The sequence below is a fragment of the Bradyrhizobium manausense genome (genome assembly GCF_018131105.1).
GTDB lineage: Bacteria > Pseudomonadota > Alphaproteobacteria > Rhizobiales > Xanthobacteraceae > Bradyrhizobium > Bradyrhizobium manausense_B.
The window spans coordinates 1,251,035-1,364,162 of sequence record NZ_JAFCJI010000001.1; the positions used below are offsets into that span (position 1 = coordinate 1,251,035).

Below are 113,128 nucleotides of genomic sequence, written 5' to 3' on the forward strand. Positions count from 1 at the left end.
ACACCTCAGTCACCGAGGCGCACCGTGGAGATGACCACGGAGGTCCTCATGACGAAGAAGCGTAACCGCCGTAAGCAGACAGTTTCGTTCGACGATCGATTGCAGCAGGCGGCGAGCGATGCCCGTCAGGCCGCAGTGAATCTTCCACAAGGTCATGAACGCGACGGCATGCTGCAGCGGGCGCGCCAGGCGGAGATGGCTCGGCGGATCAACGGATGGCTGGCATCGCCCGGCCAGCCTATGCCGAAGTGAACCGGCAAGTGGACAGCCGGGAAAACAGCATGAACCGCAAGGCGGCATGCCTGATGCAAGCCGCCGCCTGCCGTGCGCAGGCCATGGCCGATCCTCTCAATCACGATTTCTGGGTCGACGAAGCAATAAAATGGCTGGAGCTCGCGCATGCGCCCGCGAGCCATGCCGTTGTGACAATCGAATTGCGGCCGAACATACGCGGCTTTGCTGGCGGGTAGCCGTCCGGGCTGAGGCCCACGAAATTTAGGAACGTCAACATCACGGTCGCGTCGATCATATGCGATCGGCCTTCATACCCGGCTGGCTGGTCGCGCTTCAGCGGCGGTCTCGGTCCGCATGTGTAAGCGCCGGGACCGTCCGCATGCGGGGACCAAATCGATGCGCCGATATCATTTCGATCTGGTCGATACCGATCGCGTCACCAATGCGGGCGGCGCAATTCTCGATCATGATGATCAGGCGAGAAGGATCGCGGAGGACCTCGCGCAAGACGTGCGGGACACCCGGCCGGAATTGATCGGGCAGGGCTATCAAATTTCGGTCAGGGCAGAAAACGGGAACGTGGTTTGTCGCGTTGCCATTGACCGGGAGAAGGGGGACGGCGGTTAGCCTGCCTTGCGGCTCTCGGGAAAAGTTCGTTAGCCCGGGTTTGGCGGTCCGGAAAAATAACATAAGTTATTGATGAGATCGGCTCGGACCCGGCTTATCGCACGGAGACAATCCCGTGAACCCATTGATCCGAAAACTCGAACATTTCGTGCGTTTATCGCCCGACGATCGGGCCATCCTTCAGCGCGCCTCGACCGAGCGCGTGCGGAAATTTGCGGCGCGCGTCGACATTACCCGAGAGGGCGATCAGCCGCGCGACGTGCACCTGATCCTGTCGGGATGGGCCTGCCGCTACAAGCAGATCGAGGACGGTCGGCGCCAGATCGTGTCGTTTTTCCTCCCCGGCGACATGTGCGATCTCAATGTCTTCATTCTCAAGGAGATGGACCACTCGATCGGCACCATCACCGACGTCACGATCGCCGATCTTTCGCGAGAATTCTTCGACGAGATCAGTACAGGCTATCCGCGCATCGCCACTGCTCTGTGGTGGGAGACGCTGGTCAACTCCGCGATCCAGCGCGAATGGACCATGAATCTCGGACAGCGCACGGCGTCCGAGCGGATGGCGCATCTGCTGTGCGAGATATTCTTCCGCTTGCGCCTTGCCGGCCTGACGGAAGGGACCAGTTGCGACTTCCCGCTGACCCAGGCCGATCTGGCGGATGCGACGGGCCTTTCCAAGGTCCATGTCAACCGCACCTTGCAGGAGCTTCGAGCAGCGAGGCTGATCATCCTGAGGGGCAAGACGCTGACGGTGCCGAGTTTGGAGCGGCTGATGGATGTCGGGCTATTCAACCCGAACTATCTCCACATGGAACACGAGGGCGCGCAACTCGACGCCAATGAGTGATCGGCTTCGCCAGGCGTTGCGATGCCGCAAACGGACTGTCGATAGGAACGAAATTAACATGGGTTACTTTACCCGCCAGAGTCCCAGACGGGGATTGGCGATGCCCAGGTTCTACTTCAACGTCTGTAACGGCAATCGATTCAACGACCGCGACGATCTTGGTCAGGAACTTCCGGATCGACGCGCGGCATGGGAAATGGCGACCCGATACGCCGGCGACAGCCTGCGCGATCTCGATGGAGATCTGCAGCCGGAGGACGACTGGCGGCTGGAAGTGCAGACCGAAGACGGTGCGCGCGTTTTCCAGATATCGATACGCGCAAGTCTCGGCTGATCGTCGTCGTCCAATCCGCATGTTGTCATAACCTATGTTGGCGAAGGGTTCGCGTTTCGGTCGTAGCATCGGCCCTCGATCCGGACTGGACGGGGCGCGACATGAAACACAGGCGTGGTTTCAAGCAGACCGAGACACTCCAGGAAACACTGGCGAGATTTGCCATCGAGATGCGCGAGCGCGCCGAGGCGCTGCCGGCTGGCATCGAGCGAGAGCAACTTCTCAAGCGAGCACGCAACGCCGACACCACGGCGCATCTGGACGATTGGGCGTCATCGCCCGGGCTGCAGCCCCCGACTTAGGAACGACGCCGTTACGCCAACATTGGCGACTCGTTCCTCTCCCTCACTTAGGCCTTCGCTCGAACCCCTTGAGCGAAGGCCGCTCTTTGTGGAGGCTCAGGAACTCGCGCGTGTCGCGCGAGCTGCGGAACCCGCTGGCTCCCGCGCCAAATTGGGAACGCCGGCGCCGGGTCTTGATTGATCATGGACAGGCTCTCGCAGCGCCGCGATGGAGTGAGGCCATGCGAAAACCCGGATCCGACAAGCAGCGCGACGAGTATTTGAGGAAGGCTCAGGCATGCCTCGAACAGGCGGCGCACGAGCCGGCCCGGCGCCGGCACTGGCTTCAACAGGCCGAAGAATGGACCCGGCGGGCGAGCGAGAGCCTTTACGGGGACGCTGACTGCGCGACCCATGAAATTCACGTCGGACGCCTGATTGCAAAGCCGTCGAAGTGAGGCGGCTCCCACAGGCGACAGGAGCACAGCATGAGCAGAGAAGACGACATTCACGCCACGCGACGGACCGAGCCCAATGGGGTCGAGCCGACGTTCTCCGAAGACGATCTCCAGCGCGCGCAGCTTGGTCCGCGCGGCGTTCCGGGCCAACCGGATCCGGCCAGGATGACCCCTCAGCGCGCCAAGAAGACGCCTACCGAAGGCGACTTCGACGGGCACACGTCCTGAGCGCTGACTGAGGCTGAGACAACAGTGACATCTTTCGCTGCAATTGTCAGCGCTTCAGACCAATAAGCGCGGAAGATTTTGACAGCGGCCGTCAGGCGCCGAGGTGCAGCACGACTTCGCTCAAGTCGAGCTCCGTCATTTTTTCGGCAGCCGGCCCATCAGATAGAACTCGTCGTTCGGCCGCATGCCGGTGAAATTCGCCAGCCGGTTCGACAATCCGAAGAAGGCCGAGATCGCTGCGATGTCCCAGATGTCGTCGTCGCTGAAACCGTGGGGAGCGAGGGCTGCGAAATCCTCTTCCGAGCTGCGCTGTGCGTCAGTCGAGATTTTCATCGCGAAATCGAGCATCGCTCTCTCGCGCAGCGTGATGTCGGCCTTGCGATAGTTGGTCGCGATCTGGTCGGCGATCAGCGGGTTCTTGGCACGGATGCGCAGGATCGCGCCATGGGCGATCACGCAATACTGGCACTGGTTGGCCGCCGAGGTCGCCACCACGATCATCTCGCGCTCAGCCTTGGTGAGCCCGCCGTCCTTCTCCATCAGCGCGTCGTGATAGGCGAAGAAGGCGCGGAACTCGTCGGGCCGGTAGGCCAGCGTCAGGAACACGTTGGGCACGAAGCCACTCTTCTCCTGCACGGCAAGCAGGCGCGTGCGGATGTCGTCGGGCAGGCTGTCGATGGCGGGTGCGGCGAAGCGTTGGGCGGGCTTTGTCATGGGTATGGATTCCGGCTTGGGGCCGGGAAACCATAGTCCATGCGGGAAGCCGCCTCAATGTGCTCCACGCGCGCTGTCATCGCCCGACTCAATCGGGCGATCCAGCATTCCAGAGACGGAATTGATTGAATCGAGAGGCCGCGGCGTACTGGATGCCCCGCTTCCGCGGAGCATGACAGTGTGCTTGAGGCGCGAGCGCGGCCCTACCGCAGCGGCTTCTTCAGCAGCGAGAAGCGATCGGGATCGAGGCCCATCGAGGGCTGCAACATCGGCGCCTCGGCGGGCGCGAGCGTCTTGGCCGGCGGCGCTGAGAACACCGGGTCGTTCGGCACGTCGCGCTGCGAGGTGGCGCCGCGCCAGCGCTCGAGCACGGCACCGACGAAATGCATGTCGTGACCGGCGGTGACCGAGGGCACGCTCGAGATGGTGGCTTCGCCGCGCGGCAATTGGTGCGGCGGCACCTCCTTGAAGCGCAGCCGCGTCGGCAGCGCGACACCTTCGCCGAATGCCAGCACTTCGCGGGTACCCAGCGAGGGTACGAAGGACAACAGGTTTGCGGCTGCATCCGACACCGCGGCGCGCAGCAGCGCCTGGTCGCGGTCGTTGGCAAGACGCATCGTGAACAGCGTGTTGCACTGGGAGATGATGGTGGCGTCGAGCTCGGCCGGTCGCTGCGTGATCAGGCCGAGATAGACGCCGTATTTGCGGCCTTCCTTGGCGATGCGCGACACCGCCTTGCGGGTCGGACCAAAGCCGATATTGCGGTCGGCGGAGGCGTAGCGGTGCGCCTCCTCGCAGACGAACAGCAGCGGCGAGACGCCGTCGCTCCAGAGGCCGAAGTCGAAGGCCATGCGGCAGAGCACCGACACGACGGAATCGATGACTTCGGCGGGGAAGCCGGCGAGCTGCATCACCGTCATCGGCTTGCCGTTGGCGGGGAGGCGGAACAGATGGCTGATCACTTCGGCCATGGTGTCGCCGCCGACATTGGCGTTGTCGAACATGAAGGCGTAGCGCGGGTCGTTGCGCACGGCTTCGATGCGCGAGATCAGCTTGTGATAGATGATGCGGGAGGAGCGGTTTTCCAGCTTGCCCATGCGCTCGTCGATCAGCGACATCAGATCGACCAGACGGTACGGCACCGGCGTGTCGACGGTATAGCCGACCTGCTTGGGGTCGATGCGCTTGAGGCCGATGCGGTCGGCGTTCTGGTACTGGGTGTAGACACCCTTGGCGAGCGGAATGACTTCCGCGAGGATGTCGAGTTCTTCGGGCACGCCGGCGCGGCCGCCGAACAGCACGTCGACGATTTCCTCGAAATTGAACAGCCAGAACGGCAGCTTCAGGTTTCGCGGGTTGAGCACCAGCGCGCGGTCGCCGAAGCAGCGGCCATATTCGTTGTGCACGTCGAGCAGAAAGATGCGCAGGTTCGGGCGCGCCTTGAGGATCTCGTTGAGCAGCAGCGATACGCCGGTGGATTTACCGACGCCGGTCGATCCCAGCACCGCGAAGTGCTTCGAGAGCATTTCCTCGACGTCGACATAGGCGACGACCGAGCGGTCCTGCTGGAGGAAGCCGACATTGATCTGGTCCGAGCCAGTCGGCGCGTAGATGGTGCGTAGCTCCTGGCTGGTGATCAGGTCGACGGAATCGCCGATGGTCGGATAATTGGTGACGCCGCGCTGGAATTTGGCCTTGTCGGCGGCATTGAGGATCTCGCCGAGCAGGTCGACCGAGGCGATCGCGATGTAATTGTCGCTGCTCGACAAATTCTCGCAGGACACCTCGGTGATCATGGCGACGATGACCGAGCTGGCGCAGCGAATGCTGACGAAACGGCCGACCGTGGCCCGAACCTCCGAGACCGGCATCCGGCTTTCCGCCAGAAGCCCGACCCGGGCGAGCGATCCGCGAACCGATATCACGCGTCCAAAAGATGTCACGATGGCTGAACCCGAGGAGACAAAATGTTTCTCCGACTATGCGGCGCCGTCGCTGGACAAACGGTTAAGCGCCAGGCGCGGGCACTTTGTTAAATCTGCGACAATTCGGCTAAGAACATTGTCCCCAATGCCTACTTGCGGGCGGAATCGGCCTGAAAGTGCTGCATTTCCAGGCTTTCAGGCCCAAATCACATTAAGGAAGATTTTACCATTCGGGCAGTCCGTCAACCTTCCATAGGACCGAGGGTGGGCCGCAGAGCCGGCCTCCGCCGCGGATAGACGTATGTTGATTTGTTGACGGGACCTAATCATTTGTACATTAGTACAAATGAACCCGCGGACGCCGCTAGGGCGCGTGCATGAAACATTGCGCCCCGCGCCCGATTGCGCGATCCCCTGAGAGGGATCGCAGGCCAGGCCTTGTTAGCCAAGTTGGAGGACACCATGCAGCCCGAACCGATCTTCGATCTCGCTCATCTCGGTCACATGGAACTGCTGACGCCGAAGCCGGACGAGAGCCTGAAATTCTTCGTCGACGTCATGGGCATGACCATCAGCGGGCGGAAGGGCGAGTCGGTCTATTTGCGCGGCTGGGACGATTACGAGCGCTATTCGCTCAAGCTGACGGCTTCGAAGACCTCAGGCATGGAACACATGGCGCTGCGCGCGCGAAGCCAGCAGGCGCTGGAGCGCCGGGTTGCCGCGCTGAAGGGCTCGGGCTTCGACATCGGCTGGATCGACGGCGACATGGGGCAGGGGCCGACCTTCCGTTGTCGAGACCCCGACGGCCACGTCGTCGAGCTCTATTACGAGACCGAATGGTATCAGGCGCCGCCGGAGCTGAAGCCGGCGCTGAAGAACCAGGCGCAGCGCTTTCCCGCGCGTGGCGTCAATGTCCGCCGGCTCGACCATCTCAACTGCCTCGCCGTCGACATCAAGGCCAACCGCGAGTTCTTCGAGAACTATCTCGGCTGCCGGCTCACCGAGCAGATTGTGCTCAACGATGGCCGGGAAGCCGCGATGTGGCTGACGATGTCGAACAAGAGCTACGACTTCGCCTATTCGCTCGACCATTCCGGCACGCCCGGCCGCTTCCACCACGTCACCTACGCGCTCGACAGCCGCGAGGAAATTCTGCGCGCCGCCGACATTTTCCTGGAGAACGGCATCCATATCGAGACCGGCCCGCACAAGCACGCGATCCAGCAGACCTTCTTCCTCTATGTCTATGAGCCCGGCGGCAACCGCGTCGAAGTCGCCAATGCCGGTGCCCGGCTTATCCTCGCGCCGGACTGGAAGCCGATCGTGTGGACGGAAGAAGAGCGCAAGAAGGGGCAGGCCTGGGGGTTGAAGACAATCGAATCCTTCCACACCCACGGCACGCCGCCGGTGGAGGTGAAGAAGCACGCGTGATCGCGCGCTTCCTTTAATGTAGCGACGCCCGCACCCGCGCGATCGTCTCGCGAACGCCTGTCCAGGCGGGCTTGTCCGGTGCGAACTGCCCGCGCAGGAAGGTGGCGAGTTCCTCGACCTGCACGTCGCTCATGCTATTCCCAAACGCGGGCATGTAGCCGAGATCGCTCGATGCGGGCTCGGTGATGCCGTGCATGATCACCTGCACGAGATTGTCCGACGTCGCGCTGTGAAGATTGCTGTTGAGCGCGAGCGAGGGGCGGCTGCCGAACAGCGGCAGCCCGCCGACCTCGTGGCAAACGGCGCAGGCGCCCTGATACAGCCGCGCGCCGGTCGACGAGGCGACTGTGACTTGCGTCGCGCTTTCCAGCTTTGCTGCGAGCGCCGGCGCATCTGGCGCGGCGTCATTAAACGAGCCGAGATAGATCGCCATCGCGCGGATGTCCTGGTCCGGCAAGGCCTTGAGATCCCGAACGATCGGCGCCATCGGGCCGGCGGCGACGCCGTGATAGCGCGAATGGCCTGTGCGCAGATAGGCGAACAGTTCGTCTTCGCCCCAGGGAATCGGCGCGTGCGAGAGTGAGGTCAGCGGCGGTGCCTCCCAGCCCTCGGCAAAGCCGCCGGCGAGATAGGCATTGCGCTGCTCTGCGCCGAGCGCATTGCGCGGTGAATGGCAGCCGCTGCAATGGCCGAGGCTCTCGACCAGATAGGCGCCGCGATTCCAGACCTCGGATCTGGCGGGATCGGGCTTGAACTCCTTGGTCTGGTGGAACAGCTCATTCCAGCCGGCCAACAGCGGGCGGAGATTGAACGGGAAGGCCAGCGCATTCGTGGGCGCCGTCGTCCGCACCGCAGGCTGGGCCATCAGGTAGGCGTAGAGCGCCTGCATGTCGGCGTCGCTGGTCTTTGAAAAATGCGTGTAGGGGAAGGCCGGATAAAGCTGCCGTCCGTCGCGATGCAGTCCGTCGCGCATCGCGCGCTCGAACGCGGGATAGGACCATGCGCCGATGCCGGTCTCGATGTCAGGCGTGATGTTGGTGGAATAGATCGTGCCGAACGGCGTCTCCAGCGCGCGGCCGCCGGCGTTGAGCACGCCACCGAGGTTGGTGTGACATTCCGCGCAATTTCCGAGGGCCGCAAGCTGCTCGCCGCGGGCGATCGTCGCTGTCGAATAGACCGAAGCATCGGGCCGCGTGATCGGCGCAATCGCGCGCCCGGGCAGCAGTGCCGCGCCGATGCCGATCGCGGCACTACAGACCGCAGCGATCGTCGCGAAGACGCCGGCGCGCCTGGCAAAGGGATTCTCCCAGATGCGGGACGGTTTTGGCGCAGCCGGTGCGGGCAGGGCCTGCGGCGTGGGTGCCGCGTCGCCATGCAACCCCTTCAAGATGCGCTCCGGCGTGAACGGAGGCTCGCGAAAGCGCACGCCGGTGGCATCGAAGATCGCATTCGCGATCGCCGCCGCGCTCGGGACCGACGCGGACTCGCCGACGCCGAGCGGTGCCTGGTCCTGACGCGGCAGCATCAAGACGTCGATCTTGGGCACGTCGGGGAAGGGGATGATCGGATAGGCGCCCCATTCCCGCGCAGCCACTGCGCCACGCTCGAACGAGACCTCTTCCATCAGCGCGCGGCTGGTGGACTGGATGACGTTGCCGTGGATCTGGTGGCGCACGCCGTCCGGATTGATCATCAATCCGGAGTCCTGTCCCGCGACGACGCGGGTGACGCTGACATCGCCCGTGGTCTTGTTCACCGCGACGTCGGCAACCCACGCCGACCATGCCGCGCCATAGCCGGGAAACTTGCTGTGGACGTAGAGCGCGTAGGCAAAGCCGCGTCCGTGCACGACATCGCCGTCCTTCTCCTCACGCACCGGCCGCGCCGTCCAGCCCGCGCGCTCGGCAACGGCATTGACGAGATCGACCGCGCGCTGGTCTTTCAGGTAGCGCAGGCGATATTCGATCGGGTCGACGCCGGCCTCGGTCGCGGCCTCGTCGATATAGGATTCATGCGCAAACGTGTTCGGCAGGGCCGAGACGCCGCGAAACCAGGATGCGCGCACGATCGGGGCCATGTCGTGGGCGACGACGCGCATGTGGTCGTAGTCGTAAGGCGGAATCGCGGTGCGGTCGCCCATCTGGAGGACCGCGGGCTCGGGCGAGATGCGGCCGGTGAGCAGCAGCGCCAGCGTCGGCGCGGCGTTGGATGGATAGCGCGTGGCGAGATCGTAACCGGCGATGCCGCCGTCGGCGTTGAGGCCACCATTGACGTCGATGAGCTGCGCGGTGCCCTTCGGCTCCCAGGCGTGCTCCTGCTCGCGCGTGAGCTGCACGCGCACGGGACGGCCGACCGCGCGCGACAACAGCAGGGCGTCAGCGGTGACGTCGTCGGCGCAATTGCGGCCGTAGCAGCCGGCAGCCTCCAGCCTGATGACATCGACCTCGCTCTCGGGACGCTCGATCAGCAGCGCAAGATCGCTGCGCAGCACGTGCGGGTTCTGGGTGCCGGACCAGACCCGGATATTGCCGTCCCTGTAATCCGCGACCGCACAGGACGGGCCGATCGAGGCGTGCATCTGATAGGGCCAGACGTAAGTCCGCTGCATCGGCTTCGCAGAGCCAGCGATCGCCGCATCGACGTCGCCCTTGTCGATCAGCGTGCGCGGCGTCGACGGATTAGCGCGCAAGGCAGTCTCGACACCGGCAAGGTCCGTCAGCACCGGCGTCGGCTTCCAGCTCACTTTGAGTTGCTCCGCGGCGCGAATCGCGTTCTCCTCGCGCTCGGCGACCACGCCGACGAAATCTCCGATACGCACGACGGCTATGAGGCCGGGAACGTCTCCGACAGACGATTCATCGACCGCGATGAGGCTGGTGCCGACGAACGGCCCGGCATCCACGCCGGAATAGGGTGGACGCACCAAGCGGCCGTGCAGCATGCCGGGCACGCGGATATCATGCACGAAGGTCAGTTCGCCCGTGGCCTTGGCAGGCAGGTCCACGCGCGGCATCGACTGGCCGACGATAGCGTAATCGCCGACGGCTTTGACCCTGACGTCGTCGGTCAGCTCGAGACGAATGGTCTCGCCGCCGATCAATTCGCCATAGCTGACGCTGCGATTATGGCTCCGGACGAGACCGTCCTCGATCGTCAGTTCGGCCTCCGGCAGCTCCAGCCGCTCGGCCGCGCGCGCGATCAGAAAATGCCGCGCCAGTGCTGCCGCCTTGCGCAGGGGCACGGCGGTGATCTGGATCGTTTCGCTCGCGATCGTCGGGCCCTGGTTCGGCACGATAGCGGTGTCGCCGAGCACGACGACGACACGGGCAAAGGACACGTCCAGCTCTTCGGCGACGATCTGGCCGAGCGCCGTGCGGATGCCGGTGCCGAGATCGACATGGCCGTTGTAGGCCGTGACAGATCCATCCGCGGTGATGCGGACAAAAGTTTCGGATGTGACCTCGTCCACCGTGCGGACGACGACGAGCGAGCCTCGCTCTGCTCCGTTCGAAACGGGGGAGGCCATCAATCACCGGCCTCGGCGAGCTGGCCCGACGCGCGCATCACGGCGCGCAGGATTTCCACATGCGTGCCGCAGCGGCAGAGATTGTAGCGCAGCGCCGCGAGCGCCTCATGTTCCGACGGCTGTGGGTTGATCGCGAGCAGCGCCTTGGTAGTCATGATCATGCCATTGAGACAGTAGCCGCACTGTGCGGCCTGCTCGTCGATGAAGGCCTGTTGCACAACGTCAGGCTTGTCGCGCGTGCCGAGCCCTTCGAGCGTCACGATGTCGCGCCCGGCGCAGCCGCTGATTGGAATCACGCAGGAGCGCGCGGCCGTGCCGTCGATCAGGACTGTGCAGGTGCCGCATTCACCCAAGCCGCAACCATATTTCGGGCCGTTGAGTCCGAGATCATTGCGCAGCACATAGAGCAGCGGCGTCTGACGCTCTGCCGTGACGTCGTGGATCCTGCCGTTCACGGTGAGGCGGATCGGTGTCTGCGTCATCCTCGTTTCCAAGCCCTTACTCGTTTCCGAGCCTTATTCGTTACCAAGTCTTGCGGTTGCGAAATCTCTACGTCGCGACGATACCGTTTGTACACAAACGTGCAAGCGGTCATGCCGCAGTGCAGCGCAACTGCCCGCTTTGTGGACAAGGCCGGGAGGCAAGTGAGGTTTTATGCGGCAGAGACATGTTTTCGCGCGCGCCGCCGCTTGACAGCTATCGGCACCGCGCGCAACATCGTTCGTATACGAATGATAACCGCAGCGTCTGCTGGCTTGGACAGGGTGATGGAAACAACGAGCGCTGCCACCGACAAGATCCGCTGCGATGCGTGTCCGGTGATGTGCTACATCAAGCCGGGCGCGGCGGGCGCCTGCGACCGCTATGCCAACCACGACGGCAAGCTTGTCCGCGTCGATCCGCATGTGATCCTGGAGCGCACGGTCGAGCATGGCGGCAAGCTCGTTCCGTTCGGCCGCACCGAAGACTGGGACGGCAAGATCGTCCATGAGCCTTCGACCTTCGTGACCGCGATCGGTGCGGGCACCACCTATCCGGATTACAAGCCGGCGCCGTTCATCGTCTCCGCCGAGGTCGACGGCGTCGACATGGTGACCGTGGTCACCGAGGGCATCTTCTCCTATTGCGGTATCAAGGTGAAGATCGACACCGACCGCTATCTCGGCCCCGAGACCGCGACCGTGCGCGCGCAGGGCGAGGCGGTAGGCCACGTCACCACCAGCGAATACGGCTCGCAGATGCTGTCGCTCGGCGGCGTGCATCATCTCACCGGCGGCTCCAAGAAGGAGGGCCGCGTCACCTGCGACACGCTGATGGATCTCGCCAATTGCAAGGCGGTGGAGCTGACCATCGACGGCGGCGCGAGCGTGGTGGTGCAGGCAGGCCAGCCGCCGATCGTCAACGGCATGAAAGAAGAGCGCATGCGCGTCGGCTGCGGGTCGGCGACGATCGGCATGTTCGCCAAGCAATGGCATGGCAAGGTCGATGAAGTGGTCGTGGTCGACGATCACATCACCGGTGTGCTCTCGGAGCACCAGGCGGGAAAACTGCTCGACATCGTCGACACCGGAATCAAGATGAAGGGCCGTCGCTCGACGCCCGGCCGCTATTTCCAGGTCGCTGATCCCGGCACGGGGTGGGGCGGTACCAATATCTCCGATCCGCTGGCCATCCTCGGACCGTTCGACGCGAAGGAGGCCAAGCCCGGCCTGTCGATGCTGATGGTCTCCACCACCGGCGAGCATTCGTCGTATTACGTGCTCGATGAGGCCTTGAAACCGGTCGAGACCGAGATGCCGGCCGATCTGAAATTCTCGGTCGAGCGGATCCAGGAGAATTGCGAGCCGGCGCTGTGCACGGTGCTGTTCATGGCCGGCGCCGGCGGCTCGTTGCGCGCGGGCGTGACCGACAATCCGGTGCGGCTGACGCGATCGGTGAAGGACGCGCTGACGCGCGTCACCAGCGGCGGCGCGCCGGTCTATGTCTGGCCGGGCGGCGGTATTACCTACATGGTGGACGTGACCCAGATGCCTTCAGGTGCGTTCGGCTATGTGCCGACGCCGGCGCTGGTCGCGCCGATCGAGTTCACGATGAAATTGACCGACTATGCCGCGCTCGGCGGGCACATGGATTACGTCAAGCCGCTCGCCGAGGTGAGGGGCGGCGATGATGTCCGTCAGTTGCCCTGGCAGAACCCGATCCCGGGACGGCGGGCATGACGCGGCTCCCGCAAATCGCATTGCTGTCTGATGGCCGGCGGCTGCATTTGCAGGATGGACCGATTGATCTGATCGTTGAGGCGAAGGGGTGCGCGGACGAGGTGCGCGCGGCCTATGAGGCTGCGGCGCGCCGAGTCACCGGATTGCTCGACGAGCTCTGCGCGGAACTGCCGGAACTGCGGGCGGCTGCCGAGGGGCGAACTGCGCTGAAGGGCGTCGTGGCGCGTCGGATGCACGCAGCTGTCGCGCCTTACGCCGCCGGTTGCTTCATCACGCCGATGGCGGCCGTCGCCGGCAGCGTGGCCGAGGAGATTCTCGGCGCGATCCTGAGCGTTGCGACGCTCGACCGGGTCTACGTCAACAATGGCGGCGACATTGCGCTCCACCTCGGCCGGAGCGAGCATTTCCTGGTCGGTCTGATGGATCGGCCTGACAGCGACGGCGTGATGCGCGCCATCAGGGTCGACACGAATGATCCGGTGCGCGGCATCGCGACCAGCGGACGCCATGGCCGCAGTTTTTCGCTCGGCATTGCCGATGCGGTGACGGTGCTGGCGGCGACGGCTTCGCGGGCCGATGCGGCTGCGACTGTGATCGCCAATGCCGTCGATCTGCCCGGGCATCCCGGCATCATCCGGCGACCCGCAAACGAGCTTCAGCCCGACAGCGATCTCGGCGCGCGTCTCGTCACCCGCGAGGTTGGTGAGATCTCGCAGAGTGAGATCGCCGCCGCGCTCGAATCTGGCGCGGAGTGTGCACGGCGATTATTCGATCGCGGATTGATCGAGGGTGCCGTACTGCGGCTTTGTGGTGATATGCTTGTCATCGGAACCAAGGATATAGAAGAGCAGCGACCGCGCCCGTTTGTGCTGGAGAACGTGGTTGATGTCTGAACAGGGAAGCGAAACATGAGCGCGATCATCCGCAAGATCGTCACCGTCGTCGAAGAGACGCAGATGGAGATGGGCCGCCAGGTTTCGCCGCCGACACGGCGTGCCGCTGCCATCGCCGTCATCGAAAATCCCTTTGCCGGAAAATATGTCGAGGATCTTTCGCCGCTGATCGCGATCGGTGAGGAACTCGGTGCGCTCCTGTCGAAGCGCGCCGTCGCCGCGCTCGGCATCGATGGCGCGAAGGCGCACAGCTACGGCAAGGCTGCAGCCGTCGGCGAGAATGGCGAGCTGGAGCATGCGGCGGCGATCCTTCACCCCAAGATGGGGGCGCCGGTGCGAAAAGTTCTGAGCAAGGGTGCGGCGCTGATCCCGTCGTCGAAGAAGCGCAGCGGTCCGGGCACGACGCTGGACATTCCGCTCGGTCACAAGGACGCGGCCTTCGTGCGCAGCCATTTCGACGGCATGGAAGTGCAGATCAACGACGCGCCGCGCGCCAACGAGATCATGGTCGCGGTCGCCATCACCGACAGCGGCCGCCCGCTGCCGCGCGTCGGGGGACTGACGGTTGCCGAAATCAAGGGTGAAGACGGTTTGAAGTAAGGGACAGTCCGGAGGGGCGGGCACAGTCTCTCCGGAAGGATCGTGGTCGAGACACAGAGTTCAAAACTGGAGGTTGGGATGCGAGCAAGAAACTATTTCGTCGGCGCGGCCTTTGCGCTTCTGGCAGCCGGCATGAGCCATTCGGCCCTGGCGGAGGACATCAAGATCGGCGAGATCAACAGCTACTCGCTGCTGCCGTCCTTCACCGAGCCCTATCGCAAGGGTTGGCAGCTCGCGGTCGAAGAGATCAATGCGGCTGGCGGCATCAATGGCAAGAAGCTCGTCGTCATCTCCAAGGACGACGGCGGCAAGCCGGCGGACGCGCAGACCGCGGCCAATGAGCTCGTTTCCAGCGAAGGCGTGGCGATGCTGACGGGCACGTTCCTGTCGAATATCGGTCTCGCGGTCAGCGACTTCGCCAACCAGAAGAAGGTGTTCTTCCTCGCGGCCGAGCCGCTGACGGACGCCGTGACCTGGGCGAAGGGCAACAAGTACACCTTCCGCCTGCGTCCCTCCAACTACATGCAGGCTGCGATGTTGGTGGAAGCAGCCTCCAAGCTGCCGGCCAAGCGCTGGGCGACCATCGCGCCGAACTACGAATACGGCCAGTCGGCGGTAGCCGTGTTCAAGAAGCTGATGTCGGAAAAGCGTCCTGACATCCAGTGGGTCGACGAGCAATGGCCGCCGCAGGGCAAGATCGACGCCGGTCCGGTGGTGCAGGCGGTGGCGCAGGCCAATCCGGAAGCCATCCTCAACGTCACCTTCGGCCCCGATCTCGTCAAGCTCGTGCGCGAGGGTAACACCCGCGGCCTGTTCAAGGGGCGCGAGGTCGTGTCGTTCCTGACCGGCGAGCCCGAATATCTCGATCCGCTCAAGGACGAGACGCCCGAGGGCTGGATCGTGACCGGCTATCCCTGGTACTCGATCAAGACGCCCGAGCATGACAAGTTCCTGAAGGCCTATCAGGCCAAGTACAACGACTATCCGCGCCTCGGCTCGATCGTCGGCTACCAGACCATCAAGGCGGCGGCAGCGATCATCGCCAAGGCCGGCTCGACCGACACCGACAAGATGATCGCGGCGGCCGAAGGCATCACGATGCCGTCGCCGTTCGGCGAGATCACCTTCCGCAAGATCGACCATCAGTCGACGCTTGGCGCCTTCGTCGGCAAGACCGCGCAGAAGGACGGCAAGGGCGTGATGGTGGATGCGTCCTACAAGAAGGGTTCGGACTATCTGCCCAGCGACGCCGAAGTCCAGAAGATGCGTCCGAAAGATTAGGCCCAGCTGCCGTAGGGTGGGTTAGCCGAAGGCGTAACCCACCACTTTCGGTATCCGCAGAACGAAAAGAGGTGGGTTACGCCGGGCGAACTGAGTCGCTGGGCTAACCCACCCTACGACCCCACTGAGACTTTCTAACCCGGACCGCCGATGGCCTTTTACGTCGTACAGTTTCTGACCGGTCTCGCCAGCGCAGCGTCGCTGTTTCTGGTGGCCTCGGGCCTGTCGATCATCTTTGGCGTGACGCGGATCGTGAATTTCGCGCATGGCGCCTTCTACATGATCGGCGCCTATGTCGCCTTCACGCTGACCGAGCGCTTCTCTGGTGCGTTCGGTTTCTGGGGCGGTGTCGTACTGGCGGCGCTGGCCGTGGCGCTGATCGGTGTCCTCGTCGAGATGGTGCTGCTGCGGCGCATCTATCACGCGCCCGAACTGTTCCAGCTGCTCGGCACATTCGGTCTCACGCTGATGGTCGAGGATCTCGTGGTGCTGATCTGGGGCCCAGATGATCTCGTCGGCCGCCGTGCACCCGGCTTCAAGGGCGCAGTCGATTTCTTCGGCCAGAACATCCCGAGCTATGACCTGTTCCTGATCGTGCTTGGCCCCGTGGTGCTCGGCGTTCTCTGGCTGCTGTTCCAGCGCACACGCTGGGGCGTCCTGGTGCGCGCCGCGACGCAGGATCGCGACATGGTCGCCGCGCTCGGCGTCAATCAGAAATGGCTGTTCACGTCAGTGTTCGCGGTCGGCGTCTTTCTCGCTGCCCTTGGTGGCGCGCTTCAGATCCCCCGCGATGCGGTGCATCATGCCATGGACCTGCGCATCATCGTGGAGGTCTTCGTCGTGGTCGTGATCGGCGGCCTCGGCAGCATCGTCGGCGCCTTCGTCGCAGCCGTGCTGGTCTCCGAGCTGAACGCCTTCGGCATCCTGATCTTCCCAAAGATCTCCATCATTCTGGTCTTCCTGGTGATGGCGGTGGTGCTGATCGTCCGACCCTGGGGGCTGTTCGGCAAGCCAGAGGCGGCCGCGCGCAAGACGCCGGGTCTCACGGTCAATCCCTGGCGGCCGCTGACGTCGAACGAGCGACTGGCAGCGCTCGCGGCCCTCGTGATGGCGTCGATGCTGCCGCTGTTCGTCGGCAACTACGCGCTGACCGTTTGCTCCGAGATCGCGATCTTCGTCATCTTCGCCGTCAGTCTGCACTTCCTGATGTCGGTCGGCGGACTCGCATCCTTCGGCCACGCGGCTTATTTTGGCCTCGGCGCCTATGGCGTCGCCTTCCTCGCCAAGATGGCGGGACTGCCGATGATCGTCTGCCTGCTCCTCGGGCCGCTGCTGGGCTGCATGGGCGCAGCGGTGTTCGGCTTCTTTGCCGTGCAACTCTCCGGCGTCTACTTCGCGATGCTGACGCTCGCCTTTGCGCAGATCGTATGGTCGATCGCTTTCCAGTGGGTGAGCGTGACCGGCGGCGACAACGGTATTTTGAGTCTCTGGCCGGAAAAATGGGCGGCGAGCCCATCGCATTTCTACTGGTTGGCCCTCGGTGTTGCCGCGCTCGTCACAATCGCGCTGCGGGTCATGGTGTTCTCGCCGTTCGGCTACGCGCTGCGTGCGACGCGCGACTCGCTCCTTCGCAGTGAGGCGGTCGGCATCAACGCCAAGCGCATCCAGTGGACCGCCTTCGTCATCGCGGGCACCACCGCCGGCATCGGCGGCGCGCTGTTCGCCTATCTGAAGGGCAGCGTCTTCCCCGACAATCTCGGCATCTCGCTCTCGGTCGATGCGCTGGTCATGGTGCTGCTTGGCGGCGTCGAGACGGTGTCGGGCGGCGTGATCGGCGCCATCGTCTACAAGGCGCTGAACATCTGGTTGGTCAGCCAGACCGATCTGTCAAAGCTCGTGCTTGGCGGCTTCATCGTGCTGATCGTCGTCGTCTTCCCCAAGGGCATCGTCGGCATGCTGGAGATTTTGGCGCAGCGGCGTCGGAAGTCCTTGCCGCCGGGGTCCTCACTGCTTGCCAAGCCGATCGAGTCTGCCGAATGAGCGTCGCACCCCCACTTCTCGCGGTCGAAGGCCTGACCAAATCCTACGGTGGTATCCATGCCGTGCGCGGCGTCTCGTTCTCGCTGCGCGCCGGCGAAATATTGGCGCTGATCGGCCCGAACGGTGCGGGCAAGAGCACGTGCTTCGATATGCTCAACGGCCAGAACCGGCCTGATACCGGTCATGTCCGCCTGCTTGGCGAGGAGACCACCGGCAAGAAGCCGCGAGAGATCTGGCGGCTCGGCGTCGGACGCACCTTCCAGATCACGGCGACCTTCGCCACCATGACGGTGCGCGAGAACGTGCAGGTCGCGCTGATCTCGCACGGCAAGCAGCTGTTCAATCTCTGGGGTTCGGCGCCGAATGTCGACCGTGGCGAAGCCGGCCGGCTACTCGAATTGGTCGGCATGGGCGGCTACGCGGACCGTCCCTGCGGCGAGCTGGCTTATGGCGATCTCAAGCGCCTCGAGCTTGCCGTGGCGCTCGCCAATCAACCAAAACTCTTGCTGATGGACGAACCGACCGCCGGCATGGCACCGCGCGAACGCGTCGAGCTGATGCGGCTCACGGCCCAGATCGCGAAGGAGAAGTCGATCGGCGTGTTGTTCACCGAGCACGACATGGACGTGGTGTTCGAGCATGCCGACCGCATCATCGTGCTCAATCGCGGCTCGCTGATCGCCGAAGGCTCGCCCGCCGAAGTGCGCGGCAATCCGCAGGTGCAGGCGATCTATCTCGGCGAGGGCCTGCTCTATGAGGCCGGGCCTCGTGAGGGAGCTTCGGCATGAAGCTGACGGTGCAGGACCTGAACAGCCATTACGGCCCGGCGCACATCCTGTTCGACATCGGTTTCGAAGTCGGCGAGGGCGAGGTGGTGGCGCTGCTGGGGCGCAACGGTGCCGGCAAGTCGACGACCTTCCGCTCCATCGTCGGGCTCGTGGCGCAGCGAACCGGCCGCATCACGTTCGAGGGCAAGGACGTCTCGGCGCGACCGACGCACGAGATCGTGCGCGAAGGCCTCGGCTATGTGCCGGAGGAGCGGCGCATCTTCACGGATTTGACCGTGGAGGAGAACCTGGAAGTCGGCCGCCAGCCGAAGCGGCCGAATGCGCCTTACTGGACGCGCGAAAAGCTGTTCACATTGTTTCCCAATCTCGGCGAGATGAAGGGCCGTCCGGGCGGCCGCATGAGCGGCGGTGAGCAGCAGATGCTCACCATCGCGCGCACGCTGATGGGCAATCCGTCGCTGGTGCTGCTCGACGAGCCCTCGGAGGGCCTGTCGCCCAAGATCGTGGAGCAGATGGTGGGCGCCATCCTGACCATGAAGAAGGAGGGCGTCAGCATCGTCGTCTCCGAACAGAATTTGCACTTTGCGCGGTTGATTTCCGATCGTGCCTATATCATCGAGCGCGGCCGTATCTGCTTTGGTGGCACCATGGCCGAGCTCGACGCGCGTCCGGATATCCGCGACGCGCATCTGTCGTTGTGAAGGGCGGGGCGGGGATGGCGAGAAGCGTCACGGCGAAGAAGAGCGTCAAACCGGGCAAGCCGCCCTACGTGCTCGACGAGCAGGTCGGCTTCATCCTGCGACAGGTCTGGCAGCGTCACAGCTCGATCTTCTCGCGCGACATCGGCACCAATTTGACGCCGACGCAGTGGGCGGCATTGTCAAAGCTCGCCGAGACCGGGCCGTGCTCGCAGAACCAGCTCGGTCGATTGACGGCGATGGACGTCGCGACCATCAAGGGCGTGATCGACCGCCTTACGGTGCGCGGTCTGACTGAGACGAGCCAGGATCCGGAGGACGGACGACGTCTCCTGGTGAGCCTGACGCGCGCCGGTCAACAGCTCTCGGAAAAGCTCGCGCCGAACGCGATTGCGATCACACGCGAAACGTTGGCGCCGCTGGATGCGAAAGAGCGCGAGCTGCTGATGGCGTTGTTGAACAAGCTGCGATGAAGTCGTCATTCCGGGGCGCGACGAAGTCGCGAGCCCGGAATGACGGTGGTGTGTGAGGCGGCCTACTTCGCCACCACCTCCGGCACCCGGCCGGCCGGCGGCGTGTTGCGGCTGCGCTGGGTGCGGACGATGCCATCGATGATGGTCATGCCGATGCCGGGGAGGTCGCCGAGCTGGACGCTCTCCAGGATGGTCTTGCCGGGCGAGTGCTGCGCCTTGTCCATGATGACGAAATCGGCGGAACGGCCCACTTCGATGAGGCCGCAATCGAGCTGACGCATCCGAGCGGTGTTGCCGGTGGCCAGGCAAAACGCGATCTCGGCCGGCAGATCGCCGAGCGAGGACAGCATCGAGACCATGCGCAGAATGCCGAGCGGCTGCACGCCGGAGCCGGCCGGTGCATCGGTGCCGAGGATAACGCGATGCAGATCGCCCATTTCGCGCGCGATGCGCAGCGTGAACAGTGCCGAGCGCTCGTTGCCATTGTGCACGAGCTCGAGGCCGCGCTTGCAGCCTTCACAGATGCAGCGGATCTGGTCGTCGGGCAGCGCAGTGTGACCGCCATTGATGTGGCCGACCACGTCGGTGTCGGCTTCCAGCACCACGTCCTTGTCGATCAGGCCGGATCCGGGAATTGAAGGTCCGCCGGTGTGGATCGTGCTCTGGATGCCGTATTTGCGGGCCCAGCCGACCATCTTGCGTGCGGTGGGGCCGTCCTTGACGCCGCCGAGGCCGACTTCGCCGAGCAGCTTGACGCCGGCGGCGGCCAATTCCTTGAAGTCTTCCTCGACCATCTCGCATTCGATCACGGGCGCGCCGGCGTGAACCTTCACGCCGCCGGGGCGCAGATTCCAGAAGGCGCGCTGGGCGAAGATCGCCATGGCCTTCAGCCCGACGACATCACGTGGACGGCCGGGCATGTGAACTTCGCCGGCGGAGATCATCGTGGTAACGCCGCCGTGGAGATTGCTGTCGATCCAGCCGATCTGGTTCTGGCGCGGCGTCCAGTCGCCGGCGACGGGGTGGACGTGGCTGTCGATCAGGCCCGGCGCGACCGTGGTGCCGTTGGCCTCGACGATCGTGGTCGCGCCGCCCGTGTTGAGGTCCTTGAAGCGGCCGATCGCAGTGATCTTGCCGTTCTCGGCGACGATTGTGTCGCCGTCCAGGATTGGCTTTTCCATCGCGCCGGACAGGATCAGGCCGATATTGCGGATCACGAGCTTCGAGGGTCCGGTGGCCTGGGGTGCGTCATGCGCCATGGAAGGGGCTCCTTATTCCTAACTGCAACGCTTTCGATCTTGGGCAGCCTTGACCGCGGGATCAAGCAGGATTATTCATTAGTATACGAATGATCGTGTACAAACGACGCATAGCTGGCCCGCCTCGGAAACCGCAGATGGAAGCGACAGGGAAGGTGAGATGAGCAATTTCAATCAGGAAAGCGTTTTGAGCGTCCATCACTGGACTGATACGCTGTTCTCCTTCAAGACCACCCGCAGCCCGACCTTCCGTTTCCGCAACGGCGAGTTCACCATGATCGGACTCAAGGTCGGCGAGAAGCCGCTGCTGCGGGCCTATAGCGTCGCCAGCGCCAACTACGAGGACACGCTCGAATTCTTCTCGATCAAGGTGCCTGATGGACCGCTGACCTCGCGGCTCCAGCATCTGAAGCAGGGCGACGAGATCATCGTCAGCCGCAAGGCGACCGGCACGCTTGTCATCGACAATTTGGAAGAGGGCCGCAACCTCTATCTGATCGGCACAGGCACCGGCCTCGCGCCGTTCCTGAGCGTGATCAAGGACCCCGAGACCTATGAGCGGTTCGAGAAGGTCGTGCTGTTGCACGGCTGCCGTCACGTCAAGGAACTCGCCTATGGCGAGATGATCACCGAGCATCTTCCGAAGGACGAGGTGCTTGGCGAGTACATCAGCAATCAGCTGATCTACTACCCGACCGTGACGCGCGATCCCTTCCGCAATCGCGGCCGCATCACCGACCTCATCACCTCAGGCAAGCTCTTTGCCGATATCGGCCTGCCGGCGCTGGAGGCCGCGCACGACCGCGTCATGATCTGCGGCAGCCCGGCCCTGGTGGCAGACACCCGCGTGCTCCTCGGCGAGCGTGGCTTCGTCGAAGGCAACCACGGCGAGCCGGCCCAGTTCGTGGTCGAGAAGGCCTTCGCAGAGCGCTAAAGCGTTTTCGAGCGAAGTGCCGGAACCTCGTTCCGGGGCTCCGAGCGCGGAATTTCTGCGCAATAACACCGTATTTTCGCCGCGGCGGGGGCGTTGCCCCGTCGATTCGGCACTTGATACACTGTGGGACCGAATCAGCGGAGTTCCCACATGGTTGCGGACAGCGACAGCAATATCGCCTGGCACCGGGTTCAGTTGAAGAACAACCGCGCCGAGTTGAAGGCGCTGGAGACCGCGCGCTTCACGATGGGCGAGATCGCGTCCGCGAAGCGCAACGGCCAGACCCAGAAGACGATCGCGGAGCTCAAGCGCAAGATCGCGCAGTCCGAGCGCGCGATTGCGGACCACGACAAGCGCACGCGCCGTCCGCTCGGCACCGATATGCAAAGCCTGAGCAATGGCAGCTGGAGCCATTGGGACGCCTATACCAACCAGCAGCAGCGCAAGGCCGGGCCGCGCACGCCGGGACGAGGATAGCGAAGGGCCGGTTCCAGTCCTTGGCCTCGCCCACCATCTCGGTGAGGCGCCACCAACCAATCCGGTGATCCCATGGCACCGCGCCTCGATTTCACCAGCGAGGCCTTCTTTCGCGATCCGCCCAAGGCCATCGCCGCGTTGCGCGCGCAAGGCCCGGTCGTCGCGGCGCGCTTTCCCCTCGTCGGCGACGTCTGGATCACCACCACCCATGATGCGACCGCAGAGGTGCTGAAGGACGGCACGATCTTCACGCTGCGCAAGGAAGACGGCAACGTTGCGGGCCTGCGCTGGTGGATGCCGGGGCTAGTCAGGACCATCGCCAACAACATGCTGACGATGGACGAGCCTGACCATACGCGGCTGCGCAGCATTGTCGACGAGGCCTTTCGCCGCCGCGCCATCGTTGCGATGGAGCCGCGCATCCGCGCCATCGCGGACGGCCTGGCCGATGCGCTGTTCAGGAAGGGCAGCCCGGCCGATCTCGTCCAGAGCTATGCGCGCATCCTGCCGCTCTCGGTGATCTCCGAGCTGCTCGGCCTGCCGCAGGCCGATCGCCCGCGCTTCATCGCCTGGGCGAACTCAATGTCCTCTCTGACGAACGTCGTCAGCTTCTTCCGGCTGCTGTTCGCGTTCCGCAAGATGCGCAGCTATCTCGAGAAGCAGTTGCAGATCGCGCGCGAGCGGGGCGGCGAGGGGCTGATTGCGGAATTGGTCCAGGTCGAACGCGAAGGCGGCGAGATCACGCCGGACGAAATGGTCTCGATGGTTTTCCTGCTGCTCGCGGCGGGCTCGGAGACCACCACGCATCTGATCAGCGGCTCGGCTTACGAGCTGCTCAGGAATCCGCACCTGCGCGACTGGCTGGAGGAGGACTGGAGCCGCACCGGGCTCGCCGTCGAGGAGTTCTTGCGCTTCGTCTCGCCGGTGCAATTCTCAAAGCCGCGCTATGTGCGGCGGGACGTCGAACTCGCGGGCGTGCGCCTGAAGAAGGGTGACCGCGTCATGGTGATGCTCGCGGCGGCGAACATGGATCCGGCAGTGCGCGAGCAGCCCGAGCAGCTCGATCTCGCGCGCAAGCCCAACCGCCACATCTCGTTCGGCACGGGAATTCATTTCTGTCTCGGCCATCAACTGGCGCGGATCGAGGGCGCGTGTGCGCTCCAGGCGCTGTTTACCCGCTGGCCACGGCTTGGTCTCGCGGTCGATCCATCGCAGGTCCATTGGCGCAAGCGGCCTGGCATCCGCGCGATCGCAAAGCTGCCGGTCATCGCCGTGGAGCGTCAGCCCGTCGATTTCCGAGCCGCAACCAGATCGCGTTCCCAGCCGAACACGGAGCGGCCGTCGAGATCTGGCGAGGCTGCACGTTCGCCCTCGATGTAGGCCTCAACCGACGGCCCGCTTGCGGTCCGTTCGAGCCGCCGTGCCTGATCGTCGAGGCGCTTGATCGCCTGCAGCTCTTCCTCACGTCCCAGTTTTGCGCTCTGGATGGCGTCCTTCAGCACGCGGATGGTCTCGTCATAAACCTTGATCGGCACGGGGTAGGGATGTCGGTCCTTGCCGCCATGGGCAAGCGAGAAGCGCGCTGGATCGTTGAAGCGATAGGGTGCGCCGTGCACGACCTCGGCGACCATTGCGAGCGAGCGCACAGTGCGTGCGCCGACGCCGGGTGTCAGCAACAGCTCCGGGAAATCGACCGGGCCGCGCTCGGCGGCTGCGGCGAGGGTGCCGTGCAGGCGCCGCGCGAACACGTCCTTCGGCCGGACATCGTGATGCGCGGGCATGATCAAATGCGGCAGCATCGCCTGCGCTGGTTCGGGCGGCGTGCCCGACAGCCGCTCGAATTCGGTGAGAATGCGATCGGGGCCGAGATCGGTGAGCAGCTCGAGCTGCGCGGTGCGCGAGACGCCGGCACGATGGTCGGTGAGGTTGACGATCTCGCCCTGCTGCGGACCGTCGATCGCGCTGTGCGGCGCATCGACAAAACTCTTCAGCGCCTCGGAATGCCAGTGATACCGCCGGGCCTGGCGCTTGTCGCCGTTCATGCCCTGCTGCACCACCGTCCATTTGGCGTCGGCCGTGACGAAGAAGCCGTGCAGGTAGAGATCAAAGCCGTCCTGCACCGCGGCGCTGTCGACCTTCGCCACCAGGCGGCTGGCGCGCGTCAGGCCTACGCCGTCGAAGCCGACGCGGTCGCCAAGCTGCAGCAGTTCGTCCGGCGTCTTGCGCGAATGCTGGCCGCGCCCGCCGCAGACGTAGATGCCGAGCTCGTCCTGGAGCGGGCCGAGCCCGCGCTTCAGTGCGCCGATCACGGAGGTGGTGATGCCCGAGGAATGCCAGTCCATCCCCATCACGGCGCCGAACGACTGGAACCAGAACGGATGCGACAGCCGCTGCAGGAACGCATCGCGCCCGTAGTGATGCACGATGGCCTGCGTGACGATCGCCCCCAGCGAAGCCATGCGGCTCGCCAGCCACGGCGGAACCCGCCCGGTGTGGAGAGGAAGATCGGCGCTGCCGGTTCGCCTGGTCATTCTTGCTTCAAAGTAGCGCAATCCACTGACGGTTGCACCTGAGGAATGCTGCGTTGCACGGGGCGGGGGGAGCGAAGCCGGGCGCAATGCGTTGAGCGCGAGATGGGAATGCAAGTCCGGGGACGCGAATGACCAGGCAGGCTCTTATGGCCGACCTCGACAAAATGTTCGGGTGGATACCGTCGTGGGTTATCGGTCTCGGCCTCGTTGCCGGCGCGATCCTGCTCGCGCTGGCGTTCTACCGGCTCGCTGCCTGGCTGCTCAATCGCGCTTTCGGAACCCGGCTTCCGCTGATGGGCGTCTTCATCGAACGCACCTCAGGGCCGGCTCAGCTCGCGCTTTGTCTTGCCGCTGTCGCGCTGGTCTTGCCGCTCGCGCCGTTGAGTGATTCGTTCCGCGAGCCCTTGACGAGCCTGTTCGTCGTCGCCTTCATTGCGCTGATCGGCTGGATATCGATCCGTATCGTCGACATGAGCGCGGCGCGCTACCTGCAGAATTTCCGCGACGTCACCGAGAATTTCGTCGCGCGCAAGCACGTCACCCAGGTGCGCGTGTTCAAGCGCGTTACTGACATTATCATCGTTATCATCACAGTCTCGACCGCGCTGATGACGTTCGACTCGGTCAGGCAATATGGCGTCAGCCTGTTCGCTTCCGCCGGTGCAGCCGGTATCATCGTCGGTCTTGCCGCGCGGCCATTGCTCAGCAATCTGATCGCGGGTTTGCAGATCGCGATCACCCAGCCGATCCGGATCGAGGACGCCGTCATCATCGAGAACGAGTGGGGCTGGGTCGAGGACATCGCCGCGACCTATGTGGTGATCCGGCTGTGGGACTGGCGCCGCATGGTGGTGCCGCTGTCCTACTTCATCGAAAAACCGTTCCAGAACTGGACCCGCGACACCGCGTCCCTGATCGGCGTCATCGCGCTCCATGTCGACTACCGCGCCGACGTGCCGCGCATCCGGCGTTGGCTGGAAGGGGCGGTGAAGGAATCAAAGCTCTGGGATGGCGCGGTGGTCAATCTTCAGGTGATCGACGCGGATTCGCGCACCATTGAGCTGCGCGCATTGGTCAGCGCACGCAATGCGCCGCAATCCTGGGACTTGCGTTGCGAGATGCGCGAGAGGCTGATCGCCTTCATCCGGGACGAGATGCCGGAAGCCCTGCCGCGCGAACGCGCGATCCTGATCCCGCAGGGCGGAGGTGACGATGATGAATTCTTGCGACGTGCTGCGTCGTCAGAGAAGATGAGGGCGCCTGCGCACAATTGACCGGCGCGCGACGCTCCTTATTGCCCATCGCTTGGAGACCTCACTGCGCGCGGATGTCGGCAGCCTTCAGCACCGGTTCCCATTTGGTCGCCTCGGCGTGCATGTAGGAGTCGAAATCCTTGGCGGAGGAGCCGACCGGAGTTGCGCCGATCTTGCCGAGCGTGGACAGCACGCCCGGATCCTGCAGCGCGGCCTTCAGATCGGTCTCGAGTTTTGCGACGATCTCCGGCGGCATTTTTGCCGGACCAAGCACGCCCCACCAGACCGAGACGTCGTAACCTGATACGCCGGACTCGGCGACGGTCGGCACGTTCGGCAGCGCCTTGGAGCGCTCGGCCGATGTCACCGCAAGCGCGCGCACCGGACCGCCGTCAAGCTGGCCGATGGCCTCCGCGAGTGGATTGATGCTGAGCGGAATTTCGCCTGCGATCACGGCAGTGAGCGCCGGCGCGCCGCCCTTGTAGGGGATCGCGACAATCTTGGTGCCGGACATGTGCTTCAAGAGTTCACCTGCGAGATGCGCCGAGGTGCCGTTGCCGGACATGCCGTAGGAGAGCTTGTCCGGCTCCTTCTTGGCGGCGGCGAGCAGATCGCCGAGCGTCTTGTAAGGACTGTCCTTGGCCACCACGATCGCAAGCGGCGAGGAGGCGACTTCAGTGATCGCGGTAAAATCCTTGAAGGTGTCGTATGGCACGCTCGGATAGATGAACTGGTTCAACGGATGGCCGCTCGCGATCAGGATCAGCGTGTAGCCGTCCGGGGCTGCCTGCGTCAGCGCCTGTGAGGCGACGATGCCGCCGGCGCCAGGACGATTTTCGATCACGGGCTGCTGGCCCCAGGTTTTCGCGAGTGCCTGGCCCAGCGTGCGGGCGAGCACGTCGACTGCCCCGCCAGCCGCATAAGGCACCAGGATGTGGACCGGCTTGCTCGGATAGGTATCGGTGGCCTTCGCGACGTTGCCCGCGAGCAGCAGGCCGGCTCCGAGCATCAAAGCGGCAACCTTCGTGTTCAAACCCAGCATAGTTCAGCACTCCGTGAGGGCATTCGTGTCCGTGCGGTGCTCATCGGAGCCGCTCCCGAACGTTGCCCGTGGTTTTTGTTGACGAGACCTGATCTTTTGTACGATAGTACAAATCACATGTCACGCAAGCCCACCAGCAAGGAAACGGCCCGCAAGCCGAACATGCGCGAGGCGATCCTCGCCGCGGCCGAGGAACTGTTCGCCACCAACGGCTTCAATGCCGTCTCGGTGCGCGATATCGCGCAGGCAGCAGGGGCCAATCCCGGCAGCGTCACCTATCATTTCAAGACCAAGGACGGCCTGCTGCTGGAGATCTACCGGCGGCATTGCGGGCCAATGAACCTCCGCCGCTCGGAGCTGCTCGCTGCCGCGAAGCGCGTGCGCGATCTCCAGGACCGGCTGGAAGCAATCGTGCGGGCATATGTTGTGCCGGCCTTCACCTCGGGCAGCGATCTTGCCGGAGGCGGGGCGCGCTTCACGCGGCTTCGTGCCGTGATGTCGGCGGAGGGCAACGAGGTCGCGCGAAAAATCATCGCGCAGACGTTCGATGATACCAGCCACGCTTTCATCGACGCGATTCACGACAGTCTGCCGCACATTCCGCGCACCGATATCGTCTGGCGCAGCCACTTCCTGCTCGGTGCCCTCTACTACTCGCTGGTGACGCCGGATCGCGTCTCACGCCTGTCGCGAGGCGAGGCCGACGGCAACGATCCCGCCAATGCCATCGAGCAATTGGTGCAGGCGACCGTGGCCGCGTTCCAGGCGCCGGCGCTCGATCAAGCCGCGCCGGCGCGGCGGCGGCCTGTCGCAAGCAGCAAGACTTGAAAGAAGCCGCCCGAGGGGAGGCGCGAACAGCGCATCCGCTCGCAAGCGGACTTGTAATGGAGTGTTACGGGAAATGAACAGGCGGGAGTGCTTGCATCTCTTGACCGGACTGGCCTGCACCGCGCTCGCGGGCGAAGCGCGCGGGCAGGCGGCTGAAAAGGCGATTCCAACGATCGCGCCGCCGGACCCAAATCCCAAGACGCCATCGTTCAAGCTGCCGCCGAAATCCTGCGACAGCCACACCCATATCTTCGGGCCGGCATCCCGTTATCCCTTCTCGGAAAAGCGCTCGTACAATACGGCCGATGCGCCGCTGGAGTCGTTCCGCAGCGTGCACGAGAAGATTGGTGTCGAGCGCTGCGTGATTGTGAACGCGACCGTGCATGGCACCGACAATCGGGTCGTCACCGACGCAATCGCGCAGAGCGAGGGCGCCTACAAGGGCATCGCCAATGTCAGCGACGAGATGACCGAGAAGGAACTCGCCGCGTTCGACAAGGGCGGCATCTGCGGCTGCCGCTTCGCCTTCCTCAAGCGCCTCGGCGGCGTTGGCGACATGAACAAATTCCAGCGCATCGTGCACCGGGTCGCCGAACTCGGCTGGCACATCGATGTCTATTTCGAGCCCGGCACAATCGCCGAATTCGCGCCCATCCTCACCGCGCTGCCCGCGCCCTACGTGATCGATCACATGGGCACAGTGCAGGCTGCAAAAGGTCTCGACGATCCCGGCTTCACCGCGCTCCTCGATCTCCAGACGAAAGACGAGAAGTGCTGGGTCAAGATCACCGGCCTCGAACGGGCCTCTGCTGCTGGCAAGCCGTTCCACGATGCGGTGCCGTTTGCCAAGGCCCTGATCGACAACGCGCCGGACCGCGTCATCTGGGGCACCGACTGGCCGCATCCCAATGTCAAGATCATGCCCAATGACGGGGATCTCGTCGATCTGATCCCCCTCTACGCGCCCGACAAGGCGATCCAGCAGAAGCTGCTGGTCGACAACCCCGCGCGTCTGTTCAAGTTCAGCGGATCAATATGATGTACACGCCGACCATTCCACCGCCCGACCCGAACACGCGCACGCCGAAATTCAAGCTGCCGAGGCTGTCCTGCGACGCGCATTGCCATATCTTCGGGCCCGGCTCGAAGTATCCATATGCGTCGGATCGGTCCTACACGCCGCCTGACGCGCCGCTCGAGGACTTCAAGGTGCTGCACGCCAGGCTCGGCGTCGAGCGGGCGGTCATCGTCAATGCCAGCGTGCACGGTACCGACAACACGGTCGCGCTCGATGCCATCGCGCAGAGCAACGGCGCTTACCGTGCGGTCGCCAATATCGACGACACGATCACCGAGCGAGGCCTTCGCGTGCTGCACGAGGGCGGCTTCCGCGGCTGCCGCTTCAATTTCGTCCGCCATCTCGGCGGCGTCCCTGACAAGAGCGTGTTCAAGCGCGTCATCGCGATGGTGGCGCCGCTGGGCTGGCATATCGATCTGCATTTCGATGCGATCGATTTGCCTGAATATGCCGATATGCTGGCGAGGCTGCCACTGAACTACACGATCGACCATATGGGGCGGGTGAAGGCCTCCGAGGGGCTTGACCAGCTTCCGTTCAGGATTTTGATCGAGCTGATGCAGCGCGACGAAAAATGCTGGGTCAAGATCTGTGGTTCGGAGCGGGTGTCCTCAGCGGGCCCGCCGTTCACCGATGCGGTGCCGTTCGCACGCAAGATTGTCGAGACCGCTCCCGACCGCGTCATCTGGGGCACCGACTGGCCGCATCCCAACGTCAAGGTGATGCCGAATGACGGCGACCTCGTCGATCTGATCCCGCTGTTCGCGCCGGAGCCGGAACTCCAGCAGAAGATCCTGGTCGACAATCCCGCGCGCCTGTTCGAGTTCGACCGATGACCGCGATGGCGATCGACAAGCCGCGCGGGCGGGCCTGGTGGAAGGAGCTCTGGATTCAGGTGCTCATCGCCATGGCGGCCGGCATCGCCCTTGGGATCGCCAGTCCCGAGGCGGGCGCCAAGATGCAGCCGCTCGGCGATGCTTTCATCAAGGCGATCCGGATGCTGATCGCGCCGATCATCTTCTGTACTGTCGTCCACGGCATCGCGCACATGGCCGACATGGCGCGGGTCGGGCGCGTCGCAGTCAAGGCGATCGTCTATTTCGAGATCATGACCACGATCGCGCTGGTCATCGGTCTCGTCGCGGTGAATTTGCTCAAGCCCGGCGCCGGCATGAACATCGACCCTGCCAGCATCAATGCCAGCGCGGTCGAGCCTTACGTCAAGCAAACCGCCGTGATTGGCTTCGTGCCGTTCCTGATGAACATCGTGCCGGCGACCTTCGTAGGCGCCTTCGCCGAGGGCAATATCCTCCAGGTCCTGTTCATTTCAGTGCTCTGTGGTTTTGCGCTGGTGCAGCTTGGTGAGCGCGCCGCACCGCTGATCAATCTGATCGACATCGCCGCCAAGATGGTGTTCGCCGTCGTCGGCTTCGTGATGTGGGCGGCGCCGATCGGCGCGTTCGGCGCCATTGCCTTTACGGTCGGCAAGTTCGGTGTGGGATCGCTGGCTTCGCTCGGCAAGCTGCTGGGCGGCTTCTATCTGACCTGCGTCATCTTCATCATCGTCGCGCTCGGCCCCGTCGCGCGGCTCTGCGGCTTCTCGCTGCTCAAGCTGATCCGCTATATCTGGGAGGAGCTTCTGATCTGCATCGCCACGACATCGTCCGAGACGGTGTTGCCGCGAATGTTGACCAAGCTGGAAAATGCCGGTTGCGAGAAGAGCGTGGTCGGGTTGGTGATTCCCACCGGCTATTCCTTCAATCTCGACGGCACCTGTCTTTATCTTGCCGCTGCTTCGGTGTTCCTGGCGCAGGCGACCAACACGCCGCTAGGCCTTGCCGAGCAGATCGAGTTGCTGCTGATCCTGCTGGTGACCTCCAAGGGCGCAGCGGGCATCGCGGGCGCCGCCTTTGTCGTGCTGGCGGCGACGCTGTCGGCCACCGGCTCCATTCCGGTGACGAGTGTCGCGCTGGTGCTCGGTATCCATCGCCTGATGTCACAGGGGCTGACGCCAACCAATCTGATCGGGAACGCGGTCGCGACCATCGCGATTGCCAAGTGGGAAGGCGCGCTCGATGGCGAGCGCTTGAAGCGCGTACTCGACGGCGAGGAGCCTGCGGCCACCGTCGTGTGATGAAATTGCTGCCGGCATGACGCAGGCGGCCTATGATGTTGACGAACGAAAGAGGGGAGTTCTCCCATGAAAACAGGTCTGGTGATTACCGCCCATCCCGGTGATTTCGTCTGGCGCGCCGGCGGTGCCATCGCGCTGCATGCGAAGAAGGGCTATCGCATGAAGATCGTGTGCATGTCCTTTGGTGAACGCGGCGAGAGCCAGTTCGCCTGGAAGGAAAAGGGCGCGACGCTGGAATCGGTCAAGGCCGGCCGCAAGGACGAGGCGGAGCGGGCAGCAAAGCTGCTCGGCGCCGAGATCGAGTTCTTCGATTGCGGCGACTATCCGCTCAAGCTGACCGAGACGCATTTCGACCGCATGGTCGACATCTATCGTGAGCTCAATCCGCGCTTCGTGCTGACGCACGCGCTGGAAGACCCCTACAATTTCGACCATCCGAATGCTGCGCATTTTGCGCAGGAGACCCGTGTGGTCGCGCAGGCGATGGGCCACAAGCCCGGTGCGCAGTACAAATATTCGGCGCCGCCGGTGTTTCTGTTCGAACCGCACCAGCCTGAGCAGTGCAATTACAAGCCCGACCTGCTCCTCAAGATCGACGAGGTCTGGAAGGAGAAGTACGAGGCTTTCCAGATTCTCGCCGCGCAAAAGCATCTCTGGGGCTATTACGAGCGCGTCGCGCTCAACCGCGGCATCCAGGGTAGCCGCAACACCGGCGTTCCCATGACCTATGGCGAGGCCTATCAGCGCCTGTTCCCGACTGTTGCGGAGGAACTGGCATGAAGCCGGTCGTCGTTCGTAACGTCAAGCGGGCCGATCCCGCCGGGATGGCTGACTACGGTGTCTCGACCGTGCACGAGGCCTATGGCCGGCTTGGCCTGATGAAGCCATATTTGCGGCCGGTCTGGGCGGGCGCGTCGATCGCCGGTCCCGCCGTCACCGTGCTGGCCCAGCCCGGCGACAACTGGATGATCCACGTCGCCGTCGAGCAGTGCAGGTCGGGCGACATTCTGGTCGTCGGCTGCACCACCGACAACACCGATGGCATGTTCGGCGAGCTGCTGGCGACCTCGCTGAGGGCGCGCGGCGTGCAGGGGTTGATCATCGACGCCGGCTGCCGGGACGTCAAAGCGCTGCACGAGATGAATTTCCCGGTGTGGTCGCGCGCGGTTTCGGCCAAGGGTACGGTCAAGGCCACGCTCGGCTCGGTCAACGTCCCCGTGGTCTGTGCCGGCGTCAATGTCGATCCCGGTGACATCATCGTCGCCGATGACGACGGCGTCGTCGTGGTGCCGAAGCGCCATGCGGCCGAAGTGGCCGAGAGGGCGAAGAAGCGCAATGCCGACGAGGGCGGCAAGCGCTCGCGTCTTGCTTCGGGCGAGCTTGGTCTCGACATGTACAACATGCGCGAAGCACTGGCGAAGGCCGGGCTCGTCTATGTCGACAATCCCGAGGATGTCTGAAGAGTATCGGAGCGGGCGGATGGATCGTCTCAAGCTGAACGCCGTGCTCGGCAGTCACCCTCACGTCAAGGCGGTGAAGAGCGGTGGGCTCCGCTCCGACCTGTTCGATCTCGACTTCATCGAATACACGCCGACCAATGCGGCATTCAAGCCGATGGTGCGGGAGCAGGCGTTCGACGTCTGCGAGATGGCGATTGTCACCTATCTGATGGCGAAGGCGCACGGCAAGCCGCTGGTGCTGCTGCCCGCGAGCATGATGGGCCGTTTCCAGCACTCCTATGCGCTCTACAATCCCGCGCGGGGAGTGCTCGGACCGTCCGACCTCGAAGGCAAGCGTGTCGGCATCCGCTCGTTCACGACGACCACGGGCGCCTGGATCAGGGGCATTCTTGCCAACGACTATGGCGTCAATCTCGACAAGATAAAATGGGTGACGTTCGAGGATCCGCACGTCGCCGAATATATCGACACCACCGAGCGCGCATCGAAGGACAAGAAGATCTTGCAGATGCTGCTCGACGGCGAGCTCGACGCTGTCCTTGGCGAGACCTCCGATAATCCCAGGCTGAAGCCGCTCTTCCCTGATCCCGCGGCGGAGGCTGCCAAATGGTACGCTCGCCGCGGTGTCGTGCCGGTGAACCATCTCGTGGTCGTGACCGAGCAACTCGCGAAATCGCGCCCCGATGTGGTCGCAGGCCTTTATGATCTGCTCAAGCGGAACAAGGAACAGGCGGGGCCTGCGGCCAATCCCGACTTCATTCCGTTCGGAATCGAGGCGAATAGGAAGCCGTTGGAGCTGATCGTCGACTATGCGTTCCAGCAGGCGCTGATCCCGCGGCGCTACGTGGTCGAGGAGCTTTTCGATGCGACGACACGAGGATTGAACTGATGTCAGATCCGAAGCACTGGCAGATCGGGCTGGTCGGCTATGGTGAAGTCGGCCGGATCCTGGCCGAGGATCTACGTCAGCAGGATATCAAAGTCGCGGCCTACGACATCAAGCTCGAGGGCGAGCAGGGCGCTGCATTGAGGGAGCACGCCGCGAAGTTCGGCGTGACGCTTGCAACCTCACATGCCGAGCTGACTGCGAAATCCGATTTCATCATCTCGGCAGTGACGGCGAGCCAGGCTGTCCCGGTCGCAAAGGCCTGTGCTGCGGCGATCAACCAAGGCACGTGGTTTCTCGACTTCAACTCGGCCTCTCCAGGCGCCAAGCAGCGCGCGGCGGCCCTGATCGACGGCGCCGCGGGACGCTACGTCGAGGGCGCGGTGATGACCTCGGTGCCGCCTTATCGGATCAAGGTGCCGCTGCTGCTCGGCGGTCCCGGCGCGAAGGAGCTGGAGCCGCTGCTGAATGCGATCGGTTTTGCGGCGAAGGTCGCGAGCGACAAGCTCGGCGTGTCCTCGGCCGTAAAAATGTGCCGCAGCATCATGATCAAGGGCCTCGAGGCCATGGTCATCGAGAGTTTTACCACCGCACGCGCCTATGGCGTCGAGGATGCAGTGCTGGCCTCGCTGACGGAAACCTTTCCGGCGATCAATTGGGAGAAGCAGGGTGCCTATTTCTTCCAGCGCGTGATCGAGCACGGCCGCCGTCGTGCCGAAGAGGTGCGTGAAGTCGCCGAAACGGTGCGCGAGGCCGGGCTGACGCCATGGTCGGCGCAGGGCACGGCCGAGCGTCAGGCCTGGGTGGCCGATCTCGCCGACGAAGGCTTGTTTGGCACGAAAGGCACAAAGGAATTCGCCCGCAGCGCCGATTGGCGCACGGAGGCGGACCGGATTCTGGCGAAAATCAAACGCTGAAGGTCAGCTCGGAACCCTGTCGTCGTCGCGACAGCCGGAGACTTCGTCGCGGGCGGCCTCGATCAAATCAATCAGGCTCTTGGCCTCGCGGACGACGTCCTTGGTGCGCTCGGTCCTGAACTCGGTCAGGATCATGCGGATGCACTTGTCCGCCGTATCGAGCGTCCACAGCGCGCGGGCCATGTCGTCCTGCGTGTGGATCGCCGAGATATCGAGGCCCGACAACACTTCGCCGATGCCGTTCAATCGCTTGACGGCGGTCTCGGCCGGCGTGCTGGCCCGGATGGATTGGTAATCAATGCTGCTGAAGGCGCTGAACATATCCATGACTTCCCCAGAGAACGCAGATGGTCAGTGCGCCTGGGCCAGTATGTTCAGAGTGGTCGACCTCGCAACGCGTGGTGCTACGGTCCGGGATTTTACCGGGTCCGGATTTATGTGGAATTTGGCGGCAAATCGGGCCCGAAATGCCGATGATCAGCGACGCTTCCCGACCATCTTACCGTCGAGTGCGACGAGCATACCTGCCTTGTACACAGCGCGGCCCTGCGGCACCGCGACCACGGCCTCGGGGACATGTTCCGCGTTCAACGTCAGGAAGTCGGCTTTGGCCCCGACAGATAGGCCGTAGCCTTCGAGCCGCAGCGCCTTGGCGCCTGCTGCGGTGACCACATCGAAGGCGACCCGCAATTCCTCATCGATGTTGAAGCCAGAACGATAGCCGAGTGTCGTTGCCCGGCGCAGCATGTCGCCATCGCCATAGGGCCACCAGGAATCGCGGATGTTGTCGTTGCCGCTGAACACGGTGACGCCGGCGTTGCGCAAGGGCAGGATCGGCGGGAAGGCCCGGGCGCCCGGCGCATTCGTCATGATCGCGACGCCGGCGCGAGCCAGGATGTCTGCGACGCCCTTGAGCTGATCCGCTGTGATATCGCCAAGTCCATAAGCGTGGCTGATGGCGACATGGCCTTCCATGCCGAGCGCGCGCGTGCGCGCAGCGATCTGCTCGATCTCGAATGCGCCCAGCGTGCCCATGTCGTGGAGGTGGATGTCGACACCGATGCCGTGCTTGCTGGCCACCCCAAACACGACGTCGAGATGCTTCTCGACATCGCGATCAAAACTGGCGGGATCGAGCCCGCCGACGAGGTTCGCGCCGAGACCGATGGCCTCATCAAGCAATTGCGGCGTCCCCGGGCTCCTCAAAATGCCGCTCTGGGGAAAGGCGACGAGCTGGATGTCGATCAGGTCACGATATTCCTCGCGCACGCGCAAGATCGTCTCCAGCGACTTCAGGCCGACCGAGCCATCAACCATGACATGGCTGCGCATTTGGGTGGCGCCGTGTCCGATGCAAAGATCGAGCTGGTTGCGCGCCCGCACGTCCATGGGCGCCGCTTCAGCCATGTTCTGGGCCTGGAAGGCCACACGTTCGTGCACGTCGAAACCATTGGTGCACGGCTTGTGCGGGCGCCACGCGTCGCCATAGAAGCTGGTATCGAGATGGATGTGGCCTTCGACGAAGCCGGGAACGACCAGGGCATTGCCTAGGTCAACGGTGTCGGTGCCGCCCGCGGGGGCGTCGGCCGGCAGGAGCGCCGCGATGCGCCCGTCCTTGACCGCAATGTGATGCCGCGCCCCGCTGTCGAAGCGCGCGTTCAGGAAGATCTTGTCGAAGGCCATCCGGTAGCTCCCGTTGGGTCGATGTGTGGCGCGTGTTGCGCGCGCCGATCAGTTTCGCGGGTGAAACAGCTTGGCCGGCGCCCGCTCAATGGTCTGCCGCCCACTCTTGAACCCCATCAGGATATCCGGCAGTTCGGCGATCGCGAAGCGGCTATCTTGTGTGTCGAGCACGACGAGATCGGCGGGCTTGCCGACCGCGATGCCGTAATCCCTGAGGTTCATCAGCCGCGCCGGCAGCTCGGTGACGAGATCGAGGCAGGTATCGAAATCGCCGACGGCGGCGTGCGCGACATTGGCGTATAAGTTCGCCATCCGCAGCAGCGAGGCATCGCCGAACGGGGTGAAGGGATTGAGCACGTTGTTGGTCGCGACCGAGCACACGATGCCGTCGCTCGCGAGCTTGTGCGCGAGCGTCAGTCCGCGCGGCGCGTTGTGGGTGGCGTCGCGTCCCATCAAATAGAGATCGGTTGCCGGCAGCACGGTGACGGCGACACCGGCCTTCGCCAGTTGCGCGGTGGCCGCCTTGAGCCGTTCCGGCGGCAGGGCCGAGAGTTTTGTGGCATGACCGATCGCGACGCGGCCGCCGTAGTCGCGCCGCTCGGTCTGCCGGCAGACCTCATCGAGATGAGACCAGGACGGATCGAGATCGAAGTCGAGATGAAGGTCGACGTCGAGGTCGAACTGCTGGGCGAGATCGAAGATGCGTGCGAGATGCGCATTCGGGTCGGGGTCGGTATACGGGCAGCCCCCGATCGCATGGGCGCCGTCGCGCAAGGCTTGAACCAGCAGTTCGTCAGCGCCGGGATCGTTGGTCAGGCCTTCCTGTGGGAAGACGCAAAGTCCGAGGTCGATCGCCCAGGCGTAATCGCGCTTGAGCGCCTTGACCGCCTCGAAGCTGCGCAGGCCGATGCGCGGGTCGATCTCGACATGGGTGCGCATATGTGTGGTTCCGTGCACGATGGCGCGTTCGAGCACCTTGGCGCCGCGTGCATAGACGTCGTCCGTGCTGAAATCCCGCTTCATCGCCGAAACGGCACGGATGGCATCGCCCAGCGTGCCTCGGATGTGCCCGCAGCGCTCGAGCAAGCAGGCCTTGTCGAGATGGATGTGAGTGTCGACGAAGCCGGGCAAGGCTAGTCGTCCTCCCACATCGACCTCGATGCCTTCGCAAGCGAGCCTGGGTTCGATTGCGGCGATGCGTCCGTTCGTCACGCCGATATCGACGAGCGTCGGGGATGATCGCAATCGGGCGTTGCGGAAGATCAGGTCGAAGGCTGGCTGGACGGTCATGGCGGGAATCTTGAGATGTCGACTTATAGCAGTCGGCGAGGTTACAGGCGTGCGGCAATGTAGCGGAGATCTGATCAAAATATATGCGTCCTCCGGGATATCGAGGTACGTATCGAAAGCCGCGATAGCTGATAGACGCAGGCTGGTCTGGTGGCTGGCGACCGCCTGGGCTATCACCCCATCGATTGCGCCCCGCAATGGAGGCCAACCCGCTTTCAGGAGCTCCCCGATGCGTCTACCCGCCGTCCTTTTGGCTTTCACTTGTCTTGCCGGCGCAGCGTCGGCCGAAGATCTGTCGGGCACGCTTCAGAAGGTCAAGGACACCAAGAAGATCACGCTCGGCTATCAGGAAGCCTCAGTGCCCTTCAGCTATCTCGACGGCAACCAGAAGCCGGTCGGCTTCGCCATGGATATCTGCCTCAAGATCGTGGACGCCGTGAAGAAGCAGCTCGCCATGCCCGACATTGCCGTCGACACTGTCGCAGTGACCTCGTCGAACCGCATCCCGTTGATGGTGAACGGCACACTTGATCTGCACTGCTCGGCGACCACCAACAATGCCGACCGCCAGAAGCAGGTCGCCTTCACCAACACGCATTTCCTCAGCGCGACCCGATTTGCCGCCAAGAAGGCCGCCAAGATCAACACCATCGACGATCTCAAGGGCAAGGCGGTGACGGCCGTGGCGGGGTCGGTCAATTTGAATCAGCTCGCCAAGGTCAATACCGAGCGCAATCTCGGCATCAAGATCATGCCGGCGGTGGATCAGGCCGAAGCATTCCTGCTGCTCGAGACCGACCGCGCGCAGGCCTACGCGCTCGACGACGTCCAGCTTGCGGTTGCCATCGCGCGCTCGAAGGAGCCGGCACAGTTCATGATCAGCGAAGAGACGTTCTCGAAGCCTGAGCCCTACGGGATCATGCTGCGCCGGGACGACGCGCCGTTCAAGGCGCTGGCCGATCGCGCCACGGCCGAGCTCTATGCGAGCCCGGAGATCGAGGTGCTCTACAGGAAGTGGCTGGAATCCCCGACGCCGCCGAACGGCCTCAACTACAACGTCCCGATGTCGGCGGCCTTGCGCAATGCTTTCAAGCATCCGAGCTCGAGCGCCGATCCGGATGTGTATCTGGTGAAGTAAAGGCGAGGAACTAGCGGGCGGCACTTGTGTTTCCGAACTCTGCGTGGGCGGCCGGTCGCGATTTCGTGATCGGTATATGATTGCGAACTAATAATTAGTTTCCTATCTAATTCGCATGGCCCCCTCGCAGACTCATATTCACGGTGAAATCGGCCGGCTCGTCACCCGCCTTGCCCGGATCTGGCGGCGCGAGTCGGATCAGGCGCTGTCCGATCACGGCCTGTCCTATGCGACGGCGATCCCGCTGCTTGTGCTGTCGCGCCAGGGTGAGAACGTGCGGCAAGGCGTGCTGGCCGACGAACTCGGCATTGAAGGGCCATCGCTGGTTCGCCTGATCGACCTGCTGCAGGCCGAGGGGCTTGTGGAGCGCCGAGAGGACCCGACCGACCGCCGCGCCAAAACGCTCCATCTGACGAAGGCGGGCGAAGCCAAGGTCGATGAGACCAACCGCGTGCTGCGGCGGGTGCGGGTGAACCTGTTGAAGGATATCGCACCCGAGGAACTTGCGATAACCTTCGAGACTCTTCAGCGCATCGAACAGCGGGCCAGCCGGTTACAGGACGCCAAGGCCGGTCCAGAGGCGAAGTAGCCATGCGCGCAGATGAACCGTTCCTGGTCCGCCACGCGGACCTGATTTTTGCCTTGAAGACGTTTGCGGCGTCGATGCTGGCGCTCGTCATTGCGCTCGCCATGGATTTGCCGCGGCCATATTGGGCGATGGCGACCGTCTACATCACCTCGCAGCCGCTCGCCGGTGCAACCAGCTCGAAGGCCTTCTTCCGGGTGATGGGCACGCTGGTCGGCGCCATCGTGACGGTCGCGCTGGTGCCGAACCTGATCAATGCGCCCGAATTGTTGTGTCTCGCCATCGCGCTCTGGGTCGGGCTTTGCCTCTATTTGTCGCTGCTCGACGGCACCCCGCGCAGCTACGTCTTCATGCTGGCCGGTTACACGGTCGCCTTGATCGGCTTCCCCTCGGTATCCGAGCCGGGCGCGATTTTCGACACGGCGGTGGCAAGGCTGGAAGAAATCTCGCTCGGCATTATCTGCGCCAGTCTGGTCTCGACCATCGTATTGCCTCGCAGTGTCGCGCCGGCCGTCGCCGGCCGTGTCGACAGCTGGCTGTTGGACGCGCGGCGTCTCAGCCAGGTCGTGTTACTGCGCGAGGGGACCAATGAAACTCGCCGCCGCAAGCGCCTCAAGCTGGCGTCAGACATTGTCGAGATCGACACGCTCTCCACGCATCTTGCCTATGATCGGCTGACCGACCGCAATGCGGTGACCGGCCTCGGCGAGATCAGGTTGCGCATGCTGATGCTGCTGCCGGTGATCGCCTCGCTGGAGGACCGGTTGGCCGCTTTAGGGGCTGAGGCGCTGCGCTGGCAGCCGGAGCTCAAGCGATTGCTCGAGGATCTCGCGCAATGGATCGTCAGCGACGTCAGCGCTCGGCAACCAGCCGAGCGGATCCGCGCCATGATCATCGAGCGGCAGGCGGGGCTCGACCCCAGCGCGTCCTGGGAGCGGATCATCATCACGAGCCTGCTATCGCGGCTGCGCGAGCTGGTTGACCTCTCGCGCGATTGCCGCGAATTGACCGAGGCCATTGCCGATCATCGCAGCGTCTCGGCTCTCGATCTGGCGTTTCATTCCGAAGCCGGCGCTGCGCCCGTGCGCCACCGCGATCGCGGCATGGCCCTCTGGTCGGCGGCGGGCGCGGCGATGGCCATCCTGATCTGCTGCGCATTCTGGATCGGCACGGGCTGGCCGGATGGCGCCTCGGCGCCGATGATGGCTGCAGTCGCTTGCTCGTTCTTTGCCGCGCAGGACGAGCCCGCACGCTTCATCCGCAGCTTCGGCCTGTGGTCGCTGGTCGCCATTGTCGTCGTTGCGACCTATCTGTTCGCGCTGGTGCCAGCGATCTCGCATATCGAGGTTCTGGTCGTTGCGCTGGCGCCGACCTTCCTGCTCTACGGTTTCCTGATCGCGCGACCAGCCACGGCGGGCACCGGCATGGCGCTCGCGGCCAACACTGCGACGCTGCTCGCGCTGCAATCGACCTACATCGCGGATTTTGCCTCTTACGCCAATTCCGCCGTGGCGTTCTTCGTCGGCGTCCTCATCGCCGAGCTGGTGACGCGGATCGCACGCGGCGTGGGCGCGGAGTGGATCGCCAATCGCCTGGTGCTGTCGAGCTGGATCACGATCGCGGTCGCGGCCGAGCGCCGCGGCAAGCGCGACCGCGCGGAGTTCGCAGGCCTGATGCTGCACCGTCTCGGGCTACTGGTGCAGCGGATCGCCTTCCTCTCGGAGAGCGATCGCCGCGACGCCGACAGCCTCGTGCAGCTCCGCATCGGCATCAACATCATCGATCTGCGCCGCGCGCGTTACGGGCTTGCGGCCTCGACCATCGCGGTCATCGACGACATGCTCGATCAGCTTGCCATCGCCTGCCGCAGCTATGCGGGCGGGGGGATGCCGCGCGAACTGCTGACCAGTGTTGATCAGGCGCTGGCCCAGGCGGTGAAGGATCCCAATGACATGGCGCGCGAAGACGCCCTGATTGGCCTCGTCGGCATCCGTCGCGGCCTGTTCCCGGACGCACCGGCCTATCGACCGCGGACAGATGCGAGTGCGGCGGCATGAGATTTGTGATCGACATCTACGGCGTGCTCGTGCCGGCCCTTCTGCTCTGGATCATCGTCGCCTATGTGCTGAGCGCGCTGCTGCGCCTGATCATGCAGCGCTTCGACCTCTACCGGCTGGTCTGGCACCGCGCGCTGTTCGATTTCTCTGTTTTCGTCTGCCTGCTCGGCGGTGTCGTTTATCTCTCGGAGTACCTCTCATGAAAGGGAATTTCGTCTGGCTCGGCCGCCTCGCTGTGACCATCATTGTCGTCGTAGCGGCGCTCGGCATCGGCCGCGAGCTCTGGGTCTACTACATGGAGTCGCCCTGGACGCGTGACGGCCGTGTGCGCGCCGACGTGGTGCAGGTCGCGCCCGATGTGTCCGGCTTCGTCACCGATGTGCAGGTCAAGGACAACCAGAAGGTCCATCGCGGCGACGTGCTGTTCAAGATCGATCGCGAACGCTTCGCGCTGGCGCTGCGGCAAGCCGATGCGTCGGTCGCCGGGCATCAGGCGACGCTGGATCAAGCCAATGCCGATCTGAAGCGCTACAACGCACTGACCACCGATGCCGTGTCACAGCAGAAGCAGGAGCAGGTGCTCGCCACTCAGCTCCAGGCCAAGGCAGCGTTCGATCAGGCCGTCGCGGATCGCGCGGTCGCCCAGCTCAATCTCGACCGCAGCGAGGTCCATGCCTCCGTGAACGGCGTGATTACCAACATGGATCTGCGCCCCGGCGCTTACGTGTCCGCCGGCAAAGGCGTGATGGCGCTGGTCGACAGCGACACGCTGCATGTGGAGGGCTATTTCGAAGAGACCAAGCTCGCGCGCATCCGCACCGGTGACAAGGCTTTGGTCCGCCTGATGGGCGAGAAGGCGACGCTGTCAGGCCATGTGGAGAGCATCGCGGCCGGCATCGAGGACCGCGACCGCGCCGAGGGCGCAAGCCTGCTCGCCAACGTGAACCCGACCTTCAGCTGGGTCCGGCTCGCCCAGCGCGTGCCCGTGCGCATCGCGCTCGATAAAGTACCGGACGACATACCGCTCGTCGCGGGACGTTCTGCGACGGTCGAGGTGTTGAACTGAGCGCGATATCGCGCTGATCATTATTTGGTCCTCTCCCCTGCGGGAGAGGGCATCTGCGCTGGTTGATACATACTCTCTTGGGTGAGGGGTATGTCTCCACGTGTACCTTGCGGAGGGATACCCCTCATCCGGCGCTGCGCGCCACTGTCTCCGACAGGGCGAGAAGGTAGAAAGCTTACGCGTTGGAATATTTCTTCAGCTCGAACCGCGCGATCTGGTTTCGGTGCACCTCATCCGGCCCATCGGCGAGACGCAGCAAGCGCGCGGTGGCGTAGGCTTGCGTCAGGCCGAAATCGTTCGAGGTGCCGCCGCCGCCATGGGCCTGGATCGCCCAATCGATGATCTGGCAGGCCATGTTAGGAACCGCGACCTTGATCATGGCGATCTCGGCCTTTGCGACCTTGTTGCCGACCGTGTCCATCGCGTAGGCGGCATTCAGCGTCAGTAGCCGGGCCTGCTCGATCATGATGCGCGCTTCGGCGATGCGCTCCTGCGTCACCGTCTGTTCGGACACCGGCTTGCCGAAGGCGACGCGGCTGCGGACGCGCCGGCACATCTTTTCCAACGTGCGTTCTGATAGTCCAATCAGGCGCATGCAATGATGGATACGACCGGGGCCGAGGCGACCCTGTGCGATCTCGAAGCCGCGGCCTTCGCCGAGCAGCATGTTTTCCTTCGGGACCCGCACATTGGTGAAGATCACCTCCGAGGCGCGGTCGGGCACGCCGTAGAAGCCGAACACGGGCAGGGAGCGCTTCACTTCGATGCCTGGCGTGTCCATCGGCACCAGGATCATGGATTGCTGCTTGTGACGATCCGCATTGTCAGGATCAGTCTTGCCCATGAAGATGCAGATCTTGCAACGCGGGTCGGTCGCGTTGGTCGTGTACCATTTACGGCCGTTGATGACGTAATGGTCGCCGTCGCGTACGATCGAGCTCTCGATGTTGGTCGCGTCCGATGACGCAACCGCGGGCTCGGTCATGGCGAAGCAGGAACGGATTTCGCCAGCGAGCAGCGGCTTCAGCCAGCGCTCCTTGTCCTTCTCCGAGCCGTAGCGTTCCAGCACCTCCATGTTGCCGGTATCGGGCGCCGAGCAGTTGAACACTTCCGGCGCCAGATGCGAGCGGCCCATGACCTCGCAGAGCGGGGCGTATTCGAGATTGGTGAGGCCCGCGCCGTGGCCGGATTCCGGCAGGAACAGATTCCAGAGGCCCTCGGCGCGCGCCAGCGGTTTCAGCTCCTCGACGGCAGGATAGACCTTCCACGGCCCGAGCTCCTCCGCCTCTCGGTAGAACCGCTCTTCGTTGGGATAGATGTGCCGGTCCATGAAACTTTCCAGCTTGCGCTTGAGCTCGACGACTTTTGGCGACATCGGGTAGAGCATTTGTCGTCTCCTTGATCGATGGACGGTGCGAAGGTTTGGCGGTCGTGACAGGCTCAGCCGACGCGATACGCCCTGAACTTCTCCCGCAGCGCCGATTTGAGCACCTTGCCCGTGCCGGTCATCGGAAATTCGTCGAGGAATTCGACGGCATCAGGCATCCACCAGCTCGCGATCTTGGGACGCATGTGGTCGAGCAGGGTCTTGCCGTCCACCGTCGCGCCCTTCTTGCGGACCACGAGAAGGAGAGGCCGTTCCTGCCACTTCTCGTGCGCAATGGCGACGACGGCGGCCTGCAGCACGTCGGGATGGGACAGCGCGATGTCTTCTAGCTGGATCGAGGAGATCCATTCGCCGCCCGACTTGATGACGTCCTTGGAGCGGTCGGTCAGCGTCACATGGCCCTGTTGGTCGATCACCGCCATGTCGCCGGTGATCAACCAACCGTCGCTGTCGAGGCCTTCCTCTAACTTCATGTAGCCGGAGGCGACCCAGGGGCCACGGGCGCGCAGATGACCGACGGTCTTGCCGTCGCGTGGCAGCTCAACGCCACCGTCATCGACGATACGCAAGGTGGTACCGAAGCAGGCGCGGCCGGAAACCTGGCGACGATCGAAGATCTCGGTCTCGCTGAGATGCTCCGAGCCCGGGCGCAAGCCCGGCATCGAGCAGCCCAGCGCCTCCGTCATGCCCCACGCCTGGATGTAGTCGACGTCGTAGTCGCGCTTGAGCTTCTCGACCATCGCACGCGGCGGCGCCGAGCCCGACGACAGCGTTGCGCGCAGCGTCGAGAATTGCTTCCCGGTGCGGCCCAGCCAGTCGAGCAGGATCAGCCAGAAGCTCGGCACGCCGGCCGAGAGCGTCACTTTCTCGCCCTCCAGCAGCTCGTAAAGCTTGTCCGGCTCGTAATTGCGGCCGGGCAGCACCAGCTTCGAGCCGGTATAGGGCGCGGTGAACGGCATGTTCCAGCCGTTACCGTGGAACAGCGGCGCCATGGGCATCATCACCTCGCGTACGCCTTCGTGATGCCCAGGAATGAAATCGAAGTTGCAACAGGTCATGGTCTGGAGGATCGCGGCGCGGTGCGAATAGATCACGCCCTTGGGATTCCCGGTCGTGCCCGAGGTGTAGCAAATGGTGGAGGCGGATCTTTCGTCGAACTCCGGCCAGGCGAAGCCGGCGTCGCTCTCCTTGTCCAGCAACTCCTCGTAGCAATACACGTTCGCAAGCTTCGTCTCCGGCATGCGCTCGCGCGATGACATGATCACATAGGTTTCGACCGTCTTCAGTTGCGGCGCGATCGCCTCGACGATCGGCAGCGTGGCGCGGTCGACGAAGAGAATGCGGTCTTCCGCGTGATTGATGATGTAGACGAGCTGCTCCGGAAACAGCCTGGGATTGACGGTGTGCAGCACATAGCCCATGCCCGGGGCTGCGTAGAACATCTCGAAATGACGATGGGTATTCCAGGCCAGCGTGCCAACGCGATCGCCTTGCTTCATGCCGAGCCGCTTGAGCGCCAGCGCCATGCGCTTGATGCGCGGATGGGCCTCGGCATAGGTGTAACGATGGATGTCGCCCTCGATCTCGCGCGCGACGATCTCCGCCTCGCCGTGATAGTCGGCGGCGTACTGAATCAGGCCGCTGATCAGCAGCGGCATGTCCATCATCAATCCCTGCATCGTCCCCTCCGAAAATCCCTGCGCGTAAAGTCATGTCGTTGCATGACGCATTGGCGCTTGATTTCAAGGTAGCGGAACGCCGGGCGACGTCCACGCAAAAAGCAGCGGGTATGATTGCATACGTCACTTTTTCAGGGCTAACTGGCGCGCGCTGCTGGCCGAAGCATTGGGCCGCCGTGGAGGAGATCGATGTCAGCGGAAAGACACAAGACCGGTGCAGCCGGCGCGCCTAGCATCGACATTGAGGCCTTGCGTGCGCGCTATCGTGACGAGCGCGATCTGCGTCTGCGTTCCGAGGGCAAGGCGCAGTATGTCGAGACGGCGGGCGGCTTTGCTCACTATCTCGACGATCCCTGGGCCGATGCCGGATTTGCGCGCGAAGCCGTCAGCGAAGAGACCGAGGTCGTCATCGTCGGCGGCGGTTTCGGCGGCTTGCTGTGCGGCGCGCGTCTGCGCGCAGCCGGCATCACCGATTTCCGCATCGTGGAAAAGGCGGCCGATTTCGGCGGGACCTGGTACTGGAATCGCTATCCAGGAGCTGCCTGCGATACCGAGAGCTATATCTACCTGCCGCTGCTGGAAGAGACCGGCTACATGCCGGTGCGCAAATATGCGCGCGCGCCGGAAATCTACGAGCATTCGCGCCGCATCGGCCGACACTTCGGTCTGTACGAGCGCGCGCTGTTTCAGACCGTCATCTCGCGCATGGAATGGGGGGAGCAGGAAGCGCGCTGGCTGGTCGAGACCGATCGTGGCGATCGCATCCGTGCGCGTTTCGTCATTCTCGCGGGCGGTCCGCTCAGCCGACCGAAACTGCCGGGCATTCCCGGCATTGAAAGCTTCAAAGGCCATAGCTTCCATACCAGCCGCTGGGATTACGCCTACACCGGCGGCACCGCCGAAGGCGGTCTCGACGGGCTCGCCGGCAAGCGTGTCGGCATTATCGGTACCGGCGCCACTGCCGTGCAATGCGTGCCGCATCTCGGCCGCTCGGCGAGGGAGCTTTACGTGTTCCAGCGGACGCCGTCGGCAATCGGCGTGCGCGATGATCGGCCAACCGACAACGCCTGGGCGGAGAGTCTGAAGGCCGGCTGGCAGCGCGAGCGCATGGACAATTTCACGGCGGTGATTTCGGGCGAGCCGTTCGAGCAGGATCTGGTGCAGGACGGCTGGACCGGGCTGCTCGGCGAGATCCTGCTCGCGCCGCGCCGCCAGCCGCAGCCGGTGACCTCGATGGAAGAGGCGCTGAAGGTGATCGAGCAGGCCGACTATCGCAAGATGGAGGAGATCCGTGCGCGCGTCGACGCCGTGGTGAAGGACGCGGCAGCCGCCGCGGCGCTCAAGCCGTGGTACAAGGCGTTCTGCAAGCGGCCGTGCTTTCACGACGAATATCTCGACACGTTCAATCGGCCCAACGTGCATCTCGTCGACACCAGGGGCAGGGGCGTCGAGCGTGTCACCGAGAACGCGGTCGTCGTCGACGGCAAGACCTACGAGCTCGACTGCCTGATCTATGCCAGCGGGTTTGAGGTCGGCACCGACTATGCGCGCCGCATGGGCTTTGAGGTTTACGGCCGGGACGGTATGAGCCTGTCCGAGCGCTGGCGCGATGGCGTCAAGACCATGCACGGCTTCTACAGCCGCGGCTTTCCGAACTGCTTCCTGATCGTGACGGTGCAGGCCGGCCAGAGCGCCAATTTCCCGCACATCATCGACGAGCAGTCGCAGCACATCGCCTATGTGATCGCCGAGGCACGCAAGCGGGGTGCAAGGACGTTGGAGCCGACGCTCGCCGCCGAGAACGCCTGGGTCGACGAGGTCGTCAAGGCCGCGGTCGGGCGCCAGACTTATCTGGCCGAATGCACGCCCGGCTACTACAACAACGAAGGCGTCTTCGATCCGATCGCGGCGCGCAACAGCCAGTATTGGCGCGGGCCGATGGCGTTCCTCCGGCTGCTCGCCAAATGGCGCAAGGAGGGCGGTCTGGACGGATTGGAATTGACCTATGGGCCGGACGTGAAGAGCGACGACGCTTCGGCTCCGGCATGAGCGGTATGATCCCGGCTCCCACGGGCGCGACGAGGCTCTACGTCATCGTCGGCGATCCCATCGCTCAGGTGCGCTCGCCTTCGGGAGTATCCGCTGAGTTCGCAGCGCGCGGCCATGACGGCATTCTCGTTCCGGTTCAGGTCGCGCCCGCCGATCTGCCAGATTTTCTCTCGGTCGCAAGCCGGTTGAAGAACCTCGACGGCATCGTCGTGACGATCCCGCACAAGTTCGCCTGCTACCAGGCCTGCGCCAGCGCGACGGAACGTGCGCACTTCCTCCGCACCGTCAACCTGGTCCGCCGGCGCCCCGATGGTTCGTGGCACGGTGACATGGTCGATGGCCTCGGTTTCGTCGGCGCCGCGCGGGCGAAGGGGATTGATCCCAGGGGGATGCGGGCGCTTCTCGTCGGGGCGGGTGGGGCCGGCTCGGCTATCGCGCTGGCCCTGGTCGAGGCCGGCGTGAGAGAACTCGCCATTCACGACTGCGTGCCGGAGCGTCGCGACACGCTGATCGGCCGGCTCAACGGGCTCGGCAAGGCGGCCGTGCTGGCGGGCACTGTCGATCCCGCAGGTTTCGATTTCATCGCCAATGCCACGCCCGCTGGCATGAAGGATGGCGACCCGCTGCCGGTCGATGTCACGCGGCTGGCGCCGTCGGCCTATTGCGGCTGTGTCATCACCAAGCCCGAAATCCCGCCGTGGATCGCAGAAGCCCGCAAGCTCGGCTGCGTCACCGCGACCGGCACCGACATGTACCAGCAGCACCAGGGCATCATGGTGGATTTCCTGCTCGGGGTCGATGGCGGGCGCTAAGCCCTTGATTCATGTCAAGCGCATTGCTTGCATTGATTGCACTGGTCGGGGCTTGAGCTGATACGGCTGACGTAGGATCATGCCCGCGCGCGAACCGGTCGCGCAAAGTCGAGAGAAGGGAACGCAGGAATGACCGAGGGCAAGACCGTAGCGACGGCGATCGGCGCGGCCGCGCTGCTGCTTTCCCTGATGTCCGCCACTCATGCCGCGCAATGCGGCAACGGGCCGGGCGGATTCGAGGCCTGGAAGCGCGAGTTCGGCGCCGAAGCGCAAGGCAAGGGCATCGGCCAGACCGCGATCTCGGCCTTGATGCAGACCAACTACGCCAGCGCCACCATCAATGCTGACCGCAGCCAGCACAGCTTTTCGCTGTCGCTCGACCAATTCCTGGCCAAGCGCGGCGCCACCACCATCGTGGCGCGCGGACGGTCGCTGAAGCAGTCGCAGGCGGCGATGTTCGCCTCGATCGAGCAGCGCTACGGCGTGCCGCCGGGGCCGTTGATCGCGATCTGGGGCATGGAGACCGGTTTCGGCAGCCAGCGCGGCAACCAGAACATGCTCTCGTCGATCGCGACGCTGGCCTATGACTGCCGTCGCCCCGAATTCTTCACCGAGCAGCTCTATGCGGCGCTGAAGCTGGTCGACCGCGGCGCGCTGTCGGGGTCGACCCGGGGCTCCATGCATGGCGAAGTCGGCCAGACCCAGTTCATGCCCAAGAACATCCTGGCCTATGGCACCGGCAATCTCGACGTCGCCGCCAACGCGCTCAGCTCGACCGCGAACTTCCTCAAGGCCAATGGCTGGCGTGCAGGAGCCGGTTACCAGCCGGGTGAGCCGAACTTCGCCGCCATCCAGGCCTGGAATGCGGCCGGCGTGTACCAGAAGGCTATCGCGCTGATGGGCCGGCAGATCGACGGGGGTGGGGCTGCGGCGGTGCGCTGAGGCGCTCCGCAAGGCGTGACCTGCTCGTCAGAGAAAGTTGTTGCTTTAAGGAACCGAGGGCACGAGGTTTGCTTAGATCAAGTTCAGGGCTGGGCATGAGGAGAACTCAACATGGCTACCCAGATCGTGATGGACCAGACCGGCGATACACGCCACGAGTTTGATCCCGAAAATGCCGAAGCGTTGGCGCGGGCCGAACAGCGCTTCCGGGAGTTGACCGGCGCGGGCTTTACCGCGGCGTACCGGACCGGGCCCGGCGAGGTCACGCGTATCAAATCGTTCGACCCGACCGCGCCGGAAACGCTGTTCTATCCCCGCCTGGTCGGCGGTTGATCTGAACGGCCCATGATCGCGGTCTTCAGGCTTCGCGCGCCCGCGCGAGCACGGCTGCACGCGCTCCGCGAGCTCTACCGGCGCTTCTTCGGCGAGAATACGCCCGAGGCGCGCGGCCGGCGGCTGTTGTCCGAATGGCTGTCCGAAGAGCAGCGGGTGCAATTCGAGCAGCACCGGCATTTTGACGTCATCGGTTGCGATAGCGGCAAACGCTATCGCATTCATTATGGCACCGCGGCCAATGTCCACGAGGTCGACGACGCCGGCAATGCAAAGATGGGGTGGTGCTTCGTCCCGTCGGGCTTCCTCGTGCCGGGCGACGTGATGCTGGCGCAAAAGATCGCGCTGGAGACGGATGAGAAGGGCGCGCTGGCGCTTGCCAACCGGTTTCCACCGGCAACGCATTCCGAGCATTTCTACCGGCGGCCGTTCTAGCGGCGCCGGCGCTCGTCAGTAATGCGTGGTTCGATAGGCGTCCAGCGCGTGCGCTGCAAAGACGCCGATGCTGCAAAGGACGAGGAGGGCTGAGATCAACTCGATCATAGCTCGTCCTCCCCAAGCGGCTGGGCGATGAGATGCTGGCAGCACGCATATTCGCTGATCAGGTCGAGAATGAATTGCATGACGCACGTCCCTGCATGGTTTTGACGACTAGATATCAGGCCATCTGTTTCAGGCGTGTTTCGTCGCTTTCGGAAAGAGGTTTCACGGGGAACCCTGGACTGGCCTGCGAGCGGCCAAACCGCTACATCCGAGCGATCCAATTCACCGTTTTGGCCGCGCGCAAAGCGCGGGCGGCGCATCACATTTCGAGGCAAAATCATGGCACAGGTCGCCTGGTTCGACGATCTCACCGTCGGCATGCGTTTCGAATCGCCCGAAGTCGAGGTCACCGAGGCTGACATCAAGCGATTTGCCGCCGAGTTCGACCCGCAGCCGATGCATCTCGACCACGAGGCTGCCAAGGAGACCCTGTTCAACGGCCTGGCTGCATCAGGGTGGCACACCGCGGCGATTGCCATGAACCTCGCGATCCAGGCCCGTCCGTTCGGTCCACACCCGCTCATCGGCGCCGGCGTCGACGGGCTGCGCTGGACCATCCCGGTACGGCCGAATGATCGCCTGCATCTGGTCGGCGAGGTCATGAGCCTGACGCCGTCGAAGTCGAAGCCGCAGGGCATCGCACTGGTGAAATGGACGATGTTCAACCAGAACGGCGAGGAGGTTTACACCTTCACCCCGATCGCGATCGTGCCGCGTCGGGTCTAGGGCGGTTCGCGCCGTTCACCGTCGGCTGGTTCGACCGGCTGAATCGCTTGCGGCTTGCGAAGAGAGATGGTCAGTTTGGCGTGGGGAAAACGCTGGAGGCTGACATGAAACGAATTCTTCTGGCCGCTGCACTGCTCGCAGGCGGCGCCCTGGGGGCCGGACCTGCGGTCGCGCAACAGTCCAAGGTCGGTGACTGGACCATCGAAAAGCGCACCCAGGACACCCATTGCAATGCGAGCCGCGGCTACAAGGACAAGGACGACGAGAACCGCGACTACGTCATCGTCATCACCTATTCGGACAAGGCCATCGTGATCGTGATGATCTACGACGGCTGGGAGTGGGACAAGGTCGGCGAGATCCTGAAGGCCGATGTCGGCACGGATGATGCCGACATCATGTCGAAGGCGAAGTGGGAGGTCATGGACAAGACCACGGTGCGCGGCATCTTCGAGTACAACCAGTCCATCATGGATCGCCTGTCGAAGGCCAAGCGCCTCACGCTCGATTTTGAGGATGACGACGAGGACAGCATCGAGATGCAGATCCCGCGCGCCGGCGAAGCGCTTGCCGCGCTGAAATTCTGCGAGGAGAACCGGAAATAAACTGCAGGTCGCCGGCGCAATCGCGTCGTGGTGAATTCCAGCTGGCCCGTCGATTTTGATCTGGAGAAGGGAATTTTTTTGCATGAACCGGGATCGTGAAGTCATGGCGGGAGTGCTGAATGCGCCGTTTCTTCTTCGATCTCCTGGTTGGCAATGTCGTCAAAATCGATCCGGCCGGCATGGTCTTCGCGCATGCCAAGGCAACGTTTGCGGTTGCCGACGAAATGGCGAGGCATCTGTTCATCTGGCGTGATGACCTGCGCGACCGTGAAGCCTGGATCCGCGTCAGGGACGACGGCGGACACGAGATTTATCGCGCCGTGGTTTGGGCCGAGAGTGCCGACAGGGCGGGCTGGGACAACTGACCGCCGTTCCGGGACGGCGCCACCGTCCTCCGATCGGAGGATGAGGGCGAGCTCAGGTTGTGATACTGTTCCCTATATTGTTCATCCAAAGCCATTCAACGCCATGCATCGATCGCGGAAGCTGCCCGACCTCATCGAACGGATTTATGATGCCGGGCTCGATCCGTCGTTGTGGAACGATGTCGTCGTAGGTATCCGCGATTTCGTCGGCGGTCAGGCCTGCGGGTTGTTTTCCAAGGATGCGATCAGCAAGTTCGGGATCACGCATTATTATTGCGGGGCCGATCCGCACTATATCCAGCTTTATTCCGAGACCCATTCCCGGTTCGATCCCCTGACGGTCCTGCCGCCGCACGGCCAGATCGTCAGCATCCCCGAACTCGTCAATTTCGACGAATATCGCCGCGGGCGGTTCTATCAGGAATGGATGCGGCCGCAGGGCAGCAGCGACGCCGCCAATGTCGTGCTCGAGAAGTCGAATGCGAGCTGCCCGGTGATGATGACGGTGTTGTCGGGCCGGCGCATGGTTGATGCGGCCATGAAGCACCGGATGTCGCTGATCGTGCCGCACGCCACTCGCGCACTGCTCGTCAACCGTGCCATCAGCGCGAAGCTGACGCTGGCGACGGCCCTGGCGGACGTGCTGGACAATCTGTCGTCGGGGATCTTCCTGCTCGATTCTTCGTGCCGCCTTGTGCACGCCAATGCCAGCGGTCATGCGCTGCTGGCGGCCGATGACGTGGTCCGCATCGTTGCCGGCCAACTGGTTACCAGCGGGACCGAGGCCAGCCAGACGCTGCGCGAAGCCTTTGCGGCCCGCGGCGAGGCCACTCCGCTTGCTGCAACCGGGCATGCGATCTCGCTGCTTTCGCCCAAGGGCGAGCGTTATGTCGCGCACATCCTGCCACTTTGCTCGGTGCTGCGGAACGGCGGTGAGCGGCCACAGGATGCCGTCGGCGCGCTGCTGTTGCGCAAGGTCACGCTGGGCGGGCAGTCCTATGGCGAACTGATCGCGCGGACCTTCGACCTGACGCCTGCAGAACTGCGTGTGTTGCTGTCGATCGTGGAGGTCGGTGGCGTGCCGGAAACGGCGAATGCGCTCGGGATCGCCGAGACGACGGTGAAGACGCATCTGCATCGCGTCTTCGCCAAGACGGGCGTTTCGCGCCAGGCCGATCTGGTCAAGCTCGCGGCTGGATTTTCCGACCCGCTCGTCCACTGACGTATCTGCCGCGATTCACGGGGCGAACGAGACGGACTTTCGGAAGACCGTGCTCGTTCTGTTGTTGATCTCAGGGCTTTCCCTGGTCCGGTGCCGTCAATGCCCCTGGCCTTCGTGAGCCCCTTGGACCGGTGCCGCACTTATGTCGCTGGTATGATGCACCAGCGGTTTCATGCCGGTGACGGTCCGCAGCAACACATAGAAGACCGGCGTCAGAAACAGGCCGAACACCGTGACGCCGATCATGCCGGAGAACACGGCCACGCCCATCGCGCGCCGCATCTCCGAACCGGCACCGGTCGAGAGCACCAGCGGCAGCACGCCCATAATGAACGCCATCGACGTCATCAGGATCGGTCGCAGCCGCAACCGGCTCGCCTCGATCGCGGCCCGGATCGGCGTGCGGCCGGCGAATTCGAGTTCGCGCGCGAATTCCACGATCAGGATCGCGTTCTTGGCGGAGAGGCCGACGAGAACAATCAAGCCGATCTGGGTGAAGACGTTGTTGTCGCCCTTGGAGAGCCAGACGCCGAACATCGCCGCAAGCAAGCCCATCGGCACGATCATGATGATCGAGAGCGGCAGGGTGAGGCTCTCGTAGAGCGCGGCCAGCACCAGGAACACCAGGAGGATCGCCAGCGGGAACACCCAGAGGCCGGAATTGCCGGCAATGAACTCCTGATAGGTCAGGTCGGTCCATTCGAAGGCAAATCCGGGCGGCAGCGTCTCCGCCGCGATCCGCGTTGCCGCCTCCTGCGCCTGGCCGGAGGAATAGCCGGGTGCCGCCGCCGCATTGATGTCGGACGACAGGAAGCCGTTGTAGCGGATCGCACGCTCCGGACCGGCGCTCTGGCGGATCGTCATCAGCGCCGACAGCGGCACCATGTCGCCTGAGGATGAGCGCACCTTCAGCTGCCTGATGTCGTCTGCACGGGCACGGAACGGCGCATCGGCCTGAACGTAGACGGAATAGGTGCGGCCAAACTTGTTGAAGTCGTTGACGTAGTAGGAGCCGAGATAGATCTGGAGCGTGTTGAACACCTCGGTCACGGGCACGCCCAGCTGAAGCGCCTTGGTGCGGTCGATGTCGGCGAACAACTGGGGCACGTTGACCTGGAAGCTCGAGAACACCCCGGCGATCTCCGGCGCCTTCTGCATCGCTGTCATGAACGCCTTGGTCGCATCGTTCAGGGCCTCGTAGCCCAGACCAGCACGGTCCTCGATCTGCAGCTTGAAGCCGCCGATGGTGCCGAGGCCATTGACCGGCGGCGGCGGGAACATCGCGATGAAGGCTTCCTGGATGCCGGCATACTTCTTGTTGAGGTCGGCGGCGATGGCATTCCCGCTCAGCGCCGGACCTTTGCGCTCGTCGAACGGTTTCAGCGTCGAGAACACGATGCCGGCGTTCGACGAGTTGGTGAAGCCCGAGATCGACAGACCGGGGAAGGCGACCGAGCTCTCGACACCGGGCTGGGTCAGCGCGATGTCGCTCATCTTGCGGATCACTTCTTCGGTGCGGTCGAGCGTGGCACCATCGGGCAGGCGGGCGAATCCGACCAGATATTGCTTGTCCTGGCCTGGCACGAAGCCGCTCGGCACCTGCTGGAAAAGGAAAGCCGTGATGCCGACCAGCACCACATAGAGACCCATCACCGCGGCCTTGGCCGAGATCACCTTGGTGACGGTGCCACTGTAGTTCTCGGACGACCGCGTGAACGCCTTGTTGAAGCCGCGGAAGAACCAGCCAAGCGCCTTTTCGAGGATGATGGTCAGTCGGTCCTTCGGTTCGTCATGCCCCTTGAGCAGCAAGGCGGAGAGAGCCGGCGACAGCGTCAGCGAATTGACAGCCGAGATCACCGTCGAGATCGCGATCGTCAGCGCGAACTGCTTGTAGAATTGCCCGGTGAGGCCGGAGATGAAGGCGAGCGGCACGAACACCGCGATCAGCACCATCGCAATGGCGATGATCGGTCCCGAGACCTCGCGCATCGCCTGATAGGTCGCATCGCGCGGCGATAGGCCGCCCTCGATATTGCGCTCGACGTTCTCGACCACGACGATGGCGTCGTCGACGACGATGCCGATCGCGAGCACCAGGCCGAACAGACTGAGCGCGTTGATGGAAAAGCCGAACACGTGCATCACCGCAAAGGTGCCGACGATCGACACCGGCACCGCCAGCAACGGAATGATCGAGGCGCGCCAGGTCTGCAGAAACAGGATCACCACCAGCACCACCAGTGCGATCGCCTCCAGCAGGGTGTGGATGACCGCTTCGATCGACGAACGCACGAACTGTGTCGGATCGTAGACGATCTGGTAGGACACGCCCTCCGGCATGTTCTTCTTGATCTCAGCCATGGTGGCGCGGACGTGGTCGGAGATCTCGAGCGCGTTGGAGCCGGGCGCCTGGAAGATCGGGATCGCCACCGCCTGCTTGTTGTCGAGCAACGAGCGCAGGCCATATTCGGACGCACCAAGCTCGATGCGTGCGACGTCGCGCAGCCGCACCACTTCACCCTTCGACCCGGTCTTGACCACGATGTCGCCGAACTGCTCCTCGTTGGCGAGACGTCCCTCGGCGTTGACCGACAGTTGCAGGTCGATGCCCTTGACGTTGGGCGATGAGCCGACCACACCGGCGGCGGCCTCGACGTTCTGCGCCTGAATTGCCTTGACGATGTCGCTGGCCGTCAGGCCATGTTCGGCCGCCTTCTGCGGATCGACCCAGACGCGCATCGAATAGTCACCGGCCCCGTAGAGCTGGACGTCGCCGACACCGTCGATCCGCGCCAGGCGATCCTTGACATTAAGCACCGCGTAGTTGCGCAAATACGTCATGTCGTAGCGATTGTTCGGCGACAACAGATGCACGACCATGGTGAGGTCGGGGGACGACTTCTTGGTGATGATGCCGAGTTGGCGCACAACGGCCGGCAGGCGCGGCTCCGCCTGCTGCACGCGGTTCTGCACCAGTTGTGTCGCCTTGTCGGGGTCGGTGCCGAGCCGGAACGTCACCGTCAGCGTCATGGCGCCGTCGGTGGTCGCCTGGCTCGACATGTAGAGCATGCCCTCGACGCCGTTGATCTGCTCTTCGATGGGAGTAGCCACCGTCTCCGCGATCACCTTGGGATTGGCGCCGGGATAGGTCGCGCGCACCAGCACTGAAGGCGGCACGACATCAGGATATTCCGAGATCGGCATCGCAAACAGCGAGATCAGTCCGGCGAGGAAGATCAGCACCGACAGCACGCCTGCGAAAATCGGACGATCGATGAAGAATTTTGAGAGATTCATGGCTTTGCCCTGCACGAGAGACAGCTCTCCCGTGATCCGGGACGCGGTCCATGCCGCGCTCCCGGAATTGGGATGCGATGTCCTGGTCGTTATGTCCTGGTCGCTCCGGGCGCGTGGCCCGGAACGATGTAACTAGCGTTGCACCACGTCCTGGTTGCTGTGGTTGGAGGCCTGCTGTCCGCGCGCACCCATCGCCGCGACCTCGGTCTTGAGGAGTGCGCCGGGACGCACGCGCTGCAGGCCGTTGACGACGATGCGGTCGCCGGTCTTCAGGCCGGCCGTGACGATGCGCAGGCCGTCGACGGAGCCACCAAGCGTGATCGGCCGGTAGACCGCACGGCTGTCGTCACCAACAGCCATCACGAACTTCTTGTCCTGGTCGGTACCGATCGCGCGCTCGTCGATCATCACCAGCGTCTGCTGCTTCGGCTGACCCATGCGCACGCGGGCGAATTGGCCGGGGATCAGACGCCCGTCCGCATTCGGGAATACCGCGCGGACACGGATGGTGCCGCTCTGGCCGTTGACCTGATTGTCGATGAGCTGGATGTGGCCCTTCGCGGAGAGCCCGCCGGACGTCGCCATCTCCACCGGGATCTGGTCGAGATTGCCGCGCTTGCCGGTGCTATCTGCGATCGAGTTCAGCGCGCGCAGCACGACCTCTTCATCGGCATCGAACGAGGCGTAGATCGGATTGACCGAGACCAGCGAAGTCAGGACCGGGGAGGCAGTTCCGGCGGCAACGAGGTTGCCGACGGTGATCTCGATCTTGCCGACGCGGCCGTCCACGGGCGCGCGAACCTCGGTGTAGTCGAGATTGAGCTTTGCAGTCTGCAATGTCGCTTCGGCCGCCTTCACGTTGGCGATGGCTTCACGATTGGCGTTGTCACGCTGGTCGTAGTCGCGGCGGGTGACGACGGCGTTGCCGACCAGCTGCGCTCCGCGTTCGAGTTCGCTCTGAGTGAACACCACACGCGCCTTCGCGGCTTCGAGCTGCGCATTGGCCTTGTCGACCTCCGCCTCGTAAGGCGCAGGATCGATCTTGAACAGGATGTCACCCGCTTTCACCAGCGCGCCTTCCGTAAAGTTGGTCGACAGGATCGCGCCGGCAACGCGCGGTCGAAGCTCGACGCGTTGGATGGCTTCGAGCCGGCCGGAGAAATCGTCCCACAGCACGGTCTGCTTCGGTTCGATCATCGCGACCGTCACGGATACGGCCTGTTCAGCCGCGGCCGCCGTGGCCGTCGCCTGGGCCGAACGGAAATAGTGACCCGTCGCGATCGAGCCGGCTGCGGCGAGGGCGCCCACGACGGCAACACCGCCGAGAAGGCGGCGGATACGGCCGGGGCGAGAGGTATTTTGGGAGGGGGGCATTTGCGCGCTCCAGATATGTAGTGTTCACTACAGATGTGGAGCTGGATATCGCAGCGCAAGATACTTATGTACCGTTCACTAAGAAAAATGTAGCCGCTTACCGCAAGATTGGGAAGGCGGAAGAGAAAAGAAAGATAGAACAAATAGATAGGATCAGGCGTTAAGTCGAGGACGACGCCGATTCCCGAGGAGATAGGCAGATGGGCATGGGACGCCCCCGCGAATTCGACGCTGAGGTCGCGTTGGATCAGGCGATGGAAGTGTTTTGGCGCCATGGCTATGAGGGCGCCACGATTGCCCAGCTCACCGAGGCCATGGGCATCAACCCACCGAGCCTCTATGCCTGCTTCGGCAACAAGGAAGGCCTGCTGAAGGCCGCCCTCGACCGCTACACCAAGTTGCGCGGCGCCTGGATGGACGAGGTGGTGGCGGCACCAACCGCCCGCGACGTCGCCGAGCGGATGCTGATGGGCATCGCCGACAAGCAGACTGATCCCGCCAATCCGCCCGGCTGTCTCCTGGTGCAAGGCGGCATCGCCTGCGGCACTGGGTCGGAAAGTGTCCCCTTCGAGCTCGCGGCTCGCCGAGCCCAGAACGAAGACCAGCTTCGCGATCGCTTCGTGCGCGCCAAGGCCGAAGGCGATCTCAAGCGCACCTCGGATCCCGCAGCGCTCGCGCGCTATGTCTCGGCCGTCTCGGTCGGCATGGGCGTGATGGCGTCTTCGGGTTCGGACCGCGAAGCGTTGCGGCAGGTGGCGATCGTGGCCGTGCAGGCGGTCGAGGCACAGTCGGCTGACCGAACGTAATCGGCCTCCTCTTCTCACCGATTATTTTGACGATAGCGACGGCGGCGGGACGAAGCCCCCGAACTCGCGTTCGATCAACCCAGCCAGCGCAATCGTCGTGCGGTCTTCGAGAAACGGTCCGATGATCTGCACGCCGATCGGCAGTCCCGACGAGGTGCGCTCGATCGGAACGGCGGTCGCCGGCAGTCCGCAGGTCGAGGCCGGATCTGCCCAGATGAAGCACGCATCGGAGTAGTTGTAGCGCATTCCATCGATGTCGAGCTGGCGCGCGTCGAACGGCTCGGAATGGTCGTGTGGAAAGGCCGGCACGGCCGCGGCCGGGTAAATCACCACGTCGAACTCCTGGAACAGCTCGTGCCACTTCTGTTGCAGCTGCAGGCGGGTCGCATCGGCTGCCAGCCAATCACGATGGATCATGCCCCAGCCGCGTGCGCGCTCGGCTTGCAGGCTGCGGTCATCGGGCGAGAGTGCTGTGGCCACGCCTTGCGCTTCCGCGAGTGCGGCCGGAGTCAGACGTGGGCTTCTCGCGCCGTTCAACAACCTCATGTAGAGCCGCGCGGAGTCGGCAAGATCGGGCAGCGACGTGCTCGCGCGCGCGACCCGCGCGCCGGATTTGCCGAGCCGCTCGGCCAATCGCCCGATGGCCGAACGCACCGCGTCACCCGTCGGCATCAGCGGATGGCTATCGATCACGAGGATCCTGAATCCCCCGAGTTGGTCATGACGCGGGGCGGGCAATGCAAGGCGATAGCCGATCCCGTCGCGGGTCTCATCGGGGCCGGCAATCACGTCGAGCGACAGAGCGAGGTCCGCTGCGGTGCGCGCCATCGGCCCGACAACAGCCAGATCGCCCTGGCCAGGAACGGGGCGTGCCGGCGGCAGGCCGTATCCACGCAGCGGCACCAGGCCGAGGCTCGGCTTGTGTCCGAACACGCCGCAGAAATGCGAGGGCACCCTGATCGAGCCGCCGATATCCGAGCCGATCGAGAGCGGACCGAAACCCGCGGCGAGTGCCGCGCCGCATCCGCCCGAGGAGCCGCCGGGCGAGCGGCCGAGATCCCACGGATTGTTCGTCGCCCCGTAGATCTCGTTGTAGCTCTGGAAATCCCGCAAGCCGATCGGGATATTGGTCTTGCCGATGATGATGGCACCCGCCGCCTTTAGTCGCGCGACGAGGAGGGCATCTTCGTCAGGCTGGAAGTCCCTGAATTGCGGGAATCCCCACGTCGTCGGCAGGCCGGCGACGTTGAATGGCTCCTTCAAGGTGACGGGGATGCCGAGCAACGGCAACCGTTCGCCGCGGCCGAGCGCGGCGTCGGCTGCGCGCGCGGCCTCTCTGGCGCGGTCCAAATCGCGGACGATGACCGCGTTGATTGGCCCATCCAGGGCCTCGATGCGCGCGATCGTATGATCGAGCAATTCCGATGCCGACACCTTGCGCGCGTAAAGGGCGCTCAGCAGCTCGCCGATCGAGCCGTAGGACAAGTCAGCGGCGTCTCGTTGCATCATGAACTCCAGTATATGTCATCGCCGCGTCGGGGCCATGCCGGCTGGGGCACCCAACGTGCAATTTTGAAAGCACGATGAGGAGACGGCGCAACGGGAACCAGATCTGCCTGCGTGTGGGGGCGGGGCTGGATGTGGTCGGCCCAAACGACAAAATCGCGATCCGGGTGCAGGTGCACGCCAATAGCAGCTATAAGGGCGGCTCTGCGATCTCGCACACGAGTAGGCAATGTTCGCCCTGACATTTCTCGGCACCTCCGCCAGCGTTCCATCTGCAGAGCGCAACCATCCCGCGCTCCTCCTGGAGGTCGCAGGCGAGCGCATGCTGATCGATTGCGGCGAGGGGACGCAGCGCCAGTTGCTGCGCAGTGGCGCCGGCTTTCGGCGGCTCGATCGCATTCTGTTGACGCACGGACATCTCGATCATGTGCTGGGCATCCCCGGCCTGTTCTCAACATTGGGGCTACGGCAGACCTCCGAAACGATGACCATTCATGGCGGCCCCGCCACGCTGGATCTTGTCGTTCGCATGCTGGCAGGCCTATGGGGCGCGGGAAGGGCGCCGATCTCCGTACAATTCACGCCGCTCGCTGCAGGGCTGGTCGCCGACGCCGGCGATTTTACGATCGATTGTTTTCCGGTCCGCCACCGCGACACCGACAGCTTTGGATTCTCTTTCCAGAGTCCCGCGCGCCGCCACCTCTTGCCTGATCGCCTGTCCGCGCTTGGCGTGCCCAATGGTCCCGCGCGCGGCGAACTGGCTGCAGGGCGGCCTATCACTGATGAAGGCGGCCGGACGATCGACCCGGACGATGTTCTGGGGCCACCGAGCGGCGGCAAGAAGCTGGTCGTGATCGGCGATACCGAGACCACCGACGGACTCTCCAATCACGTCGCGGATGCCGACCTGCTGGTGATCGAGGCGACGTTCCTGGATCGCGACGCGCCGACCGCGCGCGACTACGGCCATCTCACCGCGGCAGAGGCGGCCCGGTTCGCGGCCGCAAATAACGTCCGGCAGCTGGTGCTCACGCATCTGTCCGGCCGCTATGAGGACGATGAGATCCTGGCCGAGGCGGCAAAGATTTTTCCGAGCGTGCGGATCGCCGCCGACTTCGATCGCATCGCTGTTTAGGCCGCGCGCGTTGCACGGCCATTAATCTTACCTGTCAAGGTTGACGCGACTTCATTCCCGCAGCCGCGCATCAGCGCGGTATTTTCGCGAGATCAGAAATCAATCTTGTATTGAGAGTATCATGTCGCATTCTGTTGAATTGATCGTTGCGGGCTATGTGAGGCTGAACGATCGCGATTCGCTGGAAGATATTTTGGCGCATCGCCAGGATCTGCTGCGGCAATTGGTGGCCGTGACGGGTGTCGACCCGAAGAGGTCGATCGCGCAGGTGAGCGAGGAAATCACCATCATCGAAGCCGGGCTTGCGACGCTCGTCCCGGAATAAGCCGACGTCAAGATTGCGCTTCGGCGCTCAGCTCAGCATGCCCGACTTGATCGTGATGTCCTGCACCTTGCTCGTCAGCTGCATCAGCCTCGGCAGCGCCTGATCGCGAAAGGTCGGCATATCCATGCGCGTTGCGTCCACGGTGACGCTCAGCCCCGCGATCACAAAACCTTGCGCGTCGAGAATCGGCGTCGCCAGCGTACGCAGGCCATAGGCGTTCTCGCCGTCGGAGACGGCATGGCCCTTCTTCTTCACCTGATCGAGCCGCGCGAGCAGGGCATCGAGATCGGTCAGCGTTCGCTCCGATAGTTTGACGCGAGGTCGTAACTCCAGCCGCTGGATCTGCTCGTCGCGCTGAAGCTGCGCCAGCATGGCATGGCCGAGCGCGGCACTGTAGGCGGGGATGCGCGTGCCCGGCCGGCGATCCATCTTGTGCCGGTCGAGGCCGGCGCCGACGCGCGCGAGGTAGATCACGTCACCGCCATCGAGGATGCCGAGCGAGGCCGCATCGCCGACCTCAGGCACGAGGTCGCGCAACAAGGGCTCGACGATGGTGCGCAACGATCCATGCGACAGCACGGTGTAACCAAGGTCGAGACAGGCGACGCCAAGGCGGAACCGGCGACTCTGCGGCACCGCCTGGAGATAGCCGAGTTCGATCAGGGTCTGAATCAGCCGGAACGCGGTCCCGCGGTCGAGATCGGCACGTGCGGCAACTTCACTCAGCGTCAGTTCGAACGCCTCGCTGGTGAAACTCTTGAGCACGGCGAAGGCCTTGCCGACGGACGCGACATAATTCTTCGGGTTCTTATCCCCGGCGTTGTTCGGGGGCGCTTCCAATCCGCGCTTTGCAGCCTTCTTTTCGCCCTTGGCCATGCCCGTATGTCCTGCCATGACAGCCACAGCCCTTGACGCGGCGGCAGCCTGATCTTACCAACGGGGCAGATTATAACAAATGTTCGCATTCCGAACAACATCGATCTAACGATCGGAGGAAGCTTTGTCGACATCATCGCTGCACCCCCAGTCCCTGCACCCACATGGCGTGTTCTCCGCCGCGCTGACGCCGCTCGACGCCGACCTCGCGCCCGATCATGCGCGCTTCGTCGCGCATTGCCGCTATCTGCTGGACGAAGGCTGCGACGCGATCGCGATGCTTGGCACCACGGGGGAGGCAAACTCCTTCTCGGTCGCCGAGCGCACCGCGCTGCTGGAGGCCGTGGTCGCCGGCGGCATCAAGCCGAACCAATTGCTGCCGGGCACCGGCGTCGCCGCGTTCACCGACACCATCGCGCTGACGCGCCACGCGCTGTCGGTGGGTGTCGAGACCGTGGTGATGCTGCCGCCGTTCTACTACAAGAACGTCAGCGATGACGGCGTCTATGCCGCCTACAGCGAGATCATCCAGCGCATCGGCGATGCCAAGCTCAAGATCGTGCTCTACCACATCCCGCAGATGTCGATGCAGCCGATCTCGCATGCGCTGATCGAGCGGCTGCGCAAGGCCTATCCGTCGACCGTCGTCGGCATCAAGGACTCCTCAGGTGACTTTGCCAACATGACTGCGATGGTCGAGCGGTTCCCGGGCTTCTCGGTGCTGACTGGCGCCGATCCGTTGCTGCTGCCGCTGCTGCGCAAGGGCGGCGCGGGCTGCATCACCGCGACGTCGAACCTCGTCGCGCGCGATCTCGCCTATGTGTTCAAGCATTTCCGCGACAGCGACGACGATGCGTCGCTGAAGGCGGCGCAGGGACGCATCGTCAAGGCGCGCGAGCTGGTCTCGCGCTTTGCGCAGATGCCGTCCCTGAAGGCGTTGGTCGCCGAGCGCACCGGTCACGCCGGTTGGGAGCGCCTGCGGCCGCCACTGGAGACCCTGCCGGCAGCTCAACGAAAAGAACTGCTCGCGAGTGCAGCGGCTTTCGCTGCTGCTGCTTAGGGCGGCCACGGGAGCGGCATGACGATGATGCGCGTCCGCATGCTTGCCGACGATCTCACCGGCGCGCTCGACACCGCGGCGGAGTTCGTCGGCCTGTGCGGACCGTTCGATGTCGTCTGGGCAGATGCGCCCGCGACGGCCGGCTCTGCGAGCCTGGCCATAGACAGCGGCACGAGGGAGCGTTCGAAAGCCGAGAGCGTCGAGATCGTCGCGCGGCTGGCGCCGCTGCTGCGTGATGGAGAGATCGCCTACAAAAAGGTCGACAGCCTGCTCCGCGGCGCCTGGGCGGCCGAACTCGGCGCCTGCCTGAGCTCGGGCCACTGGGCATCATGCGTGGTGGCGCCTGCTTTCGACTATCAAGGACGCCGCACCGTCGAGGGTCAGCAATATGCGCGGACCGTGCAGGGCGACTGGCATCGCGTCGGCGACAATTTGCTGGATCAATTGAGGCGGGACGGTATCGAGGCGCGGCGGGGCAATCCCGACACGCTGGAGCTTGGCGGTGTTCAGGTCTTCGATGCCGAGAGCGATCTCGATCTTGATCGCGTCGTCGAGATGGCGCAACGGATGCCAGGGCCCGTGCTTTGGTGCGGCAGCGGCGGCCTGGCCGGCGCACTCGCGCGTGGGCACCGCGCAGACGTGCTTTCGCAGTTGCAGCGACCGGTGCTCGGCTTGTTCGGGTCCGACCAGGTGACAACCGCATCCCAGCTCGCGGCGTGTGGTGAGGCCGCCATCGCCTTGGCCGAAGGCGAGGGCGGCGTCCGTGTTCAGCGCCAGCTTGCAAACGACAGCGTTGCCCTGGTGAAATTCGCGCTTCCCGATGGCCTTTCGCGCGCCGATGCCGCGCAGCGGATCACCCACAAATTGACGACGCTGATCGCAGCGCTTGACGCGCCCGGAACACTGATCGTTGCTGGTGGCGAGACGCTGAAGGCCGTATGCCTTGCCCTTGGCGCGCATGCGCTCCAGGTCACGGGGCGCATCGTGCCGGGCTTGCCGCGCTCGACGCTGCAAGGCGGCCGCTGGGCCGGCGTCGACATCATCTCGAAATCCGGAGCGTTCGGCGATCGCGACCTCTGGCGCGATCTGCTCCGGGATAATCATCTGCTCACTAGGGAGAGCCCGTCATGACCTCTCGTCATCTCGCCATCACGATGGGCGATCCCGCCGGGATCGGCCCGGAGATCATCGTCAAGGCCTGTGTCGGGTTGAAGGAGCGCATCGCGGCCGGCGATCTGCGTATCCTGATCATCGGCAGCGGCGCGGCACTGGACGGTGCCAAGGCTGCGCTCGGCACCGACGTCGCAATCCCGCAAGTCACTGCCGACGATCGCGACTGGCCAAACCTCTGCTTTCTCCAAGCCGACGTCGAGGGCGACCCGATCAAATCCGGCGTGCTCAGCGCCGACGGCGGTCGCTTCGCCTACAAGGCGATCGAGCAGGGCGTGCGCCTGACACAGGCCGACCGCACGGCGGCGATCGTCACTGCGCCGCTCAATAAGGAAGCGCTCAACAAGGCCGGCTATCACTTTCCCGGTCACACTGAGATGCTGGCCCATCTCACCGGTGTGCGCGGCTCGGTGATGCTGCTGGCTCACGGCAACATGCGCGTCAGCCATGTCTCGACCCATGTGGCGCTGGAGGACGTCCCGAAGCGGCTGACACCGGAGCGGCTGCGCATGGTGATCGATCTCACCAACGACGCACTTCTTCGGCTCGGCATCGCCAAGCCGAAGATCGCGATCGCTGCACTCAATCCGCATGCCGGCGAGGGCGGTCTGTTCGGCCGGCAGGATATCGACGTGTCGGCGCCGACGATTGCCAAGGCCGTCGCCGACGGTCTCGATGTCGTTGGTCCCGTGCCCGGCGACACCATCTTCGTCAAGCTGCGCGCCGGCCAGTACGATGCCGCGGTCGCGATGTATCATGATCAGGGGCACATCCCGGTCAAGTTGCTAGGCTTCCAGGTCGATCCCGCCACCGGCCGCTGGCAGGAGCTCTCCGGCGTCAACATCACGCTGGGTCTGCCGATCATCCGCACCTCCGTCGATCACGGCACCGCCTTTGATATTGCCGGAAAGGGCATCGCCAACGAGCACAGCCTGATCGAGGCCATCGACTATGCCGAGCGACTCGCTGCCGGCTCTTCCAAATAATGAGATCGAGCCTACGATGACGAACGCCTTCACGCCCATCGAAATCCTCCGCCCCACCATCCTGGAGTTCGGCAAGGGCACGATCACGGCCGCTGCGCGCTTCGCCGAGCGGATCGGCGCCAAGCGGCCGCTGGTGATTTCAGATCCCTTCAATGCGCGTCGCGTCGACACGCTGGCGCTGCCGGGCGCCGTGAAGGTGTTCGGCGAAGTCAAGCCTGAGCCCGATCTGCCCAACCTCGAGAAGGCGGTCGCGATGGCGCGCGAGGTCAGGCCCGATCTCGTGGTCGGCTTCGGCGGCGGCAGCGCGATGGATCTCGCCAAGCTGGTCGCGGTGATGTGCACGGGTGATGTGGCCTTTGCCGACATCGTGGGACCGGAGAAAGTCGCCGGCCGCAGCGTCGCGCTGATGCAGATCCCGACCACCTCGGGCACCGGCAGTGAGGCCGGCACCCGCGCGCTGGTCACGGACCCCGTCAGCCAGAACAAGCAGGCGGTGCAAAGCCGCTTCATGCTGGCCGATATCGCCATCGTCGACCCCGATTTGACGATGACCGTGCCGAAGGAAATCACGGCCGCGACCGGCGTCGATGCGCTGGCGCATTGCGTCGAGGCCTATACCAGCCGCAAGGCGCATCCGACAATTGATCTCTATGCGATCGAGGGCGCGCGGCTGGTTGGACGCTACCTCAAGCGCGCAGTGGCCGACGGCGGCGATCGCGAGGCGCGTGCCGGTCTTTCGCTAGCCTCGCTCTATGGCGGCTATTGCCTGGGCCCGGTGAACACCACGGCCGGCCACGCCGTGGCCTATCCGCTCGGCACGCGCCATCACATTGCCCACGGCCTTGCCTGCGCGATCATCTTCCCGCACACGCTGGCGTTCAACATGCCGGCGGTCGAGGCGAAGACGGTGGCTGTGCTCGGCGCGCTCGGTCTGCCGGAGCAGCGCGATCCGAAACACGCGTTCGACGCGACCTACGCGTTCTGCAAGAACCTCGGCGTTGAGATGAAACTATCAGCCCTCGGTGTGCCCAAAGGCGACCTCGGTGTGATGGCCGACGAGGCGCATGCCATCCGCCGCTTGCTCGACAACAATCCGCGCGATTTGAGCCGGGATGCGATCCTCGGCATGTACGAAGTCGCGTTCTAGCCACATCGCCTCCGAGGCGAAGCGTTGGAAGAGGGTGATTTGACGTGGCGAGTACCCAGATGCGAGCGGGCTGTGATCCTTCCACCGCGGCGCTTGCCAGCCCGGGGACGAGCGGGTAGAACGCAGCACGCCTGAGAGGTGATTTGCGCCATCAGCGCTTCCGGCCGCAGTCGAACAAATCAGTAAGATATTGAATTTGTTCGGCTATTCCATTGGGGAATGGTGTAACGGTAGCACAACAGACTCTGACTCTGTTTGTCTAGGTTCGAATCCTAGTTCCCCAGCCAATTCCAGGCGTCTTCAAAGGTTTGCACTGACGCATATCCGGCAGCGCCGCAGCTCGCGGCGGTTTGCCTCACCGGAACATCGTCGTCGCCAGTCGGATCGCGGCGCCGTGGATCGTCCTTGGGACACACAACCCAAGGAGATCCCAAATGCCCTATATCGATGGTTTCGTCCTCGCCGTGCCCAAAGACAAGCTAGAGGCTTACAAGGCTCTGGCGCGAACGGCTTGCGCGGTGTGGATGGAGCATGGTGCGCTCGATTATGTCGAATGCATCGGCGACGACGTGCCATATGGCACGCTTACGTCATTTCCGCGCGCGGTGATGGCGACGGAAGATGAGGTCATGGTGTTTTCCTGGATCGTCTATCGCGACCGTGCGAGCCGCGATGCCGTCAACGCCAAGGTGATGGCCGATTCCAGGCTCAAGAGCTCGGACATGCCGTTCGATGGCAAGCGCATGATCTATGGCGGCTTCGATACGCTGCTGCGCGCGAGCGATTTGGGCTGACCGGCTTCGGCCTGAAGCAGCAGCAGCAGGCAATCGGCGAGCCGCGTCTCCATCTCTTTCGACCGGAGCGACAACGGCCCGGGATCGTTGAGGATCGCGTTCACCAGCGTGCCCAGCACGACCTGCAAGCCGAACGCAATCGCGCGGGTCCTGGCGGCTGTGCGGCCTTTGCCCATGGCCGCCAGCAGGAGAGGGGTGGCGCGTTCCGTGGTTGCCTTGGCCAGCGCCTTGAAGGGCGTCCATTGGTCGGGACGGGTGTCGTCATGCTGGAGCGCGGCGCGCAGCACGCCTTCGTGGTGGCGCATCCAGACGATGATGCCGCTGACGACGATCCGGCACAGCTTGTCGAGATCGGTCGTGGGTGAGGGGCGCCTGATGTCGCCGAGCCGTTGCTCGCCGTCGCGTGCAGCGAGCGCCATCAGCGCGTTGAAATAGGCCTCCTTGCTCTCGAAGCGGCTGTAGAAGGCACCGACGGTGACGCCGACTTCAGCGCAGAGCGCTTCGATTGAAACCTCGGCAAGGCTTCGTGTGCGCAGCATGTGGGCGCCTGCGCGCAATAGCGCCAGCGTCGTCTCGCGGCTGCGCTTCTGGCGTGAGGGGGCGACGCCCGGCAGGTCGAAATCGCGAGAGCCGGGATCCCCGGAAGATGGCTGCGTCCGTACTTGCATCCGTCCTAAAACATAATCATAATTCGGATTATAATTTAAGCCGGGACGAGCCGCTGGTCAACCGTGGCCGTGACAGGGAGCAACAGATGAGCGCAGGCAGCGGCACGCCGTTCCGTGGCATCGTCGGCAAGACGGTTGCGGAGTCGAAACCCTGGTGGCCGGAGGCCGTGAAGCCGCCTGCGGGCGCGCCGAACATTCTGGTCGTCCTGTTCGACGATGTCGGCTTCTCCGATTTCGGTTGCTACGGCTCGGCGATCAAGACTCCGACCATCGACAAGCTCGCCGCGGAAGGCCTGCGCTACAGCGGCTTCCACACCACGGCGATGTGCTCGACGACGCGCGCCGCGCTGCTCACCGGGCGCAACCACCACTCGGTCGGTGTCGGGTGCCTCGCCAATTTCGATTCCGGCTATCCGGGCTATCGCGGCAAGATCGCGCGCGAGGCGGGGACGCTCGCCGAGATGCTGCGCGTGCACGGCTATCGCAATTACATGGTCGGCAAATGGCACGTCACGCCGCTGACCGAGAGTGGCGCGACTGGACCGTTCGACGGCTGGCCACTGGGCCGTGGCTTCGATCGCTTCTACGGTTTCCTCGATGCCGAGACCGACCAATACGCGCCGGAGCTCGTCTCCGACAACACCCACATCGATCCTCCCGGCACCTATGCCGAAGGCTATCATCTTACGGAAGATCTGATCGACCAGGCGATCCGCTTCATCGGAGATCACCAGGCCGATCGGCCCGATATTCCCTGGCTGACCTGGGTCGCGCTGGGCGCCTGCCACGCGCCGCATCAGGCGCCGGCCGAGATTATCCGCAGCTATGATGCCGAATTCGTGCACGGCTGGGATGTCGAGCGCGAGCGACGGCTGGCGCGCCAGAAGGCGATGGGGCTGGTGCCGCAGGAGACGCGGATGCCGGCGCGCAACGATGGCGTGAAGGCCTGGGAGGATCACTCCATCGACGAGCGCCGAATCTTCACGCGCCTGCAAGCGGCCTTCGCCGGTATGCTCGATCATTCCGATCGGCATCTCGCGCGTCTGGTCGCATTCCTGGAGACGGCCGATATCAGAGACAACACTGTCATCATCGTGATGTCCGACAATGGCGCGAGCCAGGAGGGCGGCCCGCTCGGCTTCGTCAATGCGATGGGGCCGTTCAATTTCAAGCCGGAGCCGATCGCGGAGAAGCTCGTCCGCATCGACGATATCGGCGGGCCCGACACGCACAGCAATTTCCCGCATGGCTGGGCCATGGCCTCCAATACGCCGCTGCGCCGCTACAAGCAGAACACCCATGGCGGCGGTATCCGCGATCCCTTCGTCATCAACTGGCCGAAGCGCATCGCCGCCAAGGGCGAGTTGCGGCACCAATTCGTTCACGCAAGCGATCTGACGCCGACACTGCTCGAGTTGATTGGAATCGAGTCGCCCAAGACGATTGCAGGCTGCCCGCAGATGCCGCTCGAAGGCGAAAGCTTTGCGCGCTCGATCACCGATGCGTCGGTGCCGTCAAAGGGGTCGCCGCAATATTTCGAGATGTTCGGTCATCGCGGACTCTGGCAGGACGGCTGGAAGGCGGTCGCCTACCATCCGCCGGGCACGCCGTTCGAAAACGACAAATGGGAGCTGTTCCATCTCGATCGGGATTTTTCCGAGACCAATGATCTCGCGGCGACGGAGCCGGAGCGGCTCGCGCAGATGATTGCGACATGGTGGGGCGAGGCCGAGAAGCACAATGTGCTGCCGCTCGATGATCGCTTCGGTCCCCGCTTTGCCGAGAACGCTGCGCGCTTCCACGGCGCACGCCGCCATTTCGTCTTCCACCACGGCATGGGCCATGTGCCGACCGACGTCGCGCCCGATGTGCGCAGCCGCAGCTACACGATCGAGGCGCATGTCGAGATCGACGAAGCGGGTGCCAACGGCGTGCTGATCTCGCATGGCGACGCAACGTCGGGCTACAGCCTCTACGTCAAGGACGGCCACTTGGTGCACGACCTCAACATCGGTGGCAGCCACCAGATCGTGCGCTCCGACCGCAAGGTGCCGCCGGACGCGCGGCGGCTCGGCGTCCATGTCGAACGTCTCGTCCGCAAGGAGCCGCCGGCCAAGGGCTCGCGCACCGGCGTCACCGACTACACGCTGCTGATCGACGGTGAGAAGGCCGGCTCGCTGCAGACCCAGCTCGGCTTCCACACGTTGATCTCGTGGTCCGGTCTCGACATCGGCCGCGACCGCGGCAGCCCGGTGTCGCACTACGAGGCGCCGTTCGAATTCGAGGGACGGCTGCTGCGCGTGACCGTTACCATGCACAGCGACCAGACGCTCGACGGCGAGGCCGTCGGCAATGCGCAGATGGCGCGGCAGTGACCGCGCTGCATCTATGCCGTCATTGCGAGGAGCGAAGCGACGAAGCCATCCAGGCTTTCCACAGAGGAAGCCTGGATGGCTTCGCTACGCTCGCAATGACGAGGTGAGCGAGGCGAACGCGCCAGCAGAACCCGGGGGCGTGCTACTTGATCTTGTCGTAGGCCGCAGCGAAATCGTTGAGCGGCATCGGGATCGCAATGGTTTCCTTCGCCATGTTCTGGAAGGAAACCTTCAGCTGCTTGCCCGAGCGCAGGCTCGCAAGCAAATCCGGCGCGATCGGGGTCGAGGCGTAGCAGCCGCGGTTCTCGCAGGTCTGGATCTGGAGATCGATCGCCTTGCCCTCGTCGACCTGGAGCTTGGCGCCGAGCGGCAGGTTGAGGCCGAGCGGCAACTGCAGCAGAGCGATCGGCGTGCGGGTGTCGGGGGCGATGCGGATGTTGATCAGGACGATGGTCTGGCCGGTCTTGGTCAGCACCGCGTTCTGCTCGATCGCGCATTCGAGGGGCGCGTCGCGGCTCGCGCTGGTGCAGCGCGCGATCCAGCCGGGCTGCGCCGGAGTGCCTTCGGCCTGCGGCTGGGTCGGCGCGGGCGAGGGCGAAGGCTGTGCGGCCGGGGCAGGCGGCGGCGCCGCGTTCTTCTTGGCGCCCTGCTGGGCATAGGCGACGCCCGTGGACAGCAGGGCAGCGGCAGCGAGAGCGACAAGTCTGGATTGCATGGACATGGCAAGACCGCGTTGGCGTGAACCGAGGGTCCCGCTGTAGCGTCGCGGGAGCCGCGGCGCAAGCTTACTCGGCGGCTTCCTTGACGGTGCCGTGCGCGGCCGCGTCGTGGCCTTCGTCCTCGGCCGAGTTGCCCTTGAACAGGTTCGAGAACTTGTCGAGATAGAGATAGACCACCGGCGTGGTGAACAGCGTCAGCGCCTGACTGACGATCAGGCCGCCGACCATGGCGTAGCCGAGCGGCTGGCGGATTTCGGCGCCGGTGCCGTGGCCGAGCATCAGCGGCACGCCGCCGAGCAACGCTGCCATCGTGGTCATCATGATCGGGCGGAAGCGCAGCAGCGCAGCCTGACGGATCGATTCCTCCGGCGTCTTGTGCTGATCGCGTTCGGCCGCGATGGCGAAGTCGACCATCATGATGCCGTTCTTCTTGACGATGCCGATCAGCAGGATGATGCCGATCAACGCAATGAGGCTGAACTCGAAGCCGGCCGCCATCAGGATCGCCAGAGCGCCGACGCCGGCCGAGGGCAGGGTCGACAGAATCGTGATCGGATGGATGTAGCTCTCGTAGAGGATGCCGAGGATCAGATAGACCACGACCAGCGCCGCGAGGATCAGGAGCGGCACCGTGCCGAGCGATTGCTGGAACGCCTGCGCAGTGCCCTGGAAGCTCGAGTTCAGCGTGGCCGGCGCGCCGAGATCAGCCATCGCCTTCTGCACGGCCTCCGTGGCCTGGCCGAGCGCGACATCCTGCGCAAGGTTGAAGCTGATCGTGATCGCCGGGAACTGGCCCTGGTGGCTGATCGAGAGCGGGCGGACGGGATCGGTGGTCCACGTCGCAAAGGTCGACAGCGGCACCTGGTCGCCGGTCAGGGGCGATTTCAGATAGAGCTTGTTGAGCGAATCGAGACTGCCCTGCATCTCCGGCAGGATCTCCAGGATCACGTGGTAGCTGTTTAGCTGCGTGAAATACTGGGCGACCTGACGCTGGCCGAAGGCATCGTAGAGCGTATCGTCGATCAGCTGCGGCTGGATGCCGTAACGCGCGGCGGTGTCGCGGTTGATCTTGAGCTGGACCGTGGTGCCCTGGGTCTGCTGGTCGGTCGCGACGTCGCGCAGCTGCGGCAGCGTCTGCATCTTGGCGAGAATCTTCGGTGCCCACGCATTGAGCTCGCCGAGATCGGCATCCTGCAATGTGAATTCGAACTGCGTACGCGTCGGCCTGCCGCCGAGACGGACGTCCTGGGCTGCCTGCATATAGAGGCGTGCGCCGGACACCTTCTCCAGCTTGGGACGCAGCCGCGCAATGATCTGCTGCGCCGACGCCTTGCGCTCGCTGCGCGGCTTCAGCGTGATGAACATATTGCCGTTATTGCCGGCACGGCCGCTGCCGCCGATGTTCATCGCGGACGAGGCGATATCGGGATCTTCCATCACGATCTTGCCGAGCTCGACCTGCCGCCGCCGCATCTCGGCAGAGGAGATGTCCTGCGAGGCTTCCGAGGTCGCGGTGATCAGGCCGACGTCCTGCTGCGGGAAGAAGCCCTTCGGGATCAGCACGAAGAGGTAGACCGACAGCGCGAGCGTGGCGAAGAAGATCGCGAGGGTCGTGCGCCGCCAGGCGAGGGCATGATCGAGCACATGTTCATAGCCGCGCAGCAGCGCGTCGAAGGCACGTTCGCTCCACTGGTAGAACTTGCCGTGGGTCACTTCGCTGTGGGCGCGCAGGAAGCGCGAGGCCATCATCGGGGTCAGCGTCAGCGACACGAACATCGACACGAAGATCGTCATCGCCAGCACCACCGCGAATTCGCGGAACAGGCGCCCGATGATACCGCCCATCAGCAGCAGCGGGATCAGCACCGCGACCAGCGAGATCGAGATCGACACGATGGTGAACCCGATTTCCTTGGAGCCTCGGAAGGCGGCAGCGAGCGGCTTTTCGCCTTCCTCGATGTAGCGCGTGATGTTCTCGAGCATCACGATGGCGTCGTCGACGACGAACCCGACCGCGATCGTGAGCGCCATCAGCGACAGATTGTCGAGGGAGTAGCCGAACACCCACATCAGGGCACAGGCGCCAAGCAGCGCCAATGGAACCGTGATGGTGGGAATCACCGTGGCCCAGAAGCTGCGCAGGAAGACGAAGATGACCATGACCACGAGGGCAATGGTCAGCAGCAGCGTGTACTGCACATCTTCGACCGCGGCGCGGATGGTCGTGGTGCGATCGCTGATGACCTCGATCTTGACCGCGGGCGGGATCGCCGCGACGAGGCGGGGAAGGGTCGCCTTGATCCGGTCGACGGTGTCAATGACATTGGCGCCCGGCTGCTTGAACACGACCAGGAATACGCCGCGCTTGCCGTTGGCCCAGGCCGCCTGCTTGGCGTCTTCAGGACCGGTGACCGCCTGGCCAATATCCTTGATCCGCAGGGGGCCGCCGTTGCGGTAGGCGATGATGACGTCGTTCCAGTCCTTGGACTGCAACAATTGGTCGTTGGCGTAGATCGTGTAGGCGCGTTTCGGACCGTCGATGTTGCCCTTGGGGCTGTCGACCGTCGTGATTGCGATCGCGCTGCGGACGTCCTCGAGCGACAGGCCCTTGGCAACGAGTTTCGCCGGATCGATCTGCACGCGAACCGATGGCTTCTGCTGGCCGCCGATGAAAACCTGCGCGACGCCCGATATCTGGCTGATCTGCTGGGCGAGCTGGGCGTCAATCGAGTCGCTGACAGTGGTCAGCGGCAGCGTGTCCGAGGTCGCAGACAACAGCAGGATCGGCGAATCGGCCGGGTTGACCTTGCGATAGGTCGGCGGCGAAGGCAGGTTCTTCGGCAGCTGTCCGCCGGCGGCGTTGATGGCACCCTGCACATCGTTGGCGGCGCCGTCGATGCTGCGGTTGAGGTCGAACTGGATGGTGATCGAGGCGGTACCCAGATAACTCGTCGAGGTCATCTGCGCGATGCCAGGAATCTGGGCGAACTGGCGCTCCAGCGGCTGCGCGACCGACGAGGCCATCGTCTCCGGGCTGCCGCCCGGCAGATTGGCCGTGATCTGGATGGTCGGGAAGTCCACCTGCGGCAGCGGTGCGACCGGCAGCAGGGGATAGGCGACGAGACCGACAAACAGAATGCCGGCCATCAGCAGCGACGTGCCGATGGGATAACGGATGAAAGGTGCCGAAATCCCGCCTTCGGTCATTCCTGCTGAACCTTGCTCTTCTGAACGGGATCCGAACTCGCGACAGTCGTCGAAACGAGACTGCCAGGGTGCACCTTGTACTGTCCGCCGGTGATCACCTGCTGACCGGGGCTCAAGCCGTCATCGATGACCGAACGACCATCGATGGAGTAGCTGACCTTGATCTTGCGAACCTCGGCCTTGTTGTCCTGGCTGACGGTATAGGCGTAGAGGCCGTTGGTCGAATGCTGGACCGCGTCATCTGAAACGATGGTCGCGTCCTTCAGCGTCCGCACCAGAAGGCGTGTCGACACCGACTGTCCCGGCCACAGCGTATGGTCCTTGTTGTCGAACACCGCCTTGAGCCTGATAGTCCCGCTGGTCGTATCAACCTGGTTGTTGATGACCGCGAGCTTGCCTTCGGCCAGCGTCTTCTTCCCGTCGGTGGTGAACGCGATCACCTTGAGCTCGCCGGACTTCTGGCCCTCGCTGATATAGGGCAGCTGGTCCTCTGGTGCAGTGAAGATCACCGTGATCGGCTCGACCTGCGCAATGGTGACGACGCCGGTCTGGCTCGAGGCGTTGACGATGTTGCCGATGTCGACCTGGCGCAGGCCCGCGACGCCGGTGATCGGCGACTTGACCTGGGTGTAGTCGAGCTGGGTCTGGGCGTTGGCGATCGCGGCTTCGTCGGCGGCGATCTGGGCGGTGAGCTGGGCAACGGTGGAGCGTTGCGTATCGGTCTGCTGGCGCGTGGCAAATTCGCCGAGCTTGGTATAGCGCTGAAGATCGAGATTGGCGTTGGCGAGGTTGGCTTCGTCCTGCGCCTTCTTGGCCTTGGCCTGATCGAGGGCGGCCCGGAACGGGCGCGGGTCGATCTCGACTAGAAGATCGCCCTGCTTGACCATTTGGCCTTCAGTGAAGGCGATCTTGTCGATCTGGCCGTCGACGCGGGTCCGGACTTGTACGGTGTTGAAGCCCTGCACGGTACCGAGGCCGGTCAGATAGACCGGGAAATCGGCCTTCTCGACCGGCGAAATGCTGACGGGCACGGCGGCCACCCGTGGCGCACCCTTCTGTGCGGCCTGGGCTTTCTCAGCCTCATGCACCGAGAATCGCTTCCAGCCGTAATAGCCGCCACCGGCCACAGCTGCGATGATGACAATCCACAGGATCGGCCGTGACTTTTTCATAGGTGAGCGTATCGGCTTGTATGCCCAAAACAACGAATTGCGGGGCTATTAAAGGGTTCCAGCAGCACCGCTTGTATAATACACGCCAAGTTCCAGTGTAAACAGCACTATCAGTTGAGAATCCTAAACAATTGGAAAGCTTTGCACCCCGTAGGCAAACGGGTGACGAGGCGGTGTGCAGTGCTGCATTCTCCCCGTTCAAGCGAGGAGCGTGCAGAAAACAGGAAATGCTCGCAGGCGGCGTGGGCGCGGCTGCGCAGGGCGCGGGCGGCGCGTGCGGCGAGGCGAGCGGTTCGACCTTGCAAGAACGGTTCTAAACCGGCCAGGCGGCGTTTCGGTTGTCAGCAAAACCAGCCTCGTCCATATCAGCGCCGCCACATCAGGAGTGCGGAATGGACGAATTGAACGGCAAGCTGATCGCGTGCCAGATTTTGATCACGGGGCTGATCGCGCGCGTCGCCAATGAACAGCGCGATCCCTTGCGCTTCCTCACCGACTTTCGCGATGAGATCAAAGCCGTCGTCAACGGCGTCAACATCGCCGGCATGGACAATACCGATCGCGTGCGCGCGACGGCGCAACGCACTGTCGACGAATTGTTCTCGCTGATGAAGCCGCCGAGCAGCGATTGATGGCTGCGTGAGATGATACGCAAAGGCAAGCGATGCAATGTCCGACTGCATCAATGTGTCGCGCGACATTTCAGCTGTTTCGAAATCGCAATTTTAGAATCCCTTTGATCTAGACGTATTCAAGTGCCCGCACGGGCCTGGTTGCATTGACCCAATTTTTCGCGGTCGATAGCACCGCCTCATCGTTCGTCACGCATGTTGCGTATCGACGAATTTGGAATGGGGTGAATTGGCATGGGGCTCGCGGTGGCTCCGCGATCGTTGCGTACGATCGCGGTAAGAAATTCAAACGAAGAAAAGCCAGACGGAAATTCCGGTAAGGCGGTGTCGGCCGTTGCCGGCCTGATCGCAGTGGCATCCGTGTCGGGCGGCGCGCAGGCGCAGCAGTCGAGCCTGCCGCCGGTGAATGTCGATGCGCCGGTCGAGCGTCAGCGTCCATCAGCCTCCAGGCCGACACCTGAACAGGTGCGTGCGCGCAATGCGCTTCGCCGCGCCGCGCAGCGCCAGCAGGCGCAGCAGCAGGCTGCCGCCGCAGCGCCAGCCCCGGCCGGCGCCGTCGATCGCAATCCCTATGCCGATCCGGCCGCGCCCTACAAGGTCGACCACGTCCAGGCATCCGGCAAATTTCCCGAGCCGATGCTGAACACGCCGAAGACGATTACGGTGCTCAGCAAGGAAGTGCTCGAGGACAAGAACGCGACGACGCTGAAGGAGATCGGACGCTCGACTGCCGGCGTGACGCTGGGGTCGGGGGAGGGCGGCAACGCCTTCGGCGACCGTTTCTTCATTCGCGGCTTCGACGCGCGCAACGACGTCTTCATCGACGGCATCCGCGATCCCGCCGTGTCCATCCGTGAGAATTTCTTCACCGAGCAGATCGAGATCCTGCGCGGGCCGGCGTCGTCCTATGCCGGCCGCGGCACCGCCGGCGGCGCCATCAACATCGTCACCAAGCAGGCCGGCGACGTCAACTTCAAGCGGATGGACACCGAGTTCGGCACCGACAGGACCAAGCGGGTCACGCTTGACGTCAACCAGGTCATCGATCCGACCTTCTCGGTGCGCACCGGCGGCCTGTTCCAGGACGCCAATGTCGCCGGCCGCAACTACGTGACCGACGATCGCTGGGGCACCTTCCTGTCGACCAAGTACACCCCGACCAACGACATCAAGATCACGACGAATTACGTCCATACCGATCTCAGCGGCTACCCGGATTTCGGCGTACCCTATTACAAGCAGGGCAACGTACCGGTGACGTCGGCCGGCATTCCGCGCGGGACCTGGTACGGCTTCCTCAACCGCGACTTCCAGACGGCGCGGCAGGATTTCGGCACCGGGACGGCGGAGTACAAGGTCAACGAGGCCATCACGCTGACCAGCAAGGTACGCGGCGAGCATTCGCTGCTCAACTACATCGGCACGCTGCCGCAGAACCCGGTGACGACCAACCCCAACCCGCTGCTCTGGACCACGACGGCGAGCGCGCAGAGCCGCTACCAGACCGTGGACGTGTGGGCCAACCAGAACGAGGCCACGTTCAAGCTCGACACCGGCGGGGTCAAGCACACCGCGGTGTTCGGCGTCGAATACACCAACGAGAATGTTTCGATCGACCGCTACGCGGGTCTCTCGTCGGAATTGGCGGGCGCGGGCTTTACCAGCAACGGCGCCGTCTCGGGGGTCAATCTCTACTCGCCGCAGTACACCTACGCTCCGTTCGGGATACCCTCACTGCTGGGCAATCCGACACGCTATGGCGTCAACACCAGCAGCGTCTACGTGATGGATACTGCGAATTGGCAGGACACCATCATCGTCAACGGCGGCGTCCGCTACGACGGCTACAACATGAGCTCGTCGACCAATTCGGCCTATCTGAAAATGAACTCCGATCTGGTCAACTACAACGTCGGTCTGGTCTACAAGCCGATGTCGATCGGCAGCATCTATGCGGCCTATGCGACCTCGGCCAATCCGTTCGGCTCGGAGCTCGACGCCACCGGCACGGACTACGGTGGTGTTCCCGCCAATACGGCCGTCCTGCTCGGGCCGGAGCGCAACAAGGCGGCAGAACTCGGCACCAAATGGGAACTCGCCGATCGCCATTTGCTGGTCACCGCGGCGCTGTTCCAGACGACGAAGGATAACGCGCGCGAGACCAATGCCTCTGGCCTGCTCACCTCGAATGCGGCCTATCGCATCCAGGGCATCGACATCGAGGCCGAGGGCAAGATTACCGATCGCTGGAGCGTCTTCGGCGGCCTGGTGCTGATGCAGTCCAAGGTCACGCAGAGCAACATTGCGTCCAACATCGGCCTTCAGCTTGCCAATGTCGCGCACCAGTCGTTCAGCATGCTGACCAAGTACAAGTTCGACGGCGATTGGGAAGTCGGTGGCCAGGCGGTGTACCGATCGAAAGTCTATGGCGGCACGTTCGCAGCCAATACCGGCAATCTGCTGCCGAGCTACTGGCGCTTCGACGCGTTCGTCGAGAAGAAGCTCGACAAGAACTGGACCATGAAGTTCTACGCCCAGAACCTCACCAACAAGCTCTATTACGACACGCTGTATCGCAGCGCTGTGCCGTTCGTCGCGGTCGCGCCGGGGCGGGCGTTCTACATCATCACGACAGCGAAGTTCTGATCGCGCCGATTCACATCCGGGGATGCCTGCTACAGGAGGCATCCCCGGCCTTCAGTTTAGAACGCTTACAAACTCAAGATTAGAACGATTTTAAATGGGAGCGCTCAGCAAGTTTAGAATCGCTATGAAGTTGATGGTTTGTTTCGCTGTGTTGCCGTGATCGCGTTGACCCCCACTGGCACGCTCGATAGCACCAATGCGTCGCGTTGTCGCAACGCGGCCAATGGAAGCATAAGAACAGTGGGGCGTGTGATGGGCGTTACTAAGACACCGCGGTCGTTGCGTTCGGTCGCGGTTCGGAAATCAGTTGGCAGCAATCTCGATGGCGCGACCGGCAAGACCGTGACTGCCGTTGCCAGCCTGATTGCGGTCGCCTCCGCCGCGAGCGGTGCGCAAGCACAGCAAACCAATCTGCCCCCCGTGAACGTCGATGCGCCAAAGGAACGACCGCGCTCCACTACTGCGAAACCGACGCCCGAGCAGGTCCGCGCGCGCAATGCGCTGCGCCGTGCCGCCGCACAGCGTCAGCAGGCCGCCACGGCTCCGGTCGTCGATGCAAACGGTCCGCCACCCGATCGCAATCCCTATGCGGACCCGGCAGCGCCCTACAAGGTCGATCATGTCCAGGCCGGCGGCAAATTCCCGGAGCCGCTCCTCAACACGCCGAAGACGGTGACCGTGTTGAGCAAGGAGGTGCTTGCGGACAAGAATGCGACGACCCTGAAGCAGGCGGTGCTCAGCACCGCCGGCGTGACGCTCGGCAGCGGCGAGGGCGGCAACGCGTTCGGCGACCGTTTCTTCATCCGCGGCTTCGATGCCCGCAACGATATCTTCATCGACGGCGTTCGTGACGCAGGCGTCAGCGTTCGCGAGAATTTCTTCACCGAGCAGGTCGAGATCCTGCGCGGCCCGGCCTCGTCCTTTGCGGGCCGCGGCACGACGGGCGGAGCCATCAACATCGTGGTCAAGCAGGCCTCGACGGAGAAGAGCTTCTACAACATGGACTCCACGTTCGGCACCGACCAGACCAAGCGGGTGACGCTGGACGTCAATCAGGTGATCTCGCCGACGTTGGCCGTTCGCGCCGGCGGTCTGTTCCAGGATGCCGATGTCGCCGGTCGCGATCATATCAAGGACGACCGCGACGGCGCTTTTGTCGCCACCAAGTGGACGCCGACCGATGCGGTCACGGTTTCGGCGAATTACGTCCATACCAACCTGCACGGACTGCCTGATTTCGGCGTGCCTTACTATCGTCCGGGATCGACCGGAGTGAGCTCGCAGCAGTTCACCAACACCGCCGGCGGTCCGTTCCCGGATTTCGGGGTGAATCGCAACAATTTCTATGGGCTGGTCTATCGCGATTTCTTCAAGACCGGACAGGATTTCGGCACCATCAACACCGAGGTCAAGATCACGCCGGATCTGACCTTCACCGACAAGATCCGGGTCTCGCGCTCGGTGAACAACTACATCGGCACGCTGCCCGAAGCGCCGATCACGACCAATCCCAATCCGTCGCTCTGGACGCTGTCGCTCAATCCGCAGAGCCGCTACCAGGTCACGCAGACGGTCGCGAACCAGAGCGAGTTGACCTACAAGTTCGACGACATTGTCGGCTTCAAGCATACCTTGCTCGGCGGCGTCGAGATCTCGCGCGAAATCTCCTCGATCGACAAATATGTTGGCTTGAGCACCGAAAGCCTGCCGGGAGGAACCGTCGGCGGAAACTTTACGGGTGTGAACGTGTTCAACCCCCAATTCACGTTCGCCCAGCCGACGTCGAGCCCCACTCTGGCATTCTTGCCGACCAAGATCGCGATCGACACGACAAGCGGATACCTGCTCGACAGCGCCAACTATCGCGATCTCATCATTCTGAACGGCGGCATTCGCTACGACAGTTATGACCTGAAGACGTCAGGCTGGGGAACGGGCGCTCTTGCAAACACCTGGGGCTCTCAAGCCGCCCAGTTCGGCCTGCCGAACTTCAACCTCGGCCTGACGCTGAAGCCGGCGCCGAACGGCAGCGTCTATGTCGCCTATGCGACCTCGTCCAATCCGGTCGGCGCGGAATTCGACGGCACCAGCACGGCCTATGGCGGCGTCGCTTCGGTCCTCGCCAATAACCCCAATCAGATCTTCGGACCTGAGAAGAACAAGGCGATCGAGCTCGGCACCAAGTGGGAGCTTTTCGACCGTCACCTGCTGCTGACGGCCGCGTTGTTCCAGACGACCAAGGAAAACGCGCGCGAAGCCTTCAACGTCACCAGCGCCGCGAACCAGACGGCGGCGTGTCCGTATCCCGGCAGCACGGTGTCGTGCATCATGGGGGGCGCGTCCTATTACGTCCGCGGCATCGACCTCGGCGTCACCGGCAAGCTCACCGACAAATGGAGCGTGTTCGGCGGGCTCGTGCTGATGCAGTCGAAGGTGACGCAGTCGAACGTGCCGGCTGCGAACATGCCGCAGACGCTGCTCTACACCACCAATGTCGGGCTGCCGCTCGCCAACGTCGCGCACCAGTCCTTCAGCATGCTCACCAAGTATCAGCTCAACGATACCTGGGAGCTGGGCGGTCAGGCGGTGTATCGCTCGAAGATCTACGGCGGCACCTTGCTCGCGGCGAACCAGGGCACGCAGATCCCGAGCTACTGGCGCTTCGATGCCTTTGCTGAAGCCAAGATCAACAAGAACTGGCAGGTGAAGCTGTTCGTCAACAACATCTTCGACAAGCGCTATTACGACGCGCTGTACCAGAGCGCGACGCCGTTCGTGCTGGAAGCGCCTGGACGCGCCGCTTATGTGGTGATCTCGGCGCGCTACTGATGGAGAGATAACGAGGTGCCATGCTGACATGCATAGAAGGCGTCCTGAGCAAGGATGATGTGGCGGAGTTCCGCCGCATCATGGACGCCAGCGAATGGGAAGACGGCCGTTCTACCGCGGGCGCGCAGTCAGCAATGGTCAAGCGCAACGAGCAGTTGCCGCCGGATGGCGAGGTCGCGCGCAAGCTCGGCCATCGCATCATCTCGGCGCTGACGGCGAACCCGCGATTTCTGGCAGCCGCAATCCCGCTCCAGATCTTTCCGCCGCTGTTCAACCGATATGCGGCCGACAGCGGCCACCATTTCGGCCTGCATGTCGACAACGCGATCCGCGGCGACCGTCTGACAGGCCTTCGCATCCGCACGGATCTGTCGGTCACGCTGTTCCTCAGCGAGCCCGAGGATTACGACGGTGGCGAACTTGTGATCGAGGACACCTACGGTTCGCACGAAGTCAAGTTGCCAGCCGGGGACTGCGTGCTCTATCCCTCGACCAGCCTGCATCTGGTCACGCCGGTGACCAGGGGGGCGAGGGTTGCGTCTTTCTTCTGGCTCCAGAGCATGATACGGGACGATCAAGCCCGCAGCATGATCTTTGACCTCGACACCGCCATTCAGGCGCTGGTGGCACGGCTCGGGCGTGACGATCCCGAAACGGTCAAATTGACGGGTATCTATCACAACCTCATTCGCTACTGGGCCGAAGTATGAAGATCACATCTTTCCAAGCAAGCCTCGCCGCCGCCGTGCTGCTGACGGCCACCTGGCTCGCAGTCCCTGTTTCTGCCCAGACACAAACCCAGCCGGCTGCGCAGGCTCGTCCCGCGGCGCCTGCCCCTGTGGCGGCCCAGCCCGCTCCGGTTGCTCCCGCCGTGGCGCAGCCGGTAGCTGCGCCTGCGCCATCGACTGCGCCCCCCGCGGCCGCTGCGCCTGTTGCCGCGACATCAGGCGCGCCTGCGACCGAGGCTGCCGTGGCCCCGGCACCCGAGGCGGCGCCGAAGGCCGGCATCGCACCGGCCATGAAGGAATTGTCGCCCTGGGTGATGTTCATGTCGGCGGACATCATCGTGAAGGCGGTGATGATCGGACTTGCCTTCGCCTCGCTCGTGACCTGGACGGTCTTCATTGCGAAGTCGATCGAGCTGTCGGTCGCGTCTGCAAAACTTCGTTCGGCGTTGAAGAAGATCGCCGAGGTGCGCTCGCTTGCGGAAGCGCAGATGGCGCTCGGCACCAAGCAGGGCATCCTGCCGTCCTTCCTGGCGGCGGCGCTGCGCGAGGCGCGGATGTCGGCGGGTCTCTCCAGCGACAGCGGCATCAAGGAGCGCGCGGCCTCGAGCTTTGCCGAGATCGTGCGCGCCGAGCAGCGCCGCATTCGCATCGGCATGGGCTTCCTCGCGACCATCGGCTCGACGTCGCCCTTCGTCGGTCTGTTCGGCACCGTGTGGGGCATCATGAACAGTTTTATCGGCATCTCGAAGTCGCAGACGACCAATCTTGCCGTCGTCGCCCCCGGCATCGCCGAGGCGCTTCTCGCCACCGCCATTGGTCTGGTCGCCGCGATCCCCGCCGTCATCATCTACAATCACTTCTCGCGCGTCACGAAGGGCTACCTCGAACTCGTCAGCCGCGCCTCGGGCGCGGCGGCCCGGCTGTTGTCGCGCGATCTCGATCGCAGCCACGGCGGCGCGCATTCGCGCGCGGCGGAGTAAGCCATGGCCGTTTCGCTCACCGACAACGATGACGACGACGATTTCTCGGAAACGCATGACATCAACGTCACGCCGTTCATCGACGTCATCCTGGTGCTGCTGATCATCTTCATGGTCGCAGCACCGCTGTCGACGGTCGATCTGCCGATCGACTTGCCGACATCGAGCGCGATGCCGCAGAAGAAGCCGGACAAGCCGACCTATGTCAGCATCAAGCCCGACCTGACGCTGGCGATCGGCGAAAGCGCGGTCAAGCGGACCGACCTCGTCAGCTCGCTCGACGCCATCGCCGACATGAGCAAGGACAAATACGTGTTCCTGCGCGCCGACAAGGTGGTGCCTTATGGCGAGTTGATGGGCGTGATGGAAATCCTCCGCGCCGGCGGCTATTCTCGGATCAAGCTGGTGGCGCTCGAGGCTCCTCCTGCGGCGGCCGGGCCGGCGCAAGGAGCGGTCCAACCCTGATGGCAGCGCGATGACCGACCCTGTGTTCGAGGCAAAACCCTCGCGGCCGTTGTGGATCCTGGCCGCTGTCGTGGCAATTGGCCTGCATCTTGGCGGGGCCGCGCTGGCGCTTGCGAACCTTCGCCCCGATGACGGCGAGGATGGCCTCGGCGCCAACGGTGCGGAATACGCCGTCGAAATGATCTCGCCCAAGCTGCCCGAGACGGATCTGCCGCCCGGGCCGGACAGCGAAGCCTCGCAGTATCAGCCGCAGCAGATGCAGCAGCAGGCCGAGGTGAAAGAGACCGACCTGCCCAAGGAAATCCCGCAGGAGGCGGAAGACCCGGACCGCCTCGTTACCGAGAACGACTCCAAGAAGCCTGTCGAGGACACCACGAAGGTGGCCAAGGTCGAGACCCAGGCCGTCGAGGAAATGCCGAACGCGCAGGAATCGGCGCGGCAGGCGTTGGACGAGAACGCGCGCGAGGACGAGAAGGCTGCCGCCCCCCACCAGGGCATCGGCAAGGATCTTCGCAAGCTGACGGCCGAATGGGGCAAGCGTATCAGCGCGTATTTCGAGCTGCACAAGCGCTATCCCAAGGACAAGAGCAAGACCACGACGGTCAAGCTCAGCCTGGTCCTGAACCGCCGCGGCAATGTCGTGTCAGTCGACGTGGCGGAATCCTCGGGCGATCCCGCCTTCGACAGCGAGGCCGTCTCCATGGTCCGCCGGTCGGATCCTGTGCCGGCCCCGCCGGCCGAGCTCACGGACGATCAGTTCGCCTTCAGCCTGCCGGTGAATTTCAAGAAACCGTCGAAATAAGCTCGTCGCCGTCAGCGCCAGTAGAACTTGATCGAGACGTAGACCACGACCAGGCAGGCGAAGATCAGCGCGACCGGGAGGGGGCGCTTCTCGGTTCCGCCAAACATCGTCGCCCCGAACATGGCGACCTTCTTCGGCTTGGGGGCAGGGCGCCGGAAGGCGGTAACATTGTCCGCCGCCGGCTCAGCCGGCCGCGTGCGAACGTCGGGCGGGTTCCCGGCGCCGCCCATCTCCAGATAATAGGATTTGTAGACCTCGGCGATCGTCGCCTCGGCCGCCTCGCCCTCGCTCATCCGCTCCAGCAGTTTCTTGTAACCGTCGAGGAAGCCTTGTGCGTCCGGAGGCAATGCCGACAACCCGTTGAGCTTGGCCATCATCTTCCAGGTGGCGAAATCGGCGCGGGCACGGGTGTCGGCGCGTCGCGCGATCAGCATATCGGCAGCTTTGACCAAGTTGGCCTCTAGCCCTTCGGCTTTGTCTTCAAGTGTCTATGGCGGGTACGACTTCAACTACGCATTGCCGGTAGCCAGGAGAACAGCTTGAATCACATAACCGGTCAACGTTCGCAGTATCGCTGAAATAACATCAAGATTTAGACCGAACTGGGAACCCGCCAACGGCAGCAAAATCAGAAGCGCAATCAGGATCATCATGCCGAACGGCTCAAGTCTCGCCAGTGGCAGGGCGAGCGGCCGCGGCAACAGCCCGACTGCGACCCGCCCACCGTCGAGCGGCGGGATCGGCATCATGTTGAAGACCGCCAGCACGGCGTTGATCAGCAGCGCGTTCTTGAGATTGTCAAAGATCCATTGTGCCGAACCGGCGGGTGCCCAGGGCAAGGCGTGCAGGGCGAGGCCGGCTGCGAGCGCAAGCAGGATGTTGGTGATGGGACCGGCCAGCGCCACCCAGACCATGTCCAGCTTCGGGTGCTTGAGATTCCGAAAGTTCACCGGCACCGGCTTGGCGTAACCGAAGAGGAACGGCGAATGCGCAAACAGCAGCATCGCCGGCAGGATCAGGGTGCCGAACGGGTCGATATGGCGGAGCGGGTTGAAGCTGACGCGGCCGAGTTGCCAGGCGGTGTTGTCGCCGAGCCGGTGCGCGACGAAACCGTGCGCAGCCTCGTGGAGGGTGATGGCCAGCACCAGCGGCAGCACCCACACCGAGAGGTCATAGTAGGAAACGTTCACGTCGCATCTCGCCCCGTTTTGCCTGTCGCCTTGCAGACGACCCGGCCAAACCGGCGGTGCAGCAACGCTTCAGCTCAACATAGGGTGGCCGGTTCCGAAATGCCACGCTGCAAATGATCCGCGAGCAGCGCCGCCGGGCGCGACAGATCGCGCGCACGGTGAAGGCGAATGTCCGCCATCGGCAGCGGCGGCAGGCCCTCGCACGAGCCGAGAGGACGAAGGCGGGGCGGCAAAATGCCGGCCTTGACCACGGTGACCGCTAGACCTTCCGCGGCGATCGATTCCACGGCCGCGAGCGTCCGACTGACAAAGCTGAGCCGCCACCGCCGTCCAGCGCGATCGAGCGCGTCTGCGGCCCACTGGCGAAACAGGCAGCCAGGCGGGTAGAGCGCGACCTGCAGGGTATCTTCCTCTGTGGCGCGACAGTGGACGGCGGCCGCCCACACTGCCTGCTCGCGCCGCAACAGCTCGCCATCGCCGCGTCCTTCCGGATGCATGGCGATGACGAGGTCATAGGCCTCGCCGAGCCGGGCCGGCATGGTCGCCGTCAGCCCGGTCTCGATCTCGACCCGCACCGTCGGATGCTCCTTGGTGAAGCGCGCCAGCAGGGGCGGCACGACGATCGTGCCATAATCGTCCATCACGCCGAGGCGGATGACGGCTTCCGGCCTGCGCGCACGAAGCGCGCCAACCGCTTCTGCATGGAGGGCAAGGATGCGCTGCGCGTAGGCACGCAATTCGTCGCCCGCGGAGGTCAGCGCGACGCCGGTCCGATTGCGCTGAAACAGTTTTGTGCCGAGGCGCTGTTCGAGGCGCCTGACCTGCACGCTCACCGCTGACTGGGTCCGGTTGAGCTGATGGGCCGCGCGCGTGAACGAGCGATGCTCGGCGACGGCGAGAAAGGCCTTGAGCAGATCAGGATCGAGATCCGGCGCGGTCATGACCAGAATTTATCCCAGCATGACGGAAATTCCATTCCCAGTTTCGGCACGCCCCGTATGCTTTCGATCAACGCGTTCGACGGGAGGAATTGTGGGCGAGATTTTTGGCGTTCTGGCTGCGGTGCTGTCGAGTGCGCTGGGCGGCACCTCGATCGGCGCGACGCGCTATCTCGTGGCGAGCATCGATCCGCTGGCGATTGGCTCGTTCCGGTTCGGTATCGGCTTTCTTCTGCTGCTGCCGCTGACCTTGTTGCGTGGCGACCGCTGGCCGGGGCGAGGCGACTGGGCCGCGGCCATCGGGCTCGGCGTCCTGTTCTTTGCGCTGTTTCCGATCCTGTTCAACGCATCGCTGATCTTCACCACCGCCGCGCGCGGCGCGCTTGCGCTGTCCACACTGCCGCTGTTGTCGCTGGTCATCGGCGCTGCGCTCGGCGCCGAGGCGCTGACCTGGCGCAAATCGATCGGTGTCGTGATTGCGACCTCTGGCGTTGCCGTCGCGCTGCTCTCGGACCTGGCGGCGGCACCCTCTGGCGCCTGGCGCGGCGATCTCCTGATGATGGCGGCGGCGCTGTGCATGGCCCTCTATGGCATCTGGTCGAAAGCGCTGATCCGGCGCTCCAGTCCCATCGCGTTTACGACCATGAGCATGGTCGCGGGCGCGCTCTGTCTCATCATGCTCTCAAGCGTCCGAGGCAGCTTCGGGCCGGTCGCAAATTTCGGCGCGCCGCAATGGCTCGCGGCGCTCTACCTCGGCGCCTTCGGCGCGGCGCTGACCTTCTATCTCTGGGCCTTTGCGCTGGAACGGACCACGCCGACGCGCGTGGCGATCTCGGTGACGGTCAACCCGATCACGGCATCGCTGGTCGGCGCCTGGCTGCTGAACGAGCCGCTGCGCTGGAATCTTGCGGCCGGCATCGTCGCGGTGTTCGCCGGGATCTGGCTGGCGACCACGACGGGCCGGGGTGCTCAGGTGGCGAATGCGCCTGCGTCAGGCCAGGCCTGACGTCAGGCCGGGATGGTCCCCTGATATTGCTTCAGGCCATCGTCGAGCTTGAGCCAGGCAAGCTTTTCCGAGACCCAGATGTGCTCGGTCGGCGTGAAGGCGTTGCGGTCGTCGAAGGTTGCGAGCGCCACGCCCGCGAGTGTGCCGTTGCGTCGCCAGGAGAACAAACGGGTGCCGCAGGTTTTGCAGAACACGCGGTCGATGTTTTCGGACGAGGCGTAGCGGCCGGTGTCACCCTCGACCGTCAGCGCCTTTTGGTCGAACTGGGCGCGCACGAAGTAGGGCGAGCCCATCGCCTTCTGGCACATGCGGCAATGGCAGATGCGCACGTTCAGCGGCTCGCCTTCCGCTTTGAACCGCACTGCGCCGCACAGGCATCCACCTTCTCGGGTCATGGCTGTCTCAGTAGGTTGCGCGTCCGCCGGAGATGTCGAAAACGGCGCCGGTCGAGAAGGCACAGTCTTCGGATGCAAGCCACGCCGCCATCGCGGCGAGTTCTTCCACCAATACAAAGCGTGCCTTGGGGATTTTCGACAGCATGAAATCGATATGCTGCTGTGTCATCTGGTCGAAGATCGCGGTCTTGGCCGCGGCCGGTGTGACCGCATTGACGAGAATGTCATGTGCGGCGAGCTCCTTGCCGAGCGACTTCGTCAGCGCGATCAGGCCGGCCTTGGACGCCGAGTAGTGCGACGCGTTCGGATTGCCTTCCTTGCCGGCGATCGAGGCGATGTTCACGATGCGCCCGTATTTCTGCTTGAGCATCGTGGGCACGATGGCCTTGCAGACGATGAAGGGACCGTCGAGGTTGATGCGCAGCACCTTGCGCCATTCCTCCAGATCAGTCTCCCAGACCGGCTTGTTGATGCCGGCGATGCCGGCATTGTTGACGAGGATGTCGATCCTGCCGAAGGCAGCGAGCGTCGCATCACGGGCCTGCTCGACGCCCGCGGTGTCGGTGACGTCGACCTTGAAGACGCGGACGCTGTCACCGATTTCCCTGGCGGTCTTCTCGGCGAGCGCCGAGTCAAAGTCCCAGATCGCGACCTTGGCGCCGGAAGCGACGTAGCGCTCGGTGATGGCGCGGCCAAAGCCCTGCGCGCCCCCGGTGACGACTGCCACGCGGCTGTTGAGATCGATCTTGTTCATGAGATGATCCCCGTGGGTGTCAGAGCATGTAGCCGCCGTCGACGACGAGGTCGACGCCGGTGGTGAAGGCGCTCTCGTCGCTGCCGAGATAGATCGCCATGTTGGCGATCTCGTCGGCGGTGCCGAGCCGGCCCATCTTCTGGCGGGAGATGAACATCTCCTTGCCCTGCGGCCCTTGCGCGGCGGCGCGGTCGAGCATCGAGGGAGTCTCTACGGTGCCGGGGCAGATCGAGTTGCAGCGGATGCCCTTGGTGATGAAGTCGAGCGCGACGGCACGGGTCAGCAGCGATACCGCAGCCTTCGACGAGCTGTAGACGTAACGGTTGGCCGGCGGCCGCAGCGCCGCGCAGGACGAGATGTTGACGATGCTGCCGCCGCCGCCTGCGAGCATATCGGGCAGGAACGCCCTGATGGTCCGGTGCATCGACTTGACGTTGAGGTCGAACGAGAAATCGAAATCCTCTTCCGAGCACTCCAGGATGGTGCCGTGGTGCACAAAGCCGGCTGCGTTGAGCAGGATGTCGATCTTGCCGATGCGCTTGGCGAAGGCGTTGACGTCGGCGGTGTTGCGGACGTCGAGCTTTGCGACCTCGGCGATGCCCTTCTTGGTCAGATCAGCGATGCCGGCCTCGTTGATGTCGGTCGCGATGACGGTCGCGCCTTCACGCGCGAATGCGAGGGCGCATGCGCGCCCGATGCCTGCCGCTGCAGCCGTGATGACGGCGCGCTTGCCCTTGAGGCGGTCTGCCATTTTCTGTTCTCCCTTTGAATTGGTCATTCCGGGGCGCGCCTCTTGGCGCGAGCCCGGAATCCATTGTGCAGCGACGTGTTTGGATGAATGGATTCCGGGCTCGCGACGTCGTCGCGCCCCGGAATGGCAGGCGTCAGTGATTATCCCGCGGCACACCAAATGCGGACGCGACGTTCTGGTAGCGCGTGGCGAGCTCCATGCAGGCGCCGGTCGCGTGGTGACCGACGGTGTTGCGATAGATCTCCTGCCACGGCGTCTGGTTCGGCGGGTGCTTGAAGCCGCCGGCGGCCTTGAGATCGGCGTGCCGCTTCTTCACCTCATCGTCCGAGATCAGGATGTTGGCGCTGCCCTTGTTGAGGTCGATGCGCACCTTGTCGCCGGTCTTGAGGATCGCAAGCCCGCCATTGGCGGCGGCTTCCGGAGAGGCGTTGAGGATCGACGGCGAGCCCGAGGTGCCGGACTGGCGGCCGTCACCGATGCAGGGCAGGGACAGGATGCCGCGTTTGATCAGCGCCGCCGGCGGCTGCATGTTCACGACCTCGGCGCCGCCGGGATAACCGATCGGGCCGGTGCCGCGAATGAACAGCACGCAGTGCTCGTCAATGCCGAGCGAAGCGTCGTCGATCCGCTCATGATAATCCTCGGGGCCCTCGAACACGATGGCCCGGCCTTCGAAGGCGTTGAGGTCCTTCGGGTTGTTGAGATAGCGGTCACGGAATTCCTTGGAGATCACGCTGGTCTTCATGATCGCGGAATCGAACAGATTGCCCTTCAGCACCAGGAATCCGGCGTCCTTCACCAGCGGCTTGTCGTAAGCCCAGATCACGTCGTTGTCGGGCGCGGGCGCGGTCTTGCAGTTCTCGCCGATGCCGCGGCCGTTGACGGTGACCGCGTCCTCATGGATGCGCTTGTGCTTCATCAGCTCGCGCACCACGGCCGGCACGCCGCCGGCGCGGTGGAATTCTTCGCCGAGATAGAAGCCGGCCGGCTGCATGTTGACGAGCAGCGGCACGTCATGGCCGAATTTCTGCCAGTCCTCGATCGTGAGCTCCACGCCGATGTGGCGGGCGAGCGCGTTGATGTGGATCGGCGCGTTGGTCGAGCCTCCGATCGCCGAGTTGATCACGATGCAGTTCTCGAACGCCTTGCGGGTCAGGATGTCCGAGGGCTTCAGATCTTCCCAGACCATCTCGACGGCGCGTTTTCCCGTCTCATAGGCGATCTGGCCGCGTTCACGGTAGGGGGCGGGGATCGCCGAGCAGCCCGGTAGCGAGAAGCCCAGCGCTTCGGCAAGTCCGTTCATGGTCGAGGCCGTGCCCATGGTGTTGCAATGGCCAACCGAGGGCGCCGACGACGCCACGATCTCCATGAACTCTTCATAGTCGATCTCGCCGGCGGCGAGCCGCTCGCGCGACTTCCAGACGATGGTGCCGGAGCCGGTGCGCTCGCCATTGTGCCAGCCATTGAGCATCGGGCCGCCCGACAGCACGATCGCCGGCAGATTCACGGTCGCCGCCGCCATCATCAAGGCGGGCGTGGTCTTGTCGCAGCCGGTGGTCAGCACCACGCCGTCAAGCGGATAGCCGTAGAGGACCTCGACGAGCCCGAGATAGGCGAGATTGCGGTCGAGCGCCGCGGTCGGACGCTTGCCGGTCTCCTGGATCGGGTGGGTCGGGAATTCCATCGCAATGCCGCCGGCCTCGCGGATGCCTTCGCGGACGCGGTGGGCCAGCTCGATATGATGGCGGTTGCAGGGAGAGAGGTCGTTGCCGGTCTGGGCGATGCCGATGATGGGTTTGCCGGACTGCAGCTCGGCGCGGGTGAGGCCGTAGTTCAGGTAGCGCTCCAGATAGAGCGCGGTCATGCCCGGATTATGCGGATTGTTGAACCAGTCCTGCGAGCGAAGGTGGCGGCGGGTGCCGTTACCGGCGGGCGCATGCCCATTGGTTGGCTTTTTTGTCATTGGATTCTCCTTCAATGCAAACGCACGGTTCGACGTCCGGGATGTCGATCGGTGCGATGCCCGGCAGCGCGAGCATGTAACGACGGCCCGCCTGCTGGCGAACGTTTCCTCACGATTGTGATACTACTCATGGGTCGTTGGTAACGCTATCATTTTGTACGGCTGGCACCCATTCCGGTGCGCGAGAGCTCCCCGTCAGCCGTTGTGTCTGCGAACTCTGCCGCTCGATCACGGTAAAGCCGAGATCCAACACGGGCTCTTCGGGACGCTTGCCTTCGATCGCCTCGACCAGCATCGCGGCAGCAGCGCTGCCCATTTCATAACGGTTGGTTCGCACGCTCGTCAGCGTTGGCACCGACGAAGCCATGAATTCGAGGTCGTTGAAGCCGACGATCGCGATCTGATCAGGGACCGCGATCTCCCGCCGCCGGCATTCGAAGAGAACGCCGAGGGCAAGGTCGTCATTGGCGCAGAATACCGCGTCGAGGTCTGGCTCGCGCCCGAGCAGATCGGCGAACAGCGCGCCGCCTAAGGTCACCGAAGTCGGCGTCGCCGTGGTCACGACCAGTCTTGGATCGTAGAGTCCGGCGTCCTTCATGGCGGCGACATAGCCGTCGAGCCGGCGTTGCACCCGCGGGTCCATGCGGGCGCCGACGAAGCCGATCCTGCGGCGGCCCTGCGCGAACAAGTGGCCAATTGCCGCGCGCGCAGCGTCATAATGGGAAAAGCCGATCATCATGTCGATCGGGTTGGGCCCGATCTCCATGATCTGCACGATCGGGCAATCGGCCGCCTCCAGCATCGCGCGCGATTCCGCGGTCTGGTCGATGCCTGTGACGATCAGTCCCGCCGGCTTCTGCGCCAGAAACAACCGCAGCAGTTTCTCCTCCTGGAGAATACTGTAGCGTGTGTTGGACAACTGGATCGAGTAACGGCTGCCTTCGGAGGCGTCGTAGATGCCGCGCAGAACGTCGGAGAACACGTTGTTGGTCAATGACGGAATCAAGACACCGATCACCTCGGTGCGCTGCGAGGCGAGGGCGCGTGCCGCAAGGTTGGGCACATAGCCGAGCTCCCGGGCCGCGCTTTCGACCCGCGTCCGCTTGGCGACCGACAGCGCCTCGGGATTACGGAAGAATCGGGACGCGGTAATAGGGCTCACGCCGGCGAGCTCAGCGACTTCCGCCAACCGAATCTTGCCCGACTTGGTGCGCTTTCGACCCATTTGTTGCTCTTAACACAGTCACTCCCGCAAACAAAGGAACGTTGACAGCGCTACCAGCAACGACTAACCAAAGACCAAATTGCCAAACCTGCACAAACTGCCGACAATGTTGCCTGTTACGAGGGGCTTCGGGGTCGGTGAAGTTCAGAAAAAACAAGACGGTGGCGGCGCCATGGTTGCGTCGTCGGGTCTGAGGAGGGAGCTAGATGTCGTCTGTGCAAATCCGCGACGTGCGGAAATCGTTCGGCAATTTTGAAGTCCTGCACGGCGTGTCGATCCCGATCGAGGACGGCCAGTTCGTCGTCCTGGTTGGCCCCTCCGGCTGCGGCAAGTCGACGCTTTTGCGCATGCTCGCAGGTCTCGAGAACATCACATCGGGCACGATCTCGATCGGCGACCGCGTCGTCAACAATGTCCAGCCCAAGGAGCGGGACATTGCGATGGTATTCCAGAACTACGCGCTCTATCCGCACATGACGGTCGGCGAGAACATGGGCTTCTCGCTGAAGCTCAGGAACGCGAGCTCCGACGAGATCAGCAAGCGCGTCAAGCGCGCCGCCGAGATCCTTGCGCTGACGCCGCTGCTCGAGCGCTATCCGCGTCAGCTCTCCGGCGGCCAGCGCCAGCGTGTCGCCATGGGCCGCGCCATCGTGCGCGATCCCCAGGTGTTCCTGTTCGACGAGCCGTTGTCGAACCTCGACGCCAAGCTGCGCGTCGCCATGCGCACCGAGATCAAGGAGCTGCACCAGCGGCTCAAGACCACCACCGTCTACGTCACCCACGACCAGATCGAGGCCATGACCATGGCCGACAAGATCGTCGTGATGCATGACGGCATCGTCGAGCAGATGGGCACGCCGCTCGAGCTCTATGACAAGCCCGACAATCAGTTCGTCGCGGGCTTCATCGGCTCGCCCGCCATGAACTTTCTCAAGGGCCATGTCCGCGTGAACGGCGTTGCGACCTTCGAAGGCCCGAATGGCGTCAAGCTCCCGCTCAGGAACGCGCCCGCGGGCTCAGACGGCAAGCCCGTCGTCTACGGTGTGCGGCCGGAGCACTTCACCATCGCCGATGACGGCGCCGATGCCGAGATCCTGGTGGTCGAGCCGACCGGCTCGGAGACCCAGGTGTTCGCGAAGGTCGGCGGCGAGCAGGTCGTCGCGGTCTTCCGCGAGCGTCACCAGTTCAATCCGGGCGACAAGGTGAAGCTGAAACCCGACCCCGCGTTGGTGCATCTGTTCGACGAGGCGACGGGTAAGCGCATCTAGTTGCGTGACGTGACGTAAAACGACCAATTACAAATAAAATTCAGGGAGAGAACGATGAGCGATTTCGACAGGCGAAGTGTGCTTAAAGCCGGCCTGGGCGGCGCAGCCTTGCTGGCCGGCCCGGGGATCGTCCCCGTCCGGGCTGCGGAGTGGACCAACACGCCGGAGCCGAATGCCTCCATCCGCGTGCTGCGCTGGAAGCAGTTCATCCAGGCGGAGTTCGATAAGTTCGCCGAGCAGACCAAGAAATTCTCGGAAAAGACCGGCATCAAGGTGAAGCTCGAGGCCGAGAGCTGGGAAGACATCCGTCCCAAGGCGGCGGTCGCGGCCAATGTCGGCGCCGGCCCGGATCTCATCGTCGGCACACTCGACGATCCCTTCAAATTCCCCGAGAAGCTGATCGACGTGACCGACGTCGCCGACTATCTCGGCAAGCAGTATGGCGGCTGGTATCCGGTTGCCGAGCGCTACGGCAAGAAGGGAAACAACTGGATTGCCATTCCGCAGGGCGCGACCGGCGGCTGCCTCAACTACCGCATCAGCCACGTGAAGGCGGCGGGCTTCGAGGAATTCCCGAAGGACACCGCGGGCTTCCTGAAGCTCTGCCAGGCCCTGAAGAAGAACAACACCCCGGCCGGCTTCGCGCTCGGCCATGCCACGGGCGATGCCAACGGCTGGTGCCAGTGGGCGCTGTGGGCGTTCGGCGGCAAGGTCGTCAACGACAAGAACGAAGTCGTGCTCGATGCGCCGGAGACGATTGCGGCACTCGAATACGTCAAGCAGCTCTACGCGACGTTCATTCCGGGCGTGCTGTCGTGGAACGACTCGAACAACAACAAGGCGTTCCTCAACGGCGAACTCAGCCTGACCCTGAACGGCATCTCGATCTGGACCGTCGGCAAGAACTCCCCTGATCCCAAGCAGCAGGAGATCGCCAAGGACATGAACCACGCGCCGATGCCGATCGGCCCCGTGGGCGTGCCGACCGAGCAGCAGAACGTCCTGGTCTACTACGGCTACAAGCACTCGAAGTATCCGAAGGCGGTCAAGGAATACATCAAGTTCATGATGGACAAGGAGAACTACGACGCGTGGGAGGTTGCCTCCAACGGCTACGTCTCGCCGCCGCTCCCGGCCTACAACGACAACCCGGTGTGGACCTCCGATCCCAAGATCACGCCGTATCGCGACTGTCTGAAGCGCTGCCGCGACAACGGCTATGCCGGTGATCTCGGCTACGCCTCGGCTGCCGTCATGGGCGACTTCGTCGTGGTCGACATGTTCGCCGAAGCCGCCTCCGGTCAGGCCACGCCGCAGGAAGCTGCGAAGCGTGCCGCCGAGCGCGCCAAGCGCTACTATCAGGTCTGATGCGCTATCGCGGCGGCGTCCGGTTCGCCGGACGCCGCTGTCATTTCGTCGAGGAGATTCCGACATGGCGGTTATGGCCGAGCCCGTCGCTGCGCAGGTGAAGCGCAGCAGCTTGTGGAGCAGGGCGTTCGAAAGCCGAAATTTTCTCGGCGCCATGTTCATGGTGCCGGCGATCGCCATCCTGATCCTGTTTCTGGCTTACCCGCTGGCGCTGGGCTTCTGGCTCGGGATGACCGACACCAAGATCGGCGGCGTCGGCCGTTACATCGGCTTCCAGAACTTCGTCTCGCTGTCCAAGGACAGCGTGTTCTGGCTGTCGGTGTTCAACACCATTTTCTACACCGTGTTCGCGAGCATCGTGAAATTCGCGATCGGACTTTACCTGGCGCTGCTGCTCAACGAACGGCTGCCGTTCAAGTCGATGCTCCGCGCCATCGTGCTGTTGCCCTTCGTGGTGCCGACCGTGCTGTCCGCGATCGCCTTCTGGTGGATCTATGACAGCCAGTTCTCGATCATCTCCTGGGTGCTGATCAAAGCGGGCCTGTTGACCCACTACATCGATTTCCTCGGCGATCCCTGGAATGCGCGCTGGTCGGTCGTGCTCGCCAATATCTGGCGCGGCGTGCCGTTCGTCGCCATCACGCTGCTGGCGGGATTGCAGACCATCTCGCCCTCGCTCTACGAGGCCGCCAATCTCGACGGTGCCACCAACATGCAGCGCTTCCGCCATATCACGCTGCCGATGCTGTCGCCGATCATCGCTGTCGTGATGACGTTCTCGGTGCTGATGACGTTCACCGACTTCCAGCTGATCTACACCATCACGCGCGGCGGACCGATCAACGCCACGCATCTGATGGCGACGCTGTCGTTCCAGCGCGCCATCACCGGCGGCAATCTCGGCGAAGGTGCGGCGATCTCGAACGCGATGATCCCGTTCCTGGTCGCGGCAATTCTGCTGAGCTTCTTTGGACTTCAGCGCTCACGCTGGCAGCAGGGCGGGAGGGACTGACCATGACGACCGTAGACGACCAAAGCGTCGGAATGGACTATCTGGAGAGCTTCCCGAAGAAGTTCCTGCGCGTCTACCTCCCGCTCGGCCTGATCGTGGTCTTCCTGCTGTTTCCGTTCTACTGGATGGCGGTGACGACGTTCAAACCCGATGCGGAGATGTACGATTACGAGAAGTACAATCCGTTCCTGATCGCGCATCCGACGCTCGAGCATATCCATAAGCTGTTCCTTGAGACCGACTATCCGCAATGGATGTGGAACACCGTGGTCGTCTCGGTGTCCTCGACCTTCATCTCGCTGTTCGCGAGCGTCTGCGCGGCCTACGCGATCGAGCGTTTGCGCTACAAGGGTTCGCGCTATGTGGGCCTGGCGATCTTCCTCGGCTATCTCGTCCCGCCGTCCATCCTGTTCATTCCGCTGGCCGCGATCGTCTTCCAGCTCGGCCTGTTCGACGGCAATCTGGCGCTGATCCTGACCTATCCGACCTTCCTGATCCCGTTCTGCACCTGGCTGTTGATGGGCTATTTCCGCACCATCCCCTACGAGCTGGAGGAATGCGCGCTGATCGACGGGGCGACGCGGCTGCAGATCCTGACCAAGATCACGCTGCCGCTGTCGCTACCGGGTGTGATCTCGGCGGGTATCTTCGCCTTCACCTTGTCCTGGAACGAGTTCATCTACGCGCTGACCTTCATCTCCTCCTCGGAGAACAAGACCATTCCGGTCGGCGCCATCACCGAACTCGTCAATGGCGACGTCTACCATTGGGGCGCCCTGATGGCGGCGGCCCTGACCGGCTCGGTCCCCGTAGTTATCCTTTATTCCTTCTTCGTAGAGTACTATGTGTCGGCGATGACCGGCGCCGTGAAGGAATGATCGCGGGGCCTGCCTGAGGACGCGCCAGACCCTTCAAGAGCGGCGCGTTCCGGCCAATAAGAAGGAGTAGGCTCTTGCACATTCTGGTTCTGGGCGCTGCCGGCATGGTCGGCCGCAAATTGTGTGAACGGCTGTTGCGCGACGGCCGGCTCGGCAAGAGCGACATCACCAAACTGACCATGCATGACGTGGTCGAGCCCAGGAAGCCGGAAAAGGCAGGCTTTCCCGTCGAGACCGTCTCGGGCGATTTCGCCGTCCCGGGCGCCGCGGAAAAGCTGATTGCCGGCCGCCCCGACGTGATCTTCCATCTCGCCGCGATCGTCTCCGGCGAAGCCGAGCTCGATTTCGACAAGGGTTACCGCATCAATCTCGACGGCACGCGGATGCTGCTCGACGCCGTCAGGCTGGTCGGCGGCGGCTACAAGCCCCGTGTGGTGTTCACATCCTCGATCGCCGTGTTCGGCGCGCCGTTCCCGGATGCGATCGGCGACGAGTTCTTCCATACCCCGCTGCTCAGCTACGGCACCCAGAAGGCGATCGGCGAGCTGCTGCTCGCGGATTATTCGCGCCGCGGCTTCCTCGACGGCATCGGCATCCGCCTGCCGACCATCTGCATCCGGCCCGGCCTGCCCAACAAGGCGGCATCGGGCTTCTTCTCCAACATCCTGCGCGAGCCGCTGGCCGGCAAGGAAGCGGTCCTGCCGGTCTCCGAGGACGTTCGCCACTGGCACGCCACGCCGCGCTCCGCCGTCGGCTTCCTGCTCCATGCCGGCACCATGGACCTCGCCAAGGTCGGTCCGCGCCGCAACCTGACCATGCCGGGCTTCTCGGCAACGGTCGGCGAGCAGATCGCTGCATTGAAGCGCGTCGCCGGCGACAAGGTCGCCGCGCGCATCAAGCATGAGCTCGATCCGTTCATTGTCGGCATCGTCGGCGGCTGGCCGCGCAATTTCGAGGCGAAGCGGGCGCGCGAGCTCGGCTTCACGACCGAAGAAAAATCCTTCGACGACATTATCCGCATTCACATCGAAGACGAGCTCGGCGGCAATTTCGTCGCCTGATCGTTGGCGATGAACAGTCTGGATATGACGATGGCGAGCGTTGCTTGCATCGGTGAATGCATGGTCGAGCTCCGGCAGGCTCAAGGCGGGTCCGCCGGGCAGGGCGGCGGCCTGTTCTCGCGGGGCTTCGGTGGTGACACCCTCAACACGGCGGTGTACCTGGCGCGGCTCGAGGTCAAGGTCGACTATCTCACCGCGCTCGGCGACGACGGCATGAGCGAGGAGATGATCGCGGCCTGGAACGCCGAGGGCGTCGGCACGCGGCGCGTCGTGCGCTTGCCGGGCAAGCTGCCCGGCCTTTACATGATCCAGCTGGACGCCAATGGCGAGCGCCAGTTCTTCCACTGGCGCGACAGCGCGGCGGCGCGCCAGCTGATGAGCCTGCCGGAGACCGACGAGCTGCTCAACTCGCTCCTCAGCTACGACATCGTCTATCTCTCCGCGATCACGCTCTCGATCTACGACGCGGCCGGGCGTGATCGCCTGTTCGCGGCGATCAAGCGCGCTCGCCTGCTCGGCACCCGCTTCGTGTTCGACACAAATTTTCGCGCCCGCGGCTGGCCGGACCGCGATCTCGCGCGCGAGGTGTTTGCCACGGCGTTTGCTGCAGCCGACATAGTCCTGACCTCGACCGAGGATCTGCTTGCGCTCTATCCCGGTGACAGCCGTGAGCAGTTGATGGCGCGCATCCCGACGCCCGAGCTGGTTTTCCGCCTTGCCGAGCCTGTCAGCATGCTGCGCTTCCCTGGGGTTACCTATGAGGTCCGAGCCGAACCCATGACGAAGCCGGTCGTTGATACCACCGCGGCCGGCGATAGCTTCGCTGCCGCCTATATCGCGGCCCGGCTCGGCGGTTCCGATCCGATCGAGGCCGCCCAGGCCGGGCATCGCCTCGCGAGCCTCGTGATCTGCTATCCCGGCGCCATCATTCCGGGCTATGCCATGCCGCCCAAGAAGCGGCACCGGCCGGCGACCACGCGTCAAGCGACCAAGTAACACGAAAAGATCCACAAGATGCCCACGACCGCCCAGCAGAACCATCTCGTCGCGCTGTTCAAGGCCGCGACCGTCATTCCCGTCCTCACCATCGAGCGTATCCAGGATGCGGTGCCGCTGGCGCGTGCGCTGGTTGCCGGCGGCGTCCGCACGCTGGAGGTGACCATGCGCACCCCCGTCGCGATCGAGGCCGCGAGGGCGATGATGGCCGAGGTCCCCGAAGCAGTCGTCGGCATCGGCACGATTCTCAATCCGGTCGATTTCACCCGTGTCGAGAAGCTTGGCGTCGCGTTTGGCATCAGCCCGGGCCTGACCCCCGATCTGCTCAAGGTCGCCTCGCACAGCTCCTTGCCGTTTGCGCCCGGCATCGCGACGGCGTCGGAACTGATGATGGCGCTGTCCTACGGCTTTGACGTCGCAAAGTTCTTCCCGGCCGAGCAGGCCGGCGGCATCAGCGGCCTGCGCTCGCTTCGCGGACCGTTCCCGAACGTGCGGTTTTGCCCGACCGGGGGCGTGGGCGAAGCCAATGCAGCGACTTGGCTTGCCGAGCCCAATGTGGTCGCGGTCGGTGGTTCCTGGCTGTGCCCGACGGCCGAGATCAAGGCCGGGAACTGGGCCGGCATAACTGCCATCTGCCAGCGCACCCTCCGGGCGCTTAAACCTGCGTGAAGTCTTGCCATCCCTGCGCTAAGACTTAGGTCTGCAAGAGACCGCCAGGGAGAAAAGACCATGACCGCCAGCATCGTCGGATGGGCGCATACGCCGTTCGGCAAGTTCGACACCGAAACCGTCGAAAGCCTCGTCACCCGCGTCGCCAATGAGGCGATGGCCGATGCCGGCATTTCGGCCTCCGACGTCGACGAGATCGTGCTCGGCCATTTCAACGCCGGCTTCTCGGCGCAGGATTTTACCGCCTCGCTGGTGCTCCAGGCCGACCCGAAGCTGCGCTTCAAGCCCGCGACCCGGGTCGAGAACGCCTGCGCCACAGGCTCCGCCGCGGTCCATCAGGGCCTGCGCGCCATCGCCGCAGGCGCAGCCAAGATCGTGCTGGTCGTCGGCGTCGAGCAGATGACCCGCACGCCGGGACCGGAGATCGGCAAGAACCTGCTCAAGGCCTCGTACCTGCCTGAGGACGGTGACACCGTCGGTGGCTTCGCCGGCGTGTTCGGCAAGATCGCAAGCTCCTATTTCCAGAAATACGGCGACCAGTCCGACGCGCTGGCGCTGATCGCCGCCAAGAACCACAAGAACGGCGTCGCCAATCCCTTCGCCCAGATGCGCAAGGATTTCGGCTTCGAGTTCTGCCGCGCCGAGAGCGAGAAGAACCCTTACGTCGCGGGCCCCCTGAAGCGCACCGATTGCTCGCTGGTTTCCGACGGCGCCGCGGCGCTGGTGCTGGCCGATGCCGAGACCGCCAAGGGCATGGGCAAGTCGATCGGCTTCCGCGCCACCGCGCATGCGCAGGACTTCCTGCCGATGTCCAAGCGCGACATCCTCCAGTTCGAGGGCTGCACGATTGCCTGGCAGCAAGCGCTGGAGAAGGCGGGCGTGACGCTCAACGACCTCTCGTTCGTCGAGACCCATGACTGCTTCACGGTTGCCGAGCTGATCGAGTACGAAGCGATGGGCCTGACACCGAGAGGGCAGGGCGCCCGCGCCATCAAGGAAGGCTGGACGCTCAAGGACGGCAAGCTCCCGGTCAATCCGTCCGGCGGTCTGAAGTCCAAGGGCCATCCGATCGGCGCCACCGGCGTCTCGATGCATGTGATGACTGCGATGCAGCTCGCAGGCCAGGCCCCCGAGGGCATGCAGCTCAAGAACGCCAAGCTCGGCGGCATCTTCAACATGGGCGGCGCGGCCGTGGCGAATTACGTATCGGTGCTCGAGCCACTGAAGTAGGCCTCGTCGGGTGGGCAAAGGCGCGCTTGCGCCGTGCCCACCCTTTTTTCCTTGCGTTAGATCATGGTTGGCCTGGTTCGCTTGGCCCACCCTACGGCTCCTGATTGCTAGGACGACATCATGAGCAACGACTACGACTATCTCTCGACGGACCAACTCAACGATCGCATTGCGATTCTCGAGGACAATATCCGCCAGCTGATCGAGCAGGCTGCAGCCGCATCCGGTGAGCAGAGCGAGTCGCGGATTGCCGACCGCATCAACCAGCAGAACGACGAGCTCGACCGTCTCATGAAGATCCGCGAATCCCGTCAGAAGAAATAGCAGCCGTCGCGCGCATGCAGCCATACGCCGGCCGCCCTTGCGCGCGCGGCGTCACTGCCCTTAGCTGGACCGTAATCGCGGGGCCGCTTCGAGAGCCCGCGCAATCGGGAGCGAACGGATGGGGCCGCTGAAGGGCATCAAGGTCGTCGACATGACCACCGTGCTGATGGGGCCCTATGCGACCCAGATGCTTGGCGATTACGGTGCCGACGTGATCAAGGTGGAATCGCTCGACGGCGACGTCACCCGCCTGATCGGCCCGACGCGCCATGCGGGGATGGGCCCGGTGTTCCTCAACACCAACCGCAGCAAGCGCTCGATCTGCCTTGACCTCAAGAAGCCCGCGGGGCGCGAGGCCGTGCTGCGGCTGCTGAAGGACGCCGACGTGCTCGTCTACAACGTCCGCCCGCAGGCGATGGCGCGGCTTCAGCTCGGCTACGATGTCGTCTCGGAGCTCAATCCGCGCCTGGTCTATGCCGGCGTGTTCGGTTTTGGTCAGGATGGGCCTTATGCGGCAAAGCCCGCTTATGACGATCTGATCCAGGGCGCCACGGCGCTCCCCGCGCTGATGGCGCAGACCGGCGACGGCGTGCCCCGCTACGTGCCGAACGCGCTGGTCGACCGCATCGTCGGCCTCACCGCCGTCGGAGCGATCTGTGCCAGCCTCGTGCACCGCGACGGCACCGGCCGCGGCCAGCGCGTCGACATCCCGATGTTCGAGACCATGGCGGGCTTCGTCATGGGCGACCACATGGGCGGGCTCACCTACGAGCCGCCGCTCGACAAGGGCGGCTATGCCCGCCACCTCTCGCGCGACCGCAGGCCGTACAAGACTTCGGACGGCTATCTCAGCGTCATCGTCTACAACGACAAGCAGTGGGAGAATTTCTTCAAGGCGACGGGGCGTGACGACCTGCGCGCCGATCCCAAATTCGCGACCTTCGCCGGCCGTGCCGCCAATATCGACGTCGTCTATGCCGAGCTCGCCCGCATTTTCGAGACGCGCAACACGGCCGAGTGGATCGAGCTGCTGACCAAGGCCGACGTGCCTGTGATGCCGATGCACGATCTCGCATCGATCCTGCACGACGAGCATCTGGAAGCGACCGGCTTCTTCCCGGTCGTGAACCATCCGACCGAGGGTCAGATCCGCAGCATGAAGGTGACGGCGACGTGGTCGGAGACCGAGGCTGAGCCGGTGCGTTTGGCACCGCGGCTCAACGAGCACGGTGCGGAGATTTTGCGCGAGATCGGCTACTCCCGAGACGAGATCGCCGCGATGGTCCGCGACGGCGTTACGCGCTCGGCGCCGGAGTAGGGAGGTAAAGATGACCAGAACCTCTCATCCGTCATTCCGGTGCGCGACGAAGTCGCGAGCCCGGAATCCATTCATCCTCCGCACATGCCGCGCGATGGATTCAGGGCGCGGCGCTTCGGGCCGCCCCGGAATGACAGCGGAGAGATAGCGAGATGAGCTTCATCACCGGCGCCGGCCTCACGTCCTATGGCAAGCACGAAGGCTTATCCTCGCTCGACCTGATGAGCAGGGCGGCGCAAGCCGCGCTTGACGATGCCGGGCTCAAGCGTGCCGAAATCGACGGCATCCTGTGCGGCTATTCCACCGTCTCGCCGCACATCATGCTGGCGACCGTATTCGCCGAGCATTTTGGCATCCGTCCGTCCTACGCCCACGCTGTGCAGGTTGGCGGCGCCACGGGGCTCGCGATGACGATGCTCGCGCATCATCTCGTCGAGGCAGGCGTCTGCCGCAACGTGCTCGTCGTCGCCGGCGAGAACCGCCTGACAGGGCAGAGCCGCGACGCTTCGATCCAGGCGCTGGCGCAGGTTGGGCATCCCGATTACGAAGTGCCGCTCGGCCCGACTATTCCTGCCTATTATGGACTTGTCGCTACACGTTACATGCACGAATACGGCGTGACCGAACAGGACCTCGCCGAATTCGCGGTGCTGATGCGCGCGCATGCCTGCACCCATCCGGGCGCGCAATTCCACGACCCAATCACGGTCGCTGATGTCATGGCTTCGAAGCCGGTGGCGATGCCGTTAAAGCTGCTCGACTGTTGTCCGGTCTCCGACGGCGGCGCGGCCTTCGTCATTAGCCGCGAGCGGACGGGAGCGGCCGGCGTGCGCATTCGCGGCTGCGCCCAGGCGCATACCCATCAGCATGTCACGGCTGCGCCGGCGTTGAGCGAGCTCGGTGCCGAGATTTCGATCGCCCGCGCCAAGGAGGCCACGGGGCTTGCGATCTCCGACGTGCGCTACGCCGCGATCTACGACAGCTTTACCATCACGCTCGCGATGCTGCTGGAAGACCTCGGCCTTGCCGGCCGCGGCGAGGCGGCTGCCCGCGTTCGCGCCGGACATTTCAACCGCGACGGCGCGATGCCGCTCAACACCCATGGCGGCCTGCTCAGCTACGGCCATTGCGGCGTCGGCGGCGCCATGGCGCATCTGGTCGAGGCACATTTGCAGATGACGGGGCGGGCGGCGAATCGCCAGGTGCGCGACGCCTCGATTGCGTTGCTTCACGGCGATGGCGGCGTGCTGTCGTCCCATGTCAGCATGTTTCTGGAGCAGGTGCGATGAGCGAGCGCTTGGCGGACTGGACAAAGGGCGAGCAGGCCATCACCTACCAGACCTGTCGCTCATGCGGCCATGTGCAGTATTTCCACCGTGCCTTTTGCGTCGCCTGCGGCGCGTCGGACCCGCGGGAGGCGCGCGCCGGCGGTCAGGGCAGGGTCTACGCGACCTCGCTGGTCTGCCGCGCCGCAACGCCCGAGACGCGCGCGCATGTGCCCTACAACATCCTGCTGGTCGATTGCGCCGAGGGATTTCGCATGATGGCCCATGGCGAGAATGACTTGACCATCGGCGACGAGGTGACTGCGGGCTTCAGGCCGTTTGCCGGCAAGCTGGTCCCGTTCTTTGTGAAGAAGCGGTAGAGGGATCCGTCATTCGGGGGCGGTCAAATGACCGAGCCTGGAACGGGTATTCTGGGCCTGGCCTGTGCGAGGGCCACCCCGGAATGACGAAAACTGTAAAACTCTAACTCAACGTCCGTAAAACAGGATGCTGGCGATGACGAGCATTGCCATCACCGCCAGCATATGCGCGAGCGCTTCCGAGGCCGCCCCCTTGGTGGCTTCCTTCATGCCGTATTCTCCCTAGACTTGGGCGTGACTCATCGTTGCGCGCACTGCGCACCCGACGGCCAATTCTTATTACTCGGAACACCCCACTTCGAGTATTCGCCGCGATTAAGTCCCCACGCGGCGAATATCGACTGTACCAAGGTCGATCAGCAATGCGGCGGCATTTTGACTCGATGATGTTGCTCCTGCGTCCCCGCAAGAATAGAGTTTTTGGGAACTTATTCCGGTAACGACAATAAGCGGCAAAAGCTTCAGGAAAAACTCAAGGAAAATCATGGCCCGTATCGACTACAGCGATCCGTCCAAGGCGTCCGACCGTACCCGCGAGATCCTCGACAAGAACCGCAATGCCAACATCTTCCGCATGATGTCGCATTCGCCGAGTTATTTTGAGCAGTACTGCCGCCTCGGCGGCGCCATCAGGCACAAGGGCGAGCTCGATCCTGTCGTGCGCGAGCTCGCGATCACGCGCACCGGCATTCTGTGCGAGGCGCCCTACGAGATCATCGCGCACAAGCGCATCGGCAAGAATGTCGGTGTCACCGATACGCAGAACGCGGCGCTCGAGAACTGGCAGGCTGCCGACTGTTTCGACGAGACACAGCGCGCCGCGCTCGCTTTCACCGACGAGATCGTCAAGCTGAAGAAGCCGACGGATGCGACCTTCAAGGCGATCGCCGCAAAACTGACGCCGGCCGCCCTGATCGAGCTCCAGCTGTCGGTCGGCTTCTATATCATGACGTCAAAGTTTTTGGAGACCTTCGAGATTGATCTCCAGCCCGTCACTGAAGTGGTGGGCTGATCCAGGTCTGGCTTGCGAGGAATGTCATGACGATCGATGAATATGCGGCCTGGGCCGCAAATGCTGCGAAAGTCGATGAGGATCCTTCGAACGAGCGCCTCGCCTATCTCGGGCTAGGTCTTGCAGGTGAATCCGGCGAGGTCGCCGAGCACATCAAGAAGCTCCTGCGCGACGACTGGCTCGATAAAGCGGGTCTCGTCGAAGAACTCGGCGATGTCATCTACTACTGGGCCTGCCTGTGCGCCGCCACCGGCCAGCAGCCATCCGAGTTGCTGAAGGCCAGCGCCGCCAAGATCAAGCGGCGGATCAGCGAAGCGGCGAGCCGATAGGGCAAGAGGCGCGTTCGGAGCACCGACAATTTCCGCACCGTCATGGCCGGGCTTGTCCCGGCCATCCACGTCTTGCCACGCAGCACGGAGAATGTGGATGCCCGGGACAAGCCCGGGCATGGTGGGGTTCTTGTGAATGAGGCCGCTACGTCGACGTCAAAATATCGACCTTGGTGTTGGCCACGATCAGGCGATCCGCCAGAAGCTGCGCCAGATTGCGCATGATCCGCTCGCTCGCGTGCGGATGCTGCATGCGAAAGCGCTCGAAATCCTTCAGGGGGGCCTCGAACGCGGTCGCCGCCATGTCCGCGAACACGTCCGCGGAGCGCAAGGCCTCGATCAGCGCCATTTCGCCGAAAGCCATTCCGGCGGTGAGCGTCGCGAGCCGCACGCCATCGGGCAGGGTGACATGCACCGCGCCGCTGCGCAGGAAGAACAGGGCATCGGCGGGATCGCCTGCGGTGAGGATCTTTGCGCCGGATTGATAGGTCCTGACCGTGCAGATCGAGGCGAGATCCGCCAGCTCTTCGGCGTTGAGGCCATCGAGGAGCGGCTGCTCCGGCAGCTCGGTGGTCTCGTGAAAATCGATCGACCCGCCATAGCGGTAGACGATCTGGTCTTCGGCCCATTCGATCGCGGTGTCGAGCAGATAGAAGTCGCGGACGTTCTTCAGTTCAGCCGTCCACTCGCGCAGCGTGTCCCATTCCCTGGAGGCGCGACGGACGCCCGCGATCACCACGGTCACATCAAGCGCGGCGAGTTCCTCGAAGGCTTCGGCGATCAGCCGCGCACCCGCCCGTGTGGTCGAGGTGACGCGATGCAGGTCGAACACGACGATTTGCGGCCGCGATTGTCCTGCGAGCCGGCGCGTCACGTAATCGACGGCCGACAACGACAGCACGCCGACCAGTTCGATGACGCGCACGGCCTGCTCGTGCGCGGCCAGGATATTGCGTTCCTGCTGGCGACGGACGCGGCGTGACGGGCTCTTGCCGATGTCATAGTCGGCAATGACGGCGTTGCGGGCGTCGTCGCTGCGGTTCAGCATGTGCAGGTCGTAATGAGAAGACAGCGCCTCGCAGACCTTGATGCCGCGTACGCTGTTGCCGTGCTTGTCGAGCTTTGGCGAATAGCTGCCGAGGCCGAGGCGGGCGGGCAGCGCGGCCAGAATGCCGCCGCCGACGCCACTCTTGGCGGGAATGCCGATCCGGTAGATCCATTCGCCGGCATAGTCGTACATGCCCGACGACGTCATCACAGAGAGCGCGCGAGAGATTGCGTAGGGCGTCACCACCTGCTCGCCGGTCACCGGATTGACGCCGCGGTTGGCGACCGTCGCCGCCATGATCGCGATGTCGCGCGCGGTGACCAGCACCGCGCATTGCCGGAAATAGACGTCGAGCACGCCGGCAACATTGTCGGAGATCACGGCATTGGTCTTGAGCAGGTAGCCGATGGCGCGGTTGCGGTCGCCGGTCTGGCTCTCGGAGGTGTAGACTGCCTCGTCCACGCCGAGGTCGCGTCCGGCGAAGCGGCTGAGCGCGAGTCTGATCTGCTCGAAGGCCTCGACCCCCTTGCTCGCATGGATCAGTCCGGTGCAGGCGATGGCGCCGGCATTGACCATCGGATTGAACGGATGGTTTTCGGAATTGAGACGGATCGAGTTGAAGGGGTCGCCGGAGGGTTCGACGCCGATCGCGCTCTCCACCTTGCTGGCGCCGAGCAGATCCAGCGCCAGCGCGAACACGAACGGCTTTGACATCGACTGGATAGTGAAGGGGACCCTGGAGTCGCCGACCTCGTAGACATGGCCGTCCAGGGTCGCGAGGCTGATGCCAAAATGGGCAGGGTCAGCCTTGCCCAGCTCGGGAATATAATCCGCAACCGCGCCTGATATCTCCGCGGAGAATTCGTTGAGGCACGTGTCGAGAAACCGCAGCAAAGGCGGCTTTGAACGGGCCCAGGCAGAGGCGGTGGACGAGAGCGGTTTCATCGCTCCCCTTGTGCAACGCAATCAGGGTGCACGCAACCCGTTCGGCAGCATTCCCTGTCGCCGGACCAGCAGCAGTGCGACCAAAACCGTAGGCACCAGGATCGCAAGCCCGAGCAGCGTCACCTGCAACTGCGACAGAGGCATGATCCCGCCGCCGGGGGTGGCCACGACGAAGCCGCCGATCACCAGCAGAATGCGGATCGGCCATTCCAGCGCGCCGGTACCACGAAGGTCCCCGACGAACGGTTGATAGCCCTGGATGCCGCCGCAGATGAAGAGTGTGCCGAATGCGGCCATGCCCATCAGGCCGAGGCCGGCGAGATAGGGGCTCGGTCCCTGCAGCACCAGTACGGGATTGAGCACGAAGAAGAACGGGATGAAGTAGATGATGCTGCCAACCCACATCGATTCCCAGCCTGTCTTCATCGCCGGCGAACCCGCAATGCCGGCTGCGGCGAAGGAGGCGATCGCAACGGGCGGTGTGATCGACGACAGCATGCCCCAGTAGAAGATGAACATGTGGACCGCCATCCTGTTTAGTCCGAGCTTCTCGAGCGCGGGCGCAACCAGGATCGCGAGGAAGATGTAGCAGGCCGTCGTTGTCAGCCCGAGGCCGAGGATGAGGCTGGTGAGAGCGCACATGCCGAGCAGCAGGAAGGGATTGTCACCGGCGATGTGCAGGAGGTCGTTGGCAAGGCTCGACACCACGCCGGTCATCGAGAACGCCCCGATCAGGAGGCCGCAACCGGCGAGGATGCCGACGAGCTCGACGAAGGTGCGTCCGTTGACCTCGAGGAACTTGCCGATGGTTGCCAGTGTCCAGCGTGTGTCCTTGGAGAACAGCTGATTGAGCACCAGCAGCAGCGCGGTCGCATAGAACGGTGCATGACTTTCGCGTTTGAAGTACAGAAGCATCACGATCAGCAGCGCGATGACGAAAACGTAGTACCAGCCGTCCTTGATCGTATCCATGACGCGCGGCAGGTCCGCCCGCGGAATGCCCTTGAGCCCGTGACGGGCGGCATAGGCGTCTACTTGCATGAATAGACCGACATAGTAGAGCGCAGCGGGAATGATCGCGGCGACCGCGACGTCGGCGTAGCTGACATTGAGAAATTGAGCGATCACGAACGCGGTCGCGCCCATCACCGGCGGTGCCAGCACCGCACCGGTCGAGGCGCAGGCTTCGATCGCGCCGGCATAGGAGGCGCGGAACCCGCTTTTCTTCATGACGGGGATGGTCATGGTGCCGGCGGTCAGCACGTTGGAAATGATCGAGCCCGACATCATTCCGAGCAGGCCGCTGGCAAAAATACAGACCTTCGCGGCGCCGCCTCGGAATGTGCCGCACAGTGCGAAGGCGAGATTGATGAAGAATTTCCCAGCGCCAGTCATCATCAGCGCAGTGCCGAACACGAGGAAGCCGATCACGGTGTCGGCGAAGGCTTGTATCGGAATGCCGAGCAGGCTTTCGCCCGAGAGTACATGATAGGCGGTCGCCTGTTCCAAGGTGGACTGCGTGCCGCGGAACGGACCGAGCCAGGCGGATTCGGCGAACAGCGGATAGATGGTGAAGGGAAGCACACTGAGCAGCAGGCTCCAGCCGCCGGTGCGGCGCAGGGCCTCCATCAGCATCACCCACATCACGAGGCCGGCTGCGATTACGCTGTTCGGCGCGCCGCCGAATTCCCATCCGGCTTCAGCCGCCTTGCGCACGTTCGACATCAGGAGCAGCGCGGCAGCGATGGTCATGACGAAGAAGACGAGGTCGTACCACGGAATGCGCTCGAGCGGGGCACGCTCGTTGCCCGGAAAGATCAGGAAGGTGAACGGCAGCATCAAGGCGATCAGGAGATAAAAATACTCCGTGTTGAGCTGGGTGTAGCTTATAAAGAAGCGCAGCGAGAATTGCTGGTTGATGCAGAGAAGGATCGTTGCGGCGGTCGCGGCCACCAGAGCCCAGCGCCAGGCACCGCGCAAGCTGCGGACGCGCGTGACCTCCGCCTCTTGCATGTTGCCGGCAGCACCATGAGGATCGTCGAACACGACCCGCTTGGCGTCGCCCTCGGGGCCGGTGGAAATTGAAGCAGACATGATCGACCCCGCGCGTGGGCTGGTAACCGCTGTACTAGTCCTCGAACCCGTTCGGCATGTTGGCCTTCGCAAGAGCAGCGGCGCGTGCCTTCATCCAGCCGTCGAGGAAGGCCTTGTCATCCGCGGGCGGATTGGACTTGCCGTAGTCGGTCCAGGCGGCCGCGAGCACCTCCTGCCGCCTGATCAAATTGTTGTTGTGCGCCTCCTGCGCGTCGGACCATTGCCCGGCTTCTTTCAAGGCCTTCACGGCGCCCGGGTGCACCGGCACCACCCAGTTCCTGGTCTGGCGATCGGCGGCGAGGCCACCGGCGCCGGGCGCGGAGTCCTTGTAGGCATCGTAGTTCACGATCATCGCCTTGGTCATCGCATAGACCTGGTCGGCGGGCTGCGACGCGTAGGCGACGAAGATCGGGTAGGGATAGTTGCCGAGCTCGATCGGCTTCTCGGGCGTGATGCCTGCACCGCAGGTTGCAAGCTGCGAAAAGAAGAACGAGCCGACTTTATGCATCCGCGCCCAGCCTTCCTTGTCGCCTGCGGGGAGCGGCGGCCAGACGAGGCCGCGCGGCGAGGTCTCGGCTTCCTTGGCGGGGCCGGTGATGGTGGTGCCGAACGCGGCATCGGTGTCGTTGTTGACGAGGCCCTTCCACATCGCGCCGTAGCTTGCGAATTCGACGACCTTGACGTCTTTCTGCGTCAGCCCGGCGAAGGCGAGCACCGCGAGCGAGTTCTGGTTCAGCGCGGGCGAGCCGACGACGAAGCCGACGCGCTTGCCTTTCAGGTCTTTCAGATCTTTCACGCCAACATCGGCTGCGACGCCAAGCGAACCGCAATTGCAATCGACGCTGGAAAGCATGATCTGCAGCGCTTGCGGGCCCCATTCCTTCGCGCCGAATTCGAACACGCCTTCCTGTGCGAAATAGGTGCCCGATCCCATCGCAGATGATGCCGCACGCTTGGCACGCAGCGGCGCGAGCCGCGCGACGTCGTTGCCCGCGGGCAGCACACGCACGTCGGTGCCGAACTTGTCCTTCATCATCTTGCCGACGCCGACCGCGATGTTGAAGCCCGCGGTTCCGGTGTCATAGGCCGTGAACGTCAATGTCGCCGGCAGCTTGATGTCTTCGGCGAATGCATAGCTAGTAGACACAAAAGAAATGCCCGCAACCAAGACGGGCGCGAGCACGATCAGCCCACGACGCATATTTTTTCCTCCCGCTATCCTCGCTTTCGCCGCGAAGATTTTCTTTCTTTGTTTAAAACAAATCATGTCATTGCCGTCAGACAATGGCAACGCAGGACCGCGCAGGCAGCAAGCAGGCAGATTGTCGCGGAATCGACTCAGTCAGCTTGCGACGATTGCGATCGCCTGGCCTTCAGCAACGCGGTCGTCGATCTTCACGAGCAGCGATTTGAGCGTGCCTGACGCGGGCGAGGACACCGGTATCTCCATCTTCATGGCTTCGACGACCACAATCTCATCGCCGTCGGCGACGGTTCCTCCAACTTGCACGGGAGTTGCGCAGACACGACCGGCCACCTCCGTGACGATCTTAATTTCTGGCATGCCATCGCCTTTTTGTTGTCGTCGCAAAATGCCTGAGGTAGCGTCGTCTGCAAGTGGAATTTAATTCCGCACAGCGGAACAAACGGTAGGGATCATGGGACGACGTTCTGAGCGCTTGAGCAGGCAAGGTGCGCTCGCTGGCGATGCCGGTGAGGGTGATGTTATCCAGGTGGTGTCGCGCGCGTTCGACGTGTTGCGATGCTTCGAGGGCCACGATGCGAGGCTCGGCAATCTCGAGATTTCAAATCGCTGCGGTCTGCCGCGTTCGACGGTGTCGCGGCTCACGCACACGCTGACGCGCATGGGGCAACTGGTTTACCTGCCGCGTGACCAGAAGTATCGGATCGGTCCGAGCGCGGTGGCGATGAGCGCCTCGATGATGAAGGGTGCACAGCTGCGCAGCATGATCCGTCAGCGGCTGCAGGAAGTCGCCGAGCAATTGCCCGGCACCGTCGGCTTCGTCGTGCCCGACCGCTTCCACTTGGTCTATCTCCAGTTCGCGCGCTCACCGTCTGCGCTCGGCCTGCACGAGGGCACCGGCAGCCGCATCTCGATGGCCTCGACTGCGGCGGGCGCGGCCTACAGCGCGGCGCTGGCGCCCGAGGTCGGCGATGCCTTCATCAACGACATGGAGCGCGAAGCGCCGGAAGCTGCAAAGATCCTGCGGCCCCGCATCGAGGCCAACAGGCAGTCGCTGCGCGAGCGCGGCTACGTGACGGCCTGCGGTTTGTGGAGCCCGCACATCAATGGCCTCGCGGTCCCGATCTGGTCACCGCAGTACCAGACCTTCGTCGTCATCACGATCGGCCTGCTCTCGGCGATGTACGACGAACAGCGTCTGCATGCGGAGGTCGCGCCGGTGATGCTGGCGCTCGGCCGTTCGCTGGGCAGCCTGATGGAAGGCGCCGAAGGCGACGCCTTCAACAGCCGCATCTCGCGCAAACCGGTCGCCATGGCCGTGCATAACAATAACAAGCCGATCCATTCGGAGGGAGTGAATGAACTGGAAGCCGGAACTCGACGAGCTCGCCCGGCGCGAAGCCTTCGCGCAGGAGATGGGCGGCGTTGACAAGGTCAAGCGACAGCATGACCAGGGCCGGCTGACTGTTCGGGAACGCATCGACAAGCTGATCGACGAGAATAGCTTCCACGAGATCGGTGCCGTCTCCGGCATCGGCGAGTACGATCCCAGGGGCGAGCTGAAGACTGTGACGCCGGCGAACTGCGTGTTCGGCCGCGCGCGTATCGACGGCCGCACGGTCGTGGTGGTCGGCGACGATTTCACCGTGCGCGGCGGCTCGGCCGATGCGTCGATCTCGGCAAAGCCGTTGATGGCGGAGGAGATGGCGCACGACTTTCGTCTCCCCATCGTCCGCATCATCGAAGGCTCCGGCGGCGGCGGCTCGGTCAAGACCATCGAGACCAAGGGCGCGGCGAATTTGCCCGGAGGAATCGGCGGTACGCGCTGGTATCGCTTCACGACGGAAAACCTGTCGCGCGTGCCTGTCGTCGCGCTCGGCCTCGGCTCGGTCGCGGGCCTGGGTGCCGCGCGTCTTGCCGC

At 63.8% G+C, this 113,128-nt stretch carries 109 protein-coding genes and 1 tRNA gene (1 of these 110 only partly in view); 77 read left to right on the forward strand and 33 right to left on the reverse strand.

Going from position 1 to position 113,128, the window contains the following annotated elements; translation table 11 throughout:
• Positions 1–48: 48 nt before the first annotated feature.
• The 8 genes from JQ631_RS05690 to JQ631_RS05725 all read left to right on the forward strand — a co-directional run bounded on the left by JQ631_RS05690 (position 49) and on the right by JQ631_RS05725 (position 3,015).
• Positions 49–252: a hypothetical protein gene (locus JQ631_RS05690; RefSeq protein WP_212324687.1), complete on the forward strand. Its 204-nt coding sequence runs from the start codon at positions 49–51 to the stop codon at positions 250–252.
• Entirely contained in the window at positions 216–470 is a 255-nt protein-coding gene (locus tag JQ631_RS05695) for a hypothetical protein (RefSeq protein WP_249160165.1), read from the forward strand. The genes JQ631_RS05690 and JQ631_RS05695 overlap by 37 nt, the downstream gene beginning before the upstream one ends.
• Positions 471–630: 160 nt before the next feature.
• Positions 631–861 carry a DUF6894 family protein gene (locus JQ631_RS05700; protein ID WP_212324689.1) on the forward strand — a complete coding sequence of 77 codons (231 nt, stop codon included), beginning with the start codon at positions 631–633 and terminating at the stop codon, positions 859–861.
• 115 nt (positions 862–976) lie between these two features.
• Complete coding sequence (locus JQ631_RS05705; RefSeq protein ID WP_212324691.1) at positions 977–1,714, forward strand: Crp/Fnr family transcriptional regulator; 738 nt, start codon at positions 977–979, stop codon at positions 1,712–1,714.
• 58 nt (positions 1,715–1,772) lie between these two features.
• Positions 1,773–2,048 carry a DUF6894 family protein gene (locus JQ631_RS05710; RefSeq protein ID WP_249160166.1) on the forward strand — a complete coding sequence of 92 codons (276 nt, stop codon included), beginning with the start codon at positions 1,773–1,775 and terminating at the stop codon, positions 2,046–2,048.
• Between the two features lie 101 nt (positions 2,049–2,149).
• Positions 2,150–2,350, forward strand: a complete 201-nt coding sequence (locus JQ631_RS05715; RefSeq protein WP_212324693.1) for a hypothetical protein — start codon at positions 2,150–2,152, stop codon at positions 2,348–2,350.
• Between the two features lie 110 nt (positions 2,351–2,460).
• Positions 2,461–2,787 carry a hypothetical protein gene (locus tag JQ631_RS05720; protein WP_212324694.1) on the forward strand — a complete coding sequence of 109 codons (327 nt, stop codon included), beginning with the start codon at positions 2,461–2,463 and terminating at the stop codon, positions 2,785–2,787.
• A 30-nt stretch (positions 2,788–2,817) separates the two neighbouring features.
• On the forward strand, positions 2,818–3,015 hold the full coding sequence (locus tag JQ631_RS05725) for a hypothetical protein (protein WP_212324696.1): 198 nt from the start codon (positions 2,818–2,820) through the stop codon (positions 3,013–3,015).
• 135 nt (positions 3,016–3,150) lie between these two features.
• Here the strand turns inward: JQ631_RS05725 and JQ631_RS05730 are convergent, their stop codons facing one another.
• Together JQ631_RS05730 and JQ631_RS05735 are read right to left on the reverse strand one after the other, a co-directional pair.
• Complete coding sequence (locus JQ631_RS05730; RefSeq protein ID WP_212324698.1) at positions 3,151–3,729, reverse strand: peroxidase-related enzyme; 579 nt, start codon at positions 3,727–3,729, stop codon at positions 3,151–3,153.
• A 203-nt stretch (positions 3,730–3,932) separates the two neighbouring features.
• The gene (locus tag JQ631_RS05735) at positions 3,933–5,672 is read right to left on the reverse strand and encodes an ATP-binding protein (protein WP_212324700.1); all 1,740 of its coding nucleotides are present in this window, start codon (positions 5,670–5,672) and stop codon (positions 3,933–3,935) included.
• Positions 5,673–6,116: 444 nt separating this feature from the next.
• Here JQ631_RS05735 and JQ631_RS05740 point away from each other — a divergent pair, with 444 nt between their 5' ends.
• A complete protein-coding gene (locus JQ631_RS05740; protein ID WP_212324702.1) occupies positions 6,117–7,085 on the forward strand; it encodes a catechol 2,3-dioxygenase in 969 nt (322 codons plus the stop codon).
• A gap of 13 nt (positions 7,086–7,098) precedes the next feature.
• Here the strand turns inward: JQ631_RS05740 and JQ631_RS05745 are convergent, their stop codons facing one another.
• Complete coding sequence (locus tag JQ631_RS05745) at positions 7,099–10,611, reverse strand: molybdopterin cofactor-binding domain-containing protein (protein WP_212324704.1); 3,513 nt, start codon at positions 10,609–10,611, stop codon at positions 7,099–7,101.
• Positions 10,611–11,093, reverse strand: a complete 483-nt coding sequence (locus tag JQ631_RS05750) for a (2Fe-2S)-binding protein (protein WP_212324706.1) — start codon at positions 11,091–11,093, stop codon at positions 10,611–10,613. Before JQ631_RS05750 ends, JQ631_RS05745 begins: the two co-directional genes overlap by 1 nt.
• Before the next feature lie 249 nt (positions 11,094–11,342).
• Between JQ631_RS05750 and JQ631_RS05755 the strand changes: the two genes are divergently transcribed.
• The 8 genes from JQ631_RS05755 to JQ631_RS05790 all read left to right on the forward strand — a co-directional run bounded on the left by JQ631_RS05755 (position 11,343) and on the right by JQ631_RS05790 (position 19,603).
• The gene (locus JQ631_RS05755; RefSeq protein ID WP_212324708.1) at positions 11,343–12,830 is read left to right on the forward strand and encodes a 6-hydroxynicotinate reductase; all 1,488 of its coding nucleotides are present in this window, start codon (positions 11,343–11,345) and stop codon (positions 12,828–12,830) included.
• Entirely contained in the window at positions 12,827–13,723 is an 897-nt protein-coding gene (locus JQ631_RS05760; RefSeq protein ID WP_212324710.1) for a UPF0280 family protein, read from the forward strand. The genes JQ631_RS05755 and JQ631_RS05760 overlap by 4 nt, the downstream gene beginning before the upstream one ends.
• 15 nt (positions 13,724–13,738) lie before the next feature.
• A complete protein-coding gene (locus tag JQ631_RS05765) occupies positions 13,739–14,323 on the forward strand; it encodes an amino acid synthesis family protein (protein WP_212324711.1) in 585 nt (194 codons plus the stop codon).
• A gap of 78 nt (positions 14,324–14,401) precedes the next feature.
• Positions 14,402–15,604 (forward strand): ABC transporter substrate-binding protein, encoded by a 1,203-nt coding sequence (locus JQ631_RS05770; protein WP_212324712.1) that lies wholly within the window; start codon positions 14,402–14,404, stop codon positions 15,602–15,604.
• A 150-nt stretch (positions 15,605–15,754) separates the two neighbouring features.
• Positions 15,755–17,644 carry an ABC transporter permease gene (locus tag JQ631_RS05775; protein WP_212324713.1) on the forward strand — a complete coding sequence of 630 codons (1,890 nt, stop codon included), beginning with the start codon at positions 15,755–15,757 and terminating at the stop codon, positions 17,642–17,644.
• The gene (locus JQ631_RS05780; protein WP_212324714.1) at positions 17,641–18,432 is read left to right on the forward strand and encodes an ABC transporter ATP-binding protein; all 792 of its coding nucleotides are present in this window, start codon (positions 17,641–17,643) and stop codon (positions 18,430–18,432) included. Before JQ631_RS05775 ends, JQ631_RS05780 begins: the two co-directional genes overlap by 4 nt.
• Positions 18,429–19,133, forward strand: a complete 705-nt coding sequence (locus tag JQ631_RS05785) for an ABC transporter ATP-binding protein (protein ID WP_212324715.1) — start codon at positions 18,429–18,431, stop codon at positions 19,131–19,133. The genes JQ631_RS05780 and JQ631_RS05785 overlap by 4 nt, the downstream gene beginning before the upstream one ends.
• A 14-nt stretch (positions 19,134–19,147) precedes the next feature.
• Positions 19,148–19,603 carry a MarR family winged helix-turn-helix transcriptional regulator gene (locus JQ631_RS05790; protein ID WP_212324716.1) on the forward strand — a complete coding sequence of 152 codons (456 nt, stop codon included), beginning with the start codon at positions 19,148–19,150 and terminating at the stop codon, positions 19,601–19,603.
• Positions 19,604–19,665: 62 nt separating this feature from the next.
• Here JQ631_RS05790 and JQ631_RS05795 read toward each other — a convergent pair whose 3' ends face one another.
• Positions 19,666–20,862 carry an amidohydrolase family protein gene (locus JQ631_RS05795; protein WP_212324718.1) on the reverse strand — a complete coding sequence of 399 codons (1,197 nt, stop codon included), beginning with the start codon at positions 20,860–20,862 and terminating at the stop codon, positions 19,666–19,668.
• A 160-nt stretch (positions 20,863–21,022) separates the two neighbouring features.
• Between JQ631_RS05795 and JQ631_RS05800 the strand changes: the two genes are divergently transcribed.
• From JQ631_RS05800 to JQ631_RS05810, 3 genes are all read left to right on the forward strand, one after another.
• Complete coding sequence (locus JQ631_RS05800) at positions 21,023–21,796, forward strand: ferredoxin--NADP reductase (RefSeq protein ID WP_212324720.1); 774 nt, start codon at positions 21,023–21,025, stop codon at positions 21,794–21,796.
• A 150-nt stretch (positions 21,797–21,946) separates the two neighbouring features.
• The gene (locus JQ631_RS05805) at positions 21,947–22,273 is read left to right on the forward strand and encodes a hypothetical protein (protein ID WP_212324722.1); all 327 of its coding nucleotides are present in this window, start codon (positions 21,947–21,949) and stop codon (positions 22,271–22,273) included.
• Positions 22,274–22,345: 72 nt separating this feature from the next.
• A complete protein-coding gene (locus tag JQ631_RS05810) occupies positions 22,346–23,653 on the forward strand; it encodes a cytochrome P450 (protein ID WP_212324724.1) in 1,308 nt (435 codons plus the stop codon).
• Here JQ631_RS05810 and JQ631_RS05815 read toward each other — a convergent pair.
• The gene (locus JQ631_RS05815; RefSeq protein ID WP_212324726.1) at positions 23,554–24,804 is read right to left on the reverse strand and encodes a DUF763 domain-containing protein; all 1,251 of its coding nucleotides are present in this window, start codon (positions 24,802–24,804) and stop codon (positions 23,554–23,556) included. The genes JQ631_RS05810 and JQ631_RS05815 overlap by 100 nt on opposite strands.
• Before the next feature lie 128 nt (positions 24,805–24,932).
• Here JQ631_RS05815 and JQ631_RS05820 point away from each other — a divergent pair, with 128 nt between their 5' ends.
• A complete protein-coding gene (locus JQ631_RS05820; protein ID WP_212324728.1) occupies positions 24,933–26,078 on the forward strand; it encodes a mechanosensitive ion channel family protein in 1,146 nt (381 codons plus the stop codon).
• 40 nt (positions 26,079–26,118) lie between these two features.
• Here the strand turns inward: JQ631_RS05820 and JQ631_RS05825 are convergent, their stop codons facing one another.
• Positions 26,119–27,099, reverse strand: a complete 981-nt coding sequence (locus tag JQ631_RS05825) for a tripartite tricarboxylate transporter substrate binding protein (RefSeq protein ID WP_212324730.1) — start codon at positions 27,097–27,099, stop codon at positions 26,119–26,121.
• 117 nt (positions 27,100–27,216) lie between these two features.
• On the opposite strand from JQ631_RS05825, the gene JQ631_RS05830 reads away from it, so the two are divergent.
• From JQ631_RS05830 to JQ631_RS05865, 8 genes are all read left to right on the forward strand, one after another.
• The gene (locus JQ631_RS05830; RefSeq protein ID WP_212324731.1) at positions 27,217–27,927 is read left to right on the forward strand and encodes a TetR/AcrR family transcriptional regulator; all 711 of its coding nucleotides are present in this window, start codon (positions 27,217–27,219) and stop codon (positions 27,925–27,927) included.
• Positions 27,928–28,000: 73 nt separating this feature from the next.
• Positions 28,001–28,966, forward strand: a complete 966-nt coding sequence (locus JQ631_RS05835) for an amidohydrolase family protein (RefSeq protein ID WP_212324732.1) — start codon at positions 28,001–28,003, stop codon at positions 28,964–28,966.
• Entirely contained in the window at positions 28,957–29,841 is an 885-nt protein-coding gene (locus tag JQ631_RS05840) for an amidohydrolase family protein (RefSeq protein ID WP_212328508.1), read from the forward strand. The genes JQ631_RS05835 and JQ631_RS05840 overlap by 10 nt, the downstream gene beginning before the upstream one ends.
• Positions 29,838–31,139, forward strand: a complete 1,302-nt coding sequence (gene dctA / locus JQ631_RS05845; protein WP_212324733.1) for a C4-dicarboxylate transporter DctA — start codon at positions 29,838–29,840, stop codon at positions 31,137–31,139. Before JQ631_RS05840 ends, dctA begins: the two co-directional genes overlap by 4 nt.
• A 66-nt stretch (positions 31,140–31,205) precedes the next feature.
• Positions 31,206–31,919, forward strand: a complete 714-nt coding sequence (locus JQ631_RS05850; protein WP_212324734.1) for a PIG-L deacetylase family protein — start codon at positions 31,206–31,208, stop codon at positions 31,917–31,919.
• Positions 31,916–32,599, forward strand: a complete 684-nt coding sequence (locus JQ631_RS05855; protein WP_212324735.1) for a 4-carboxy-4-hydroxy-2-oxoadipate aldolase/oxaloacetate decarboxylase — start codon at positions 31,916–31,918, stop codon at positions 32,597–32,599. Before JQ631_RS05850 ends, JQ631_RS05855 begins: the two co-directional genes overlap by 4 nt.
• Positions 32,600–32,618: 19 nt before the next feature.
• Positions 32,619–33,488: an ABC transporter substrate-binding protein gene (locus JQ631_RS05860; protein WP_212324736.1), complete on the forward strand. Its 870-nt coding sequence runs from the start codon at positions 32,619–32,621 to the stop codon at positions 33,486–33,488.
• Complete coding sequence (locus JQ631_RS05865; RefSeq protein ID WP_212328509.1) at positions 33,485–34,402, forward strand: DUF1932 domain-containing protein; 918 nt, start codon at positions 33,485–33,487, stop codon at positions 34,400–34,402. The genes JQ631_RS05860 and JQ631_RS05865 overlap by 4 nt, the downstream gene beginning before the upstream one ends.
• 3 nt (positions 34,403–34,405) lie before the next feature.
• Here the strand turns inward: JQ631_RS05865 and JQ631_RS05870 are convergent, their stop codons facing one another.
• The 3 genes from JQ631_RS05870 to JQ631_RS05880 form a co-directional block, all read right to left on the reverse strand.
• On the reverse strand, positions 34,406–34,723 hold the full coding sequence (locus JQ631_RS05870) for a hypothetical protein (protein ID WP_212328510.1): 318 nt from the start codon (positions 34,721–34,723) through the stop codon (positions 34,406–34,408).
• Between the two features lie 156 nt (positions 34,724–34,879).
• The gene (locus JQ631_RS05875) at positions 34,880–36,085 is read right to left on the reverse strand and encodes an amidohydrolase family protein (protein ID WP_212324738.1); all 1,206 of its coding nucleotides are present in this window, start codon (positions 36,083–36,085) and stop codon (positions 34,880–34,882) included.
• A 48-nt stretch (positions 36,086–36,133) separates the two neighbouring features.
• Positions 36,134–37,375, reverse strand: coding sequence for an amidohydrolase family protein (locus tag JQ631_RS05880; protein ID WP_212324740.1), 1,242 nt, complete (start codon positions 37,373–37,375; stop codon positions 36,134–36,136).
• A gap of 229 nt (positions 37,376–37,604) precedes the next feature.
• On the opposite strand from JQ631_RS05880, the gene JQ631_RS05885 reads away from it, so the two are divergent.
• From JQ631_RS05885 to JQ631_RS05905, 5 genes are all read left to right on the forward strand, one after another.
• Positions 37,605–38,513: an amino acid ABC transporter substrate-binding protein gene (locus JQ631_RS05885; protein ID WP_212324741.1), complete on the forward strand. Its 909-nt coding sequence runs from the start codon at positions 37,605–37,607 to the stop codon at positions 38,511–38,513.
• A gap of 115 nt (positions 38,514–38,628) precedes the next feature.
• On the forward strand, positions 38,629–39,102 hold the full coding sequence (locus JQ631_RS05890; protein WP_212324743.1) for a MarR family winged helix-turn-helix transcriptional regulator: 474 nt from the start codon (positions 38,629–38,631) through the stop codon (positions 39,100–39,102).
• Between the two features lie 2 nt (positions 39,103–39,104).
• On the forward strand, positions 39,105–41,156 hold the full coding sequence (locus JQ631_RS05895) for an FUSC family protein (RefSeq protein WP_212324745.1): 2,052 nt from the start codon (positions 39,105–39,107) through the stop codon (positions 41,154–41,156).
• A complete protein-coding gene (locus JQ631_RS05900) occupies positions 41,153–41,359 on the forward strand; it encodes a DUF1656 domain-containing protein (RefSeq protein ID WP_212324747.1) in 207 nt (68 codons plus the stop codon). The genes JQ631_RS05895 and JQ631_RS05900 overlap by 4 nt, the downstream gene beginning before the upstream one ends.
• Entirely contained in the window at positions 41,356–42,222 is an 867-nt protein-coding gene (locus JQ631_RS05905) for an efflux RND transporter periplasmic adaptor subunit (protein ID WP_212324749.1), read from the forward strand. Before JQ631_RS05900 ends, JQ631_RS05905 begins: the two co-directional genes overlap by 4 nt.
• Before the next feature lie 175 nt (positions 42,223–42,397).
• Here the strand turns inward: JQ631_RS05905 and JQ631_RS05910 are convergent, their stop codons facing one another.
• Both JQ631_RS05910 and JQ631_RS05915 read right to left on the reverse strand, forming a co-directional pair.
• Positions 42,398–43,609, reverse strand: a complete 1,212-nt coding sequence (locus JQ631_RS05910; protein WP_212324751.1) for an acyl-CoA dehydrogenase family protein — start codon at positions 43,607–43,609, stop codon at positions 42,398–42,400.
• Between the two features lie 53 nt (positions 43,610–43,662).
• Positions 43,663–45,288 carry a long-chain fatty acid--CoA ligase gene (locus JQ631_RS05915; protein ID WP_212324753.1) on the reverse strand — a complete coding sequence of 542 codons (1,626 nt, stop codon included), beginning with the start codon at positions 45,286–45,288 and terminating at the stop codon, positions 43,663–43,665.
• 189 nt (positions 45,289–45,477) lie between these two features.
• Between JQ631_RS05915 and JQ631_RS05920 the strand changes: the two genes are divergently transcribed.
• The 9 genes from JQ631_RS05920 (at position 45,478) to JQ631_RS05960 (ending at position 52,885) form a co-directional block, all read left to right on the forward strand.
• A complete protein-coding gene (locus JQ631_RS05920; protein ID WP_212324755.1) occupies positions 45,478–47,337 on the forward strand; it encodes a flavin-containing monooxygenase in 1,860 nt (619 codons plus the stop codon).
• A gap of 5 nt (positions 47,338–47,342) precedes the next feature.
• A complete protein-coding gene (locus tag JQ631_RS05925) occupies positions 47,343–48,149 on the forward strand; it encodes a shikimate dehydrogenase family protein (protein WP_212328511.1) in 807 nt (268 codons plus the stop codon).
• Positions 48,150–48,278: 129 nt separating this feature from the next.
• The gene (locus JQ631_RS05930) at positions 48,279–49,091 is read left to right on the forward strand and encodes a lytic murein transglycosylase (protein ID WP_212324757.1); all 813 of its coding nucleotides are present in this window, start codon (positions 48,279–48,281) and stop codon (positions 49,089–49,091) included.
• Positions 49,092–49,202: 111 nt separating this feature from the next.
• Positions 49,203–49,424 (forward strand): hypothetical protein, encoded by a 222-nt coding sequence (locus JQ631_RS05935; protein ID WP_212324759.1) that lies wholly within the window; start codon positions 49,203–49,205, stop codon positions 49,422–49,424.
• Positions 49,425–49,436: 12 nt separating this feature from the next.
• Positions 49,437–49,859: a hypothetical protein gene (locus JQ631_RS05940; protein ID WP_212324761.1), complete on the forward strand. Its 423-nt coding sequence runs from the start codon at positions 49,437–49,439 to the stop codon at positions 49,857–49,859.
• A gap of 387 nt (positions 49,860–50,246) precedes the next feature.
• Positions 50,247–50,693, forward strand: coding sequence for a MaoC family dehydratase (locus JQ631_RS05945; protein WP_212324763.1), 447 nt, complete (start codon positions 50,247–50,249; stop codon positions 50,691–50,693).
• Positions 50,694–50,797: 104 nt separating this feature from the next.
• Positions 50,798–51,298: a hypothetical protein gene (locus tag JQ631_RS05950; protein ID WP_212324765.1), complete on the forward strand. Its 501-nt coding sequence runs from the start codon at positions 50,798–50,800 to the stop codon at positions 51,296–51,298.
• A gap of 119 nt (positions 51,299–51,417) precedes the next feature.
• Positions 51,418–51,663 carry a DUF6894 family protein gene (locus JQ631_RS05955; RefSeq protein ID WP_212324767.1) on the forward strand — a complete coding sequence of 82 codons (246 nt, stop codon included), beginning with the start codon at positions 51,418–51,420 and terminating at the stop codon, positions 51,661–51,663.
• A 103-nt stretch (positions 51,664–51,766) separates the two neighbouring features.
• Positions 51,767–52,885: a helix-turn-helix transcriptional regulator gene (locus JQ631_RS05960; RefSeq protein WP_212324769.1), complete on the forward strand. Its 1,119-nt coding sequence runs from the start codon at positions 51,767–51,769 to the stop codon at positions 52,883–52,885.
• A gap of 96 nt (positions 52,886–52,981) precedes the next feature.
• Here the strand turns inward: JQ631_RS05960 and JQ631_RS05965 are convergent, their stop codons facing one another.
• Both JQ631_RS05965 and JQ631_RS05970 read right to left on the reverse strand, forming a co-directional pair.
• Positions 52,982–56,182, reverse strand: coding sequence for an efflux RND transporter permease subunit (locus JQ631_RS05965; protein ID WP_212324770.1), 3,201 nt, complete (start codon positions 56,180–56,182; stop codon positions 52,982–52,984).
• Positions 56,183–56,314: 132 nt separating this feature from the next.
• On the reverse strand, positions 56,315–57,556 hold the full coding sequence (locus JQ631_RS05970; protein ID WP_212324771.1) for an efflux RND transporter periplasmic adaptor subunit: 1,242 nt from the start codon (positions 57,554–57,556) through the stop codon (positions 56,315–56,317).
• 200 nt (positions 57,557–57,756) lie between these two features.
• On the opposite strand from JQ631_RS05970, the gene JQ631_RS05975 reads away from it, so the two are divergent.
• Entirely contained in the window at positions 57,757–58,362 is a 606-nt protein-coding gene (locus JQ631_RS05975; protein ID WP_212324772.1) for a TetR/AcrR family transcriptional regulator, read from the forward strand.
• A 21-nt stretch (positions 58,363–58,383) separates the two neighbouring features.
• Here the strand turns inward: JQ631_RS05975 and JQ631_RS05980 are convergent, their stop codons facing one another.
• On the reverse strand, positions 58,384–59,868 hold the full coding sequence (locus tag JQ631_RS05980) for an amidase (RefSeq protein ID WP_212328512.1): 1,485 nt from the start codon (positions 59,866–59,868) through the stop codon (positions 58,384–58,386).
• A 229-nt stretch (positions 59,869–60,097) separates the two neighbouring features.
• On the opposite strand from JQ631_RS05980, the gene rnz reads away from it, so the two are divergent.
• Positions 60,098–61,003, forward strand: a complete 906-nt coding sequence (gene rnz / locus JQ631_RS05985) for a ribonuclease Z (RefSeq protein WP_212324773.1) — start codon at positions 60,098–60,100, stop codon at positions 61,001–61,003.
• Between the two features lie 121 nt (positions 61,004–61,124).
• Entirely contained in the window at positions 61,125–61,328 is a 204-nt protein-coding gene (locus tag JQ631_RS05990) for a hypothetical protein (protein WP_212324774.1), read from the forward strand.
• Between the two features lie 27 nt (positions 61,329–61,355).
• Here JQ631_RS05990 and JQ631_RS05995 read toward each other — a convergent pair whose 3' ends face one another.
• On the reverse strand, positions 61,356–62,204 hold the full coding sequence (locus JQ631_RS05995; protein ID WP_212324775.1) for an IclR family transcriptional regulator: 849 nt from the start codon (positions 62,202–62,204) through the stop codon (positions 61,356–61,358).
• A gap of 139 nt (positions 62,205–62,343) precedes the next feature.
• Here JQ631_RS05995 and JQ631_RS06000 point away from each other — a divergent pair, with 139 nt between their 5' ends.
• The 6 genes from JQ631_RS06000 to JQ631_RS06025 all read left to right on the forward strand — a co-directional run bounded on the left by JQ631_RS06000 (position 62,344) and on the right by JQ631_RS06025 (position 67,361).
• A complete protein-coding gene (locus JQ631_RS06000) occupies positions 62,344–63,264 on the forward strand; it encodes a dihydrodipicolinate synthase family protein (RefSeq protein WP_212328513.1) in 921 nt (306 codons plus the stop codon).
• 24 nt (positions 63,265–63,288) lie between these two features.
• Positions 63,289–64,395, forward strand: a complete 1,107-nt coding sequence (locus JQ631_RS06005; RefSeq protein WP_212328514.1) for a four-carbon acid sugar kinase family protein — start codon at positions 63,289–63,291, stop codon at positions 64,393–64,395.
• Positions 64,392–65,420, forward strand: a complete 1,029-nt coding sequence (gene pdxA / locus JQ631_RS06010; RefSeq protein WP_212324776.1) for a 4-hydroxythreonine-4-phosphate dehydrogenase PdxA — start codon at positions 64,392–64,394, stop codon at positions 65,418–65,420. The genes JQ631_RS06005 and pdxA overlap by 4 nt, the downstream gene beginning before the upstream one ends.
• Before the next feature lie 16 nt (positions 65,421–65,436).
• Positions 65,437–66,567, forward strand: coding sequence for an iron-containing alcohol dehydrogenase (locus tag JQ631_RS06015; protein WP_212324779.1), 1,131 nt, complete (start codon positions 65,437–65,439; stop codon positions 66,565–66,567).
• Positions 66,568–66,780: 213 nt separating this feature from the next.
• Positions 66,781–66,854 (forward strand) — tRNA-Gln (locus JQ631_RS06020).
• Between the two features lie 147 nt (positions 66,855–67,001).
• The gene (locus JQ631_RS06025; RefSeq protein ID WP_212324781.1) at positions 67,002–67,361 is read left to right on the forward strand and encodes a DUF1428 domain-containing protein; all 360 of its coding nucleotides are present in this window, start codon (positions 67,002–67,004) and stop codon (positions 67,359–67,361) included.
• On the opposite strand, the gene JQ631_RS06030 is transcribed toward JQ631_RS06025, so the two are convergent.
• Entirely contained in the window at positions 67,316–68,029 is a 714-nt protein-coding gene (locus JQ631_RS06030) for a TetR/AcrR family transcriptional regulator (RefSeq protein WP_212324783.1), read from the reverse strand. The genes JQ631_RS06025 and JQ631_RS06030 overlap by 46 nt on opposite strands.
• An 86-nt stretch (positions 68,030–68,115) precedes the next feature.
• Between JQ631_RS06030 and JQ631_RS06035 the strand changes: the two genes are divergently transcribed.
• Positions 68,116–70,404 (forward strand): arylsulfatase, encoded by a 2,289-nt coding sequence (locus JQ631_RS06035; protein WP_212324784.1) that lies wholly within the window; start codon positions 68,116–68,118, stop codon positions 70,402–70,404.
• Positions 70,405–70,546: 142 nt separating this feature from the next.
• Here JQ631_RS06035 and JQ631_RS06040 read toward each other — a convergent pair whose 3' ends face one another.
• The 3 genes from JQ631_RS06040 to JQ631_RS06050 all read right to left on the reverse strand — a co-directional run bounded on the left by JQ631_RS06040 (position 70,547) and on the right by JQ631_RS06050 (position 75,502).
• Positions 70,547–71,125 carry an invasion associated locus B family protein gene (locus JQ631_RS06040; RefSeq protein ID WP_212324785.1) on the reverse strand — a complete coding sequence of 193 codons (579 nt, stop codon included), beginning with the start codon at positions 71,123–71,125 and terminating at the stop codon, positions 70,547–70,549.
• Positions 71,126–71,189: 64 nt separating this feature from the next.
• Positions 71,190–74,330, reverse strand: a complete 3,141-nt coding sequence (locus JQ631_RS06045) for an efflux RND transporter permease subunit (protein ID WP_212324786.1) — start codon at positions 74,328–74,330, stop codon at positions 71,190–71,192.
• Positions 74,327–75,502, reverse strand: a complete 1,176-nt coding sequence (locus tag JQ631_RS06050) for an efflux RND transporter periplasmic adaptor subunit (RefSeq protein WP_212324787.1) — start codon at positions 75,500–75,502, stop codon at positions 74,327–74,329. Before JQ631_RS06050 ends, JQ631_RS06045 begins: the two co-directional genes overlap by 4 nt.
• A gap of 392 nt (positions 75,503–75,894) precedes the next feature.
• Between JQ631_RS06050 and JQ631_RS06055 the strand changes: the two genes are divergently transcribed.
• The 7 genes from JQ631_RS06055 (at position 75,895) to JQ631_RS06085 (ending at position 84,584) form a co-directional block, all read left to right on the forward strand.
• Positions 75,895–76,134 (forward strand): hypothetical protein, encoded by a 240-nt coding sequence (locus tag JQ631_RS06055; RefSeq protein WP_188101395.1) that lies wholly within the window; start codon positions 75,895–75,897, stop codon positions 76,132–76,134.
• Positions 76,135–76,368: 234 nt separating this feature from the next.
• Positions 76,369–78,780, forward strand: coding sequence for a TonB-dependent receptor (locus tag JQ631_RS06060; protein ID WP_212324789.1), 2,412 nt, complete (start codon positions 76,369–76,371; stop codon positions 78,778–78,780).
• Positions 78,781–79,032: 252 nt separating this feature from the next.
• Positions 79,033–81,609, forward strand: coding sequence for a TonB-dependent receptor (locus JQ631_RS06065; protein WP_212324791.1), 2,577 nt, complete (start codon positions 79,033–79,035; stop codon positions 81,607–81,609).
• A gap of 20 nt (positions 81,610–81,629) precedes the next feature.
• Positions 81,630–82,319 (forward strand): Fe2+-dependent dioxygenase, encoded by a 690-nt coding sequence (locus JQ631_RS06070; RefSeq protein WP_212324793.1) that lies wholly within the window; start codon positions 81,630–81,632, stop codon positions 82,317–82,319.
• The gene (gene exbB / locus JQ631_RS06075) at positions 82,316–83,317 is read left to right on the forward strand and encodes a tonB-system energizer ExbB (protein WP_212324795.1); all 1,002 of its coding nucleotides are present in this window, start codon (positions 82,316–82,318) and stop codon (positions 83,315–83,317) included. The genes JQ631_RS06070 and exbB overlap by 4 nt, the downstream gene beginning before the upstream one ends.
• A 3-nt stretch (positions 83,318–83,320) precedes the next feature.
• The gene (gene exbD, locus JQ631_RS06080) at positions 83,321–83,782 is read left to right on the forward strand and encodes a TonB system transport protein ExbD (protein WP_212324797.1); all 462 of its coding nucleotides are present in this window, start codon (positions 83,321–83,323) and stop codon (positions 83,780–83,782) included.
• Positions 83,783–83,792: 10 nt separating this feature from the next.
• On the forward strand, positions 83,793–84,584 hold the full coding sequence (locus JQ631_RS06085) for a TonB family protein (RefSeq protein WP_212324799.1): 792 nt from the start codon (positions 83,793–83,795) through the stop codon (positions 84,582–84,584).
• Positions 84,585–84,595: 11 nt separating this feature from the next.
• Here the strand turns inward: JQ631_RS06085 and JQ631_RS06090 are convergent, their stop codons facing one another.
• The 3 genes from JQ631_RS06090 to JQ631_RS06100 all read right to left on the reverse strand — a co-directional run bounded on the left by JQ631_RS06090 (position 84,596) and on the right by JQ631_RS06100 (position 86,715).
• Positions 84,596–85,018, reverse strand: coding sequence for a hypothetical protein (locus JQ631_RS06090; RefSeq protein ID WP_212328515.1), 423 nt, complete (start codon positions 85,016–85,018; stop codon positions 84,596–84,598).
• Between the two features lie 75 nt (positions 85,019–85,093).
• Positions 85,094–85,774: a site-2 protease family protein gene (locus tag JQ631_RS06095; RefSeq protein WP_212324801.1), complete on the reverse strand. Its 681-nt coding sequence runs from the start codon at positions 85,772–85,774 to the stop codon at positions 85,094–85,096.
• A 74-nt stretch (positions 85,775–85,848) separates the two neighbouring features.
• On the reverse strand, positions 85,849–86,715 hold the full coding sequence (locus tag JQ631_RS06100) for a LysR family transcriptional regulator (protein ID WP_212324804.1): 867 nt from the start codon (positions 86,713–86,715) through the stop codon (positions 85,849–85,851).
• Positions 86,716–86,806: 91 nt separating this feature from the next.
• On the opposite strand from JQ631_RS06100, the gene JQ631_RS06105 reads away from it, so the two are divergent.
• Entirely contained in the window at positions 86,807–87,718 is a 912-nt protein-coding gene (locus JQ631_RS06105; protein ID WP_212324806.1) for a DMT family transporter, read from the forward strand.
• Between the two features lie 2 nt (positions 87,719–87,720).
• On the opposite strand, the gene JQ631_RS06110 is transcribed toward JQ631_RS06105, so the two are convergent.
• The 5 genes from JQ631_RS06110 to gntR form a co-directional block, all read right to left on the reverse strand.
• Positions 87,721–88,113 carry a GFA family protein gene (locus JQ631_RS06110; protein WP_212324808.1) on the reverse strand — a complete coding sequence of 131 codons (393 nt, stop codon included), beginning with the start codon at positions 88,111–88,113 and terminating at the stop codon, positions 87,721–87,723.
• Positions 88,114–88,120: 7 nt separating this feature from the next.
• Positions 88,121–88,867, reverse strand: a complete 747-nt coding sequence (locus JQ631_RS06115) for an SDR family NAD(P)-dependent oxidoreductase (protein WP_212324809.1) — start codon at positions 88,865–88,867, stop codon at positions 88,121–88,123.
• 19 nt (positions 88,868–88,886) lie between these two features.
• Entirely contained in the window at positions 88,887–89,618 is a 732-nt protein-coding gene (locus tag JQ631_RS06120) for an SDR family oxidoreductase (protein ID WP_212324810.1), read from the reverse strand.
• Between the two features lie 133 nt (positions 89,619–89,751).
• Positions 89,752–91,581 (reverse strand): IlvD/Edd family dehydratase, encoded by a 1,830-nt coding sequence (locus tag JQ631_RS06125; RefSeq protein ID WP_212324811.1) that lies wholly within the window; start codon positions 91,579–91,581, stop codon positions 89,752–89,754.
• A gap of 127 nt (positions 91,582–91,708) precedes the next feature.
• Positions 91,709–92,806 (reverse strand): HTH-type transcriptional regulator GntR, encoded by a 1,098-nt coding sequence (gene gntR / locus JQ631_RS06130; RefSeq protein ID WP_212324812.1) that lies wholly within the window; start codon positions 92,804–92,806, stop codon positions 91,709–91,711.
• Positions 92,807–93,012: 206 nt separating this feature from the next.
• Here gntR and JQ631_RS06135 point away from each other — a divergent pair, with 206 nt between their 5' ends.
• From JQ631_RS06135 to JQ631_RS06190, 12 genes are all read left to right on the forward strand, one after another.
• Positions 93,013–94,074: an ABC transporter ATP-binding protein gene (locus JQ631_RS06135; protein ID WP_212324813.1), complete on the forward strand. Its 1,062-nt coding sequence runs from the start codon at positions 93,013–93,015 to the stop codon at positions 94,072–94,074.
• 54 nt (positions 94,075–94,128) lie between these two features.
• The gene (locus JQ631_RS06140) at positions 94,129–95,442 is read left to right on the forward strand and encodes an ABC transporter substrate-binding protein (RefSeq protein WP_212324814.1); all 1,314 of its coding nucleotides are present in this window, start codon (positions 94,129–94,131) and stop codon (positions 95,440–95,442) included.
• A gap of 64 nt (positions 95,443–95,506) precedes the next feature.
• On the forward strand, positions 95,507–96,454 hold the full coding sequence (locus tag JQ631_RS06145; RefSeq protein ID WP_212324816.1) for a carbohydrate ABC transporter permease: 948 nt from the start codon (positions 95,507–95,509) through the stop codon (positions 96,452–96,454).
• Positions 96,455–96,456: 2 nt separating this feature from the next.
• Positions 96,457–97,332: a carbohydrate ABC transporter permease gene (locus tag JQ631_RS06150; RefSeq protein ID WP_212324818.1), complete on the forward strand. Its 876-nt coding sequence runs from the start codon at positions 96,457–96,459 to the stop codon at positions 97,330–97,332.
• Positions 97,333–97,406: 74 nt separating this feature from the next.
• On the forward strand, positions 97,407–98,393 hold the full coding sequence (gene denD, locus JQ631_RS06155) for a D-erythronate dehydrogenase (protein ID WP_212324820.1): 987 nt from the start codon (positions 97,407–97,409) through the stop codon (positions 98,391–98,393).
• 30 nt (positions 98,394–98,423) lie between these two features.
• The gene (locus JQ631_RS06160) at positions 98,424–99,389 is read left to right on the forward strand and encodes a sugar kinase (RefSeq protein ID WP_212324821.1); all 966 of its coding nucleotides are present in this window, start codon (positions 98,424–98,426) and stop codon (positions 99,387–99,389) included.
• An 18-nt stretch (positions 99,390–99,407) separates the two neighbouring features.
• Positions 99,408–100,058, forward strand: coding sequence for a bifunctional 4-hydroxy-2-oxoglutarate aldolase/2-dehydro-3-deoxy-phosphogluconate aldolase (gene eda, locus JQ631_RS06165; protein ID WP_212324822.1), 651 nt, complete (start codon positions 99,408–99,410; stop codon positions 100,056–100,058).
• A gap of 60 nt (positions 100,059–100,118) precedes the next feature.
• Positions 100,119–101,288 carry an acetyl-CoA acetyltransferase gene (locus JQ631_RS06170; RefSeq protein WP_212324823.1) on the forward strand — a complete coding sequence of 390 codons (1,170 nt, stop codon included), beginning with the start codon at positions 100,119–100,121 and terminating at the stop codon, positions 101,286–101,288.
• Between the two features lie 120 nt (positions 101,289–101,408).
• Complete coding sequence (locus JQ631_RS06175; protein ID WP_212324824.1) at positions 101,409–101,612, forward strand: hypothetical protein; 204 nt, start codon at positions 101,409–101,411, stop codon at positions 101,610–101,612.
• Between the two features lie 118 nt (positions 101,613–101,730).
• The gene (locus tag JQ631_RS06180) at positions 101,731–102,930 is read left to right on the forward strand and encodes a CaiB/BaiF CoA transferase family protein (RefSeq protein ID WP_212324825.1); all 1,200 of its coding nucleotides are present in this window, start codon (positions 101,731–101,733) and stop codon (positions 102,928–102,930) included.
• A gap of 152 nt (positions 102,931–103,082) precedes the next feature.
• A complete protein-coding gene (locus JQ631_RS06185) occupies positions 103,083–104,219 on the forward strand; it encodes a thiolase family protein (protein WP_212324826.1) in 1,137 nt (378 codons plus the stop codon).
• The gene (locus JQ631_RS06190) at positions 104,216–104,575 is read left to right on the forward strand and encodes a Zn-ribbon domain-containing OB-fold protein (protein WP_212324828.1); all 360 of its coding nucleotides are present in this window, start codon (positions 104,216–104,218) and stop codon (positions 104,573–104,575) included. Before JQ631_RS06185 ends, JQ631_RS06190 begins: the two co-directional genes overlap by 4 nt.
• 315 nt (positions 104,576–104,890) lie before the next feature.
• Here JQ631_RS06190 and JQ631_RS06195 read toward each other — a convergent pair whose 3' ends face one another.
• On the reverse strand, positions 104,891–105,061 hold the full coding sequence (locus tag JQ631_RS06195) for a hypothetical protein (RefSeq protein ID WP_212324830.1): 171 nt from the start codon (positions 105,059–105,061) through the stop codon (positions 104,891–104,893).
• On the opposite strand from JQ631_RS06195, the gene JQ631_RS06200 reads away from it, so the two are divergent.
• Positions 105,060–105,587 (forward strand): carboxymuconolactone decarboxylase family protein, encoded by a 528-nt coding sequence (locus tag JQ631_RS06200; RefSeq protein WP_212324832.1) that lies wholly within the window; start codon positions 105,060–105,062, stop codon positions 105,585–105,587. The two genes, JQ631_RS06195 and JQ631_RS06200, sit on opposite strands and share 2 nt — an antisense overlap.
• Positions 105,588–105,613: 26 nt before the next feature.
• A complete protein-coding gene (locus JQ631_RS06205) occupies positions 105,614–105,916 on the forward strand; it encodes a nucleoside triphosphate pyrophosphohydrolase family protein (protein ID WP_212324833.1) in 303 nt (100 codons plus the stop codon).
• A 145-nt stretch (positions 105,917–106,061) separates the two neighbouring features.
• Here the strand turns inward: JQ631_RS06205 and glsA are convergent, their stop codons facing one another.
• The 4 genes from glsA to JQ631_RS06225 form a co-directional block, all read right to left on the reverse strand.
• A complete protein-coding gene (gene glsA / locus JQ631_RS06210; protein WP_212324834.1) occupies positions 106,062–107,909 on the reverse strand; it encodes a glutaminase A in 1,848 nt (615 codons plus the stop codon).
• Between the two features lie 21 nt (positions 107,910–107,930).
• Entirely contained in the window at positions 107,931–110,003 is a 2,073-nt protein-coding gene (locus tag JQ631_RS06215) for a TRAP transporter permease (protein ID WP_212324835.1), read from the reverse strand.
• Between the two features lie 34 nt (positions 110,004–110,037).
• Complete coding sequence (locus JQ631_RS06220) at positions 110,038–111,204, reverse strand: TAXI family TRAP transporter solute-binding subunit (RefSeq protein WP_212324836.1); 1,167 nt, start codon at positions 111,202–111,204, stop codon at positions 110,038–110,040.
• 141 nt (positions 111,205–111,345) lie between these two features.
• The gene (locus JQ631_RS06225) at positions 111,346–111,567 is read right to left on the reverse strand and encodes an acyl-CoA carboxylase biotin carboxyl carrier protein subunit (protein WP_212324837.1); all 222 of its coding nucleotides are present in this window, start codon (positions 111,565–111,567) and stop codon (positions 111,346–111,348) included.
• A 94-nt stretch (positions 111,568–111,661) separates the two neighbouring features.
• On the opposite strand from JQ631_RS06225, the gene JQ631_RS06230 reads away from it, so the two are divergent.
• Together JQ631_RS06230 and JQ631_RS06235 are read left to right on the forward strand one after the other, a co-directional pair.
• A complete protein-coding gene (locus JQ631_RS06230) occupies positions 111,662–112,636 on the forward strand; it encodes an IclR family transcriptional regulator (RefSeq protein WP_212324838.1) in 975 nt (324 codons plus the stop codon).
• On the forward strand, positions 112,566–113,128 hold the beginning of the coding sequence (locus JQ631_RS06235) for an acyl-CoA carboxylase subunit beta (RefSeq protein ID WP_212324839.1). Its footprint extends 997 nt past the window's final position; 563 of the gene's 1,560 nt are visible here — the first part of the coding sequence; the start codon lies at positions 112,566–112,568; its stop codon lies off the right edge, out of view. The genes JQ631_RS06230 and JQ631_RS06235 overlap by 71 nt, the downstream gene beginning before the upstream one ends.

Bases quoted from the DNA above. Each gene is read 5' to 3' on its own strand.
- JQ631_RS06005 (WP_212328514.1), top strand. From the start codon at position 63,289: ATGATGCGCGTCCGCATGCTTGCCGACGATCTCACCGGCGCGCTCGAC.
- JQ631_RS06085 (WP_212324799.1), top strand. From the start codon at position 83,793: ATGACCGACCCTGTGTTCGAGGCAAAACCCTCGCGGCCGTTGTGGATC.
- JQ631_RS05700 (WP_212324689.1), top strand. From the start codon at position 631: ATGCGCCGATATCATTTCGATCTGGTCGATACCGATCGCGTCACCAAT.
- JQ631_RS06115 (WP_212324809.1), bottom strand. From the start codon at position 88,867: ATGAACAAGATCGATCTCAACAGCCGCGTGGCAGTCGTCACCGGGGGC.
- JQ631_RS05835 (WP_212324732.1), top strand. From the start codon at position 28,001: ATGAACAGGCGGGAGTGCTTGCATCTCTTGACCGGACTGGCCTGCACC.
- JQ631_RS06125 (WP_212324811.1), bottom strand. From the start codon at position 91,581: ATGACAAAAAAGCCAACCAATGGGCATGCGCCCGCCGGTAACGGCACC.
- JQ631_RS05740 (WP_212324702.1), top strand. From the start codon at position 6,117: ATGCAGCCCGAACCGATCTTCGATCTCGCTCATCTCGGTCACATGGAA.
- JQ631_RS06035 (WP_212324784.1), top strand. From the start codon at position 68,116: ATGAGCGCAGGCAGCGGCACGCCGTTCCGTGGCATCGTCGGCAAGACG.
- JQ631_RS05925 (WP_212328511.1), top strand. From the start codon at position 47,343: ATGATCCCGGCTCCCACGGGCGCGACGAGGCTCTACGTCATCGTCGGC.
- JQ631_RS05725 (WP_212324696.1), top strand. From the start codon at position 2,818: ATGAGCAGAGAAGACGACATTCACGCCACGCGACGGACCGAGCCCAAT.
- JQ631_RS05775 (WP_212324713.1), top strand. From the start codon at position 15,755: ATGGCCTTTTACGTCGTACAGTTTCTGACCGGTCTCGCCAGCGCAGCG.
- glsA (WP_212324834.1), bottom strand. From the start codon at position 107,909: ATGAAACCGCTCTCGTCCACCGCCTCTGCCTGGGCCCGTTCAAAGCCG.
- JQ631_RS06180 (WP_212324825.1), top strand. From the start codon at position 101,731: ATGGGGCCGCTGAAGGGCATCAAGGTCGTCGACATGACCACCGTGCTG.
- JQ631_RS05880 (WP_212324740.1), bottom strand. From the start codon at position 37,375: ATGACCGTCCAGCCAGCCTTCGACCTGATCTTCCGCAACGCCCGATTG.
- JQ631_RS05770 (WP_212324712.1), top strand. From the start codon at position 14,402: ATGCGAGCAAGAAACTATTTCGTCGGCGCGGCCTTTGCGCTTCTGGCA.
- rnz (WP_212324773.1), top strand. From the start codon at position 60,098: ATGTTCGCCCTGACATTTCTCGGCACCTCCGCCAGCGTTCCATCTGCA.
- JQ631_RS05895 (WP_212324745.1), top strand. From the start codon at position 39,105: ATGCGCGCAGATGAACCGTTCCTGGTCCGCCACGCGGACCTGATTTTT.
- dctA (WP_212324733.1), top strand. From the start codon at position 29,838: ATGACCGCGATGGCGATCGACAAGCCGCGCGGGCGGGCCTGGTGGAAG.
- JQ631_RS05715 (WP_212324693.1), top strand. From the start codon at position 2,150: ATGAAACACAGGCGTGGTTTCAAGCAGACCGAGACACTCCAGGAAACA.
- JQ631_RS05930 (WP_212324757.1), top strand. From the start codon at position 48,279: ATGACCGAGGGCAAGACCGTAGCGACGGCGATCGGCGCGGCCGCGCTG.
- JQ631_RS05980 (WP_212328512.1), bottom strand. From the start codon at position 59,868: ATGCAACGAGACGCCGCTGACTTGTCCTACGGCTCGATCGGCGAGCTG.
- JQ631_RS06070 (WP_212324793.1), top strand. From the start codon at position 81,630: ATGCTGACATGCATAGAAGGCGTCCTGAGCAAGGATGATGTGGCGGAG.
- JQ631_RS06190 (WP_212324828.1), top strand. From the start codon at position 104,216: ATGAGCGAGCGCTTGGCGGACTGGACAAAGGGCGAGCAGGCCATCACC.
- gntR (WP_212324812.1), bottom strand. From the start codon at position 92,806: ATGGGTCGAAAGCGCACCAAGTCGGGCAAGATTCGGTTGGCGGAAGTC.
- JQ631_RS06090 (WP_212328515.1), bottom strand. From the start codon at position 85,018: ATGCTGATCGCGCGACGCGCCGACACCCGTGCCCGCGCCGATTTCGCC.
- exbD (WP_212324797.1), top strand. From the start codon at position 83,321: ATGGCCGTTTCGCTCACCGACAACGATGACGACGACGATTTCTCGGAA.
- JQ631_RS05995 (WP_212324775.1), bottom strand. From the start codon at position 62,204: ATGGCCAAGGGCGAAAAGAAGGCTGCAAAGCGCGGATTGGAAGCGCCC.
- JQ631_RS05905 (WP_212324749.1), top strand. From the start codon at position 41,356: ATGAAAGGGAATTTCGTCTGGCTCGGCCGCCTCGCTGTGACCATCATT.
- JQ631_RS05870 (WP_212328510.1), bottom strand. From the start codon at position 34,723: ATGTTCAGCGCCTTCAGCAGCATTGATTACCAATCCATCCGGGCCAGC.
- JQ631_RS05795 (WP_212324718.1), bottom strand. From the start codon at position 20,862: ATGGCGCATGACGCACCCCAGGCCACCGGACCCTCGAAGCTCGTGATC.
- JQ631_RS06120 (WP_212324810.1), bottom strand. From the start codon at position 89,618: ATGGCAGACCGCCTCAAGGGCAAGCGCGCCGTCATCACGGCTGCAGCG.
- JQ631_RS06185 (WP_212324826.1), top strand. From the start codon at position 103,083: ATGAGCTTCATCACCGGCGCCGGCCTCACGTCCTATGGCAAGCACGAA.
- JQ631_RS05810 (WP_212324724.1), top strand. From the start codon at position 22,346: ATGGCACCGCGCCTCGATTTCACCAGCGAGGCCTTCTTTCGCGATCCG.
- JQ631_RS05910 (WP_212324751.1), bottom strand. From the start codon at position 43,609: ATGCTCTACCCGATGTCGCCAAAAGTCGTCGAGCTCAAGCGCAAGCTG.
- JQ631_RS05975 (WP_212324772.1), top strand. From the start codon at position 57,757: ATGGGCATGGGACGCCCCCGCGAATTCGACGCTGAGGTCGCGTTGGAT.
- JQ631_RS05830 (WP_212324731.1), top strand. From the start codon at position 27,217: ATGTCACGCAAGCCCACCAGCAAGGAAACGGCCCGCAAGCCGAACATG.
- JQ631_RS05945 (WP_212324763.1), top strand. From the start codon at position 50,247: ATGGCACAGGTCGCCTGGTTCGACGATCTCACCGTCGGCATGCGTTTC.
- JQ631_RS06055 (WP_188101395.1), top strand. From the start codon at position 75,895: ATGGACGAATTGAACGGCAAGCTGATCGCGTGCCAGATTTTGATCACG.
- JQ631_RS05885 (WP_212324741.1), top strand. From the start codon at position 37,605: ATGCGTCTACCCGCCGTCCTTTTGGCTTTCACTTGTCTTGCCGGCGCA.
- JQ631_RS05820 (WP_212324728.1), top strand. From the start codon at position 24,933: ATGACCAGGCAGGCTCTTATGGCCGACCTCGACAAAATGTTCGGGTGG.
- JQ631_RS05960 (WP_212324769.1), top strand. From the start codon at position 51,767: ATGCATCGATCGCGGAAGCTGCCCGACCTCATCGAACGGATTTATGAT.
- JQ631_RS05710 (WP_249160166.1), top strand. From the start codon at position 1,773: ATGGGTTACTTTACCCGCCAGAGTCCCAGACGGGGATTGGCGATGCCC.
- JQ631_RS05990 (WP_212324774.1), top strand. From the start codon at position 61,125: ATGTCGCATTCTGTTGAATTGATCGTTGCGGGCTATGTGAGGCTGAAC.
- JQ631_RS06160 (WP_212324821.1), top strand. From the start codon at position 98,424: ATGGCGAGCGTTGCTTGCATCGGTGAATGCATGGTCGAGCTCCGGCAG.
- JQ631_RS05755 (WP_212324708.1), top strand. From the start codon at position 11,343: ATGATAACCGCAGCGTCTGCTGGCTTGGACAGGGTGATGGAAACAACG.
- JQ631_RS06215 (WP_212324835.1), bottom strand. From the start codon at position 110,003: ATGTCTGCTTCAATTTCCACCGGCCCCGAGGGCGACGCCAAGCGGGTC.
- JQ631_RS05815 (WP_212324726.1), bottom strand. From the start codon at position 24,804: ATGACCAGGCGAACCGGCAGCGCCGATCTTCCTCTCCACACCGGGCGG.
- JQ631_RS06060 (WP_212324789.1), top strand. From the start codon at position 76,369: ATGGGGCTCGCGGTGGCTCCGCGATCGTTGCGTACGATCGCGGTAAGA.
- JQ631_RS05935 (WP_212324759.1), top strand. From the start codon at position 49,203: ATGGCTACCCAGATCGTGATGGACCAGACCGGCGATACACGCCACGAG.
- JQ631_RS05730 (WP_212324698.1), bottom strand. From the start codon at position 3,729: ATGACAAAGCCCGCCCAACGCTTCGCCGCACCCGCCATCGACAGCCTG.
- JQ631_RS05745 (WP_212324704.1), bottom strand. From the start codon at position 10,611: ATGGCCTCCCCCGTTTCGAACGGAGCAGAGCGAGGCTCGCTCGTCGTC.
- JQ631_RS06175 (WP_212324824.1), top strand. From the start codon at position 101,409: ATGAGCAACGACTACGACTATCTCTCGACGGACCAACTCAACGATCGC.
- JQ631_RS06100 (WP_212324804.1), bottom strand. From the start codon at position 86,715: ATGACCGCGCCGGATCTCGATCCTGATCTGCTCAAGGCCTTTCTCGCC.
- JQ631_RS05805 (WP_212324722.1), top strand. From the start codon at position 21,947: ATGGTTGCGGACAGCGACAGCAATATCGCCTGGCACCGGGTTCAGTTG.
- JQ631_RS05950 (WP_212324765.1), top strand. From the start codon at position 50,798: ATGAAACGAATTCTTCTGGCCGCTGCACTGCTCGCAGGCGGCGCCCTG.
- JQ631_RS05785 (WP_212324715.1), top strand. From the start codon at position 18,429: ATGAAGCTGACGGTGCAGGACCTGAACAGCCATTACGGCCCGGCGCAC.
- JQ631_RS06205 (WP_212324833.1), top strand. From the start codon at position 105,614: ATGACGATCGATGAATATGCGGCCTGGGCCGCAAATGCTGCGAAAGTC.
- JQ631_RS06030 (WP_212324783.1), bottom strand. From the start codon at position 68,029: ATGCAAGTACGGACGCAGCCATCTTCCGGGGATCCCGGCTCTCGCGAT.
- JQ631_RS06050 (WP_212324787.1), bottom strand. From the start codon at position 75,502: ATGAAAAAGTCACGGCCGATCCTGTGGATTGTCATCATCGCAGCTGTG.
- JQ631_RS05765 (WP_212324711.1), top strand. From the start codon at position 13,739: ATGAGCGCGATCATCCGCAAGATCGTCACCGTCGTCGAAGAGACGCAG.
- JQ631_RS05955 (WP_212324767.1), top strand. From the start codon at position 51,418: ATGCGCCGTTTCTTCTTCGATCTCCTGGTTGGCAATGTCGTCAAAATC.
- JQ631_RS06065 (WP_212324791.1), top strand. From the start codon at position 79,033: ATGGGCGTTACTAAGACACCGCGGTCGTTGCGTTCGGTCGCGGTTCGG.
- JQ631_RS06230 (WP_212324838.1), top strand. From the start codon at position 111,662: ATGGGACGACGTTCTGAGCGCTTGAGCAGGCAAGGTGCGCTCGCTGGC.
- pdxA (WP_212324776.1), top strand. From the start codon at position 64,392: ATGACCTCTCGTCATCTCGCCATCACGATGGGCGATCCCGCCGGGATC.
- JQ631_RS06170 (WP_212324823.1), top strand. From the start codon at position 100,119: ATGACCGCCAGCATCGTCGGATGGGCGCATACGCCGTTCGGCAAGTTC.
- exbB (WP_212324795.1), top strand. From the start codon at position 82,316: ATGAAGATCACATCTTTCCAAGCAAGCCTCGCCGCCGCCGTGCTGCTG.
- JQ631_RS05970 (WP_212324771.1), bottom strand. From the start codon at position 57,556: ATGCCCCCCTCCCAAAATACCTCTCGCCCCGGCCGTATCCGCCGCCTT.
- JQ631_RS06225 (WP_212324837.1), bottom strand. From the start codon at position 111,567: ATGCCAGAAATTAAGATCGTCACGGAGGTGGCCGGTCGTGTCTGCGCA.
- JQ631_RS05900 (WP_212324747.1), top strand. From the start codon at position 41,153: ATGAGATTTGTGATCGACATCTACGGCGTGCTCGTGCCGGCCCTTCTG.
- JQ631_RS06140 (WP_212324814.1), top strand. From the start codon at position 94,129: ATGAGCGATTTCGACAGGCGAAGTGTGCTTAAAGCCGGCCTGGGCGGC.
- JQ631_RS05750 (WP_212324706.1), bottom strand. From the start codon at position 11,093: ATGACGCAGACACCGATCCGCCTCACCGTGAACGGCAGGATCCACGAC.
- JQ631_RS05940 (WP_212324761.1), top strand. From the start codon at position 49,437: ATGATCGCGGTCTTCAGGCTTCGCGCGCCCGCGCGAGCACGGCTGCAC.
- JQ631_RS05690 (WP_212324687.1), top strand. From the start codon at position 49: ATGACGAAGAAGCGTAACCGCCGTAAGCAGACAGTTTCGTTCGACGAT.
- JQ631_RS05875 (WP_212324738.1), bottom strand. From the start codon at position 36,085: ATGGCCTTCGACAAGATCTTCCTGAACGCGCGCTTCGACAGCGGGGCG.
- JQ631_RS06040 (WP_212324785.1), bottom strand. From the start codon at position 71,125: ATGTCCATGCAATCCAGACTTGTCGCTCTCGCTGCCGCTGCCCTGCTG.
- JQ631_RS06150 (WP_212324818.1), top strand. From the start codon at position 96,457: ATGACGACCGTAGACGACCAAAGCGTCGGAATGGACTATCTGGAGAGC.
- JQ631_RS05825 (WP_212324730.1), bottom strand. From the start codon at position 27,099: ATGCTGGGTTTGAACACGAAGGTTGCCGCTTTGATGCTCGGAGCCGGC.
- JQ631_RS06220 (WP_212324836.1), bottom strand. From the start codon at position 111,204: ATGCGTCGTGGGCTGATCGTGCTCGCGCCCGTCTTGGTTGCGGGCATT.
- JQ631_RS06045 (WP_212324786.1), bottom strand. From the start codon at position 74,330: ATGACCGAAGGCGGGATTTCGGCACCTTTCATCCGTTATCCCATCGGC.
- eda (WP_212324822.1), top strand. From the start codon at position 99,408: ATGCCCACGACCGCCCAGCAGAACCATCTCGTCGCGCTGTTCAAGGCC.
- JQ631_RS06200 (WP_212324832.1), top strand. From the start codon at position 105,060: ATGGCCCGTATCGACTACAGCGATCCGTCCAAGGCGTCCGACCGTACC.
- JQ631_RS06135 (WP_212324813.1), top strand. From the start codon at position 93,013: ATGTCGTCTGTGCAAATCCGCGACGTGCGGAAATCGTTCGGCAATTTT.
- JQ631_RS05790 (WP_212324716.1), top strand. From the start codon at position 19,148: ATGGCGAGAAGCGTCACGGCGAAGAAGAGCGTCAAACCGGGCAAGCCG.
- JQ631_RS06195 (WP_212324830.1), bottom strand. From the start codon at position 105,061: ATGATTTTCCTTGAGTTTTTCCTGAAGCTTTTGCCGCTTATTGTCGTT.
- JQ631_RS06110 (WP_212324808.1), bottom strand. From the start codon at position 88,113: ATGACCCGAGAAGGTGGATGCCTGTGCGGCGCAGTGCGGTTCAAAGCG.
- JQ631_RS05695 (WP_249160165.1), top strand. From the start codon at position 216: ATGGCTGGCATCGCCCGGCCAGCCTATGCCGAAGTGAACCGGCAAGTG.
- JQ631_RS05780 (WP_212324714.1), top strand. From the start codon at position 17,641: ATGAGCGTCGCACCCCCACTTCTCGCGGTCGAAGGCCTGACCAAATCC.
- JQ631_RS05890 (WP_212324743.1), top strand. From the start codon at position 38,629: ATGGCCCCCTCGCAGACTCATATTCACGGTGAAATCGGCCGGCTCGTC.
- JQ631_RS05920 (WP_212324755.1), top strand. From the start codon at position 45,478: ATGTCAGCGGAAAGACACAAGACCGGTGCAGCCGGCGCGCCTAGCATC.
- JQ631_RS05850 (WP_212324734.1), top strand. From the start codon at position 31,206: ATGAAAACAGGTCTGGTGATTACCGCCCATCCCGGTGATTTCGTCTGG.
- JQ631_RS06025 (WP_212324781.1), top strand. From the start codon at position 67,002: ATGCCCTATATCGATGGTTTCGTCCTCGCCGTGCCCAAAGACAAGCTA.
- JQ631_RS06145 (WP_212324816.1), top strand. From the start codon at position 95,507: ATGGCGGTTATGGCCGAGCCCGTCGCTGCGCAGGTGAAGCGCAGCAGC.
- JQ631_RS06015 (WP_212324779.1), top strand. From the start codon at position 65,437: ATGACGAACGCCTTCACGCCCATCGAAATCCTCCGCCCCACCATCCTG.
- JQ631_RS05855 (WP_212324735.1), top strand. From the start codon at position 31,916: ATGAAGCCGGTCGTCGTTCGTAACGTCAAGCGGGCCGATCCCGCCGGG.
- JQ631_RS05915 (WP_212324753.1), bottom strand. From the start codon at position 45,288: ATGCAGGGATTGATGATGGACATGCCGCTGCTGATCAGCGGCCTGATT.
- JQ631_RS05760 (WP_212324710.1), top strand. From the start codon at position 12,827: ATGACGCGGCTCCCGCAAATCGCATTGCTGTCTGATGGCCGGCGGCTG.
- JQ631_RS05965 (WP_212324770.1), bottom strand. From the start codon at position 56,182: ATGAATCTCTCAAAATTCTTCATCGATCGTCCGATTTTCGCAGGCGTG.
- JQ631_RS05800 (WP_212324720.1), top strand. From the start codon at position 21,023: ATGAGCAATTTCAATCAGGAAAGCGTTTTGAGCGTCCATCACTGGACT.
- JQ631_RS05860 (WP_212324736.1), top strand. From the start codon at position 32,619: ATGGATCGTCTCAAGCTGAACGCCGTGCTCGGCAGTCACCCTCACGTC.